Raw genomic sequence first — 114503 nt, forward strand, 5'->3', positions numbered from 1 at the left:
TCCCGCGGCGACATGATCTGCCGGCCGAACAACGCCCCCGCCGTCGCCCAGGACATCGAGGCGATGATCTGCTGGATGGACGAGAGCACCCCGCTGCGCCCCGGCGCCAAGTACGCCATCAAACACACCACCCGTACCGCCCGAACCGTCATCCGCGAACTGCACTACCGGCTCGACGTGAACTCCCTGCACCGCGACGAGACCGCCACCGAACTCGGACTCAACGAAATCGGGCGGGTCCGGCTGCGTACGACCGTCCCGCTCCTCGCCGACGAGTACCGCCGCAACCGCACCACCGGCGGTTTCATCCTCATCGACGAGACCACCAACCGCACCGTCGCCGCCGGCATGATCGTCGACACGGCCTGACGCGTAGGCAAGGGGCCCTTCTCGTCGCGCTGGCGACAGGAAGGGCCCCTGCTCGCATTTCAGCCGAGGCGGTGGGCGCCGGGGGCGGGGATGGCGGGGAAGGTGCGGGGTGGGGTGAAACCCCGGGCGGCGTACGCCTCCGTGACGGCGGTGGTTACCGCTTCGACCCGGTCGGCGTCGACCAGGGCCAGTACGCAGCCGCCGAAACCGCCGCCGGTCATCCGGGCGCCGTACGCACCGGCGGACAGGGCGGCCTCGACGGCGGTGTCGATCTCCGGAACGGTGATCTCGAAGTCGTTCCGCATCGACGCGTGCGAGGCGGTCAGCAGGGGACCGATCTCGCGTACCCGACCGGCGCGCAGCAGGGCCACCGTCTCCAGGACCCGCTGGTTCTCGGTGACCACGTGGCGGACCCGACGCCGTACCACCGGGTCGTCGAGGCGGGCGAGCGTCCCGTCCAGCCCGTCGACCGTGACGTCCCGCAGGGCAGGCACACCGAGTGCGGTTGCCGCCGCCTCGCAGGCCGCCCGGCGGGCCGCGTACTCGCCGGTGACGTGCCGGTGCGGGGCCCGGCTGTCCACCACGAGGACCGCCAGCCCGGCCGCGTCGAGGTCGAACGGGATCTGCTCGACCTCGAGCGACCGGCAGTCCAGGAAGAGCGCGTGCCCGTCCCGGCACCGGATCGACGCGGACTGGTCCATGATCCCGCAGGGCATGCCGGCGTAGACGTTCTCCGCCCGCTGGGCCAGCGCCGGCCGGTCGTCCACCGGCAGGTCCAGCCCGCCGAGGTCGGCCAGGGCGGTGAGCACCGCCGACTCCAGCGCGGCCGACGAGGAGAGCCCCGCCCCCAGCGGTACGTCGGAGGCGATCGCCAGCCTGGCTCCCGGTACGTCGAAACCGGCGTCGCGCAGCGCCCAGACCACCCCGGCGACGTACGCGCCCCAGCCGGTGACCCGGCCGGGTTCGGTCACGTCGTCGAGGTCGAAGTCGATCCGCTCACCGGACTGCTCCGACCAGACCGTCCAACCCGGCTCCGGGCGGGGCGTGACGGCCACGACCGTCTGCTGCGGCAGGGCGAACGGCAGCACGAAGCCGTCGTTGTAGTCGGTGTGCTCACCGATCAGGTTCACCCGACCGGGTGCGGCCCATGCGCCGGCGGGCTGGTCGCCGTACCCGGAGGTGAAGCCGTCGGTGGCGCGGGCGGCGACCCCGGCTGCGACGTCGCGCTGGTCGACCCGGCTCATTCGACCGGCTCGGCGAGGATGTGCGCGCGGTAGAAGCTCCACGCGTCGGTGACCATGTCGGCCAGGGTCGGCTTCGCCGGCACCCAGCCGAGTTCGGTCCGGGCCCGCTCGGAGGAGGCGACCAGGGCGGCCGGGTCGCCCTCCCGGCGTGGGGCCATCTCCACCGGCAGCGGGTGGCCGGTGACCTCGCGGACCACCTCGACCACCTGACGGTTGGAGAAGCCGTTGCCGTTGCCGAGGTTGTAGACCCGGTGCTCGCCCGGAGTCGCCGCGTCCAGCGCGAGCAGGTGGGCGCGGGCCAGGTCCTCGACGTGGATGTAGTCGCGTACGCAGGTGCCGTCGACGGTCGGGTAGTCGTCGCCGAAGAGTTGCAGCTTCTCCCGGCGACCGGCGACGACGTCCAGCGCGATCGGGATCAGGTGGCTCTCCGGGTCGTGCCGCTCGCCGAGCGCCCGGTCGGGGCGGATGTACGCGCCGGCCACGTTGAAGTAGCGCAGCGACACCGCGCCGAGCTGGTGTGCGATCGCCTCGGAGGTGAGGGCCATGTCGACGGCGAGCTTGGTGGCACCGTACGTGTTGGTCGGCGCCTTGGTGGCCTGCTCGGTGATCGGCAGCTCGGTCGGGTTGCCGTAGACCGCGGCGGTGGAGGAGAAGACGAACCGGGGCACACCGGCCGCGCGTACGGCGTCGATCAGCGCGAGCGAGCCGACGGTGTTGTTCTCCCAGTAGATCTCCGGTCGGACCATCGACTCACCGGCGGCGATCAGGGCGGCGAAGTGCAGCACCCCGTCGAAACCGGCGTCCGGGGTGAGCACCTGGGCGGCGTCGTGGATCCGGGCCTGGACGAAGGTCGCCTCCGGGGCGAGCGCCTCGACGTGGCCGGTACGCAGGTCGTCCAGGACGACCACCTGGTGCCCGGCGTCGATCAGGAGCCGGGTGACGATGCTGCCGATGTAGCCCGCGCCGCCGGTGACGAGCAGTTTCACGTGGTGCCCTCCCTGCCTGGCCCGCCGGGGTGTGTGCGCCGCGCACGCGAGGACCCCGGGGGGTGTGCGGGACAGATTACGGGCGTTGCCCGACGTCGCCGAACCGACGCTGTCCCACCGCGGTCCGGGCCTGTCCACTGTTATCAGGTTCCACCATTATCCAACAGACTCGAACACCGGGGTCGGCGCTGGCGTGTCCCCACCCCGTACGCGTCCGGTGTCTACCATTTCTGACATGCGGGTATCCGGCAGTACCGGGCCCCGGCGCAGACCGCCGGGGCGTCCTGTTCGACAACCCGGCCCGGTCGCCCGGGGACTGGCCAGGGTGGTGGTGCGCGCCGCCGACGCGGCGACCCGCCTGGTCACCGGGATGCTCGGGGCCAGCCCGATCTCCGGCCGGGAACGAATCAGCGAGGCCGAACTGCGCGACCTGGTCGCCGCGAACGACCTGCTCGACCCGGTGGAACGCCGGATCATCGACGAGGTCCTGGTGGCCGGGGCGAGCCTGGTCCGCGAGGTGATGATGCCGCGCACCGAGGTGGTCTTCCTCAACGCCCGGCTCACCCTCGAAGAGGCGGCCAGGCTGGTCCGGGCGGAGACCCACACCCGGTACCCGGTGGTCGACCTGCCGCACGACGACGTGATCGGCTTTGTGCACCTGCGCGACGTGCTGCTCCACCCGGAGGACGACGGGCGGGCCACGATCCGCGAGCTGACCCGGGAGGTCAAGCAGCTCCCCGGCAGCAAACGGGTGCTCGCCGCCCTGACCGAGATGCGCCGGGAGGGGCAGCACCTGGCCGTGGTGGTCGACGAGTACGGCGGCACCGCCGGCATCGTCACCCTCGAAGACCTGATCGAGGAGCTGGTCGGCGAGATCCACGACGAGTACGACGCCGTACCCGAGCCGGTCCTCGCCGGGGCACCGGCGGTGGTCGACGGCCGGCTCAACCTGGCCGACTTCGCCGAGCGGGCCGGGTTCGCCCTGCCCGACGGCCCGTACGAGACGGTGGGCGGGTTCGTGATGGCCGCACTCGGACGGCTCCCGGCACCGGGTGACGAGATCCCGGTACCGGTCGAGGCGACCGGTGCCGGCACAGCCCTCCGTAACCTCGGCCCGGGCCCGGCGACCCCGGACGGTGACGACGGAACCGACCGGGTCGGGTCCGGCCACGGCTGGGTGCTGCGGGTGCTCGCCCTGGACGGTCGACGGGTGGCCCGGATCGGCATCTCCCCGGCCCGTCTGCTGGAGCAGCGCCGGGCGCCCCGGTCGACCCCGCCGGACGAGTCACCCGTCCGTACCGCCTGAGATCCGTGCCGGCCGGGAAGGCGCGGAGCCGGGTCAGCGGATCTGGAGCTTGCGCCAGGTCGAGCCGTCCGCCGAGTACGCCACCCAACCGTTGACGAACAGGTCGTACGCGACGTATCCGGCGTCGGTACGCGCCAGTCGACCCACCTCGGGCAGGTTCCCGGTGGCCCGGCCGAAGCTGCGGCCGTCGTCGGTGCTGACGTACCACCCGTTGTCGGCGCCGGAGAGCAGCAGCCGACCGTCGAGGAGCGGCACCGGGTCACCGGTCATCCGGTCCGGTCCGCCCGCCGGCACCCCGGCCGAGGTACGGGTGAAGTTCCCGCCCCCGTCCGTCGATTGGAACACGCCGCGCAGCTCACCGGCGGGGCCGAGGACCACCGCGTACACCCGGTTGCCGAGGACACCGACCCGTACCGTGCCGGGCCTGCCGTCCGGGGTGTCGAGCGGGGTTTCGGTCCAGGTCGCGCCCCCGTCCCGGGTCACCGCCGCGACCGGGTGCCCGTCCCGGGTTCCGCCGATCCACCAGCCCCCGTCGGCGGTGGCGTCGGTCGCCACCCAGCAGACCCCGATCCCGTTGACGGGGAGGCTGCCCACGTCGGCGAGCGGGTCGGCCCGCCAGACCCGTACGGTCTCGCCGCAGTCGCCGTCCGGGGAGCCGCCCGGCGCCTGGCCGCGCAGCCGGTCGCCGGGTTGGAACCCGCCAACGGCTGCGGTGCCGGCCGGCGTGCCGACCCGCCAGGTACGCCCCCCGTCGACCGAGGTGTACGCGGTGTCCCCGGTGACCGCCAGCCGCCCGTCGGGGAAGGCGAGCAGGTCCATCCCGGTCCGGCCACGGGTGGCACCGGGCAGCTCGGTCACCTGCCAGTTCCCGCCGCCGTCCTCGGTCCGGGCCACGCTGGCCGGGCACGGCTCGACGTCGACGCACTCGGAGAGCAGGTAGCCATGGTCGGGATCGGTGAACTCGATGTCGGTGATCGTGCCGGGAACGCTGGTCACCGGGCCGTTGAGGCCGTTGATGGTGATCCCGTCGTCGGTGTAGACCGGCCCGCCGGGCGGTGCCTGCGCCACCGGTGGCGGTTCGTCGGCCGCCGGGGTCCACGGTTGCAGAAGCAGGGTGCCGGTGACCGCCAGGGCCGCCAGCGCGCCGCCGGCCGCGCCGCGCCCACGCCGCCGACGCCGGGCCGCCCGGTGCCGGATCCGGGCCAGCGGCGGCTGTTCGATCCGGTCCAGCAGGTCGGTCCGCCCGCGCGCCAGGTGGGCGTCGAGGGGGGTACGGGCTTCGGGCTCAGGCATGGGTCACCTCGGTCGTGCCGGCACGGGGCGGTTGGGCGGGGGTCGCGTCGGTGGTGCCGGCGGGGGTCGGCTGGGCCGGGGTTGTTTCGGGAGGCCCGCCGAGGGATTCGCCGTAGTCGCCGAGTCGGGCGGCGAGCGCGGCCCGGCCGCGATGCAGCCGCGACTTGACCGTGCCCACCGCCACCCCGAGCAGTCCGGCGATCTCGTCGACCGGCAGGTCGGCGAAGTAGTGCAGGACCAGGACCTCCCGGTAGCCGACCGGGAGCCCGGCCAGCGCCTCGCGCAGGTCGGCCCGCTCCGGTCCGGGCGCCGCCTCGACCAGCCGGAGGATCGGGCGGTCCCGGCGCAGGATGGTGTCGAGCAGTTGCCGGCGGCGCCAGCGTCGGCGGACGACGTTGATCGCGACGGTACGCAGCCACGCCTCCGGGTTGTCGACGTCGGTCAGCCCGCGCGGCCGGGACAGGGCCCGGGCGAACGCCTCCTGGACCACGTCCTGCGCCTCGGCGAGGTCGGCGGTGAACGCGTAGACCTGCGCGACGAGCCGCCGGTAGCAGGCGTGGTACAGCTCGCCGATCGCCTCGTCCGCCGTGGTGGACCCACGGCCGTCCTGGTCGCGCACCCGATCGCCACCCTTCAGATCCTCAGCGTACGAGTCCCCGCGAGCGGTCCGGGTTCCCGAGTCGGTGGAGGTCGGGCCGGGTTGGCATAGGCCCGTCATGACGCGGGTCCGGGCTTGCTGTCAGAATTGCCGGCATGCCCGACGTTCCTGCCCGCCCCAGAGTGCTTTCCGGCATCCAGCCGACCGCCGACTCGTTCCACCTGGGCAACTACCTCGGTGCGGTCCGCAACTGGGTGGCAATGCAGGAGACGCACGACACCTTCTACTGCGTGGTCGACCTGCACGCGATCACCGCCGGGCACGACCCGGTGGTGCTGCGTCAGCGCACCCGGGTCGCGGCGGCACAGTTGCTCGCGGTGGGGTTGGACCCGGAGCGGTGCACCCTGTTCGTCCAGTCCCAGGTGCCGGAGCACGCCCAACTCGCCTGGGTGCTGAGCTGCATCACCGGGTTCGGTGAGGCCAGCCGGATGACCCAGTTCAAGGACAAGTCCGCCAAGCAGGGCGCGGACCGCTCCAGCGTCGGGCTGTTCACGTACCCGATCCTGCAGGCGGCGGACATCCTGCTCTACCAGGCGGACGCGGTGCCGGTGGGCGAGGACCAGCGCCAGCACCTGGAGCTGACCCGGGACCTGGCGCAGCGGTTCAACACCCTGTTCGGGCCGACCTTCACGGTGCCGGCGGCGTACATCGTGCGGGACACCGCGAAGATCGTCGACCTCCAGGACCCGACCGCGAAGATGTCCAAGTCGGCGTCGTCGCCGGCCGGTCTGATCGAGCTGCTGGACGACCCGGCCAAGTCGGCCAAGAAGATCAGGTCGGCGGTCACCGACACCGGCCGCGAGGTCCTCTTCGACCAGGAACAGAAGCCGGGCGTCTCGAACCTGCTCACCATCTACGCGGCCCTCACCGGCCGCGGCATCGAGGACCTGGTCTCGGCGTACGACGGCAAGGGGTACGGGGACCTGAAGAAGGACCTGGCCGCGGTGGTGACCGAGTTCGTCACCCCGATCCAGGAACGTACCCGGGCCTACCTGGACGACCCGGCCCAGTTGGACAAGCTGCTGGCGATCGGTGCGGAGAAGGCCCGTGCGGTCGCCTCGACCACCCTGGCCGCCGCGTACGACCGGGTGGGGTTCCTGCCGGCGGCGCGCAATGACTGACCGGCGGGGCGGCACCGGCCAGATCCGGACCGGGACGACCCGGCGACGTTGAGGGTCGGCCGGCGTGTCTCGCCGGCCGGTGGGCAGAGCGGAGCGTGGTTCGGACGGACGGGTCGCAGCAGACCGGGGGCACCTCGACCCGGATCGGGGTCGCGGTGGACATCCCGCAACCGTGGGGTGACGTGCTCACCCGGCGCCGGGCCGAGGCGGGTGACCCGCAGGCGGCGTACGTGCCGGCGCACCTGACCCTGCTCGGGCCGACCGAGATCCCGTTGGACTACCTGCCGGCGGTGGAGGCACACCTGGACAAGGTGGCCGCCGACCACGAGCCGTACACCCTGCACCTGCGGGGGACCGGCACGTTCCGGCCGATCACCGAGGTGGTCTTCGTCGCGGTGGCGGCCGGGATCAGCGAGTGCGAGCTGCTGGCCGAGGCGATTAACGGTGCGCCGGGGCTGGTCCGGGACACCCGTTTTCCGTACCACCCGCACGTGACGGTGGCGCACGACGTCGCCGCGGAGGCGTTGGACCGGGTGTACGAGGACCTGGCCGGCTTCTCCGCCCGGTTCGAGGTACGGAAGTTCACCCTCTTCTCGCACAGTGGTGCGGCGCGCTGGCAGCCGCGTCGGGACTACCTGCTGGGCGGCTGAGGCCCGTGCGGACCCGCGTTGGGCGTACGGGCCGGTCTCGTTGCGCGCCCGACGCGCCGAAAGCCGCCGGATCGGCGAGGATGACGGCGTGAACGTCCTGGATCGGGTGGTGTCGCGCGCCGAGCGGCGGGTGCAGGCGTGGCGTGACCGGTCGCCGGTGTTCGACCACTTCTGCCGCGCGGTCGGGCGTTACGTCGAGGTGCTCGGTGGACGGCTCGCCGCCGGGATCGCGTACTACGGCTTCTTCGCGGTGTTCGCCCTCGGCCTGGTCGCGTACTGGATCTTCGGCACGATCCTGGGTGAGAGCGCCCAGGTCAGTTCCGGAGCGGAGCACTTCTTCCGGCAGAACCTGCCGTTCCTCGACCCGGAGCAGATCCAGCAGGGTGCCCGTCGGGTCGGCATCATCGGCCTGGTCCTGCTGGTGATCACCGGGGTCGGTTGGGTGGAGGCGATCCGTTCGTCGCAGCGCCTGATCTACCGGCTCAACCAGCAGCCCGGGTACGTGGTGATCCGGCAACTGATCGACCTGGTGGTCGTCCTCGGGGTGTTCCTGCTGCTGGGCATCTCGGTCGGCGCGGTGGACACCCTGCAGTCGCTGTTCCGGATGGTGTTCGGTTCGCACTCGATCCTGGTCTCGATCACCAGTTGGTTGCTGGCCGTGGTGATCAACATGGTGCTGGCCACGGCGCTGATGTTGGCGGTGCCCCGGCTGCGGATAACCCCGCGCCGGCTGTTCTCGCCGGTGCTGCTGGTGGCGCTGGGGGTGACCCTGCTGAACTCGGTGGGTCGCTACTACGTGATCCGGTTCGAGCGGAACCTGGCGTACACCGCCGTCGCCGGTACGGTCGGCCTCCTGGTCTACCTGTACCTGTTGAACCAGTTGCTGCTGTTCGGTGCGGCGTTGGCGGCGACCAGTCGACGGGGTCGGGTGATCGACCTGGCGGCGGACGACCCGCTGCCACCTGGTCCGCCCCGCTGAGCCTCGGCGGCTCTCTCGGCCCATCGCCACCCACCTATACGGTGAGTGAGATTGTCGCAGCCTCTTGTAACGAAGATCCACTTGATGGCATGCTGTCCCGGTGTTCGCGATCATCGCGTGAGCTGGGCCGATGCCTGTCGTCGACCGGTTCTCGGTACGCGTCACCGATGGGCCCCCGGCGGTTGTCGCTGCCTGAGCTGAGGCGACCGCCGGGCCAATATCCCGTCCCGACTCGTCGGGATGATCGCCACCCTGACCTAGGGCAATTCGGGCAAATGCCTACCAGACGGTCAATCGGCCGCCATGATGATTCGCGTGGGCGCACTAGTGACGCTGGAACTGCCGGACGACTCGCCGATCCACGATCTGCCGTGGATCATCACGTTCGGCCCGTTGGGCGACGACGACGAGTGGGAGCCGGTGGTCTGCGGCCCGTACGAGCGACCGCACGCCCTCGCCCTGGCCGAGTCGGTGGTGGCCGACGAGGATCTGATGGCGGTGGTCGAACCCTTGCTGCCCCGGCTCAGCGCGGACGAGATCCGCGGTGAGATCGCGGCGTCCCGGATCGCGGCCGAGGACGACGCGGTCCAGACCGAGGACGCCGACATCTACGGCGACTACGAGGACCTGCTCGAAGACGAACCCGGCCCGGAGACGGTGCAGCAGCACGCCGAGGCGCGACCGGCGCCGAGTCCGGAGGACCTGCGGGCGGGGATGGCCCGGATCGCCGACAAGCTGGGCAACCTGAGCGGCTGACGGAATAACCCCAGTCGCCCGTCGGCGCGGGGCACAACGGACGACCAGGTTGACGCCGGCATACCCGGCCGGCGGCGGTTCGAACCCCTGGGCGGGTCAGCCCCGCACCGGTGTCGCCGCCAGCAGGGCCCGTACGCCCGCGAGGTAGGTTGCCCGGTCCGGACCGTCGGCCAGGATCCGCTGGAGGAAGTAGCCGGGGATCAGCCCGAACAGGGCCGCCCCCATGGCCTCGGGATCGGCATCCGACGGCAGCTCACCGGTGTCGCGGGCCCGCTCGGCGAGGGCCACGAAGTGGTTGCGGAACCCGGTGTACTTCTCGTTGACGAACTCCGCCAGGGCGGGGTCGCGCAGCGACTCGGCCCAGACCTGGATGGCGATGCGGAGTATGCCGTCCGGGCCGGTCTGGGCGTCGACGAAGGTCAGCGCCCGGTCCATCGCCGCGACCAGGGGTAGCGGCGGGTCGTGCTTGGTGATCTCCACGAAGAGCTGGTCGGCACTGTTGATCACGGTTTCGGCGATCGAGGTGATCAGCTCGTTCTTGCTCCTGAAGTAGCGGTACACGGCACCGACCGAGAGTCCGGCCTCGTTGATCACATCCTGCATCGAGGTGCTGTGGAAACCGTTGCGCAGGAAGCAGCGCCTGGCCGCGTCGAGGATCTGCTGGCGGCGGGCGGCGAGGTGTTTGTCGGAGACGCGAGGCATGACGCAAACAATAAAACGAGCGTTCGTTCTTGACGACCGATCCGGCCCGATGGGACGCTGGGTTTAAAGAGAACGAACGCTCGTTTTAAGGAGAGGGAGATGGCTCAGCCAGCTCACCGGCTCGGCTCACCGATCGTCGTGGCGGTCCTGCTCGCCGCCGTTGCGGTGGTTCTGCAGGCGCTGCTCGTACCCCTGTTTGCGGCACCGGCGGCGAACCTGGCGCCGCGCGACCTGCCGGTCGCGGTCGCCGGGCCGGCGCCCGCCGCCGAGGCGTTCGCCGCGCGACTGGCCGCCGCCCAGCCCGGTGCCTTCGACCTGCGTACGCTGCCCGACCCGGCGGCGGGCGACCGTGCGCTGCGCGACCGCGAGGTGTACGCCGTTTTTGTCCCCGGCCCGGACGGGCTGACCCTGCGCACCGCCGCCGGTGCCAGTCCCACCGTGGCCGCCCTGCTCACCGAGGTCGCCCGAGGTGGCGGCGCCCCGGTACGGGTGGTCGAGGTGGTGCCGGCCGACCCGGACGACCCGCGCGGCACCGGTTTCGCGGCCGGTTTCCTGCCACTCGCGCTGGTCAGCGTGCTGGCCGGAGCCCTGCTCGCGCTGCTCGCCGCCAACCGGCCCGCCCGGCTGACCGGCCTGGTGGCGTACGGTGTGCTGGCCGGCCTGACCGGCGCGGCCGTGCTCCAGGGCTGGCTCGGTGTGCTGCCCGGCGACTACCTGTCCAACGCCGGGGCGATCGGCCTGTTCGCGCTGGCGACCGCGGCCATGGTGACCGGGCTCGGCGCACTGCTCGGTCGGGCCGGGATCGGGCTCGGCGCGTTCCTGCTCTTCCTGGTCGGCAACTCGCTCGGCGCGGTGGCTGCCGCACCCGAACTCCTGCCCCGGCCGTGGGGGGACCTCGGCCAGTGGTTGCCGGTGGGTGCCGGTGCCGACCTGCTTCGTTCGGCCGCGTTCTTCGACGGGGCGGGCGCGGGCGCACCGCTGTCGATCCTCGCGGGTTACGCCGTACTCGGTCTGCTACTGGCTGTGACCGGTCGGGCGGCGATCGCGATCACCGAAAGCGCCCCCGCCAACACGGAGAAGAACCGAATGGTGTCGAATTCGGTAGCCTGAGGAATTGTTATTAACGCGGAACTTGGCCAAACGTTTCCGGTTAGTCACCCAGCGGTACGGCTCTGAGCAGGGAAAACTCCCCTTAGTGTCCGTTTAGGTGGTTGTGGCCGATCACGTACCAGCACGAAGAGTGATTTCGACCACGAGAGAGTTACGTGAGGGTAACAGCACCTCAACAGTCGGGCACGATTGTCGGCCGGTGGGTGGGCGCGGGCGTACGCTCCCGTCCTAACGTGGGACGCCGGGTGCAAGGTGCAGGCCGGCTTTTGGGCTGCCACCGCGAGTCGGTGTGCATGGGGAAGGAGACCGTCTTGCGCTCAGTGCGTGGGATGCGGATCGTTTCGGTATTCGCGGTTGGTGGGCTCGCGTTGGGCGTCGCCGCCTGCGGCGAGGCGCCGAGCGAGAGCGGCGGCACTGACACCGCCGCCAAGAAGTACAACGCATGCATGGTGACCGACGTTGGTGGCATCGACGACAAGTCGTTCAACACCTCCGCCTGGAAGGGCCTGCAGGAGGCCAAGGCGGCGGACAGCAACATCGACATCAAGTACGTCGCCTCGAAGGCCGAGGCCGACTACGAGCCCAACCTGACCCAGTACGTCAACCAGGACTGCGACTTCATCCTCGCGGTCGGTGGTCTGATGGGTGACGCCACCTCCAAGATCGCGAAGGCGAACCCGGACCAGCAGTTCGGCATCGTGGACGCGAAGCTCCCGGAGAGCAACGTCTACCCGATGCAGTTCGACACCGCACAGGCCGCGTTCCTCGCCGGCTACGTCGCGGCGGGCATGAGCAAGACCGGCAAGGTGGGCACCTACGGCGGCATGAAGATCCCGCCGGTGACCATCTTCATGGACGGCTTCGCCGACGGTGTGGCCCAGTACAACAAGGTCAAGGGCAAGACGGTCCAGGTCCTCGGCTGGAACAAGGCCACCCAGGACGGGTCGTTCACCAACGACTTCGTCAAGCAGGACGAGGGCAAGAAGGTCAGCGACACCCTGGTCGCCCAGGGCGCGGACATCGTCATGCCGGTCGCCGGTGGCGCCGGTCAGGGCACCACCGCCGCCGCGCAGGCGTCCGGTGGCAAGTTCAACGCGATCTGGGTCGACGTCGACGGCTGCGAGAGCACCCCGAACTGCCCGGCCCTGGTCACCACCGTGGTCAAGAACATCCCGGACGTCGTCCGGGACGCCGTGACCAAGGCGGCCAAGGGCGAGAAGCTCGCGCACGACCCGGGCTTCACCGGCACCCTCGCCAACAACGGCGTCGAGCTGGCCCCGTACCACGACTTCGACAGCAAGGTTCCGGCCGAGCTGAAGGCCGAGGTCGACAAGCTGAAGGCGGACATCGCCGCCGGCACCATCACCGTCACCTCCCCGGCCCAGCCGAAGTGACGTCGAACCGGCCGTCGGGGGTGAGAACATCACCTCCGGTGGCCGGTTCACCCCAGCAGCAGCGACAGCCGGCCGCGCCGGCATTCGGGGTAGCACCCCGGACGCCGGGGCGGCCGTGTCGCGCCACGCCCGGCCGCACCCGGCCCGGACAGCCCCTGAGCGTACGTTCAGGCAGGCGCCGTACCATGCTCAGCCGTCGGCCGAACGGGTCGACACGGCTGACCCGTTCCCCCTCCCGCCCCGCCCCGATGGCGGCTAGGCTGCACCATCGCCCGCACTCCAGGAGGTTGCGCTGAGACTCGAACTGCGCGGCATCACCAAGCGGTTCGGTGACCTGGTCGCCAACGACCACATCGATCTGACGGTAGAGCCCGGAGAGATTCACGCGCTTCTCGGAGAGAACGGCGCGGGCAAGTCCACTCTGATGAACGTGCTGTACGGCCTGATCCAACCCGACGAGGGCGAGATCCTGGTCGATGGCGCCCCACTGCGGATCAAGGGCCCGGCGGACGCCATCGGTGCCGGGATCGGCATGGTGCACCAGCACTTCATGTTGGTGCCGGTCTTCACCGTCACCGAGAACGTCATGCTCGGCGCCGAGCAGGTACGCGGCGGCATCGCCGGGTTCCTCGACAAGCGGCGTGCCCGCAAGCTGGTAACCGAGGTGTCCGCCCGCTACAACCTGCGGGTGGACCCGGACGCGGTGATCGAGGACCTCCCGGTCGGCGTGCAGCAGCGGGTCGAGATCGTCAAGGCGCTGACCCGCGACGTCGACCTGTTGATCCTGGACGAGCCGACCGCGGTGCTGACCCCGCAGGAGACCGACGAGCTGCTCGCGGTGATGCGGGCGCTCAAGGAGTCCGGCAAGTCGATCGTGTTCATCACGCACAAGCTCAAGGAAGTCAAGGCGATCGCCGACCGGATCACCGTCATCCGGCGCGGCCGGACCGTCGGTACGGCGAGCCCGCAGGCCAGCGAGGACGAACTGGCCGCCCAGATGGTCGGCCGTACGGTCAATCTCCTGGTCGACAAGGGTCCCGCCGATCCGGGTGAACCGGTCCTGGAGATCGAGGGGCTGGTCGTCGACGACGAGCGCGCCTACCGGGCGGTGGACGGCGTCGACCTGACCGTGCGGGCCGGTGAGGTGCTCGGCATCGCCGGGGTGCAGGGCAACGGCCAGACCGAGCTGGTCGAGGCGATCATGGGCCTGCGGCCGGTGCTGGCCGGCTCGGTGAGCCTGGTCGGGCAGCGGATCGACGGCTGGACCACCAAGAAGGTGCTCCGGGCCGGGGTCGGCTACGTCCCCGAGGACCGCAGCGTCGACGGGTTGGTCAAGGAGTTCAGCGTCGCCGAGAACCTGGTGCTGGACATCTACGACCAGCCGCCGTTCGGGGCCGGGCTCCGGCTGCGTCCGGAGGAGATCGCCCGGTCGGCGGCCGAGCGGATCGAGCAGTTCGACGTCCGTACGCCCAGCGCGGACGCGGCCGTCGGTACGCTCTCCGGCGGCAACCAGCAGAAGGTCATCGTGGCCCGGGAGCTGTCCCGCCCACTGAAGCTCTTCGTCGCCGCGCAACCGACCCGGGGCGTCGACGTCGGCTCGATCGAGTTCATCCACCAGCGAATAGTGCGCGAGCGGGACATCGGCACCGCCGTATTGTTGATCTCCAGCGAGTTGGACGAGGTGATCGGCCTGGCCGACCGGATCGCGGTGATGTACCGCGGCCGGATTCTCGGCATCGTCGGCCCGGACACCCCCCGCGAGGAGATCGGGCTGCTGATGGCCGGGATCACCGACGAGTCGGCCACCCCGACTCCCGGTAGCACCCCTGCGGACGAGGAAACGTCATGAGCGAGCGGAGCGAGGCGTCGGCATGAGCGAGCTAGCTGGTGCTGCGTCGCCGGACAAGGATCCGGCGGACCAGGCGCGGGCCGCGCGATCCGCGGCCGCGAACGCCGACCCGCCGAAGCCGGGTACGGGCGACGAGCCCACCACCCCGCCCGGCCGTGGTCCGGTCCTGCTGCGCAGCTTCCTGCAGAACCTCTGGGCGGCCAACACCGTCACGGTGACGGTGCTGGCCATCGTGCTGGCGACGGTGATCGGCGCGATCCTGATCATCATCTCCGACCCGGAAGTGCTGCACACCTACAGCTACATCACCGCCCGCCCGCAGGACGCGCTGAACTCGAGCTGGTCGGTGGTCAGTGAGGCGTACGCCAACCTGTTCAAGGGTGCGGTGTTCGACCCGGCGGCCGTACAGGGCTGGATCAACGGCACGAACGGCTGGGAACTGGTCTTCGCGCCGATCTCCGAGACGCTGACGTACACCGCGCCGCTGGTCTTCACCGGGCTGGCGGTGGCACTGGCGTTCCGGGGCGGGCTGTTCAACATCGGCGCCCAGGGTCAGGCCACGCTCGGCGTGATCGTGGCCGCGCTGGCCGGGTTCCTGATCCCGCTGCCGCCGGTGATCCACCTGATAGTGGCACTGGTCGCCGGTGCCCTCGGTGGGGCGATCTGGGGCTTCATCCCTGGCTTCCTGAAGGCACGGACCGGCGCACACGAGGTGATCAACACGATCATGCTCAACTACGTCGCCGTCTACCTGCTCTCCTGGGTGATCCTGCAGAAGGTCGTCCACGACCCGAACCGGACCGACGCGATCAGCCGCCCGGTCGACTCGTCGGCCCAACTGCCCCGGCTGCTCGGCAGCGACCTGCGGGTGCACGCCGGGATCCTGCTCGCGGTGGTCGCCACCGGGGTGGTCGCCTGGCTGCTCAACCGGTCCACGTTCGGCTTCGAGCTGCGCGCGGTCGGGGCCAACCCGGACGCCGCCCGGACCGCCGGCATTAGCGTCACCAAGACGTACGTGCTGCTCATGGTGATCTCCGGGGCGCTGGCCGGACTCGGTGGGGCGAACATGGTGGTCGGCTCCACCGCCAGCGCGCTCACCCCGCTGGTGGTGGCACAGATCGGTTTCGACGGCATCCTGGTGGCCCTGCTCGGGCGGGTGAAGCCCTGGGGCGTCCTGCTCGCCGCGCTGCTGTTCGGCGCGTTGCAGGCCGGCGGCAATCGGATGCAGTCGTACGCCGGGATCTCGCTGGAGCTGGTGACCGTGCTGCAGGCGCTGATCGTCATCTTCATCGCCGCACCCGCCCTGATTAAGGCGATCTTCCAGCTCCGCGCCGCGCGAGCCGCCAGATTGCAGACGAGCCTGGCGAAGGGCTGGTAGTCGATGTCCACGATGGCAGTGGGGGATGTCGCTCTGGCCCCCGTACACCAGGGGTTCTGGACCCGTAACCGGCGGATCGGCCTCGGGCTGCTCGTCTTCGGCCTGGCCGCGGCGATCGCGTTCGGGGCGCTCGCCACCGGCGAGCTGGCCCGGTTCACCCTCAGCGAGGACGCGGCCGGTGCCGCACTGGAGATCAACGGTACGGCCGGCGCCATCCTGTTCGGGCTGATCGCCGCCGCGGCCGGTGGTGCGCTGCTGTTCGGGGTGCCCAAGCGCTGGTTCACCCTCCTGCTCGGCATCGGCGTGGTCGGCTTCGTCCTCTCCTTCCTCTGCTGGCAGGTCTCGGCCGCCCCGGCGGGGCAGAACTTCATGCCCCTGGTCAACATCGTCCGGAACACCTTCCTGCTGGCCCTGCCGCTGATCTTCGGGGCGCTGGCCGGGGTGCTCTGCGAACGCTCCGGTGTGGTCAACGTGGCGATCGAGGGCCAGTTGCTGATGGGCGCCTTCGCCGGTGCCCTCTTCGGCTCGCTCACCGGGAGCGTCTGGGTCGGGCTGGTCGCGGCGGCCATCGGCGGCGCGTTCATCTCGCTGCTGCTCGCCGTCTTCTCCATCCGCTACCTGGTCGACCAGGTGGTCATGGGCATCGTGCTGAACCTGCTCGCGGTCGGCCTGACCGGGTTCCTCTACGAGCGGCTGATGCAGACCGACGCGGCGACGTACAACCAGCCGCCGCACTTCAGCAACTGGTCGATCCCACTGCTGTCGGAGATCCCGGTGATCGGGCCGGCGATCTTCGAGAGCAACATCTTCCTCTACCTGGCGCTGGTCCTGGTGCTGGTGATCCACTTCGGGTTGTTCCGTACCCGCTGGGGGCTGCGTACCCGGTCGGTCGGCGAACACCCGACCGCCGCCGACACCCTCGGCGTACGGGTGCTCCGGCTGCGCTACCGCAACGTGCTGCTCGCCGGCGCGGTCGCCGGGATCGGCGGTGCCTCGTACACCCTGGCGCTCTACACCTTCAGCAAGAACATGATCGGCGGTAAGGGGTTCATCGCCCTGGCCGCGCTGATCTTCGGCCGGTGGAGCCCGACGGGGGCCCTGCTCGCCGCGCTGTTCTTCGGCTTCGCCGACCAGCTCGGCACCTACCTGAGCGCGATCAACAGCGTCATCCCCAGCGACTTCCTGGCGATGCTGCCGTACCTCGCCACCATCCTGGCCGTCGCCGGGCTGGTCGGCCGGGTCCGGGCACCGGCCGCGGACGGCAAGCCCTACATCAAGGGCTGATCGGACACGCGCAAGCGCGCAGCGCCGGCCGGTTGGCGGGTCTGACCAGCGGCGGGGCAGGATGGGGACGTGACTATGGAGATCGACTGGGTGCAGCTACGGGCCGCCGCGACCGAGGCCATGCGGCACGCGTACGCCCGGTATTCGAACTTCCCGGTCGGCGCGGCCGGGCTGGTCGACGACGGCCGGGTGGTGGTCGGCTGCAACGTGGAGAACGCCGCGTACGGCGTGACCCTCTGCGCCGAGTGCGGGGTGATCTCCGCGCTGCACGTCACCGGCGGGGGCCGGCTGGTCGCCCTCTCCTGCGTCGACGCCACCGGGGAGCCGCTGATGCCCTGCGGCCGGTGCCGGCAACTGCTCTGGGAACACGGCGGACCGGACTGCCTCGTCGAGGCGTACCCCCGGCCGCTGCGGATGGACGAACTGCTGCCGCACGCGTTCGACGTGGCGGACCTGGAAGCGGTCGTCGCACCACCGGTGCTGCCGACCGTGCCGGAACGCCTCGCCGCCTGGCGGGGGCGGGGCACCGTCTTCGTCCACCCGGACGTCTCCGGCGGACAGCAGGTCTGGACCGGGTACTGGGAGCGGTCCGCGGGTGACGGCGGTGACGAGCCCACCGGAGTGCTGGAGGAGGCACCGAGCTGGGAGAAGCCGGACGACGCGGTGGCCTGGGGCCACGCCCGTACGCCCCGGGTGGTGGTGGTCGACGCGGCCGGCACCCTCTACTGGGCCGGCGAGGGCGAACCGCCGATGGAGATCCCCGTCCGCTGGCCCGGATCCGACATCGACTGACCCGGCAACTCAACTGGTCCGCGCGCGGGACCGAACCCGGTGCGGCCAGATCGATCTCTCTCACAAGGCAGGGTGGAAGGCTCATGAGCACGTTCAGTGCGGTCGAGGTGATCCGGACCAAGCGGGACGGTGGGGTGCTCAGCGACGGGCAGATCGACTGGGTGGTCGACGCGTACACCCGGGGGCTGGTCGCGGACGAGCAGATGTCGGCGCTCGCCATGGCCATCCTGCTGCGCGGCATGACCCCGGCGGAGATCGCCCGGTGGACCGCCGCGATGATCAACAGCGGGGAACGGCTCGACCTGTCCGGCGTACGTCGCCCGACCGTGGACAAGCACTCCACCGGTGGCGTCGGTGACAAGATCACGCTGCCGTTGACCCCGCTCGTCGCCGCCTGCGGTGCCGCCGTACCGCAGCTCTCCGGACGGGGTCTCGGCCACACCGGCGGCACCCTGGACAAGCTCGAGTCGATTCCCGGCTGGCGGGCCGCGCTGAGCAACGACGAGTTCATCGACCAACTCGCCGGCACCGGCGCGGTCATCTGCGCGGCCGGCGACCACCTGGCCCCGGCCGACCGCAAGCTGTACGCCCTGCGCGACGTCACCGGCACGGTCGAGGCGATCCCGCTGATCGCCAGCTCGATCATGAGCAAGAAGATCGCCGAGGGTACCGGCGCCCTGGTGCTCGACGTGAAGGTCGGCAGCGGCGCGTTCATGAAGTCCGTCGACGACGCCCGTGAACTGGCCCGGACCATGGTCGAACTCGGCACCGCGCACGGCGTACGCACCGTCGCCCTGCTCACCGAGATGTCCACCCCGCTGGGCCTGGCGGTCGGCAACGCCGTCGAGGTGACCGAGTCGGTCGAGGTGCTGGCCGGCGGTGGACCCGCCGACGTGGTGGAGCTGACCCTCGCGCTCGCCCAGGAGATGCTCGACGCCGCCGGGCTGACCGGCGTCGACCCCGAGCCGGCACTGCGCGACGGTCGGGCGATGGACTCCTGGCGGGCCATGATCCGGGCCCAGGGCGGGGACCCCGACGCGCCCCTGCCGGTCTCGAACGAGACCGAGGTGGTTCGCGCCGACCGGGACGGGTACGTGTCGACCGTGGACGCGTACACCATCGGGGTGGCCGCCTGGCAGCTCGGCGCCGGGCGGGCCCGCAAGGAGGACCCGGTCAGCGCCGGCGCGGGCGTGCTGCTGCACAAGCGTCCGGGTGACCGAGTACGAGCCGGTGACGTCCTCTACGAGCTGCGTGCCGACACGGCCTCCCGGATCCCGGCGGCACTCGCCACGGCCGCCGCCGCGGTCACCGTCACCGACGCCGCACCGGTACGGCCGCCACTGGTCATCGAGCGGATCGGCTGACCGGTGAGCCGTTCGGTCAGCCCGCCCGGTACGACCGGCGGGGCGGCATGGTGCCGGCGCCCGGCAGCCGCTATTCTCGCTGGCCAGGGGGACCATCCGGCGCTGAGCCGCTGAAGACTTGCAGGGACGAAGCTGTGACCGTACCCGCTCCCGACCCCCGCGCCGTGCGAACGGCCAACCTCGACGAGATGAGCCGCCTCGGGCTCCCGCTGCCACCTGCCCAGTTCCCGCTCGTCTGGGAACCGGGCGACGAGGTGGAACTGCGGCCGACGGCCGAGATCGAGGCCCGGCTCGCGGTTCTGCAGGTCGTGCTGGCCCGCTGCTTCGGCATGCCGGCCGAGGCCGGGATGAGCTGGCTGCTCGGCTCGCACCTGGTCGAGACCGTCACCCCGCCGGAGTGGCAGTTCGTGATGGGCGGCCGGGGCGACCACCGCTCGTTCGTACTGCACCACGACGCGGCCTTCGCGCTCGCCTGGGTGCTCGGGCTGACCAAGCACCTCGACCCGTCGGAGCCCACCGACGAGCGGTTGACGGAGCTGCTGCCGAACCTGGTGGCGGGGGAGACGTTCGCCCAGTGGCGTTCGCGGACCCTGGTCGCACCCAGGGACGCGGTGGAGGTCGCCGCCCTGCTCGACTTCTACTACTGCCTCGACTGGGGACACCTGGAGCTGGAGCGGCTCGGCGGGACACACCCGAGCCTGATCGACGCGAACGCGATCGGTCAGCGCCGGTGGGCGCTGGAGTGGGCGGTGATCCTGCGCGGCCCGTACCACGACCCGCCGGCCGGCTGGGAGGAAGTCGACCTGTCGACCTGATCCCCGCCGGCCTCAGCGTGGGCGGTAGTGGCCGAGTTCGACGGTGGCGGTGACCGTCACCGGTTCCGGCAGCGACTCGATCCGGGCGGCGAGCCGGGCCGGGTCGACGTGCCAGGCACTCGGCCCCATGCCCACCAGAGTGGCCACCTCGCGCCGGTGCAGTCGCATCGGATGGGTGTGCCGGCTCCGGTCGACCAGGTCGAACTCGCCGGCCAGGCTGCCCGCGACCCGGTCGGACTTGGTCGGGTCGACCCGGAGCAGGTCGAGCCGGTCGACCAGTTCGGCGAGATGGTCGGCGGCCGGGGTGACCACCAGGAGGGCGCCGTCCGGCCGGAGCACCCGGCGGAACTCCGGCCCGTTGCGCGGGGCGAAGACGTTGAGCAGCAGTGCGGTGGACGCGTCGGCCAGGGGGAGCCCGGCCCAGGTGTCGCAGAGCGCCGCCGCCGCCCGGGGATGGGCGCGGGCCGCCCGGCGCAGCGCCGGCTTGGAGACGTCCAGCGCCAGCCCGACCGCGTCCGGGACCGCGTCGAGCACCGCGGCCAGGTGCCATCCGGTCCCGGCCCCGGCGTCGACAACCAGATTCGGGTACGCGCCACCGGTGCTCTCGGTCGGGGCCCCGGTGCGGCTGGCGGGGCTCATGACGGCGGCGGCTGCCACGGCCAGGGCGGCGGAGATCATGTCGTAGTGGCCCGCGCCGAGGAACTCCGCCCGCGCGGTGACCATCTCCGGGCTGTCCCCGGTGTGCGGGGCGCGGCCGGCGAGCAGGTTGACGTACCCCTGGCGGGCCAGGTCGAAGCTGTGCCCGCGCGGACAGCGCAGGGCCCGCGCGGTCCCCGTGTCGACCGCGTCGAGCGGCTGGCCGCAGAGCGGGCAGCGCAACAACCGCAACGGATCGGGACTCATCCCCGCCAGCCTAGGCGGTGCCCGATCATCGGCCGCCCACCCCCGTGACGCGCCGACCGCTGGTCCCCGATGCCGCCGGCAGGCGGAGCACTAGGGTCTTGTCATGGTGGCAATCGCATACGAAGACATCGTCAAGGCACCCAAGGCGCTCCTGCACGACCACCTGGACGGCGGGCTGCGGCCGGCGACCATCATCGAGCTGGCCGACGCGATCGGGCACCCGCTGCCCAGCACCGATCCGACCGAGCTGGGCCGGTGGTTCGTCACCGCCGCCGACTCCGGATCGCTGGAGCGGTACCTGGAGACGTTCGCGCACACGGTCGCCGTGATGCAGACCGCCGACGCGCTGCGCCGGGTCGCCGCCGAGTGCGCGCAGGACCTGGCCGCCGACGGGGTCGTCTACGCCGAGATCCGGTTCGCCCCGGAGCAGCACCTGGAGCAGGGACTGAGCCTGGACGAGGTGGTCGAGGCGACCGTCGCCGGCTTTGCCGAGGGGGCCGCGGCGGCGGCGGCGGGCGGCCGGAGCATCCGGATCGGCACCCTGCTCACCGCGATGCGGCACGCCGCCCGGTCGCAGGAGATCGCCGAGTTGGCGGTCCGCTTCCGGGACGAGGGCGTGGTGGGCTTCGACATCGCGGGCGCCGAGGCGGGCTTCCCGCCCACCCGGCACCTGGACGCCTTCGAGTACCTCCAGCGGGAGAACTTCCACTTCACCATCCACGCCGGTGAGGCGTTCGGCCTGCCGTCGATCTGGCAGGCGATCCAGTGGTGCGGCGCCGACCGGCTCGGGCACGGCGTACGGATCGTTGACGACATCACCGCGGGTACCGAACCGGTCCTCGGCCGGCTCGCCGCGTACGTCCGGGACAAGCGGATCCCACTGGAACTCTGCCCGTCGTCGAACGTACAGACCGGTGCGGTGCGGTCCATCGCGGAGCACCCTATCGGGCTCCTGCGGGATCTGCGCTTCCGGGCCACCGTCAACACCGACAACCGGTTGATGAGCGGTACCTCGATGTCGCGGGAGATGCTCCTGCTGGTGGAGGCGTTCGGTTATGGCTGGGCCGAGCTGCAGTGGTTCACGATCAATGCGATGAAGAGCGCGTTCATCCCGTTCGACGAGCGATTGGCGATCATCAACGAGGTGATCAAACCGGCGTACGCCAAGTTGCTGCCCTGATCCGGTACGGCGGTCAGGCCGTACGCCCGGGGTTGCCGACCGCGGCGCCGGTGCCGAACGCGTTGCCGCCGTCGGCGACCGTGCCGGTGCCGGTCGCGGCGTGGTGCAGGGCGGCCACCCGCCGGACGACCTGACCGCCGCGGGCCGGCTGGCAGCCGAGACCGGTCTGCCGGCGCAGCACCACGGGTTCGTTGCGGGCGAGTGCGATTCCTCGACGAACCAGCAGCCCCGGTGCCTTACGCCGTTCGCTGAGGTCGCGTACCAGCCGGCGAAAGAACGTCGCGCCGCGCGGGCGCCGCAACGTGTACGCTCCGGCGAGCAACCCGAGTCGACGGCATTCGGGTACTATCTCGGCAGCAAAAATCCCTTCGGCGATAAAGAGTGGCGATCCGGCTAGATCGAATGTCCGACTGTCCACCCGCCGGTCCGCGCCGATCGCGTAAACCGGCACTTCGGCACTGCCGTTCCGGACCAGCGCGGCAATCGCCGCCACGGCCGCTGTGGAGTCCCAGGCATGTGGTGACTCCCAGTCCACAAGACCGGCCCGGCGCGGCAGCGTAGGGTCGTCACCGTCCTTGTAGAAATCGTCGAGGGAGAGCACGGGAAGCCCGGTGCGACGGGCGATGTACGACTTTCCGGAGCCCGAAGGTCCAGCGAGCAGCACCACTCCGACAGAGGATCTCATTACTTTGAGTTACTCCCAGCAGACGGATTGCTAGCAAATTGCATGAACATCCCATCACACGGTCCGCGACGGACAACCTGGGCTTTCTCTTTGACTTGTGTCGTGATGGAATCTCGGAGGTCCGACCCGCCCGGGTCGGTCGATGGGCGGTGCCCGCTGCAACGCGCGGGCACCGAAAAGGGAGGGCGGTGACGTGAGCAAGCGGCCGAACACGGCGAACTCTTTCCTGTCGCGTCTCCGCCGGCCAATGGGCCGGCTCCGTGACATGCCGATCTGGTCCAAGCTCGGCATCATCATGATCGTGCCGACGCTCGCCACCATCGTGGTCGGCACGACCGGGCTCATCGACCACCTGCAGACCTACAACAACGCGGAACGGGCACGCACCCTCGCCAACCTGGCCCAGGCGTCCGGCGCCCTGGTCGACGGGCTGCAGGACGAGCGGGCTGCCGCCGTACTGCTGCTCGGTTCGCCGAACCAGGAGGCGAAGGCGAAGTACCAGGACGCGTACAGCAAGGTGCACCCCCGGATCGACGCGGCCAAGGGCCCGTACTCCGAGCAGCGCGCCGAGCTCGACGACCTGCCGGCCAACTTCAACGGCCTGCTCACCCGGATCGACCGGAGCCTGGCCGACCTGCCCGGCACCCGCAGCCAGGTGGTCAACGCCAAGCTGAAGCTCACCGACGCCTCGCAGTCGTACGAGGGCCTGATCAGCGACCTGCTCGACATCCGCGACTCGGCCTCCCAGCTTGCCGGCGACAGCGCGCTGAGCGAGCGGATGCGGGCCGCCACCGCGACCTCCCGCGCCAAGGAGTTCCTCTCCGTACGCCGGGTCGTGGTGCACCGGGCCCTCATCCAGAACGAGCTGACCCCGGTACTGCGCACCGACTACATCGCCACCGAGACCGGGCAGCAGCAGGCGCTGCAGTCCTTCCAGTCGGTCGCCACCCGGTCCGAGGCCGAGTTCTACGAGCAGACGGTCGCCGGTTCCGACCAGCGCGAGGCGGACAACTACAGCGGCTACATCCGGGGCAAGACCAACGACGACATGTCGGATGCCCCGTTCGACGCGGACAAGTGGGACGCGGCGATGGTCGGTAACGCGAAGCTGATCCGTACCGTCGAGGCCCGCCTCGACACCGACGCGGTCAACCGCGCGACGGAGATCCGCGACGACGTACGCCAGCAGGTCTTCGTCGAGACCACGCTGCTGCTCGCCACGCTGTTCCTGGCCATCCTGTTCGCCTGGATCGTGGCCCGCTCGATGGCCCGGTCGCTGCGCGAACTGCGCCACGGTGCGCTCTCGATCGCCCAGTACGGCCTGCCGCAGGCGGTCGCCCGGCTGCGTGACCCGGCGCTGTCGGCCCAGATGTCGCCGGTGCAGCTCGCCAACCAGATCGCCGAACCACTGCCGGTACGCGGCAAGGACGAGTTCGGACAGGTGACCGAGGCCTTCAACGCGGTCCACCTCGAAGCCGTCCGGACCGCTGCCGAGCAGGCCGCGCTCCGCTCCTCGGTCGCGACGATGTTCGTCAACCTGGCCCGTCGTTCGCAGATCCTGGTCGACCGGCTGATCGGTCACCTGGACCGGCTGGAGCGCGGTGAGGAGGACCCGGACCGGTTGGCCGAGCTGTTCCAGCTCGACCACCTGGCCACCCGGATGCGTCGTAACGACGAGAACCTGCTGGTGCTCGCCGGTGCGGACTCCACCCGTGTCCAGCGGGAGCCGGCCGCCCTGATCGACGTGCTGCGGGCCGCCCAGTCCGAGGTCGAGCACTACACCCGGATCGAGTTCGGGGTGGTCGACCGCGACATCGAGGTGGCCGCGCACGCCGTCAACGACCTGGTCCACCTGGTCGCGGAGCTCTTCGACAACGCCACCGCCTTCTCGCCGCCCGACTCGCAGGTCATGGTCGAGGCCCGGCGGGTCGGCGACCGCGCGTCGCTCTACGTCGAGGACCGGGGCATCGGCATCACCGCCGACCAGCTCTACGACCTCAACGAGCGGCTCGCCACGCCACCCCAGGTGGACGTCGCGGTCTCCCGGATGATGGGCCTCGTGGTGGTCGCCCGACTGGCGGCCCGGCACGGGGTCAAGGTCGAACTGCGGCCCGGCTCCGACCGGGGCACGGTCGCCGACGTGACCATGCCCACCTCGGTGCTCGTCCCGCGGGCACTCTCCGGTCGGGCCCAGCAGTCCGGCGGTTACACCACCCCGGCCCAGCAGCCGCCGACCCAGCGGCCGAACTTCGGACCCCCGCTGGCCCTGGAGGGCAGCCCGGTCCCGCCGGCCCAGCGGACGCCGGAGCGCGACTTCGGTTCGGCCGGGCGCCCGTTCGAGCCGGCCGCGTTCAACAGCGGTGGCCTCGGCAACGCCGGCTCCGGTCTCGGCAACGGTTCCGGTCTGGGTAGCAACGGTGGCGGGTTCGGTAACGGAGCCGCTCGCGGCAACGGTGCCGGGCGCGGAATGCCGGCCTGGTCCGACCTCACCGGCGCGAAGGCCGGCAACGGCAGCGACGGGTTCAGCCCGCGTCCGTCCAACGGGCACGGTGTCGACCCGCTGCCGCAGCGCCGGGTGACCGAGTCGGGCAACGAAGGCGAACCGACCGGTACGCCGGGACCGAACATCCCCCGGCAGCTCCCGGCCAACCCGGAAGCGCGACCGGCCAGCGCCGGACTGGCGCCTCCGGCCCCGCCGCCGGTTTCGGCCCCGCCGATCTCCGCCCCGCCGGTTTCGGCCCCGCCGGTTTCGGCGCCCCCTCAGTCGGCACCGCCCGCGGTCTCCGCCGCAGGCGCCCCGCCGGCCTGGCCACCGGTCAGCGCCGCCGACCGGGAGGTGCCCGCACCCTCGGTTCCGGAGCGGCTGGCAGCGGCGCTGGACATGACGGCCGAACTGCCCCGCGTCGTCCGGCCCCCGGTCGAGCCACCGATCACGGTGCCCTCGGCGGCGGCGGTCGAGGCCCGGCCGAGGTTCGCCGACGAGACCATGGAACTGCCGATCTTCCGTGAGCTGGAGTCCGCCTGGTTCCGTACCCGGCGCACGGTCAACGACGAGACCAGTTCCGACGACAGTGCCGCTCCGGCGGGCAACGGCCAGTACGTCACGGCCGACGCCGCCCGGAGCACGGCCCAGAACGGTTCCGTCAGTGCTCCGGCCAGCCCCGCGATGGCGGCTCCGGCGGTTTCCACCGCGGCGAGCCGTGCCTCGGGGTCGACGGCGGAGACGACAGCGGGATCGGTCGGTTACGGCAACGGCGCCGGCCGGCCGGGAGGCTCGCCGGTGGGCGGCTGGCAGACGGCCGCCGACGACGGCTGGCGTGCCGCGTCAGCGGCTACCGACGTGCCGGTCGCCGAAACCACCCAGAAGGGTCTGCCCAAGCGGGTGCCGATGGCACAGTTGGTACCCGGCGGGGTAGAAAAGCCGAGCGTCTCGGTGCAGCGCCGGACACCGGAGGCGGTACGTGGCCTGCTGTCCGCGTACCACCGGGGTGTGCAGCGCGGTCGTACCTCGGAAGACCCGTCGACCAACCCGGAAGGGACTCCGGGAGGTCAGCAATCCCCGCAGGCCGGCTTAGGCCCCGCGGCCGGGAGCGGTCAGAAGGAGCATGAAGCATGACATCTACGCAGGATCTCGGTTGGCTGCTTGCCAACTTCGCCGACCGGGTGCCGGGCGTCGCGCACGCGATCGCCGTCTCCGCGGACGGTCTGCTCCTCGCGTCGTCACGGGACCTTCCGCGTGACCGGGCCGACCAGCTCGCCGCGATCGCGTCCGGACTGGTCAGCCTCACCCAGGGTGCGGCACGCTGTTTCGAGGGTGGCGCGGTTTTGCAAACCGTGGTCGAGATGGACAATGGCTTCCTGTTCCTCATGTCCATCTCGGACGGTTCCTCGTTCGCGGTGCTCGCCGCTCGCAACAGCGACGTGGGACAGGTCGGGTACGAAATGGCACTGCTCGTCGACCGGGTGGGAGACGCGCTCACGCCCGCGCCGCGCGCCGCGGCGGGGATGCTGGGCTAGGAGTGCCGCCGGTCGGCCACCCGGTCAACGGGTGCGACGGCAACGATAGAACGACGAGCTCCACGGGCTCGGGTCACGGACAGGACGAGAAGGGGGTGAACGGCGATGATGGCTGAACGCGACGAGCCAACTGGCGCGCTCGTCAGGCCATACGCCGTCACCCGTGGACGGACCCGGCCGAGGCTCAACATCGCCCTGGAGGCACTGGTCGAAACGACGGTGCGCGGCCGGTCCGCCGGTAACGGCAACGGCGGCCAGGGTCGGGAGCACCAATACATCGCCGCGCTGTGTGACGGTCAGCTGCAGTCGCTCGCGGAAATCGCGGCGCGGATGCAGCTACCGCTCGGAGTGGCCCGGGTCCTCATCGCTGACATGGCCGCCGAAGGCCTCGTCGCGGTGCATGAACCGACAATCCTGGACGACTCTAACGACGCGGTGGGCACTGAACTGCTGGAGAGGGTGCTGAGTGGACTTCGCAGGCTCTGACATGTCGCACCGCCCGATGCCCGGGCGCGTGACATCGGCGAAGATCGTCATCGCCGGTGGGTTTGGCGTCGGCAAGACGACGCTGGTCGGCTCGGTCTCGGAGATCACGCCGTTGACCACCGAGGCGATCATGACGTCCGCCGGCGTCGGCGTCGATGACACGCGACAGGTGCCGGGAAAGACGACCACCACGGTCGCCATGGACTTCGGTCGTATCTCGATCGACCGGGACCTGATCCTCTACCTGTTCGGTACCCCGGGCCAGACACGTTTCTGGTTCATGTGGGACGAACTGGTACGGGGCGCGATCGGGGCGGTGGTGCTGGTGGACACCCGTCGATTGGCCGACTGCTTCGCGGCGATCGACTTCTTCGAGCATCGGCGGCTGCCGTACCTGGTGGCCATCAACTGCTTCGACGGAATGCAGTACCACGATCCGCAGGACGTGCGGGACGCGCTCGCCATCTCGAGCGACGTTCCGGTGGTGGCTTGCGACGCGCGTAACCGCGAGTCGACCAAGCACGTGCTGATCTCGCTGGTGGAGTACGTACTCACCATGCGCAGGTCACGCGCTGTCGCGCCCGCCTGACGCGAGTTAGCGGATCAACCGCCCGGCTGGGAGTTCGCTCCCGGCCGGGCGGTTGGCGTGCGTACGCGGGCGTGGGGTGACAGCGGACACATGCGTGTCCCGGTGAGCGTGGTCAGGTGTGGCGGCGTGAGCGTCGAGATGCCGGTTGGGCATGCGGAAGCGCCGGCTGCGTCCGGGAGGATGTTGCTCGCCGCGCGTAGGGGAACTGTGCCGGCCGATGATGGGCGTGCTGCGTGGGCAGGCGCGTACGGCGGCGGTTCGGGGGCTCAGAGAGCGGTTCAGGGCTCGGGAACGGCCCTCTGCGGATCAGGTCAGGAGATCCGGGTCCACTCGCCGCGGCTGACCGTGAACACTCCGAGCGAGTCCGGTTCCATGCCGCCGTGGCGGATCGGGGCGAACGCGTACGAGCCGGCGATTCCCTCGGTCACCTGGCGGGCCAGGTACACCCGGAGGCGGCCACGGTCGACGCTGTTCGCGAGCCGGGCAGCGGCCGTGATCAGGTGCACCGCGTCCGAGGCGTACGGCGCGAACCCGCTGAACGAGCCGTGCGCCTGGATGTAGCGGAAGACGAAGTCCCGTCGGGCCAGGCCGGCGCTGGTGGTGTTGGTCAGTGACGAGCCGCTCAGCGACATCGGGTGGACGACGAAGGATCCCTCGACGGCCTTGGCGTTCTCGGCCGAGAGTGTCTCCTCGGCGACCGCACCCGCGTCGAAGAAGATCGGGCCCTCGAACCCGGCGTCACGCAGCGCCCGGGCCGCCGCACCGGAACTCGGCGCGGTCGCCCAGACCGTCACTCCGTCCGGCTTGCTGCTCACGATCCGTTCCGCGGCACTGGTGAAGTCGGCGCCGGTGACCGGTAGGCGCACGGTCTTGTCCAGGCTCACGTCGACCGTGTCGAGTGCCCCCGGCATGACCCGTACGCCGGAGTTTCCGTGCAGGCCTGGTGCGGCCAGCAGGGCGACCTTCTTGAGCCGCTGCGAGCTGATCAGGCGGGCCAGTTGGCGGGCGACGTCGGTGGCGTCGGGGGTGAGCTTGTAGACGAAGGTCCGCTGGGGCAGGGGGACCACGATCTCGTCGGCGGCGGCGAGGGAGACGAACGGGACCTGCGCCTCCTGCGCGACCGCGACCATCGACATCGAGGTCTCGGCGAGAGTGCCCCCCACCAGGGCGTGTACGCCCTCGCGGTTGACCATGTCGGTCGCCTGCTCGGCCGCGGTCTTCGGGTTGCTGCCGTTGTCCTGGACCACCAGACGAAGCTTGCGGCGGAGGTTGCCGACCGGCACGCCTTCCTCGTTCAGCGTGTCGAGCGTGATCCGTAGTGCCCGCTCCTGGAGGACGCCCAGTGCCGCGCCGGCGCCGGTCAGCTCCAGGCTGGCGCCGATGGCCAGGTCCTGGGGTCCCTTGCTGGTGGGACCGGTCTGCTCGTCCTCGTCGCCGTTCCCGCAGGCGGCGACGAACAGGGTGGAGGCGCTGGCCAGAAGCAGGCCGCGACGGGTCAGGGCTGATGAACCGATCGCCGGTGTCGTCATCAGATGCCGCCTCTCACGCCGCCAGGTTTCACCGGCCAGCTACTGGCCCGCCGGTATGTTGCCGAGCGGATAGTCCTGCCGTCAAATATTTATGGTGTGGCCCGTACCACTCAATGGGACGTGGGTCCGGTCACAGGAGTTGTCGGTCGGTCAGGAGCGGTATCCGGCGGACCGGTACTCGTACTCCCGATCGTCGTCGCGCTCATTGTGGTCGCGGGTGAAGTCCCAGCCCCCGGCGGCCTCGCGTCCGGGACGACCGCCGACAGCGAAGCCGCCGATCTCCTGGCCCCTGCGCCAACCACGGAAGTAGCCGGTGGTGTGTTCGGCGATCCGGGCCGCGTCGCGCACGATGCGCAGCGGTCGCTCGTCGCGCAGCGGTGAGCCGGGGACCAGGTTGGCCTGGGGCACCCGCTTGGGCAAACCGGCCCGTGTCTCGTCGCCGACCGATGGACGGGCGGCCTGTTCCGCTGCCCGCCAACCGGTGTCGGCGGTCGAGGCCCACTCCACCTGGGCGTCGTCCTCCGGATGTCCGGTGAACCAGGCCGAACGCGCGGCCGCGAAGATCAGCAGGTCACCGTCGCCCTCGTCGGCAACCGGCGGAGCGCTGGGCTCGGCGGCACGGCGGGCCGATCGGGTGAGCCGGCCGTTGCGGTCCGGGTCCTCGGGCTCCACCAGCCGCAGCGGCGGGCCGTCCAGACGCGGGTCGGCGGTCGGTCCGGCCGGGTCGCGCAGGGCGCGGTCGGCCAGCGGTGGCGGCTCGACGAGTCGCAGCATCGGTGGTTCCTGCGGCAGGTCGTCCGCGAGCCACGGGGGCGTCACCCGCCCGTCGCCCGGCCCGGACGCCGCGGGCAGGTCCAGACCGGCGGCGGTGCGCTTGTCGAACTGGTACGCGGGCTCGGCGCTGGCCGCCAGGTCCCGCCCGGCCCGGTCGCGCTCGCTCCGCTCCCGGTCGGCCCGGCTGCGTTCGGCGCGCTCGTTCCGTTCCCGGTCGGCACGTTCCCGTTCGGCGCGCTCACCGCGTTCCCGATCGCGCTCGGCGCGTTCGCGGTCCGCCCGGTCACGCTCGGCGCGTTCGCCGCGCTCCCGGTCGGCCCGGTCACGGTCGAGCTGCTCCAGCCCGAGCTGGTTCTGGTCCCGCTCGTCGCCGGGGCCGACCAGGGGCCAGTTGGCCCGGGAACCGGGCGGCGCGCTGACCGCGTCCGGGCGGGGGGTGGGTACCGGCACGTTGAGGTCGGTGGCGCCGAAGCCGGTCGAGGAGAGACCCGGCTCCCCCTTCGTCTTCGGGCGCGGCACGATCGGCGTCGGGCGCTGGCGCTCGCTCCGGGCGCTGTTGATCGCGGCGGTGGTGAGGGTGGCGCGGAACGGTTCGCCCGCGTCGACGGGCGGCACGCTGCTGCTGCGCTGCACCGGCACGATCGGGGTGATGCCCGGCGGCGGCGGGGGCGGCGCGGACACGGGCCGGTTGGCCGGCGAGTCGCGCCACTGCCCCGGTGATCCGGGGGCTGCGGGCATCGGGGCCGGCAGGTCGCGTTGCGGTTGCGCCACCGGCGGCGGGAGCTGCCGACCGGGCAGGCTGGCCGCGGGTGCGAGCGGCTGCGGTGCGACCGGCGGCGGGGCCAGTGGTGCGGGCGCGGTCGGCGGCGGTGACATCGGCTGCGGGGTGACCGGCATCCCGTTGCTTGGTGCCGGCTGCGGGCGGCTGCGTCGACCGACGGCCGGCACCGGCTCGTGGTTCGCCGGCCGTACGCCGTGGTTGCCCGATCCCTGGTTGCCGACGCCGTGGCTGCCGACAACGCCGTGGCTGCCGGTCCCGTGTGCGCCGGTGGTAGTGGCATCCGCCGCGGCCCGGCGGACGGTGCGGCGGCCGGCGAGCGGCGGGGGCGTGGTGACCCGCGCGGCCAGGGTCGCCACGAGCGCGTCGCAGCCCGCGTCGCAGGCACGCACCGCGGCGACGGCCTGCCGGACCGCCTCGGCGACCGCCGAGGTGAGGGCCTTGTTGCTGACCGTGGCCCGGCGGGGCGTCTCGACGATCGCCACCTGGAGTGCGGTGATCGCCTCGGCGATCTCCTCCGGGTCGGCGATCCCGTCGCCGGCGAGATGCGCGGTGACGGCGTCGGCGACCGAGGTGTCCCGGCCGCGCCCACCGGTGCCGGCGAGCATGCCCGGCTCGGGTAGCGCGTCGAGCACCGCCAGCGGCACCGGATCGGCCGGATCCGGGTACGCCCGCAGCGCCGCCGGGTACAGCTCGCGGAGGACCTCGCGCAGCGTCGCCGCGGCCGAGTGGCGCCCACTGGCGAGCGCCGCGTGGGCCGCGAGTACGGGCTTGTAACCGGCCAGGTCCCGGGGTGCGGGAAGGGTCATCGCGGAGAGCGCACCGGCCTGCAACGCGCGGGCCAGTCCGACCGCCCGACGTTGCGTGGGCGAGCCCTCCATCTCCTCCACCGACTCGTCGTCGGCGAACCGCTCGGCGAAGTCGTCGACCGAGTCGTCGTCGGCGATCGCGAGGGGTCGGCCGGCCGCGCTCAACAGCGAGGTGACCAGGTGGTCGTCGCTGTCGGCGGCGATCGCCACACCGCTCATGCCGCTCGAACGTTCGACGAGCAGCGTGCCCAGCTGGGCGTAGCCAGCCGGGTCGTCGCCGATCTCGCCGACGTGGAGCAGCCGGCCTGCGTCGTCAACCACAGCAGACGTCAGCGTGGATCCGGCCGAAGCCGGTCCAGCGGACGGATCCGCTGAGGCCAGACCGCAGTACACCCGCACGAGCGCCACGGCGTCGTCCTCCTCCCGAGACACAGGTGGTGTGTGCCAAAGACTGATGCTCCCTGGTGAGGGGTCAGTCGCGCCAGTCCACCGCTGCAGAGATCTTGCCGATAATCGTGCGCCAACCCAAACTTGCGGTTTGTGCCCCGATTTTCTTCAGTCGGCGCCGCCCCATGAACGCGCCGAGGCCGCCGTTGGCCGTCGCGCGCAGCGCCTCGTCCAGGTCATCGAGGCTGGAGCCGGTCGAGAGCATATCCAGTACGGACGGCAGGCGCAGCGCGTACGAGAGGTCGCGGGCGATCTCCCCGGCCGAGATCAGCAGCGTCGGATCCCACGTGTCGTGGCCGCCGCGGAGGTTCTCCACGACCAGGTCGAGCTCGTACGAGTCCTCGTCGAGCGGGACGATATCCGCTGGTTGAAGCCGTGCCACCAGGTCGTCCCAGGTGTCGAGCTGGGACATGTCGTGCGGTGCTCCGGACAGGACGAAGCTGACCAGTGCCTCGCGGCTCTTGAAGAGCAGCAGTTTGCCCCGGTGAGTGAGAAAGACCGCAACTTCTTCGGCTTCCTCATCGTCGTCGGCTTCGTCCGCTTCGTCATCGTCGAGCTCGTCGTCGGCGAGCAGTTCCTCGTCGTCGACCTCGTCGCCGTCGCGGGTCCGGCGGGGACGTCCGGGCTTGTCGTCGTCGTCCTCGAAGTCCTCGGCGAACTCCTCGTCGAGGAAGACGACCGTCTCCTCGTCCTCGACCCGGCGGGCGCGGGCGTCGAACGGGTCGACCTCCCGCTCACCGATCTCGGTCGGGGTCACCGTGTTCGACAGCCGGTACGCCCGAAGGGTGAAGCCGCTGCCGGAGGGCAGTGCGATCTCCACCGGGTCGATCCGTACGTCTTCCCACAGTGCGCGGTTCGCGGGCTCGGTTACCTCGTTGTCGTCGAGGTCTGTGTCGGCCTCGACGGGGTCGGCTGCCGCGTCCGCTGTGCTGTCGGTCGCGGTGTCGGTGGTCCGGCTGCTCTCGTCGAACTCGGTGTCGGGTTCGTCGGCGTCGGGCCGGTGGGGCGACTGGCGGGCCACGCTGACCTCCGTGTGCACTCAAGGTTTGCGGCACCCGATCGGGGTGGAACTGTCGGGTGGGTGACTCTGCGCACATACCCTAGTGGGCGGCTCGACGGGGCGGGTGCCGGCACCCCGTTGGCGAACCCACCATCTATTAGTAGTCTTGCTACCTATGAAGGCCCAGGCGCTGCACGGCCACCTCGACGCGCTCCTGCTCTCGGTGCTCGAGCAGGGCTCGCTGCACGGCTACGCCATCATCGAGGCGCTCAAGGAGCGCAGCGGCGGCACCCTCAACCTGCCCACCGGTACCATCTACCCGGCCCTGCGCCGGCTGGAGCGGGCCGGCTACGTCGACAGCACCTGGAGCACCGTGAACGGCCGGGAGCGGCGCACGTACCGGCTCACCGGGGCGGGGCACCGGGCCCTGGCCGGTGAGCGGACGAGCTGGCAGGAACTGAGTTCGACGGTGGGCCGGTTCCTCGGCGTGGACGGCCCGTCGCAGGCGCCGGCCTGATCGGTCCCGCCCGGGACGTACCGGCGGGGGCGACCGCCGCCGTACTCACCGGTCCGCGGTCCGCCCGGCCGGGTCGCCGGTTCCGGTCGTCAGGCAGGCGTACGCCGACCGCCCGAGCCACCCGTGTACGACGATCAGCGCGATCCCGCCCACCAGCATCGGTGGCCAGGTCAGCGCGGAATCCCAGAGCGTCACCGACCAGGCGTAGACCGCGGCGGTGCCGATCCAGCCGAGGCAGAGCGAGGCCGACAGCCCGATCCCGGCCGCCCGCGCCACCCGTACCCTGCCGAGCCGTCCGTGCCGGGCGTGCCAGCCCAGCCACAGGTAGGCGCCGAGCGCGAGCAGGTCGATGCCGAGCCAGAGCCAGTCCAGCGAGCCGGAGAGCAGCCGGTACGCGGTCGGCGGCGGTGGGCCGTTCCACGGGGCTCCCTGCCACATCAGGTCGGCCGCCACCATCAGGACAACACCGACGACGAGGACCCGGACGGCCAGCGAGCGCAGGGTGCCGGCGAGCAGTTCGGACTGGTACTCGTGGGCGAGTCGGCGTACGGGTCCGAACTCGGTGACCGCCCGCCGTTCCGCCTCGACCGGGTGCAGACCGGCGTCCCGGTAACCCTCGGCGCTGTCGGTCAGGCTGTGCCGGGCCTCGGTCAGCAGGTCGGACTTGAGCCGGGCCGGGCCGTGCAGCGCCCGGTCCAGCGCGTGGACGTACTCGTCGATCATGCGGTGACCGGTCGGGATCGGGTGGCCGCGATGACCCGTACGGTCATCCAGGTGAGCAGGCCGAAGGTGGCGTTCAACATGATCCAGGCGGCGATCATCGGCGGCCAGGTCAACGCGGCCGGTGACTCCAGGGTCGCGTTCACCCCGGCGAAGGCGCCGAGGGCCCAGATCAGCCCGCCGACGACCAGGGCGACCAGGGCCAGCGGGCGGACCACCGTACGCGGGGCGAGGTGCCAGCGGCGGCTGGCCGGGCCGAGCAGGAAGAGGGTGACCAGGGCGAGCGTCCCGGCGGCGTACGACGCCCAGTCCAGGGCCCGGACCATGAGCAGGAAGCCCGACGGCGCCGAGGGTGTTGTTGCCGGCGGCTGCCACCACATCAGGTCGGCGGTCAGCATGGCGACCGGCACGAGCGCCACCACCAGCGCGAGCCGGCGTCCCTGTCCGGCGGTCAGCTCGGCCTGGTACGCCGGTGCGAGCTGGTCCGGGGTGCCGAACTCGGCCACCGCCCGGCGTTGCGCCGCGACCGCCTCCAGACCGGAGTCCCGGTACGTCTCGGTGGCGTCCCACAGGCTGTCGCGCGCCTCGGTGAGCAGGTCACGCTTGCGGCGGGCCGGTCCGCGCAGCCGTTCGTCGAGCAGTCGCAGGTAGTGGTCGATCGGGGCCTCGCACGTCGACATCCGTCCAGCCTGCCATGCCCGCCCGGTGCCGGGGGTCCGGCGGATCCCCGGTTCGGCCCCCGAGACCACTCAGGGTTCGCCGCACAGGAGTGGTCGGAGTTCAGTGGACGGTGAGGGCGAGGTAGCCGCCCTCGGCCGCCTCCTGGGCCAGCCACTGCTCCCGGTACCAGCCGGGTTGGTCGAGCAGGTCGGCGTGCCGGCCGCGTTGCAGCACCCGGCCGTTGTCCAGGACCAGGATCTCGTCGTACCGGTCCAGGCCGCGCAACCGGTGGGTGACCAGGAGTACGGAATGGTCGGCCGGGATCGTGTCGGTCGCCGCGGCGAGCACCCGGTCGGCGGCGGTCGGGTCGAGCCCCTCGGTCGGCTCGTCCAGCACCAGGACCGGTGGCCGGGCGAGCAGCGCACGGGCCAGCGCCAGCCGCTGCCGCTGACCACCGGAGAGCTGGCCCCCGTCCTCACCGACGATGGTGTCCCAGCCGGCGGGCTGCTCCCGTACCCAGTCGAGCAGGCCGGCGGCCCCGGTCGCGGCGGTCAACTCGTCGTCGCTCGCGTCGGCCCGTCCGAGCAGCAGGTTCTCCCGTACCGACGCGTGGAACACGTACGCCTCGGCGAGCAGGCCGCCGACCAGCCGGGGCACCTGCTCGGCCGGGTACGCGGACAGCTCCCGCCCGCCGAGCGTGACCCGTCCCGCGTCCGGCACCACCGCACCGGTCAGTACGCCGATCAGCGTGCTCTTGCCGGCCCCGCTCGGCCCCACCACGGCGACCCGCCGTCCGGCCGGCAGGTCGAGGCTCACCCGGTCGAGGGCGGCCGGTGCCCCGTCCCGGTACCGGACGGTCACCTCGTCGACGAAGCAGTCGTGGTGCTCGACGTCGAGCACGGTCGTCTCCCGGTCGGCCACCGGCCCGTCGCCGATCTCCGCCGTCAGCAGGGGTGCCACCCGGCGGAGGGCGGCGCGCAACTGGGTCCACTGGCGGGCGGCGCCGACCAGGGCCAGGGTCACCTCCACCGCGGCCAGGGTGCCCACCGCCAGTACGCCGACCAGGACGCCGTCGACCCCGGCGGACAGGGCGGTGGCGGCCACGGCGGCGCTGGTCGCGCCGGACACCAGCACCCCGAACCCGTCGATCGCCCAGCCGGCGGCGGCCAGCCGTCGTTCCAGTCCGGCCAGCTCACGGGCCCGCCCGTCGGCCCGCTCCAGGGCGGCCCGGGTGGCACCGAAGGCCGCCAGGTCGGCGGCACCGTGGGTCAGGTCGACCGCGTCCACCGCGAGCGCACCGCGCAGCGGGGCGACCCGGTCGGCGGTACGTCGGGTCAGCGCGGTGGCGGCGACCGGCAGGGCAACCCCGGCCAGCAGCAGCCCGACGACCAGCGGGGCGGTGGCTGCGGGGGCGATGGCGGCCGTACCGGCGATGGCGAGCAGGCTGACCACCGCTGCCGCCCCGGCCGGCACCAGCACCCGCAGCAGGAGGTCCTGGACCGCCTCCACGTCGGAGACGAGCCGGCTGAGCGAGTCCCCGGTGTGCTCGGCGGCGGTGGTGCGCCGCCCGGCCAGGGTGGCGAAGACCCGGGCCCGTACGTCGGTGATGAAGCGCAGGGTGGCGTCGTGCCCCGCCAGCCGCTCGGTGTAGCGCAGCACGCCCCGGCCGATGGCCAGCGCCCGGACCGCGACGATGGCCACGGTGAGTACGTCCAGCGGCGGTTGCCCGGCGGCGGTGATCAGCAGCCAGGTCGCGGTCGCCATCAGGGCCAGTCCGGCGAGTTCGGTGCCGGCGGCGAGGAGCCCGGCCCCGACCAGCCGGCCGAGGTAGGGGCGGGCCAGCCGGAGCACCGCCCGCTCGGCCCCGAGGCCCTGTTGTTGCCTGTCCTGCTCGTTCATCGGGCCGCCCCCGCGCCGCTCCGGTCGCCCGCCGCGTCCGGCCGTTCGACACCGTCGGGAACCTCCACCGGTTCCGGTAGCCGGCCGGGGGTGAGTTCGGTCACCCGGCCGTCCTCGATCCGCAGCACCCGGTCGGCCTCGGCCAGTAGCGCCGGCCGGTGCGCGACGAGCACGGCCGTACGCCCTGCGACGAGCTTGCGGGTGGCGGCCAGTACGGCGGCCTCGGAGACACCGTCGAGCCGGGCGGTGGGTTCGTCCAGCAGCACGATCGGTGCGTCCCGCAGGAACGCCCGAGCGAGCGCGACCCGCTGCCGCTGTCCGCTGGACAGCCCGTGCCCGCGTTCGCCGAGCAGGGTGTCCAGCCCTTCGGGCAGGTCCCGCAGTACGTCGTCCAGCACGGCGGCGCTCGCCGCGACGCGTACGGACTCGATTGACGCCTCGGGCTGGCCGAGGCGGATGTTGTCGGTCAGCGACGCGGCGAACAGGTGTGCCCGTTGCGGCACCCAGGCCAGTTGCCGGCGCCACTGCTCCAGGTCGGCGGTGGCCAGGTCGACCCCGTCGACGGTGATCCGTCCGCTCGTCGGTACGACGTTGCCGAGCAGCAGGCCGAGCAGGGTGCTCTTGCCCGCCCCGCTGGGTCCGATCACCGCGATCCGGTCGCCCGGTCGGATGGTCAGGGTCACGTCCCGCAGTGCGGTGGTCCGCTCGTACTCGACCGTCACTGCCTCGAACCGGATCTCGCCGGGGGTGAGGAGTGCCCCCTTGTCAGCGGGTCCGGTTGCGGAAGGGGCGCCGGCCAGGACGGTCAGGGCGTCGTCGAGCGCGGTCAGGCCCTCCATGCTGGCGTGGAAGCGGCTCCCGGCGGTACGCAACGGCAGGTACGCCTCCGGCGCGAGTAGCAGCACCAGCAGGGCGGTCTGCAACGCCAGCCCGCCGTCGAGCAGGCGCAGCCCGATCGGGACCGCGACCAGGGCGACCGAGAGGGTGGCGACCAGTTCGAGCACGAGCCCGGAGAGGAAGGCGATCCGGAGCGTTTTCATGGTGGCGGCGCGGTGCCCGTCGGCCATCCGCCGGACCACGTCGACCTGGGCGCGGGCCCGGCCGAAGACGCGCAGGGTCGGCAGCCCGGCGACCATGTCCAGGAAGTGTCCGCCGAGCAGGCTGAGCCGGCGCCACTGCCGCTCGGTGGCGGCCTGGGCCTGCCAGCCGAGCAGGGCGCCGAAGACCGGGATGAGCGGCAGCGTGGCCGCGATGATCAGCGCGGAACTCCAGTCCGCGAACGTCAGCCGGGCGAGTACGGCAACCGGCACGGTCACGCTCAGCACGAGCTGCGGCAGGTAACCGGTGAAGTACGCGTCCAGCGCGTCCAGCCCGCGTCCGGCGAGGGTGGCGATCCTGCCCGCCTGCTGGCCGGCGAGCCAGCCCGGTCCGCGCTGCCCGACGGCGTCGAGCAGGTCCGTACGCAGGGCCGCCCTGACCGTTGCCGCCATCCTCGCCGATACCGCGCCCTGGGCCCAGAGGACGGTCGCGCGTCCTGCCACGGCGGCGACGAAGCCGAGCAGCGCGGCCCGGTCGAGGCGCCCCCCGGCGGCGGTGGCGAGCAGGTCGGCGAGGGTGGTGGCCTGGGCGATCACCAGGGCGGCGGCGATCACTCCGAGCCCGCCGAGCACGGCCACCTGGCGCCGGGTCGAAGGGACCCGGCGCAGCAGCCGCGGATCGAACGGGGGACGTCGGCTCACCAGTACACCGGCGCCCGGTTGTCGATCCGTCCGCGGAACACCCACCAGCTCATCGCCTGAAAGCCTAATAGGGCCGGGATCAGCGGAATCAGCAGCCAGCTCAGCAGCCGCAGAGTGGGTGTGCTCGCGGCGGCGTCGGTCACAGTGAGGCTGGCCGCCGGATCGACGGTGGAGACCAGGGCGTGGGGCCACGTGGTCGCGGCGACCAGCAGCACCGGCAGGGCGAGGGCGGCGGAACTGGCGACGAAGGCGAGCCCTGCGCGGCGTCGGGCGAGCGCCCGGCCGGCGGCGAGCAGGGCCACCGCCAGGAGCACCGGCAGGAGCAGCGCGGCGACGGGTTGCTGGGCGGTTTCGCGTACCCGGTCGGTGAGCAGGCCCAGGACGGTGGCCGAGGCGAGCGCGACCAGGGCGACCGGGACGAGCCGCCGGCCCAGTCGGGCGTAACGTTCGCCGGCCGCGCCGGGCAGTCGCAGGGTGAGGAAAACCGCCCCGTGTACGGCGACCAGCCCGACCAGGGTCAGCCCGCCCGCGGCGACGAACGGGGTGAAGAGGTGGCCGACCCCGTCGACGTGCCCGTCGGCGTGCAGTGGGACCCCCTGGAGCAGCCCGGCGAGGACGGCTCCCCAGCCGAGCGCGGCAAGCGCGCTACCGGTGATGATCAGCCCGTCCCAGCGGGCGCGGGCGGCGGCCCCACCGGGTCGGCTGCGTAGCTGGACGGCGGCGGTGACCAGGATCACCCCGGCAAGGGCGGCGGCGACCGCCGGGTAGAGGCCGGAGAGGAGTTCACCCTCCAGCATCGGGAAGGCGCCGAAGAGGATGCCGACTGCGGCGACCAGCCAGACCTCGTTGCCGAGGAAGAACGGCCCGACCGCGGTGAGCGCCTTCCGTCGGGGGTTCTCGCCCGGGGTGGCGGCGAGCAGGAGCCCGACGCCGTAGTCGTAGCCGCCGAGGACGAGGTAGCCGGCGAGGAAGAGGCCGAGCAGGGCGTACCAGAGGATCTCCATGTCGGTTTCCTATCCGGCCAGTACGTGCGTGGGCTGGTGGTCGTCCAGGCCGTTGGTGGGCTGTGGCGGGCGGCCGAGGGCGAGGTCGTGCGCGCCCCGGTGGGCCCGGCGGGCGAGCAGGGTCCAGTTCGTCACGGCGAGCGCGATCAGCAGTACGGCGAAGCCGATCAGCGAGGTGAGCAGGACACCGGCGGAGATCGGGGTGACCGCGTCGGAGACGGGAAGCAGCCCGTACACCGCCCAGGGTTGGCGTCCGCCCTCGCGGGCCAGCCACCCGAGGATGGCCGCGACGAACGGCAGCGGTACGGCGATCAGCATCAGGTAGAGCGGGAACCTGAGCCGGATGATCCAGTCCCGGAACAGCAGGGGCAGCAGCAGCCAGCTCCAGGCCAGCGCGAAGCCGATGAGGATCATGAAGCCGAGCGCGGCGTTGCTCCAGGCCGGCGGGGTGTAGTCGCCGGGTCCGAAGCGTGCCGTCCACTCCGCGACGATCGCGGACCGCTCGGCGTCGCCGCCGAACTTGGTCGGCTGGACCCCGCCGATCGCCCCGAACTGGGCGACCCCGAAGCCCACCACCATCGTGCTGGAAAGTGCGGAGGTGATCAGCCCGATCCGCAGTGACCGCCGGAACAGCGCATAGTCGGCGGTACGCCGAATCAACTGGTACGCGCTGATCCCGGCCATCAGCAGTCCACCGGTGAGTACGGCCGCGCTCACCACGTGACCGAACGCCATGCCGAGGGTGGGGTTGGTCAGGAGTGCGGTGAAGTCGGTGAGGTGGGCGACGCCGTTCTCCATCCGGTAGCCGACCGGGTTCTGCATCCACGAGTTCGCCACCAGGACCCAGAACGCCGAGGCGTACGCGGTGATCGCCACGCCCCAGATCAGCGCCAGGTGTGCGCCCCGACGCAGCCGGTGCCAGCCGAAGATCCACATGCCGAGGAAGGTCGATTCGAGGAAGAAGGCGACCAGGGTCTCCATGGCCAGGGGTGCGCCGAAGACGTTGCCGACGTACCGCGACAGCCCGCTCCAGTTTAGCCCGAACTGGAACTCCATCACGATCCCGGTGGCGATGCCGAGGGCGTAGTTGATCAGGTAGAGGGTGCCCCAGAAGCGGGTCAGTCGCTCGTACTCCGGCTTCCTCGTGATGACCCAGGCGGTCTGCAGGTACACCAGCAGCGTGACCAGGCCGAGGGTGACCAGCACGAACAGCAAGTGGATGGAGGTCGTGGTGGCGAACTGGAGACGGGCGATCAGCAGTGCGTCCATGGCCATCCCCAAACCGGTCGACTCACTTGTCATAGCGAGCCTACACGTAGCTTCGCTACCTATATCTACTACGTCCCGTCGTAAATCAACTATACGACGAGACGTAGTAGATGGCCGCGAGCCCGTTGTCACCGCGAAGGGGGACTGGCGCGGAAGTCGCCGATGACCGCGCCGACGCGCTGATCTGATGGCGGATGACGCCTGCGGGCCAGGTCAGACGCTCACGATGGGATCGGTCATGCGCCTCGACGAACTCGGCGACCTCGCCGACCTACGGCTCGACGACCAGCGGAGCGTCCGGTACCTCCGGGCCGGTTCCGGACGTCCGCTGGTGCTGCTGCACACGATCCGGACCCAGCTCGAATACTTCAGCGACGTCGTACCGATGCTGACCGAGCACTACACCGTGTACGTCCTGGACCTGCCCGGCCACGGCCGCTCCTCGAAGCCGACAACGGTCGAGTACGACGAGCCCTACCTCCGGCGAGGGGTCGTTGACACCATGGCGAAACTCGACCTCCGCGACGTGACCATGGTCGGCGACTCGATCGGTGCCGTACTCGCGCTCACCGTCGCCAGCCAGGTCCCGAAGTCGGTCGCCCGGGTCGTGGCGTCGAACCCGTACGACTACGACACCCGCTTCGCCGACGGCATCCGGCGCGGCAACCGGTTCGCCGACCTGATCCTCGGCGGTGTGGCACTACCGGGTGTGGGACCCGCGCTCGGCGCCGCCGAGAACAGGTACGTCACCAGCCGGATCTTCCAGGGCGGCCTGGCGGACGGTAAGCGGATTCCGGGACCACTGCTCGACGAGTTCGACGCCACCCTCAAACGCCCCGGCTTCCACTACGTCGAACGGAACGTCTACCAGAACTGGCGTTCCTGGGGCGCAGCCCGGGACCTGTACGCCGGCGTCGCGGCCCCGGTGACCCTGGTCTACGGAGAACAGGACTGGTCCCGCCCGGTCGAACGGGCACGTACGGCACGGGCGCTCGGGGTGGAGCCGATCGTGCTGCCGGAAACCGGTCACTTCGCCTTCCTGGAACACCCGCAGCGCCTCGCCGAGATCGTCATCGGCCACCCCGACCCGTCGATCTGATCGACATCCGGTGTCCGGGCGGGCGAAGGGGTCCGGTGTCCGGGCGGGCGAGGTATCGACCGGGTCTCAGGCGAAGAAGAGGGTGATCGGCAGGGCGACCAGGGTCGTCGCGACGGCGAGACTGGTCAGGCCGCGTACCCACGGGCGGGGACCGGTGACCAGCAGGCGCTGCACCCGCGCGTCCAGGTGCGCGTCGGCGAGGCCGAGAGCGCCGGCCGGGGCCACCCGCGAGCCGGCGGTGGCGAACCGGAGCAGCGCGTTGGCCAGCGGCCCCTCCGCGTGCAGCCGCCGGGCCTTGTCGTCGGCCCGCATCTCCACCAGCAGCGCCACCGTCTCCGATGCCCGCCGCAGCCAGCCCACCAGGGGCAGCGCCCGGCAGAGCGCGGTGAACGGCAGCAGCACCAGGTCGTGCCGCTCGTCTGCGTGCGCCCGCTCGTGGGTGAGCACCGCCGCCAGTTCGGTACGGTCCAGCAGGTCCAGGGTGCCGGCGCTGACCACCACCGTCGGCCGCATCCCCGGCAGGCAGTACGCCGCCGCACTCGGGTGGTCGAGCACCAGCGCGCCCGGCGCGGCCGGATCGTCCCGACCCACCAGGTCGAGCAACTGCCGGTGCCGGGTCTGCACGCGTACGGCGCTGACCAGGCCCCGTACGGTCGAGCCGAGCAGGGCGGTGGCGATACCGAAGCCGACCCCGACGAGTGCGAGCTGGGTCACGCCCAGCCCGGCCGGCAGGGTTCCGTGCCACAGGTCGCGGACCAGGTGCAGCAGCGCGCCGCCGATCCCCTCGTCATAGGCGACCAGCCCGATCGACATCGGCAGCCCGATCGCGCAGAGCCCGAGGGCCAGCCCGATCGCCTGCCAGCAGATGATCGCCACCCGTGGACTGCGTGCGGTCCAGGTGGAGCGGAGCAGCACCGTGGCGGTGAGGTAGCACGCCACGGCCGTACCGGCGAGATGGGCGGCGTACGTCATGGTCTCAACCCTGCCGGTCCGCTGCCTCGTCGGTCAGCGCGGCCCGCAGCACCTCGGCCTCGGTGCCGGTGACCGACCGGGCGAACCGCACCAGGGCGGCGTCCCGGCTGCCGGCGAGGTCGAGCGCGTCCAGCATCAGCCGGGCGATGTGCGCCTCACGGGTGGCCGCCGGACGGTAACTCCACGCCCGGCCTTCCCGTTCCCGCTCCACCATGCCCTTGCCGGCCAGCCGGTCGAGCACGGTCATCACCGTCGTGTACGCCAACTCGCGCTCGCTCAGGGCGTCGGCGACCTCCCGTACGGTGACCCCCGCGCCGCTGGTCGAACCGGCGGTCCGGTCCCAGAGCACGTCCATCACCGCACGTTCGAGGTCACCCAGTCGTGTCACGCGTCCAGCCTACTACTCGCCGTCGTAACAGCCCAGGTCGCTGCCGGTGACCCTCAGGCCTCAGTTCGGGGGCGGTCATCCGGGGCACTCTCGTTCGTGCTCCGTTGCGATCCGCGCCCGGCTCCGCGAACTCCCCGGCTGACCCGTAGCTGCGGTGGCGTCCGTCCTCTGCGGAAGCGGACACGCAGCTTCTTCGTACATCTTCTTTGATGTAGCTACATCAAAGAAGATGTACGAAAGAATTCGAGTTAGTGCATCCGCCAGGCCAACCAGGCCAGTGCAGAGCGGCCAGGCGAGTGCCGGCCAGTGCCGAGCAGCCACGCCAGACGAGCCCGGGCCAGGCCAGGCCAGGCCAGGCCAGGATCGATCAGCCGGAGCCGGCTACCGGGTCAGATGCCCTTGGGGTGCCAGACGGTCTTGGTTTCCAGGAAGGCGGTCATCCGGCGCAGGCCGGGGTCGGCGGTCCAGTCGGTGGGCTGCGCCGGGGGGCGAACCACCCGCTTCAGGTTGCCGGCCGCCGCCTCCTCCAGCGTGCGGGCCAACTCCGGGTCGTCCACGCCGGTCAGGTCGATCGCGTTGACGTCGGCGTGCGAGGCGAGCCACGGCGCGGTCTCGGCGGCCCGGCCGGTGAGCAGGTTGACCACCCCGCCGGGCAGGTCGGAGGTGGCCAGCACCTCGGCCAGGGTGATCGCCGCCAGCGGTGCCTGCTCGGCCGCCAGCACCACCACCGTGTTGCCGGTCACGATTGCCGGAGCGACGACGCTGACCAGCCCGAGCAGCGCCGAGTCGGCCGGTGCGACCACACCCACCACGCCAGTCTGTTCCGGGCTGGAGAGGTTGAAGTACGGGCCGGCGACCGGGTTGGCGCTGCCGTACACCTGGGTGATCTTGTCGGCCCAGCCGGCGTACCAGACCCAGCGGTCGATCGCCTCGTCCACCTCGGCGGCGTCGAGGCCGAGGCCGACGAACTGGTCCCGCCGGCCCTCCAGCATCTCGGCCACCCGGTAGAGGATCTGACCCCGGTTGTACGCGGTCGCCCCCGCCCAGCCCTTCACGGCAGCGCGGGCCGCCACCACCGCGTCGCGTACGTCCTTGCGGGAGGCGAGCGCCACGTTCGAGTCCTGCACGAGATACGACCGCCCCGACTCACTGCGCGGGAACTTCCCGCCCACGAACAGCTTGTACGTCTTGCGTACCGCCAGCCGCTGCGACTGCTCCACCACGTCAGACATCGAGGTACGCCTCCAGCCCGTGCCGGCCGCCCTCGCGACCGTAGCCCGACTCCTTGAACCCGCCGAACGGCGAGGCCGGGTCGAACTTGTTGAACGTGTTCGCCCAGACCACCCCGGCGCGCAGCCGGTCGGCCATCCACAGGATCCGGGAACCCTTGTCGGTCCAGATCCCGGCCGACAGCCCGTACGGCGTGTTGTTGGCCTTCTCGACGGCCTCGGCCGGCGTGCGGAAGGTGAGTATCGACAGCACCGGCCCGAAGATCTCCTCGCGGGCGATCCGGTGCGCCTGGGTGACCCCGGTGAAGATGGTCGGGGCGAACCAGAAACCCCGGTCCGGCAGGTCGCACGGCGGGGACCAGCGCTCCGCGCCCTCGGCGCTGCCGACCTCGGAGAGTTCCCGGATCCGGTCGAGCTGTGCGGCCGAGTTGATCGCGCCGATGTCGGTGTTCTTGTCCAGCGGGTCGCCGACCCGCAGTTGCGCCATCCGCCGCTTCAACGACTCCAGCACCGGCTCGTAGACCGATTCCTGGACCAGCAGCCGCGACCCGGCGCAGCAGACGTGCCCCTGGTTGAAGAAGATCCCGTTCACGATCCCCTCGACCGCCTGGTCGATCGGGGCGTCGTCGAAGACGATGTTCGCGGCCTTGCCGCCGAGTTCCAGGGTGAGCTTCTTGCGGGTGCCGGCGACCGAGCGTGCGATGGCCCGGCCGACCTCGGTCGAGCCGGTGAACGCGACCTTGTCCACACCCGCGTGCTCGACCAGGGCCCGGCCGGTCTCACCGGCGCCGGTGACGATGTTGACCACACCCGGCGGCAGGTCCGCCTGCTGGCAGATCTCGGCGAACAGCAGCGCGGTCAGCGGGGTGGTCTCGGCCGGCTTGAGCACCACCGTGTTGCCGGCGGCCAGCGCCGGGGCGATCTTCCAGGCCAGCATCAGCAGCGGGAAGTTCCACGGGATGACCTGACCGGCGACGCCCACCGGGCGCGGGTCCGGCCCGAAACCGGCGTGGGTCAGCTTGTCGGCCCAACCGGCGTAGTAGAAGAAGTGCGCGGCGACCAGCGGGATGTCGGTGTCCCGGGACTCGCGAATCGGCTTGCCGTTGTCCAGCGACTCCAGCACCGCCAGCTCCCGGCCCCGCTCCTGGATGATCCGGGCGATCCGGTACAGGTACTTGGCCCTGTCCCGGCCCGACATCGGACCCCAGACCTTCTTGTACGCCTTGCGTGCCGCGCGTACCGCCCGGTCCACGTCACCGGGGCCGGCCTCGGCGACCTCGGCCAGCACCTCCTCCGTGGCGGGGTTGACCGACTTGAAGGTGCTGCCGTCGGTCGGGTCGACGAACTTCCCGTCGATGAAGAGGCCGTACGACGGCCGCAGGTCCACCACGGACCGCGACTCCGGCGCCGGCGCGTACTCGAAGACAGCCATGATCAGTCCAGGGTGAAGTAGTCGGGACCGGAGTAGGTGCCGGTCGTCAGTTTGGTCCGCTGCATCAGCAGGTCGTTGAGGAGCGTCGAGGCGCCGAACCGGAACCAGTCCGGGGAGAGCCAGTCCTCGCCGGCCGTCTCGTTGACCGTGACCAGGTACTTGATCGCGTCCTTGGTGGTACGGATACCGCCGGCCGGCTTGACCCCGACCTGGCGCCCGGTGGTCTCGCGGAAGTCGCGTACCGCCTCCAGCATCACCAGGGTCACGGGCAGGGTGGCGGCGACCGGGACCTTGCCGGTGGAGGTCTTGATGAAGTCCCCGCCGGCCAGCATCGCCAGCCAGGAGGCCCGCCGCACGTTGTCGTACGTGGCCAGCTCGCCGGTCTCCAGGATGACCTTCAGGTGGGCGTCGCCGCAGGCCGCCTTCACGGCCACGATCTCGTCGTAGACCTCGCGGTAGCGCCCGGAGAGGAACGCGCCCCGGTTGATCACCATGTCGATCTCGTCGGCACCGGCCGCGACAGCCGCCGCCGTGTCGGCGAGCTTCACCTCCAACGGCGCCTGCCCGGACGGGAAGGCGGTCGCCACGCTCGCCAGGTGCACCCCCGAGCCGGCCAGGGCCTCCGCCGCGACCGGAACCATCGCCGGGTAGACGCAGACGGCGGCAACCGCCGGGCAGGACGGATCGGCCGGGTCGGGCCGCTGCGCCTTGGCGCTCAACGCGCGTACCTTGCCGGGGGTGTCGGCGCCCTCCAGCGTGGTCAGGTCGACCATGCGGATCGCCAGGTCGATAGCCCAGGCCTTGGCCGTGGTCTTGATCGAACGGGTGCCGAGCATGGCCGCCCGCTGCTCCGCGCCGACCTGGTCCACTCCGGGCAGGCCATGCAGAAAGGTGCGCAGCGTGGCCTCGGACCGCCCCAGATCGGAGAGGTCGGACCGCGCCGACGTCGTTGTCGCCGTCATGGCGGCAAGTCTACGCACCCGCGCGTCTATGTGATCTTGGTCACCGGTCGGACCGGACCGCCAGACTTCACCGCCCGGTCCAACCAACGACATCCGCCGTTGGCACCGAAGCCTCACCGTCCTCGGCGTGCGAGCAGTGCACTTCACCGATACGTACCTGCCCCGTCGAGACGGGGTGGTCAGCTCGATCCGCACCCTGGTGCGCGCGCTGGCCGACCGGGGACACCCCGGCCTCACCGTCGTGCCCCGGCACCCCGGCCAGGCCGGCGAACCCGACCTGATGCGCCTGCGGGCACTGCCCTGCGGCGTCGCCGACCTGCGGCTCTCGCCCTGGCTGCTGCACGGCGCCACCGCCACCGGCACCATCGCCGAGATCGCCGCCACCGCACCGGAGGTCGTGCACGTGCACACCCCCGGCCCGGTCGGGCTGCTCGGCGTACTCACCGCGCGGCGGCTCGGGCTGCCGCTGGTCCAGACGTACCACACCGACCTGCACGCGTACGTCGACGCGTACCGGGTGCCGACCGGGGCGCTGCGCGGGGCCGTCCGCCTGTACGCCCACCGGCTCGGCGTACCCCGGCCGGCGGTCGGGACGGAGGCGGACTCCGGGAGCGCCGAACAGGCCCGACACGACCCGGCCGCACTGCGCCGACGGGCCGCCCTCGACGCCACCAACCTGCTCCTGCTCGGCGGTGCCGACGCGGTCGTGGTGCCGACCAGGGCCGTGCTCGACCGGATCAGCCTGCCCGTTCCCGCCGACCGGGTCTTCCTGGTGCCGACCGGCGTCGCCGCCCGCCGCACCACCGCCGGCGAGGTCACCGCGTTCCGGGCCGAGCACGGCATCGCCGACACCGACAAGGTGATCCTCTTCGTCGGCCGGGTGAACCGGGAAAAGGGCGTCGACCTGCTCGTCAACGCCTTCGCGGCACTGCTCGGACGCTGCCCCCGCGCCCGGCTGGTGCTGGTCGGGGCGATCTACGAACCCCGCTGGCTGGCCGAACTGCTCCGCAGCGTCGGAGCCGAGGTCGCCGGCCGGATCAGCGTGATCGGGCAGCAACCGCCCTCGACCGTGGCAGCCGCGTACGGGGCCGCCGAGGTGCTCGCCTTCCCCTCCGGCACCGACACCCAGGCACTCGTCCTCCAGGAAGCGGCCCTGGCCGGTGTCCCCGCCGTACTCGTCGACCCGGTCCTGCACCGCCACGGACCGCTCGCCGGTGCCGCCGACTGCGCCGACCCGACCGCCACCGGTTTCGCCGCCGCCCTGCTCCGGCTCCTCGCCGACCCGGCCGCCGCCCGGCGACTCGGCGAACTCGCCGCCGACCGGGCCGCCGAACACACCCCCGAGCGGTACGCCGCCGCCATCTGCGACGTGTACCAGCACGCCGCCCGGAGGCAGGCGGAATGGGCAGGTCGACCCGGTCGGCCCCAACCGGTCGGGGCATTCGGTAGGTTGAGCGATCGTGGACGTACTCGTCGTTGATCATCCTGTCGCCCAGACGCGGCTCACCGCGATGCGCGATGCCCGTACCGACGCGGCGTCGTTCCGCGCCGCCCTACACGAACTGACCACCACCCTGGTGTACGAGGCCGCGCGCTCATTCCCGATCGTGCGGTACCCGATCCAGACCCCGGTCGCACAGACCGACGGCATCCGGCTGGCCAACCCGCCGCTGCTGGTACCCGTACTCCGGGCCGGCCTCGGGATGGCCGACGCGGCCCTCGCGCTGCTCCCCGAATCGTCCATGGGCTTCGTCGGGCTCGCCCGCGACGAGCACACCTTCGAGCCGCGCGCCTACATGGAGTCGCTGCCCCGCGACCTGGCCGGCCGCCCGGTCCTGGTGCTCGACCCGATGCTCGCCACCGGCGGCTCGCTCGAACACTGCTGCCGGCTGCTCGCCGAACGCGGCTGCACCGACATCACCGTCGTCTGCGTCCTCGCCGCCCCCGACGGCATCGCCCGCCTGGAACGCTCCGGCCTGCCCCTACGCCTGGTCACCGCCGCCATCGACGAGCAGCTCGACGACCGCAAGTTCATCGTCCCCGGCCTCGGCGACGCCGGCGACCGCCAGTTCGGAGGCATGCCCCGCTTCTAACCCCCCGCCCCCCTCCCCTCCCCTCCCCGCCCCCCGCCCCCGCCCGCTCCGCCCCGTCGATCTTGCAGTTGTGGTGCCTCAAAAGTCGGATTCGTGGCCTTTGTGAGGGACCACAACTGCAAGATCGACGGGAAGGGGGTGGGGCGGCGGGGTGGGGTGGGGGATGGCGCGGCGGGCGTGGTGGTGGAGAGGCGACCTGCGCGTCGGGGGGTGGACCGACTACCGTCTCGGGCCATGACTGGTGTTGCGCTGGCCGAAGAACTGCTGTTGCTCGCGTACGACGACGAGTCGGGCAAAGCGACCGGATCGCGAATCGGGCTCGACCTCGCGATGGCCGCCGGGGTCCTGGTGGACCTGGCGCTCGCCGGCCGGGTCGCGTACGCGCATGGTTCGATCGTGGTGAGCGACCCGTCGCCGACCGGGTACCCGATCACCGACGAGGTGTTGGGGCGGATGGCGGCGGACACCCCGCACACGCCGGCCTCGTGGGTGCAGCGGCTCCGGCACGGCCTGCGGGACCGGATCCTGGCCGACCTTGTCGCCCGGGGAGTTGTCCGGGACGTCGACGAGACCGCGCTCGGGCACATCCACGTGCACCGGTACCCGGTGGTGGACCCGACGCTGGAGGCGGAGATCCGGGGCCGGTTGGCGGTCGCGCTCACCGGCGACCAGGTGCCGGACGAGCGCACGGCCGCGCTGGCCGCCCTGGTCGGGGCGAGCCGGATGGAGCCGAGCCTGGGACTGTCCGGCCCGGCCCTGACGGACGCGCACCGGAGGTTGGCGGAGATCGCCGGTGGTGCCGGGTTCACCGGTGAGGTGAGCCTGGAGGATTCCACCATCCGCCCCTCGGTGGCACTGGTGATCGCCGCCCTGGCGAAGGCGATCACGGCCGCGCTGGGCGCGCCCCGCTGAGAGCCGACGGCTGACCCGAGCGCTCAGCGGGGTTGGAGCAGGCCGTTGCCGGTGGGACGGTTGGTCGCGCCGGGCTGGCCGGGGCGGGCGGTCGGCACCGGGCCGGCGACACCCACGCCCGGTTGGAGCAGGTGGGCGAGTTCGGTGGCCGTCTGCTGGGCGCGTTCCGCCTCGACCTCGGCGGTCACCTCCCACGGGGACCGGACCGGAAGGTAACCGGCCAGGAAACTCCGGGCCAGGACGTCCGCCCGGTCCCGGTCGACACCGGCCCCCGCGGTGCCGTCCAGGCTGATGATGTCCTGGTCCCGCCGTGCCAGCAGGTCGTTGAGGCGTACCGGGGTCTGCGGGTCGGTGGGGTCGGCGTGGAAGTGCCGGAGCTGGCCGGGCACCGCAGTGGCCCGCAGGTACGACCAGTGGTGGTGCAACGCCGAAGCCAGGCTGACATCTCCGGGGTGCCCGAACTGGTGGCGCCTCGTCTCGGCGAGTTCCTCCGAGACGGCGGCGCAGATCTCGGCGAGCATCGATCGGCGCAGGGCGTACGGGGCCTGTTTGAGCTGCTGGCTGATCACCCGCCCGAACCGGCGGTTGATGATCCGGCGGTTGTTCTTGGCGGCTGCGGTGGCCGGGGCGTCCGTGTACGCGGGTTCGCCGAGGTCGATCTGTGCCGACCGGGACGGGAAGAACCTGGTCAGGCCGTTGGGGTGGAAGAACGTGCCTGGTAGCACCGGCCGCCCGAGCAGGACGTTGCCGCCCAGGTAGAGGAAGTGTTCGGCGAGGCCGGGGATCAGGTGCAGGACCGACTCGATCGCGTACGGGTTGAAGGTGGGCAGGACGGCGTCGGCGGTGAACAGTTCCCGGTGGTCGACCACGGTCAGGCCGGGTTGACGTACGTCCAACCAGCGGGGGACCTGCCCGTCGGTGACCAGGTAGATGTGCCGTAGCCAGGGCGCGTACAGGTGCAGCGAGCGCAGCGAGTGGCGCAGGTCGTCCCGGTCGGGTCGGTGGGGTTCGTCGGCGGTCTGCGTACCGGTCGGTGCCTGCCGGTGCCGGGCCGCCTGGTAGCGCGAACGCCAGTGCGGGTCGGTGCCGTCGAACCAGGTGTAGACGGCGTCGATCGGGAAGGTGATCGCGTCCACGCCGACCCCCGCGAAGTCGGCCCTGACCGGGTAGCGGGCGTGGTAGCCGGCCGGCACGAACGGGTTCAGCGAGGCGCCCGGCACCCGTACGTTCGGCCGGTAGCTGGGCAGACTGCGGGAGAGCGCGTTCGGCCGGGGCGCGGTCAGGCGGCCGTCGTCGGCGTGCCAGAACTCCAGCTCACAGGCGTACGCGGCGCCGTAGGCGAGGTGCTCCCCGGTCCACAGCGGTCGGTAGACGAGGACGACGTCGGCCCGCCGGAGGCGGTGTGGGCGGCGGCCGGGGCGTGGGCGTACGACCCGCCGGTTGGGGCGTCCGACCAGGACACCGGGCAGGCCGGCGACCGCCCGGAGCGCTTCGGTGCGCTGACTCGCCGGCACGCCGACCCTGCTGCGCAGCCCCCGGTGGTGCGGGATGGCGAAGTGTTCGACCGAGGCGTCGGCGAGCGCGCCCAGGACCCGGTCGAGATTGCCCTGGTGCACGCTGAGCGGGGTGGCGTCGGGGTCGACGTCGGCGGCGACCCTGCGCCCGTCGAGGTGGACCCAGCGCCGGCCGGTGGCCCGCTCGGACCGGTCGTCGTACCACTGGCGCACGGTGACCGCGAGGGTTCCGCCCGGCCGACCCACCCAGCGGGCGAGTTGCACCTGGCGGTCGAAGGGCAGGCGCCGGTGCAGACGTCGTCGGAGGGCGGTCGGGATCAGTGCGTAACAGCGGCGTGCGAGCACACCTGCTGTAACGACTGGTCGCGAGCAAAGGTGGTGGGCCGGGCCGACCCCGGTCAGCCGATGCCGAGCGCCGTGGCGATCTCGGCCCGCAGCGTGACCAGGGCTTTGGTGGCGGACCGCCGGGCCAGCGTGACCGCTCCGGCGGGGTCCGCGTGCCCGTCCGGGCCGTCGGTCGGCGCCACCACCTCCAGGTACGCCTTCAGCTTCGGCTCGGTGCCGGAGGGCCGGATCACCACCCGCGCGGCGTCGGTCCGCAGGATCACCACGTCCGCCTCGGGCAGCAGGTCCTGCACCGAGGTCACCGGGGCATCGAGCAGGGTGGTCGGGGTGTCGGCCCGGATCCGGTCCATCGCGTCCCGGATCTCCCGCAGGTCGTCGACCCGGAGCGAGAGCTGGTCGGTCAGGTGCACCCCGAACTCGGCGGCGAGTTCGTCCAGCCGGTCGAGCAGCGTACGACCCTCGGCCTTGAGGTCGGCGGCGAGTTCGGCGACGGTCAGGGCGGCGGTGATGCCGTCCTTGTCGCGTACCAGGTCGGGGGCGACGCAGTAGCCGAGTGCCTCCTCGTAGCCGTAGACCAGCGGGGTGTTGCCGGACTCGGCCCGGACGATCCACTTGAACCCGGTCAGCGTCTCGTCGTACGGCAGGCCCCGAGCGGCACAGACGGCCCGCAGCAGTGAGGACGAGACGATCGTGGTGGCGTACAGGCCGGTGACGCCGCGTTGGATGAGCCGGTCGGCGAGGAGTATCCCGAGTTCGTCCCCGCGCAGCATGCGCCACTGCCGGTCGGGTCCGCGTACCGCGACCGCGCACCGGTCGGCGTCCGGGTCGTTGGCGATGGCCAGGTCCGCGTCGATCTTCTCGGCGAGGGCGAGCAGGAGGTCGGTGGCGCCCGGCTCCTCCGGGTTCGGGAACGCGACGGTGGGGAAGTCGGGGTCCGGTTCGGCCTGCTCGGCCACAACACCGGGTACGCCGAACCCGGCGCGGGCGAAGGCCGCGGTGAACACGGCTGCGCCGACACCGTGCAACGGGGTGTACGCCACCTTCAGCCCCCGTGGGCCGTCCGGTTCGAGGACCGCCGCCGCGGCACCCACGTACGCGGCGACGAGGTCGTCACCGAGCACCTCACCGGCCGGGCCGAGCGGCACCTCGTGCAGCGGGCCGACCGCGCGGATGGCGGCCTCGATCTCCGCGTCGGCCGGCGGCACGATCTGCGCCCCGGCGCCCCGGGGACCGCCCAGTTCGGCGCCGAGGTAGACCTTGTAGCCGTTGTCCTGCGGGGGGTTGTGGCTGGCGGTGACCATCACGCCGGCCGCCGCACCGAGCGCCCGTACGGCGTACGCGAGCACCGGGGTGGGCAGCGGTCGGGGGAGCAGGAACGCCGGCCGTCCGGCGCCGGTGGCGATCTGGGCGGTCCGTTCGGCGAACGTACGGGAGCCGTGGCGTGCGTCGTACCCGATCACCAGCGGTCCGGTGGCGGCGCGGGCGGCGAGCCAGCCGACCAGCCCGGCGGCGGCCTGGCTGACCACGGCGAGGTTCATCCCGTTCGGGCCGGCGCGCAGGGGGCCGCGCAGCCCGGCGGTGCCGAAGGTGAGCGGGCCGGCGAACCGGTCGGCCAGCTCGGCGGCGCTGCCCGGCAGTTGGTCGACCAGCGCCCGCAGCTCGTCCCGGGTGGCCGGGTCGGGGTCGTCGGCCAGCCAGGACTCGGCACGGGTACGCAGGTCGTCGGGGTCGTTCGGGTTCGCCGTCACCCGGTCTTGATAGCACGGCGGGGGACCCGGTCGGTGAGGGTCCCCCGGTCGGTGGGTCAGCCGATGCCGGTGATGGTGAAGCTGCGGACCATCTCGTCGAAGATCGGCTTGCTCTCCTGGAAGCGCGCGTCCGGGGTGGTGAGGTAGAACTCGTACGCCTTGCCGTCCTGGATGATCGCCCGCCAGATGCCGTGCCGCTTGGTGTCGCCCTCGCCGCAGGTGTATTCCAGTTCGCCGGCCGGCTTGCCGCCGATCTCGACGTCCTGGAGCGCGACCTGGGCGTACGGCTTGGTGCAGGACTTCGAGTCCGGCTTGGCGAGCTGGCCACCGGCGGCCTCGAGGAACTTGGTCGGAGTCGGGTTGCTGCTGGCCTTCTCGATCAGCACCCGGACCCGGCGACCGGCGTCGGCGGGGTCGGTGAAGTCGATGTAGACCGCGTTCTTGGGCGCGTTCTTCTTCCAGCCCTCCGGCACGTTGACCGACACGCCGCGTTCGGCGTGGGTCTGGACCGGGAACGTCGGCCCGGCCGGTGCGGTGGGGGTCGCCCCGGCCTGGGGTACCGGGGCGGCCGGATCCGAGTCGCCGCCGGACAGGGCGATGATGCCGATCACCAGGACCAGGACCACGCCGCCGGCCGCGGCGAGCTGCATCTTGCGGGGCCAGCCCTTGACCGTGGTGAGGGCGGTGTCGCCGAACCGGCGGGCGCCGGCCACGGCGTTGCCGAGGGCACCGTTACCGCCGGACCGGGAGCCGCCGTAGGTGCCGGTGCTGCCGCCGGGGGTGCCGTAGATCGCCGGCCCGGTCTCCTCCCAGCGCCCTCCGGCCGGCATGGCGCCGGTCGGGGTGCTGAGCGCGCCGCCGGCCTTGGTCTGGTCCCCGCCGCCGGCGTGGGCCCCCTGGCCGCCGGACTTGCGCAGCTGGGCCAGCCGGTCGGTCAGCGACTCGCCGGGTGCGAGCATCGCCGAGCCGCCGATCTGGCCGCTGGGCTGCGGGGTCGCGGGCGGGGTCGGCGGCTGCCACGGGGCCCGCTGGGCCGGCACCACCGAGTACGGGTCGGTCACGAAGTGCCCGGCGGCGGTGCTGGCCAGCGGGCCGGCGAGCAGTTCGCGAAGCATGTTGCGCGAGGTGTCCACGTCGAAGCGGCGGGACGGGTCCTTCTCCAGCAGACCCATCAGGACGTCGGTCAGCGGCCCGGACCGGCTCGGCGGTGCGGGCGGGTCCTCGACCACCGCGTGCATGGTCTCGATCGGGTCGCCCCGGTCGAACGGTGGGCGTCCCTCCACCGCCGTGTAGAGCGTGACGCCGAGCGAGAAGAGGTCGCTGGGCGGCCCGAAGTCGCTGCCCATGGCGCGTTCCGGGGAGATGAAGTGCGGTGAGCCGAGCACCATGCCGGGGGTGGTGAGCTGGACGTCGGTGGGCATCCGGGCCACCCCGAAGTCGGTCAGTACGCACCGGCCGTCGGAGGCGATCAGCACGTTCGCCGGTTTCACGTCCCGGTGAAGTACGCCGATCGCGTGGGCCACCTCCAGCGCGCCGAGCAGGGCGATGCCGATCTTGGCGACCGCGCGGGGGGCGAGCGGCCCGTCCTCGATCACCATGTCGGCGAGGCTGCGCGCGTCGAGCAGCTCCATCACGATCCAGGGCCGGCCGCCCTCGGTGACCACGTCGTAGACCTGCACCACGGCCGGGTGCTGCAGGGCGGCGGCCGCGCGGGCCTCCCGCAGGGTGCGTTCGTACATCGCGTCGCGGTCACTGGGGGCGAGCCCCGGTGGCAGCACGACCTCTTTGACGGCCACGTCGCGGCGGAGCAGGGTGTCGGCCGCGCGCCACACCGTGCCCATGCCGCCATGGCCGACCGCTGCCCGCAGCGAGTAACGACCGCCGATGGTGGCGCCGGGAGCTGCACGTCCGCTGGTGGGGCTGACTGGTCCGCCACTCCACGTCGGAATCTGAGTCACAGGAAAGGCCGCCGGGAAAAATCGAGGGGCATGGGACACATCCCCCCTATCTTGCGGGTTGTGGCACCGGTAGGGAAAGCCAACCCGGCGTGCCTTCTTCGGAACTCGTACATCCACATCAACTCACTCACTCAACGTACTCAATTCCGGACGCAGTGTATCTAATGACGCGACGAACCGTGGTTTGACGGACACGGTGTGCGTAAGGGGGTGAACGGGGTATGTCAGGGTCACGGTCGCGCTGCTCGCCATCGGGCGCGCCGGCCGTTCGAGGGCCGGGTGCCGGCGGCGAAAATTCCGGCAATTCGGGCGTGGTTGGTGCCGTCCGGATGGGGGTACGTGTCCGGCGCAACCGTCACGCGTTGTAGGAGGTGAGGGGGCCACATGCTGGCGTTTGAGGGCGACCCTCGGACCGGACCGAAGCTTTCCGAACGCTCCTACCAGGACATACGTGACGCTACGCGGTCCGATCACTACCAAATTGATGTTGCGCAGCGTCACCGTCGGAGGTCTAGGCTGTCCGAGTCCCATCCCATCCACAGTGATCGAGAATTCGACGTGACGAGTGCGTTGACGCTGCCGCCCGGCAGTCCGCTGGCGTCGCCCCCACCCGAGCTGCCGCCCGGCGCCATGCCCCTTCCGTACGAGCTCGACCGGATGCTGGCACTCCGGATGCCGGAGCTGGTGGCCACCCGGCGCTTCATCCACGCACACCCCGAGCTGTCCGGGCAGGAGTTCGGCACCGCCGCGCTGATCGTCCGCGAGCTCTCCGCCGCCGGTCTGGAGCCGCGACTGCTGCCGAAGGGGAACGGGGTCCTCTGCGACATCAACGGCCGGTCGAACGGTCCGGTGGTCGCCCTGCGGGCCGACATCGACGCGCTGCCGCTCACCGACATCAAGGACGTGGCCTACCGGTCCACCGTCGACGGTGTCTGCCACGCCTGCGGGCACGACGTACACGCCACGATCCTGCTGGGTACGGGCCTGCTGCTGGCCCGGCTCGCCGCCGAGGGCGGGCTCGACGGCCGGATCCGGCTGATCTTCCAGCCGGCGGAGGAGGCGTTCCCGTCCGGAGCGCCCGAGGTGATCGACGCGGGCGGGCTCGACGAGGTGTCGGCGATCTACGCCCTGCACTGCGCGCCACAGTTGCCCACCGGCGTGGTCGGCGTACGGACCGGGGCGATGACCGCGGCCTGCGACATGGTCGAGGTCACGGTCACCGGTACGGGTGGACACACCGCCCGCCCGCACCTGACCACCGACCTGGTGTACGCGCTCGGCCGGCTCATCGTCGACGTGCCCGGCCTGCTCAGCCGCCGGATGGACCCGCGTACGCCGTTGTCGATCGTCTGGGCCGCGGCCCACGCCGGTACCGCGTACAACACGATCCCGGCCGAGGGCGTGGTCCGGGGAACCATCCGCACGCTGAGCAAGGACGCCTGGCGGGAGGCTCCCGACCTGGTCCCCGAGCTGATCCGCGACGCGCTCACCGGCACCGGGGCGAAGGCCGACATCCGCTACAACCGCGGCTTTCCGCCGGTGATCAACGAACAGCGGGCCACCGAGACGATCGCCACCGCCGCCGGTCGCGCACTCGGCCCGGAACAGGTGCTGGAAGCCGCGGTCAGCATGGGCGGTGAGGATTTCTCGTTCTACCTGGAACACGTACCCGGGGCGATGTTCCGCCTCGGCACCGGCGGTCCCGGATCGGACCTGCACCACCCCGGTTTCGACGTGGACGAGCGGGCCATCGGGTACGGCGTCCGGGTCATGACGCACGCCGCCCTGGTGGCCTTCCCCGGCGTACGGCGACCGGCCCGGACCGACCAGGAATAGCGCGTGGGGCAAGCGGTCGGATCGCCGGTGGCACCGGGCGGCACGAGGCCTCCCGAGCCGACCGCTGACGGGTTGTGGGGCCCGTTCCGGTGAACCACATCCATCGTGTGCAACTCGCGCAGCTTCGCAGTGCGCCATCAGAACAGGAGGAACGGTCGTGCGCCAGAGCGTGATGACGGCCGAGCTCGACAGTACGGGCGGAGCTTCGCCATTCCTGCGGCACCAACGGGAACATCTCTGCGTCGACTGCGGACACGCCCATCTCGGCGGTCCCGCGTCCACGGCCGGCCCGCACCACCGCAAGCAGCGGTTCGGGGCCGGCACGATCGTCCGCAGTGCCCGGGGGCCGATCACCGAACTGCACATCGTCCCGCACGGTGGCACCGAACTCCCGGCCGACCTGATCGAGGAGACCGACCCGGAAAACTTCCAGTCGCTCGCCGAGCTGGTGCACCAGAACGTCGACCTGGGCACCGGGGCGATCTACCGACGGTTGGTCGACGATGTCCGGTCAGGGGCGGCCGAGGGTGTCGCCGTGGCCGGCTTCCACCTGTCCCGCCTGCTGATCGACGCGAACCGGGCCAGTCTGGAGGGCCAACTCCCCAACGACCCGTACGTGGGCAGCGCCGAGCTGTACCAGACGTACCTGCGTCGGCGGGGCCGGGACCTGCGGCACGAGGCGCTGCTGCCGTGGCTGGCCGCGGTGGACGAGGTGCTGGAGTCCATGGACAGCCGGGGCATCGTGTACCACCACCACACGTACGACGTGCTGTCGATGAGCCCCCGCCCGTGGGACCGGGGTGTCGCCGCGAAGCGACCCGCCTTCCAGCTCATCTGGAAGCGGCCGTCGTTGGACGGGGTGATCGACGACCGGGTACCCGATCCGGGGCTGGCCCCGCTGGCCGACGTCGAGGACGTACGGCGCCGGATCCGCGCCTTCCTGGAGCGGGAGATCGGGCTGAGCAACGGCAACGGCGACATCGACTACCCGCTGCTGCTGCCGGTGATGCCGTTCAAGGGGTCCCGGCGGGGTGATCCACCGAGCCTGCCGCAACACCTCGTGTACGACCTGCGCAAGGACATCCTGGCCACCGACGAGCAGATCCGGGCGTGGGTGCTCGACGGCCCCTGGCGGCTGGGCGGTGCCCGGCGCAACGGGGCGAGGCCGGGTGGCGACGGGGCCGTCTCCGCGTACTTCGGCTGACCCGTCCGCCGTCGGGTGACCGTGGTGGGTCACCCGACGGCGGCACCCCGGCTCAGTCGGTGCGGTCGGACGGAATTCCGGCCGGGGGCTCGTTGCGTGGCGCGGGCACCGGGGGTACCGGATGGCCCGCCGGTGCCGCCACCGGTGGACCCGCCCGCCCCCGACGGTCGCGCCGGACCAGCCAGATCACCACCCACGCCGGTACGCCGACCGCGATCAGCCACGGCAGCAGCGCGCCGAAGACGACCAGCACCACCCGTACCGTGCCGAGCAGCGCCTCCCAGCCGCCGCGCAGCCCGTCGAGGAAGCCGTCCGCCTTCTCTTCCTCCTCCTCCACCACGGCCTCGGGTCCGACCAGCCGTACGGTGATGGTGGAGAGTGCGGTCAGGTCGCCCAGCCGGCGCTGCCGGGCCTGGAGCGCGACCAGGTCGGCCTCCCGCTTGGCCAGCTCGCTCTCCAGCATCACCAGGTCGGTCAGGGACTTGGCCTGTGCCAGCAGCCGCCGCCCGCTCTCCACCCGGGCCTGCTGGGTGCTGATCCGCGCGGCCAGGTCGAGGGTTTCCTCGGTGACGTCCTCGGTCTTGATCTCACGCCGTTCCTGGCGGCCGAGCTCGGCCAGGGCGTCGACCACCGAGCCGAACCGGTCCGCCGGCACCCGCAGGGTCAGCGACGCCTCGGCGTCACCGGTGACGCTGGTCCGCTGGTCGCCGCCGACAAAACCGCCGGCACCGGTCGCGATCGTGACCGCGTCCGCGGCGGCCCGCTCGACCTCCTTGACCCGGACCGTCATCGAGCCGGTGTAGATGATCGACCGCTGGTCCACCCGCAGGTTCGTCGGCACCTCCGCGCCCGGCTTCGCCTCCGCGGCGCCGTCCTGCTGCAAGCCCGGTTCCCGGGCGGCGTCGGCCCCGGCCGGCTGTGCCGCGCCCGAGGTGTCCGCACTGTCACTCGACCCGGCGGTGCATCCCGTCAGGACCAGTACGGCGACCAGTCCCGCCGTGCCCAGGAGCCCGCCCCATCGTCCTCGCGTCCTATCGCGCATGAGTCCTCCGAATGTCATTTCCCCGTTGCGGGTGTTGCTCAGACGCGAGGCGGTCGCGCCCCGGTTCCGGCAGACTGCGCTGGGGGACATCACGATTCGGTTGTCGAGGAGTCACGATGCGGTGCACCGGTTACGAGCATCCGGTTATATCGTCCGAACTGGACGCCACAGGATGGTCCAGCCTCAGGTGAACCCGCTCGGAGCGCGGGACGGGGCCCATGTCCGTTGATCTCGTGGAGCGGCTCTACACCGCCCCACCGGACGGGTTTGTCGTCGCCCGTACCGAGGCGGTCGCCGCGGCGCGGGCAGCCGGCGACGAGGCCACCGCCCGGCAGATCGCCAAGCTGCGCAAGCCGACCGTCGCCGCCTGGATGGTGAACCTGCTCGCCATCCGCCGCCCCGACCTCGTCGCCGACCTCGTCGAACTGGCCGGTGAGCTGCGTACCGCCCAGCGGGAACTGCGCGGGCCGCAACTGCGCGAACTCTCCGCCCAGCGGCGCACCACGGTCTCCGCCCTGGTCGCGCAGGCGCGGGCGCTGGCGACCGAGGCCGACAGCCGGCTGGCGGCGGGCAAGCTGCCGCTGGCCGAGGTGGAGGCGACCCTTCAGGCCGCGCTCGCCGACCTCGACGTCGCCGAACAGGTACGGTCCGGCCGGCTGGTCCGGGCCGCCAGCTACGCCGGATTCGGCGAGGTCCCCCGACCACAGCTACGCCTGGTGGCCGGAGGACCGGAACTGTCACTGCCGGCACCGGGAACCCGCGCCGGCAAACCGTCGGCCGGCACTGGTGCCGGTGGCGGTCGCGGTGGCGGGGGAAAGGGGCAGGGCGGGGAACGGTCGGGTGCCGGGCGGGACGCAACCGAGCCGTCAGCGGCCGAGCGGGCCGCCGAACGGGCCGCCGAGAAGCGGGCGGCGGCAGAGCGGGCCAACCTGCGCCGGACGCTGGTCCGGGAGCTGGCGAACGCCCGTACCGAACAGCGGCGGGCGGAGACGGACCTGGACCGGGCCACGGCGGCGGAACGGGACGGCGCCGCCGCCCTGGCCGACGCGGAACGGGCCCTGGCCGAGGCGGAACGTCGGCGGGCCGGGGCTGAGCAGGAGGTCAGCCGACGCAAGCTGGCCCGGAAGACGGCCGAGCGAGCCGCAGCCGCCGCCCGGCGCCGCACCGGGGACGTCGAGGCGGCGGTCGAGGCGCTCGATGCCGAGTAGGGTGCCCGCAGACCGGGGGAACGAACAAGCTCGATCAACGGCCGACCGGCCGGTACGCCGATCGCGGGAAGGGTGACCAGTTGACCCCTGAACAGGCCGCCGCGGCGGCCGGACCGAGCATCACGGCACTGGTCGGCGCGTTCGGCGAAAGCCCGCAGACGCAGCACCGTGCCCGCGTGTTCGGCCTGTCCGGCTGGGCGTTCCAGGTCGCCGGGCGCGGCGGGGTGCTCGGTGACGTGGCCGCCGAGACAGTAGCCGCCACACTCGGTTTCCTCGCCCCGGACGCGGTCGCCGAGGGCTGGGAGGCCGCCCGCCGGGTGGCCCGGCCGACCGAGGTCGCGGCGAGCAACCTCGCCGAATGCTGCCGCTGGGGTACGGAACGCCTGCACGGGTTCCCCAAGCTGGACCGATTGGTCGAGTTGACCTCCCGGGTGGTCGAGGACGCCGACGCGACCGGGATGCCGCTGTTCGCGGCCTGGCGGGCGGTGCCGCCCCCGGTCCACGACCCGGCAGGCCGGATGGCGGTGCTGCTGTACCTGCTGCGGGAGCACTACAGCGCCGCCCACCTGATCGCCGTACGGGTCGCCGGGCTGACCCCGCTGGAGGCGGTCCTGGCCGGGCCGGACGGCGAGGCGGGCGCGCTGGCCAACGGCTGGCAGCCGCCGTACCCGCAGGTCGCTCCGCTGATCCGGCGCCGGCTCTGGGCGGACGCGGTCACCGACAAGCTCGCCGCGACCGGGTTCCGCAACCTGCGCGGCTCCGAACGGATCGAACTGGTCGACCTGCTCGGCAGCCTGCGTACCGGCCTGACCTGACCCGTCGGTCTTCCCGTGTGGCCGGGGGTCAGGTGGTGGCGGTGCCGGTCGGGCGGGCCCGCAGTTCGGCGACGTAGTCGTCCGGGGCGCCGGCCTTCTCGGCCGCGTTGGCGATCTCGGAGAGGTACCAGGCGGTGGGCAGGCCGCCCTCGTACCCGGCGAAGACGTAGACCCAGGCGGTCACCTCGCCGTCCAGGGTCACCACCCGTACGTGCAGCTTGCGATAGGTCTCCGCGATCACCCCCTCGACCTCGTCGAGTTGGGCCGCATCCCAGGGATGCACATCGTAGATCGCGACGAAGACGCGATCGCCGGGAGATTCGACGATGGTGGTGACCGCACCCTCCCAACCGATCACCCCCTCACCGGCGAAGGTGAGGCGCCAGCCTTCCAGCCAGCCGGTGCCGATCATGGGCGAATGCGGACAGTAGGCACGCATCCGGGCAGGATCGAGGTTTGAGCCGTACGCGGCGTAGTGACGCACGGCGATGACGATAGCCCGGCGGACGGGTGGTGGAGAATACGACCGTGCGTGTCGGACGGGTTGGGGAGAAGAAAGTCACTGTGAGCGTCAACGAAGGGCAAGTTCTGTGAGCCGTATCGTGATCATCGGCGGGGGGCCGGCCGGTTACGAGGCCGCGCTGGTAGCGGCCCAGTTGGACGCGGACGTCACCGTCATCGAGGCCGAGGGGGCCGGCGGGGCCTGCGTGCTCTCCGACTGCGTCCCGTCCAAGACCTTCATCGCCAGCTCGGACGTGGTCACCGGGTACCGGGACACGGAGGAGTTCGGGGTGCACTCGGACGGTCTGGAGGCGGTCACGGTCGACGCCGAGGCCGTGTACGGGCGGGTCAAGCGCCTCGCGCTGGCCCAGTCGGCAGACATCCACGCCAAACTCATCAAAGCGGGCGTCACCTTCATCGCCGGTCGGGCCCGGCTCGGTGAGGACACGCTCGGTCACACCCACCGGGTGCTCGTCACCCCGACCGGTGGTGACTCCGAGTACCCGGTTGACGCCTCTACCGTACTGATCGCCACCGGGGCCACGCCCCGGGTGCTGCCGACCGCCGTACCGGACGGGGAACGGATCCTCACCTGGCGGCAGGTGTACGACCTGGACGAACTCCCCGAGGACCTCATCGTGATCGGGTCCGGGGTGACCGGGGCCGAGTTCGCCAGCGCCTACCTGGCGATGGGGGTCCGGGTGACCCTCGTCTCCAGCCGGGACCGGGTGATGCCGCACGAGGACGCCGACGCCGCCGCCGCGATCGAGCAGGTGTTCCGGGCCCGGGGCATGACCATCCTGAACAACTCCCGCGCCAACGGCGTACGGCGTACCGCCGACGGGGTCGAGGTGGAACTCTCCGACGGTCGTACGATCACCGGCTCGCACGCCCTGATGGCGGTCGGCTCGATCCCCGACACCGCCACCCTCGGCCTGCCCGAGTACGGCGTAGCGGTCTCCCCGGGCGGGTACGTCACCACCGACCGGGTGTCCCGGACGAACGTTCCGGGCATCTACGCCGCCGGGGACTGCACCGGGGTCCTGCCGCTGGCGAGCGTCGCCGCGATGCAGGGCCGGATCGCGATGTGGCACGCGCTCGGCGAGGCCGTCCAGCCGCTGCGGCTGCGTACGGTCGCGGCGAACGTCTTCACCGATCCGGAGTTGGCCACCGTCGGGGTGTCGCAGGACGAGGTGGACTCCGGGCGTACCCCGGCCCGGCAGGTGATGCTGCCGCTGGCCGGCAACGCGCGCGCCAAGATGGCCGACCTCTCCGACGGCTTCGTGAAGCTGTTCTGCCGGCCGGCCAGCGGGCAGGTGATCGGCGGTGTGGTGGTCTCACCGAAGGCCAGCGAGCTGATCCTGCCGATCACGCTCGCGGTGGAGAACAACCTGACCGTGGACCAGTTGGCCCACACGATCACGATCTACCCGTCGCTGTCCGGCTCGGTCACCGAGGCGGCGCGTCAGCTGATGCTGCACGGCTCGGAGTGATCCCGGAGGCTGCCAGCGCCGGCTCCGGCGTTGGCAGCTCCGTCGGGGTCCGCCCGGTGGTCAGGGTCAGCGCCCAGCCGGCGGCGGCGAAGCCGGCCGCGGCCACCAGGGCCACCGTCGCCAGCCGCCACACCGAGTCGGTGAGCGCGGCGCCGCCGAGGTGGCCGACCAGGGCGCCGTACGCGGCCCAGCCGAGCGCGGCCAGCGCGTCGTAGACGAGGAAGCGCTTGTACGGGTAACGGACCCGACCGGCGTTGAAGCAGGCGATCATGCGTCCGCCGGGTACGAAGCGGCAGAGCAGGATGACCAGTGGTCCGGGTTGCCGCAGTGCGCGGGTGAAGCGTCCGGCGGCCTGCCGGGACCGGGAGCTGTTCGCCCGCTCGCCCTGCTCGTCGGCGTTCCCGGCCCGGCTCCGTGCGCTGCGCCAGCCGCTGAGCAGCCGTCCCGCCCCGGTCCGGCCGAGCAGGTAACAGGCGGTGTCGCCGCAGAACACACCGAGCGTGCCGACGCCGATGGTGAGCGCCAGGTTCAGGTTGCCGTAGATGGTCAGGGCACCGCCGGTGATCATCACTACCTGGGTCGGTACCACCGGCACGAAGGCGTCCACGACGAGGAGGCCGAACAGCGCCAGGTACGCCGACGTGGGGGACGCGACGTTGGTGAGAAGTTCGAGCACTCGGGTCACCTCGACGCGATCGGCCGCCATGGTCTCCGTCGAGCCTGAACCGGCGCTCTCCGCCGCTGCACACAGGCCCGACCAGTGGTGATACCGGCCACGCTACGGCCATCGGCCGCGGAACGGGGTGTGATATTGCCGGTGTCGCGCCCGTGGCGTTCGTGTTGCGCCTGGGTGCGGTTCGCGGGACCCCGGCAAACCGGGCTGTCGGCGTACCGTGGGTAGGGCGCGACCCGCCACCTCAGGTCCCCCCGTTCCTGACGGTTACGGCTAGCCATCGGGCCGCCGGCGGGTCCCGCGCCGGCGGCCCACCACTGTGCTTCGGGCGCCGGTCGGACCGGTCAGGTCACCGGCTGGGTCACCGGTTGGGCGTCGTTGCCCGGTGCCGAGGCCAGCCAGGGCAGGAACCGACGCAGCCACTGGTCCACGCCCGGAACGGCCAGGATCCGGGTGATCACGCCGGCCACGACGATGAGCTGGGCAACCGCCGGTACGGTGTCCAGCCCGGCGGTCGCCGCCACGGTGGGAACCAGGGACAGGGCCCCGACGAGGGCGGCGAGGATGGTCCGGGCGGTGGCCCGCCAGGGGTGCCGGGTCTGGGTGGTGGTGGGGGTCATGGGGTGCCTCCAGGGGTCTGCGGGGTTCGGTGGGGCTGCCATTGATCGCGAAGCAGCGGGCTGTGGAGTCCGACTACTCCGGATGCCACTGCATTGCGGTGGTCCGGCCCAGCTGATCAGGGTGGATATCCTGCTCAACCAATTTGAGGTGGGGTAGGTGCGCATATGTCGGGAACCTGATTGATCGATACCTATTGGGTCAAGGTTGCGGTGTTTGTCGATGGGAGGGGCAGCTCAGGCAAGGTCGTGATGCCGACAGAAGGTTGGACTTCGTGCCACCGCGCGTCCCTTGCTTCAACTCCTGTTGGGAGAGTTCGAACGTCTTGGTTGCGGGCTGGCGACCTCGGTCGATGTTGACGAACGTGAATAATCATCGATTCTTCTTCACGTTGTGCGAGGAAGTGAATTCGTCGCATTCGGCGATGGTCTTGTAGTTCCCCGCATATCGTCAGCCTCGTGGCTATTGGATTCGGGAGTGACCCTTCCTACGATGGAGGCGACCAACCAGGTACCACCCCTCGCCAACCTGGAAGGCGCCAGATCATGACTAATCCCGCCGTTATAGAAAGTCCCGACGTCGAAGTGGTTCCGCTGACGAACTCCGAGTGGCATGAGGCCACCGAACGGGGTCTGCGTCGCCTCGGTCTGACCTACGACCAACTGGCCGCTGAGGCTGAGAGCCGGGACTTCTCCTCGAACGAGGCAAGGAAGCTGTGGATGGCAATCGGTGGCCGGCGCCCCTGACCTAGGGACGCAGGCGCGCAAGTTCGCCGAGACGCTGTCGGAGTTGCTCAACCGCACCGTCTGCGACAATGCAAAGGTCGTGGCGGTGCTGCATGCGAACGAGGAAGTGGTCGTGGGTACCCTCCTCAATCGTCAAGAGCTTCTTAGCGAACCCGTGCGCATGCGTTCCCGTGCCCGTTTCTCAAGGATCTGGCTCGATCTGAGCTGCAGGTTGTTTCTGAACGAAGAGGGCTACCTCACCGTCCGGACCTCCTACTGCGGTATCTACCTGGGCCCGGAGCATGAACACACGCTTCTGCACTACGACTACGAGCGAGACAAGGAGATCTACACCGAGGCTCATGTGCAGGTCGATGCCCGCCATGAGTCGCTGGAACAGCTTCTGCGTGAGTTGGGCCTGCGAGACAGACTCCGCAAGCTCCATCTACCGGTCGGTGGCCGGCGGTTTCGACCGGCGCTCGAGGATCTGCTGGAGTGTCTGATCGTCGAGGGCCTGGTCGAGCCGAAGGGCGGCTGGCAGAAGGTGTTGAACGAGGAGCGCGAGGTCTTCCGCCGTAAGCAGGTGGCGGCAGTGGTTCGCTCGCACCCGGATACCGCGATCGAGACGCTCGAACGCCTCGGCTACGAGGTCACCGAACCTGGACATGTATCCGCAGTAAGGGCAAAGCTCAACAAGCTGAAGCCTCGGCGGTCGCGGTAGGGATCTCCGCCCGCATCGTGGCGCTGACCTGCTTCCCCGGCAGGTAAGGGCGAACTGTCGAGTTCCGTCGTTACGTGGGCGCAACGAGATCGGCGTAGCGTCAGGACATGGCGGACTTGTTCGAGGACTACCGCCTCGGCCCTGGATGGGACGAGATGTTCGGCGAGCCGGGCATGCCGCGGGAAACGTACGAGGCGTTGCACGCCACCCTGCAACCGCTGTCCAGCGTCGAGCTGGGCATCCGGGCCGAGGTGCTGGCCAGGGCGTTCCTCGACCAGGGCATCACGTTCGCGCTCAAGGGCATCGAGCGGCCGTTCCCGCTCGACATCGTGCCGAGGATCATCGCCGCCGACCAGTGGCGGGTGGTCGAGGCCGGGGTGGCGCAGCGGGTCCGCACCCTGGAGGCGTTCCTCGCAGACATCTACGGTGCCGGCCAGGTGCTCGCCGACGGGGTGGTGCCGCGCCGGATCGTGGTGACCAGCGCGCATTTCCACCGCGAGGTCGCCGGGGTCAACCCACACAACGGCGTACGCATCCACGTCGCCGGGGTCGACCTGGTCCGCGACGAGCAGGGCACGTTCCGGGTGCTGGAGGACAACGTACGGGTTCCGTCCGGGGTCAGTTACGTGATGGAGAACCGGCGGGCGATGGCTCACGTACTGCCCGAGGTTTTCGCCGCCACCCGGATCCAGCCGGTCGAGTCGTACCCCGGGCAGTTGTTGCGGGCCCTGCGCGCCGCGGCCCCGGTCGGTGTCAGCGAGCCCACGGTGGTGGTCCTCACCCCCGGCGTGCACAACTCCGCCTACTTCGAGCACGCCCTGCTCGCCCGCGAGATGGGCGTCGAGCTGGTCGAGGGTCGGGACCTGGTCTGTGTGGGTAACGAGGTAGCCATGCGGACCACCGCGGGTGAACAACGCGTCGACGTCATCTACCGGCGGATCGACGACGACTTCCTCGACCCGGTGCACTTCCGGGCCGACTCGGTGATCGGCGTGGCCGGGCTGCTCAACGCCGCGCGGGCCGGTCGGGTCACCATCGCCAACGCGGTCGGCAACGGCGTAGCCGACGACAAGCTGCTCTACACGTACGTGCCCGAGCTGATCCGCTACTACCTGGACGAGGAGCCGATCCTGCCCAACGTGGAGACCTACCGGCTGGAGGAACCGGACGTGCTCGACCACGTCCTGGACCGGCTCGACGAGTTGGTGCTCAAGCCGGTCGACGGCTCCGGGGGCGCCGGCATCGTGATCGGCTCCCAGGCGAGCGACGAGGAACTGGCCCTGCTCGCCGAGAAGGTACGGCACGACCCGCGTGGCTGGATCGCCCAGCGCGAGGTCGCCCTGTCCATGGTGCCGACCCTGGTCGGCAACCGGCTGCGGGCCCGGCACGTGGACCTGCGACCGTTCGCGGTCAACGACGGCGAACGGGTCACCGTCCTGCCCGGCGGGCTGACCCGGGTGGCGCTGCCGGAGGGCGCGCTGGTGGTCAACTCCAGCCAGGGCGGGGGGTCGAAGGACACCTGGGTGCTCGCCGAGGCGCCGGTCGCCGCGATCACGGTCGGCGGCCCGGTCGAAACACCGCCGCCGGTCTACCTCGCCCCCGACGAACCCGCCGGCGCGGGTACGCCCACCGGCACCAGCCTGCCGGCACCGCGCAGCCCCGACCCCGGCCCGGACTCCGGTCCGGTCGCCGTCCAGCAGCAACAGCAGCAACAGTCCGCCCGGATCGACGGGGCACCGGCATGCTGAGCCGGATCGCGGAGTCGCTCTACTGGATCGGCCGGTACGTCGAGCGGGCCGAGGACACCGCCCGCATCCTCGACGTACACCTGCACCGGATGCTCGCCGACCCGTGGGCCGACGAGGAGACCGCCTGCCGTTCACTGCTCGCCGTGATGGGCGTACCCCCACCGGAGCAGCCGGTCTCCGCCGCCCGGGTGGTCGGCCTGCTCGGGCTGGACGAGAGCAGCCACAGCTCGGTGGTGGGTGCCCTCGCCGCTGCCCGGGAGAACGCGCGCGGGGCCAGGGAGACCATCTCCGCCGACATGTGGGAGGGGCTCAACGCCACCTGGCACGGCCTGCCCGACGCCCGTCGCCGGGTCGAGCAGCAGGGCGTACACGCCTTCTTCCGCTGGGTACGCGAACGCTGCGCCCTGCTCGCCGGGCTCGCCGACGCCACCATGAGCCGGGACGAGGGCTGGCTGTTCATGGTCCTCGGGCGCAGCGTGGAACGGGTCGACATGACCGCCCGGCTGCTCTCCACCCACGTGCGCGCCGGCGGCAGCATCCCGTCCTGGCTGACCCTGCTGCGTTCGTGCGGCGCCTGGGAGACGTTCCTGCGCACCTACCGTGGCTCGCTCGACGACCGGTACGCCGCCGAGTTCCTCCTGCTCGACCGCCTCTTCCCACGCTCGGTCTTTGCCGCCCTGTCGGCCGCCGAGGCGTGCCTGACCGACCTCGAACCGACCGGTGGGCCCGGCGGCCAGCCGGGTCGGGTCGGTGTCGCCACCGAGGCGCAGCGGATCGTGGGTCGGGCCAGGACCAACCTCGAATTCCGGGGCGCGGAGGAACTCCTGGCCGACTTCCCGAGCGTGCTGGCCAGCCTCGAACGCACCTGTTCACAGGTGAACGAGGCGGTCTCGCGCCGCTACTTCCGCCAGACCTCGGCGGTCCTGTGGGTCCCGGAGGCAGTGGCATGACGGGCTCGTGTGTGGGTGGCAACGGCCCGGAGGCAACGGCGTGAGCGTCAACAGTTGGCGATTGAAGATCATCCACCGGACCGGGTTCAGTTACGCCGGCAAGGTCGCGTCCTCGTACAACGAGGCTCGGATGTCGCCCCGCAACGAGACCCGCCAGGCGGTGCTCGACGCCCGGGTGGAGGTGTGGCCGTCCGCCAGGACCTACCGGTACGAGGACTACTGGGGCACCTCGGTCACCGCGTTCGACGTACACAGCCCGCACGAGGCGCTGCGGGTCACCGCCGCGTCGACGGTGGAGACCCTGCCCGCCGGTGACCTGCTCCCGCCCACCGGCGGGGCGAGCTGGGCCGACCTGGCCCGGCCCGAACACGTCGACCGGTGGCACGAACTGCTGCTGCCGACCCCGCGTACCGCCCTGGACGAGGAACTGACCGCGCTGGCCGAGATCGCCCGCGCCGGTCACCCCACCCCGCACGCCACCGCGCTGGCACTCTGCGAACAGATCCGCGACGAGGTGACGTACACGGCCGGGGCGACCGGCGTACAGACCGACGCGGTGCAGGCCTGGCGCCAGCGCAAGGGCGTCTGCCAGGACATCAGCCACCTGCTGGTGGGACTGCTGCGGTCGGCCGGCATCCCGTCCCGCTACGTCTCCGGCTACCTGCACCCGTCGCCGTCGGCGAGCATCGGGGAGAGCGTCGTGGGGCAGAGCCACGCCTGGGTGGAGTGGTGGGTCGGCCGGTGGACCGGCTTCGACCCCACCAACGGCATCCCGATCGGCGAGCGGCACGTCGTGGTCGGCCGGGGCCGGGAGTACGGCGACGTACCGCCGCTCAAGGGCGTCTACTCCGGTCCGAAGAACACCGGCCAGGGCGTGGAGGTCACCATCACCCGGCTGCGGTGAGGGCAAATATGGGTGCGGTGGGTGCCGAGGGCGGCGTAACCTCCCCGGCATGCAGCATTTCGTGGCAGTGACGACGACGCCGGGACACCCCGGCGTGCCGCGCTGACGCGAATTTCTCACCGTCAACCAACGGCCCCGGGGCGAACCGCTCCGGGGCTGCTTCGTACTCCGGACCGGTCCGCTCCGACCGGTCCACTCGATTGACACGGGTGGCCGGGCTCAGGGTCGTACCCGAGTCAGGAGCATGGACATGGTCGACCACCGCAGGTTGGGCCGCGAACTGGAGCTGTTCCACGCCGACCCCCTCTCCGGCGCGGGCCTGCCGATCTGGCTACCGGCCGGCGCCGCCGCCCGGCACGCAGTCGAGGAGTACGTCCGCGAGCTGGAGCGGCGAGCCGGCTACCAGCACGTCTACTCGCCCCCGATGGGCAAACGGGAGCTGTTCGAACGATCGGGACACCTCGGCTACTTCGCCGACGACATGTTCCCGCCGATGCGCCTCTCCGACGACGACGAGTTCGTCCTCCGGCCGGCGCTCTGCCCGCACCACTGCCTGGTCTTCGCCGCCCGCGGCCGGTCGTACCGCGAGTTGCCGCTGCGCGTCGGTGAGCTGGGCGGGATGTACCGACCGGAGCGGTCCGGGGTGCTCGGCGGCCTGAGCCGGGTACGCGCGATCTGGCTCAACGACGCGCACAACTTCTGCGCCCTGGAGCAGGTCGGGGACGAGGTCGCCGAGATACTCGGACTGATCCGGACCGCGCACGCCGCGCTCGGCGTACGCCCGGCCGGGTTCCGGCTGTCGCTGCGCGGACCCGGCGAGAAGTACGTCGGCGACGACGACGTGTGGGAGCGGGCGGAGAACCTGCTCCGGGAGGCGCTCGACGCGGCCGGGCAACCGTACGTCGAGGCGGCCGGGGAGGCGGCGTTCTACGGGCCGAAGATCGACATCCAGATCCAGGATCCGGCCGGGCGGGAGTCGACCCTCTCCACCATCCAGCTCGACTTCGACAAGGCGGAGAAGTTCGACCTGTCCTACATGGACTCCAACGGTCGGCCCCGTCGACCGGTGATCGTGCACCGGAGCCTGATCGGCAGCATGGAGCGGCTGTTCGCGTACCTGATCGAGGTGCACGAGGGGGCGTTTCCCGCCTGGTACGCCCCGGTGCAACTGGAGGTGCTCCCGATCGGTCCGGAGCAGTACGACGTCGCGGCGGCCCTCACCCGTACCGCCGTGCAGGCGGGCCTGCGGGCGGAACTCGCCCCCGACGGGTCGCTGGGCGCCCGCGTACGCGCCTCGGCTCGCCGCCGGGTCCCGTACGCCGCCGTGATCGGCCCCCGCGAGGCAGCGGAGGGACTGGTCTCGTTGCGCCTCCGCGACGGCCAAGCCCTCGACCCCATCCCGGCGCCCGAAGCCCTCACCCTCATCACCACCGCCGTCTCCACCCACTCCCCCCACCTCCTCCCCACCTAGCCCTCCCCGCCGCCCCTCCCCGCTGGCGATCTTGCAGTTGTGGCGCCCGAATCGCGGCACTCGTCGTGGTTTGTGAACGACCACAAGTGCAAGATCGCCGGGCGACCCGGGTGGGGGGTGGGGGGATCTTGTCGGTAACTAGATAGGGTTGGGGGGTGAGTGGGGAAACAGTGGCGGGGCGGCCTTATCACCATGGTGACCTGCAGCGGGTGTTGCTGGAGGCGGCGGTCGCGGCGATCGAGGAGTCGGGGCCGACGGCGCTGAGTCTGCGGGCCCTGGCTCGGCGGGCGGGGGTCTCGCATGCGGCGCCCACCCACCACTTCGGCGACAAGGCCGGCCTGCTGACCGTGCTGGCCACCCAGGGCTTCCACCTGCTCGCCGACAACCTCGGCAGGGTACGCAACGAGACCGGCAGCCTGCTCGAGATCGGTGTCGGTTACGTCCGGTTCGCCGTCGAGCACCGGGCGCACTTCGAGGTCATGTTCCGTCCCGAGCTCTACCGCCCGGACGATCCATTACTGGTCGCCGCCAAGCAGCGGTCCACCGACGAGCTGCAGGCCGGAGTGGCGACGCTGGACGAGTCACCGGGCGACGAACGCGATCCCCGGCTCGCCGGGCTGGCCGCCTGGTCGATGGTGCACGGCTTCGCCACGCTCTGGCTCAGCGGGGCACTCCCGCCCGAGGTCGGCGACGACCCGACGACCGTCAGCCGAGCCGTGATCCAGGGCCTGTTCCGCGTCGGTTGACACCGCGCGGCGGACCTCGTCACCAACCCGCCGGAAGGGCCATCCCCTCGGTGTAGCCGGCGGCGCTCTGCACCCCGATCAGCGCGTTCGCCGAGAACTCGGCCAGGTTCCTGGCGCCGGTGTACGTGCAGGCGCTGCGTACCCCGGCGATGATCTCGTCGATCAGGTCCTCGACACCGGGGCGGGACGGGTCGAGGAACATCCGGGCGGTGGAGATGCCCTCCTCGAAGACCGCCTTCCGGGCCCGGTCGAACGGGCTGTCCTCGGCCGTACGGGCGCTCACCGCACGTGCCGACGCCATGCCGAAGCTCTCCTTGTAACGCCGGCCGTCCGGATCCGAGTACAGGTCACCGGGGGATTCGTAGGTGCCGGCGAACCAGGAACCGATCATCACGTTCGAGGCGCCGGCGGCGAGTGCCAGGGCTACGTCGCGCGGGTGCCGTACGCCGCCGTCGGCCCAGACGTGCCGGCCCAGTTCGGCGGCGGCACCGGCGCAGTCGAGTACGGCGGAGAACTGCGGCCGGCCCACCCCGGTCATCATCCGGGTGGTGCACATCGCGCCCGGACCGACGCCGACCTTGACGATGTCCGCACCGGCGTCGACCAGGTCGCGTACGCCGTCGGCGGTGACCACGTTGCCGGCGACCAGGGGAACCGCCGGGTCGAGCGCCTGTACCGCCCGCAGGGCCGAGATCATCCGTTCCTGGTGCCCGTGCGCGGTGTCCACGACCAGCGTGTCGACGCCCGCTTCGAGCAGCGCCGCCGCCTTGCCGGCCACGTCACCGTTGATCCCGATCGCCGCCGCCACCCGGAGCCGGCCCTTGCCGTCCAGCGCCGGACGGTACAGGGTGGCCCGCAGCGCTGCCTGCCGGGTCAGGACCCCGACCAGCCGCCCCTCGACGTCGACCACCGGGGCGAGTCGTCGCCGTCCCTGGGACAGCCGGTCGAACCCCGTACGCGGATCGGCCTCCGCCGGCACCGTGTGCAGTTCGGTCGACATCACGTGACGTACCTGGGTGAACCGGTCCACGCCCTCGGTGTCGGCCTCGGTGACCACCCCGAGCGGGCGGTTCTCCTCGTCGACCACCACGAGCCCACCGTGCGAGCGCTTCGGCAGCAGGTGGATCGCGTCCCCGACGGTGTCGGTCGGGCCGAGCGTGATCGCGGTGTCGTGCACCAGGTGGCGTTGCTTCACCCAGCCGACGACCTCGGTCACCACCTCGACCGGGATGTCCTGCGGCAGTACGGCGATCGCACCGCGCCGGGCGACCGTCTCGGCCATCCGCCGACCCGCCACCGCGGTCATGTTGGCGACCACGATCGGGATCGTGGTGCCGGTGCCGTCGGAGGTGCCCAGGTCGACGTCGAGCCGGGACGCCAGGTCCGACCGGACCGGGGCCATGAACACGTCGTTGTACGTCAGGTCGTGCGCGGAGGCCGCGCCGGAGAGAAACCGCACCCGATCATCATGCCCCCGGGCGGGACCCGTTATTCCTGGTCAGCGGGACCCGCCCCGGCCGGGGTCAGCGGATGGTGCAGATGGTGGCGCCGGCGGTGATGACGGCACCGGGCTCGGCGCCGAGGTCAGCGATCACACCGGCCTTGTGGGCGTGCAGGGGCTGTTCCATCTTCATCGCCTCCAGGACCACCACCAGGTCGCCCTCGGCGACGGTGTCACCGTCGGCGACCGCGATCTTCACGATGGTGCCCTGCATCGGCGAGGTCAGCGCGTCGCCACCGGCACCCGCGCTTGCGCCGCCACGGGCGGCCGAACCGCGGGCGGCGCCACGGCGGGCGACCGGGCCGGGGGCCGGGCTGGTGCCCGTACCGGTGCCGAAGCCGGCGGGGAGGCTGACCTCGAGCCGCTTGCCGCCGACCTCGACGACGACGGTCTCGCGCGGTCCGGCCGCCTCGGCGGTCGGGGCGGCGGCGGTGAACGCCGGTACGGTGTTGTCGAACTCGGTCTCGATCCACCGCGTGTGTACGGCGAACGGCTCGGCGGTGAAGGCCGGGTCGCGGACCACCAGCCGGTGGAACGGCAGCGCGGTGGCCATCCCGTCGAGGGTCATCTCGTCCAGTGCCCGCCGGGCCCGCTCCAGCGCCTCGGGCCGGGTCTCCCCGGTGATGATCACCTTGGCCAGCAGCGAGTCGAAGTTCCCGCCGATGACGTCGCCGGCCGAGATGCCGGTGTCGACCCGTACGCCGGGGCCGGAGGGGAGCCGGAGTGCGGTGACCGTGCCGGGTGCGGGGAGGAAGCCCCGGCCGGGGTCCTCGCCGTTGATCCGGAACTCGATCGCGTGCCCGCGCGGCGTCGGGTCGTGGGCCAGCCGCAGCTTCTCGCCGTCCGCGATCCGGAACTGCTCGCGGACCAGGTCGATGCCGGCGGTCTCCTCGGTGACCGGGTGCTCCACCTGGAGCCGGGTGTTGACCTCCAGGAACGAGATGGTGCCGTCCACGCCGACGAGGTATTCGACCGTGCCGGCGCCGTGGTAGCCGGCCTCCCGGCAGATCGCCTTGGCGCTGGCGTGGATCTCGGCGCGCTGGGCGTCGGTCAGGAACGGCGCGGGCGCCTCCTCGACCAGCTTCTGGTGCCGGCGCTGCAACGAACAGTCGCGGGTGCCGACCACCACCACGTTGCCGTGCTGGTCGGCGAGGATCTGCGCCTCCACGTGCCGGGGGCGGTCGAGGTAACGCTCGACGAAACACTCGCCGCGTCCGAAGGCGGCGACCGCCTCCCGGGTGGCCGACTCGAACAGCGCCGGGATCTCCTCCAGGGTCCGGGCCACCTTGAGCCCGCGACCGCCGCCACCGAACGCCGCCTTGATCGCCACCGGCAGGCCGTACTCGGTGGCGAACGCGATCACCTCGTCCGGGCCCTCGACCGGGTCCGGGGTGCCGGGCACCAGGGGAGCGCCGGCCCGCTGCGCGATGTGCCGGGCGGTGACCTTGTCACCGAGGTCGCGGATCGCCTGCGGGGTCGGCCCGATCCAGGTCAGACCGGCGTCGATCACGGCGGTCGCGAAGTCCGCGTTCTCGGAGAGGAACCCGTAACCCGGATGTACGGCGTCCGCGCCGGAGCGCGCGGCCACGTCCAGCAGCTTGTCGATCCGCAGGTACGTCTCGGTGGCGGTGTCGCCGTCGAGGGCGTACGCCTCGTCGGCGAGGGTGGCGTGCAAGGCGTCCCGGTCCGAGTCGGCGTAGACCGCCACGCTGCCCAGCCCGGCGTCCCGGCAGGCGCGGACGACCCGGACGGCGATCTCGCCCCGGTTGGCGATGAGTACCTTGCGCACGCTCGTCCTCTCCTGGCCGTGGGCGGCCCCGCTCGTCCGGCGGGTGCCGGTCACCGCGTTCCTCGATGCGATCGACCCGCCGCCCGCGTACGGCCCGGCGTTTCCTCGTTGCCCCTGGTTCGTTGTTCCCGCATCCACCCCTGATGGTGGGTACTGCGGGGAGTTTATCGGCGCTTTTGATCAACTTCACCGGGCCGGCGTGTGTCCTGTGGCACTGGCCGGTCGGCCCCGCCGGTCGGGGCGGTGGCTACCGGAGCTTAGTCAAATTTGTTTATTACGCTTGTGCTGTGTCGAGTACCCGCATGATGATTCTCGGTCTGGTCCGCTGGATGCAGCCGGTGCACGGTTACGACGTGCGCCGCGAGCTGCTGAGCTGGAGCGCCGACGACTGGGCCAACGTACAGCCAGGTTCGATCTACCACGCGTTACGCAAGCTGACCGAGGAGGGACTGTTGCGCGAGGTGGCGACCGAGCAGGTCGGTGCCCGTCCCGCCCGGACCACGTACGAGGTGACGGAGAAGGGGGAGGACGAGTTCGAGACGCTGCTGCGGGACATGTGGTGGCGGTTGCAGACCCCGCCCGACCCGTTCGCGGCGGCCTTCTCGTTCCTGCCGGCCCTGCCTCGGGAGGAGGCGGCGGCGGCGCTGCGCAACCGGGCGCAGCTCCTGCGCGCGGCGCACGAGTCCATGCGCGCCTCCCTCGATTCCGACTGGGTACGCAAGTCCAAGCCGGTGCACGTGGGCTGGATGTTCGAGCTGTGGATGGCCCGCGCGGAGGCCGAGAGCGGCTGGTGCGAACGGATCGCGGAGCGGATCGACTCCGGAGTGTCGTACCTGCCTGATCAGCTGGCCGATGCCGAGGGTTGGGGCGCGATGCGGGCGCAGACGCAGGCACTGGCCGAGTCCCGGGGCGGGGAGCGTGCCGCACCCGACGGTACGGACCGTGAGACACCCGGCGACGAGTAGTACTCAAGACATAATTCGAGTAATAATCAACCTTGACTAGATAAGTTATATCGCGTTAGCCTCGGGCTGAGTGTTGGGGTGCGCGCCAGCGGCGTTGGTCCCCGGGGGACGGTGGTCGGCGGTCTGCCGGCCCGACCAACCAGGAGCTGAAAATGATCGAGACCAAGGGACTGCGGAAATCGTTCCGCTCCCGCCAGGGCCGACAAACCAAGACAGTGGAGGCGGTGCGCGGCGTCGACCTCCTGGTGCGCGAGGGGGAGATCTACGGCTTCCTCGGCCCGAACGGCGCGGGCAAGACCACCACCCTGCGCATGCTCGCCACCCTGATCGAGCCGGACGGGGGAGAGGCCGTGATCGCCGGCGCCGACCTGCGCGCCGACCCCGCCGAGGTGCGCCGCCGGATCGGCTACGTCGCCCAGGGCGGCAGCACCTGGGACGAGTCCACCGCCCGTGAGGAACTCGTCCTACAGGCCAGGATGTACGGCATCGGCAAGGCCGAGGCCCAACGGCGCGCGGTCGACGCCCTGGCCGCCTTCGAACTCACCGAGTACGCCGACCGCAAGTGCAAGACCTACTCCGGCGGACAGCGCCGGCGCGTCGACATCGCGCTCGGCATCATCCACGAGCCGAAGATCGTCTTCCTGGACGAGCCCACCACCGGCCTCGACCCGCAGAGCCGGGCCCACATGTGGGACGAGATCCGGCGGCTGCGCGCCGACGGCATGACCGTCTTCATCACCACCCACTACCTCGACGAGGCCGACGCGCTCTGCGACCGGATCGCGATCATGGACCACGGCGAGATCGTCGCCGAGGGCACGCCGGCCGAACTCAAGCGGGAGATCTCCGGCGAGATGGTGCAGGTCGGCATCGACGCGGCCGCCACCCCGAAGGCCGCCGAGGCCCTCGACACCCAGCCCTTCGTACTCAAGCTGGAAACCCTCGACGAGGGCGGGCTGCGCCTCTACGTCGACGACGGCGCCACGGCCATCCCGCAGATCCTGCGCGCACTCGACACCAGCGGCGTCCCGCTGCGCGCGATCGAACTGCACCGGCCCAGCCTCGACGACGTGTTCCTCACCAAGACCGGCCGCTCGCTGCGCGAGTCCTGAGCCCGCCCCCGCTACAGGAGACTGTGATGAAATTCGCCCGGGACACCTGGCTGATCTTCGAGCGGCAGATGCTGCTCCTCCTCCGTCAACCCATCTGGGTCTTCGTCGGCGTCTTCCAACCGGTGATGTACCTGCTCCTCTTCGCGCCGCTGCTCAAGCCCGCACTGAACGCACCGACCCAGGCGGACGCGTACCGCATCTTCGTACCCGGCCTGCTGGTGCTGCTGGCCATCTTCGGCGGGCTGTTCCAGGGCTTCGGCCTGATCGCCGAACTGCGCGCCGGGGTGATCGAGCGGTCCCGGGTCACCCCGATCAGCCGGCTCGCCCTGCTGCTCGGCCGATCACTGCGCGACGTCGTGTCGCTGATCGTCCAGGCGATCATCATCACCCTGCTGGCGCTCCTGTTCGGACTCACCGTCTTCATCGGTGACCTGCTGCTGGCGTATCTGATGCTCGCCCTGATCGCGCTGATGACCTCGGCCGTCTCGTACGGGATCGCGCTGCTGGTCAAGAGCGAGGACGCCCTCGCACCACTGATGAACACCATCGCCCAGCCGGTGCTGCTGCTCTCCGGCATCCTGCTCCCGCTCACCTTCGCCCCCGGCTGGCTCCAGGGCGTCGCCGACTGGAACCCGTTCTCCTGGGCGGTCGAGGGGACCCGGGCACTCTTCGCCGGTGACCTCGGCGACGACCGGGTGTGGCAGGGCCTGAGCATCGTGGCCGTACTGACCGCCGCGGCGGTCGCCTGGGCAGCCCGGGAGTTCGCGCGCAGCGTACGTTAATCCGTTTTTCCGAAGGTGTTTCACCTGGTCAAAGGGGCACGCTCCGAACGCTTGTAGCGTAAGGGGCGTGCCCCGCCTCCTCCATGACCGGATCACCTGGCTGACCTACGCCCAACTCGGCGTCTGGGGGTTCTTCCTCTACGGCTTCGGGCCGGTCGTCCCGCTGCTCCGCGACGAACAGGGCACCACCGCGGCCGTCGCCGGACTGCACAGCACCGCACTCGCCGTCGGAGCCCTGCTCGGCGGCTTCGTCTTCCCCTCGCTGTCGGCGAAGATCGGTCGGGGGCGGACAAACTGGCTCGGGCTCGCCGGGATCGTCGTCGCGGTTGTCGCGCTCTGCCTGTTCCACACCCTGCCGGCCACCCTCGCCGCCGCGACCATCGCCGCCACCTTCGGATTCATGCTGGTCAACGGCGTCAACACCATCCTCGCCGACCACCACGGACCCAACTCCCCGGCCGCGATCAGCGAGGCCAACGCCGTCTGCGCCGGCATGGGCATCATCGCCCCGATCGTCATCGGACTCACCGTCGGCGCCGGGCACGGCTGGCGACCCGCGATCGCCATCGAGGTCGGGCTGATCGCGCTGGTCGCCGCGACCGCGTTCGTCTTCCGGGTACGCCTACCGCGAGGCATCCCCGCTACCGCGGCTGCCGGCACCCGACCCGGCCGGCTGCCCCGCACCTACTGGATCGCCTGGCTGCTGCTCGGCGTCACCGGCTCGATCGAGGTCTGCCTCTCCCTCTGGGCCGCCGACGTGCTGCGCGGCCACGCCGGGATGTCGGCCGGAGCCGCCTCGGCGGCACTCGCCGCGATCGTCGCCGGCATGTGCCTGGGCAGGCTGGCCGGTGGCCGGATCGCGCTGCGGGTCGCCCCGGTGCCGTTCCTGCTCGCCGCCCTGGCCGTCTCGATGGTCGGGTTCGGCATCTTCTGGGCCGCGCCGATCGGCTGGCTGGCGGTCACCGGCCTGGTCGTGGTCGGGCTGGGCAACGCGATGCACTACCCGTTGGGCATCTCGATGGCGCTGGCCGCCGCCCCGGGACAGCGGGACCGGGCGGCGGCCTACTCGTCGTACTCGGTGGCGATCGGGTTCGGGGTCGCTCCGGTCGTACTGGGTCGGGTCGCCGACTCGGTCGGCCCGCACCCGGCCTTCCTGCTGCTGCCCCTGTTCATCGTGATCGCCGCGCTGCTCGCACTGCGCCTGGCCCGCGCGCTGCGCCTACCCCCGGCCCCCACCCCGCCCCTCGACGCCCGGATCGACGGCCCCACCGCCCCGGCTGTCGAAGCCGGGACCTGAGGGTCTACGGACGGGACCTGTCGTCGCCGTGAGCCGGTGGCGGGGGTGTGTTCAGCGGCGGCGGGCCAGGGTGAGGCCGTCGGCGATCGGCAGCATCACCACGTCGACCCGGACATCGGCCCGTACGTCGGCGTTGAACGCCACGATGGCCCGGTCGCCCGCGTCCTGCGGAGCGAGCACCCGGCCCCCGCGCAGTACGTTGTCCACCACGATCAGCCCACCCGGCCGCATCCGGGGCACCAACTCGTCCCAGTAGATCGGGTAGCTCGTCTTGTCCGCGTCGATGAAGGCCAGGTCCAGGTGCGGTTCGGTCGGCAGCAACCGCAGCCCCTCGGCCGCCGGCCCGATACGCAGGTCGATCCGGTCGTCCACCCCCGCCCGGGACCAGTACCGGCGGGCCACCGAGGTGAACTCGGCGGAGATGTCGAAGCAGGTCAGCCGACCGTCGGCGGGCAGCCCCCGGGCGATCGCCAGGGACGACATCCCGGTGAAGGTGCCGACCTCCACCGCCTGCCGCGCGTTCACCAACCGGGTGAGGAAGGTGAGCAGCGCCGCCTGTTCCGGGGCAACCTGCATCTGGGCATCGTCCGGCAGCGCGTCGATCGTCTCGTCGATCAACTCGCGGGCGATGTCGTCGGGCGGAGAACCGTGCGCGATGAGGTACGAGTGCAGTTCCTCGGTCAACGGCAGCGACTTCGTGGTCATGCCCAGACGCTAGACCAGTACCGGCGGGGTGCGGTAGAACCGCGCTCAGCCCGCTGGCGTCACCGCTGCCACAGGTCGGTGATCCGGACGTCGAGCTCGGCGAGCAGGTTACGCAGCAGGGGCAGGGAAAGCCCGACCACGGTGCCCGGATCACCCTCGACCCGCTCGACGAACGGGCCACCCAGTCCGTCGATCGTGAACGCGCCCGCCACCTGCAGCGGCTCACCGGTGGCCACGTACGCGGCGATCTCGTCGTCGGCGATGTCGGCGAAGTGCACCGTCGTGGAGGCGACCGCCTCGGCCCGGCGACCACCGGTCACGTCGATCAGACAGTGACCGCTGTGCAGGACACCGGAACGCCCCCGCATCTGCTTCCACCGGCGGATGGCCTCGTCGGCGTCGACGGGCTTGCCGAGGATCTCACCGTCGAAGGCCAGTACGGAGTCGCAACCGAGCACAAGTGTCGTCGGCTCGCTGGTAGGGCGTACCCGCTCGGTGATCGCCTCCGCCTTGAGCCGGGCCAGGTCGAGACAGAGCGTCTCCGCCAGGTCGGCGTTCGCCTTCGACTCGTCAACGCCGCTGACCAGCACCTCCGGCTCGATGCCGGCGGCCTGCAGGCTCTTGCGCCGGGCCGGACTGGCCGAGGCGAGCACGAAGCGGAGCTGATTCGTCGGGCGCATGAAGCCGTACGCTACCGTGCGCGGCTCCGCCGCCGGCTCAGACCGGGTCGCCGGGCGAGGCATTCCGCCCGGCGGTGCGCCGATGCGACCGTACGACCAGCAGCGCGATCAGGATGGCCAGCACCAGGAAGACGGCGAAGACGCTCAGCAGTGTTCCGGTGCTCATGCCCCTGGGAGCGTCGTCGGGCAGGGGCTCCGCGGCCGCCGTCGTGCTCGGGCTGGTCGTCGCGGTCGCGCTCGGCGTCGCACTGGCCGCCAACGGGGGTACGTCCGCCGTCAGCGCCGCCATCAGATCGAGTACGCCGTCCCCGTACTCGTCGTCGTGTCCCGGCGGCCCCTTGTCCACGCCAGTCGCCGTCAACCGGTGTACGACCTCCTCGGCCGAAAGATCCGGATACTTGCTCCGGATCAGAGCCGCCGCCCCCGCCACGATCGCAGTGGAGTCCGACGTCCCCGTACCCTTTCGGTATTTCCCATCCAGGCTGGTGCTATAAATATCGACGCCGGGGGCAAGGATTCCCATCTTGTTGCCCGTAACCGAGACTTCGGCTCGGTTTCCATCACGATCGCTCGCGCCAACCGCTAGAACGCCTTCGTAAGAGGCAGGGAAGCCAATTCCGTAGCTTTGGGGTATGTTGCCGGCGCCAGCAATAACGACGATGTCGGAGGCAATCGCTGCACGGATGGCGGCGGCTTCGCGGGGAGAGGTCCCTCCTCCAATAGAGATGCTTATTATCTGGACTTTCTTGGCCGTCGCCCATTCGATTCCCTTGGCGACGTTGTCGCTGTCGGGTTCGCCAGGATGGCGGACGTAACGGATCGGAATCACCTTTGCTTGCGGGGCGACCCCCAGAGCTCCGTTACCACCCGGCTTCCCATGCCCAGCGATCAAACCAGCCATTCCTGTTCCGTGGCTGTCGACGTCCTCCCGGCCATCGTCGGTGCCGCCTGGAAAGGTCTCCGTGCCGGGCAACAAGTTGTCGCGCAGGTCCGGGTGGGGGTCCGCGCCGGTGTCGATGACCGCGACCGTGACTCCGGCACCCTGGCTCAGCTTGTGGGCCTCGGCCACCTTCAGGTACCGGAGGTGCCACTGGTCGTCGCGGATTCGGTCGGCGTGGGCCGGGGCCGCGGGTAGGACCGCGATGGCCGTGGCGCAGAGTGCTGCCACGGCCCCGCGAACCGTACGCAAGGTCACCGATCAAATCCGATAGCTGGTCCGGGATCGATGCGGCCGACTTCCCGAGGAGCATGCATGACGGGTGCGACGCCCTCGTCGGTCTCCCACGGATTGTCGGGATCCCATTGCTGACCGCTCTCGTCGTCGCCGCGCCTGCCGGAGCGACTACCCGGCGGGACGATGGAGCGCTGGCCGCCATTGGCACCGATCGGCGCCGCGCCGCCCGGTCGCTGGCCCGCACCCCCCACGGGAGCCGTGCTGCCCTGGCCCCCGGCGCCGCCGATCATTCCGCCAACGGGATTGATCTGCCGGGCCGGCGACATGCCGGCTCCGGGCTGTCCCATTCCCGGCATGGTGCCGATCATCCCGCCGGGAGGCATCGCGCGGGGAACGGTCGGCACCCCGCCCATGCCCGGCTTGGTGAGTCCACCCGCGACAGGACTGGTGCCGCGAGGCCCGGGGTAGGTGTTGCCGATACCGCCAGGTGTTGGCGCCAACGGGGCTGGAAATCCCGGCCCGATACCGGGAGGGGACGGCGGAGTGGGCGTGATGACGGGCGGGGACACCGGGGGAGTCGGAGCGGTGGGAATGGTCGGAGTGACGCCCCCGAGTGTTGGCCCGTTGCCGCCGAGAATCGGTCCGACGGAGGGTGCCGTCGGCGCCGGCACCACGTGGTGAACCGGGGGACTCCCGCTCGGCATCCCCGAACCCGCCCCACCGGTTGGCACCGGTACCACCGGCGGAATGACAGGTGGTGAACCCCCGCCATACACATCAGGGTTCTGATCGGTATCGATTGCAGGTCGGCCCCGGTACGGAGGAGGCTGCTTCAGTTGGGCTTGGGCTTGGACGAGTTCGCCGCTGAGGCCGTACATGATGGAGCGGGCACGAGCGTTCAGGCGCTCGAGGTCTGCCTGGGTCACCGGCGGGGTGGGCGCCGGTCCGGGGGATGGCGACGGAGTTGGCGTCGGGGACGGCGAGGACGAGGCCGACGGAGGGTTCTGGGTGCGCTCGTACTCGAGTTTCGCCGCGAACTTGCGCTCGTACTCTTCGTGGATGGTCTTGAGTTCCCGGCGCGCGTCGCTGATCGCGCTGGTGGCGCCGGACAGGGCGGTACGGTTGGCGATCGCCGCCTCGTACGACTGCTCGACGCTCTGGATCAGGAAGTCCAGCCGTTCGACGTACGCCCGCGACGCCGCGCTCTTATCCGGCGGCCACGCCTGGATCAGTCCCTCGCGGTACGAGCGCAGTCGCGACAGGTGGGTGCCCGCGAGCTCATGGGTACGGCGCCAGCCCGCGACGCGTTGCCAGTGACCGTCGGTCTGCTGGTTCTCGAGCGTCGCCCACATGCCCCGTACGTCGAAGTTGAACCAGTTGGTGGCACCGGAGTAACCGCCACCCACGTCGGCGATGAGCATCAGGACACTCCCGAGTTGTCCGTGACCGGGGGCGGGGTGGTGCCCGGCTCCGGGAGGCGCGCGGCCGACGTCTTGTCCAGCGCGGACTCGACCTCCTTGACCCGGGCCAGCGCGAACGCGTCGGACTTGCCGTAGTTCTCGCTGACCTCCTTCGCCGCCTGGGCGAAGCCACCGGTCGCGTCCCGGTAGTGGAAGACGACGTTGGTGCTGTCCTGCTGGATCGCCCGGTGGGTTTCGAGGAAGTCGAACAGTTCGGTGAACTCCAGCGCCGGATCAGGAATCTTCGCGGTCACGTCCTCGCGGAGATAGTCCAGGTGCGGGGCGTAGTTCTGCCGGACCTCGGCGTCGAGGTTGGCGGCGAACTCTTCCATCTTGCTGATGTCGGCTTCGATGTCGCCGTAGTCCCGCAGCCAGGCCGGCGGGAGATCCTCCTCGGGAATCGCCATGTGTCCCCTCCCCAGGTGTCACGACGTGGTGCCCACCCGAGGCTAGTCGGCGAGGGCCGGTGTCAGCAGCCCCGTTCGGACGTTCAGCGGGGCAGTCCGGACAACCGCCAGGCATCGACACCCGGACGTGCGGGTAGGCCGGACGGGGACACCGTACCGGGTTGGGAAGCGCGTACCCAGGGTGATCTGGCGGTGCGGCGGGCCGGCGCGGCCGGTCGCGGCCGGAGCAGGAGGGCGCCGACCAGCGCGGCGAGTTCCTCCGCGGTGGGGGTGCCCCGCACCACGCGGAACGCCGGCTCCCGGTCGGGCACGGCACGAGGATCAGACACGGGACGAGTTTACGACGCCGGGCAGCGTGGTCGTAGTCAAGGCAACGACCTCGGCCGTAGGTTGCACCGGGCGACCGAGGTACGTCTCACATGCTCGGGTACGTCTCACATGCGCGTGCCGCTGGTGTGAGGAAGCTCCGCTCCGGGTACCGTCCACGGGATGTCCGAGGCGCCCCCCCAATTGATCGCTGACCGGTACCGGCTCGTGGAGCCGCTCGGTCAGGGCGGCATGGGCCGTGTCTGGCGTGCCCGCGACGAGGTGCTGCACCGCGATGTGGCCATCAAGGAGTTGGTTCCGCCGCCGGGACTGACCACCGATGAGCGGCGCGAGATGCGCGAGCGGTCGCTGCGTGAGGCTCGCGCGATCGCCCGGCTGAACAACATCAACGTGGTCCGCGTCTTCGACGTGCTGCGTACGGACGCCGATCCGTGGATCGTGATGGAGTACGTCCGGTCCCGTTCTCTGCAGGACGCGCTCGCCGCCGACGGGCCGGTGTCGCCGGGGCGGGCGGCCGAGATCGGTCTCGGTGTCCTGGGTGCGTTGAAGGCGGCGCACAAGGCCGGGGTCATGCACCGGGACATCAAGCCGGGCAACGTGCTGCTCGGCGAGGACGGCCGGGTGGTTCTGACCGACTTCGGGCTGGCCACGGTGCCGGGTGACCCGAACGTGACCCGTACCGGGTTGGTGCTGGGGTCGCCCGCGTACATCGCGCCGGAGCGGGCCCAGGACGGCACCGCCGGTCCGGAGGCGGATCTCTGGTCGCTGGGCGCGACGCTGTACGCGGCGGTCGAGGGGCAGTCGCCGTACGCCCGCTCGTCGGCGATCGCGACGCTGGCCGCACTGGCGACCGAGCCGCCGCCACCGGCGAAGCGGGCCGGGCCCCTGAAGGCGGTACTCAACGGGTTGCTGCGCAAGGATCCGGCGCAGCGGATCACCGCCGACGTGGCGGAGCGGTTGTTGCGGCGCGCGGCGGACAAACGGCCGCGCGGGGCGATCTCACTGCTCGACGGGGTACGCCGGCCGAGCCCGTACGGTCCGCGCGAGGCGCGTACCCGGGTGGTGCCGCTGCCGGCGCAGCGTCAGCCGGCCAGACCCGCCGAGCCGGCGGAGTCGTCGTCGTCCTCCATCGCCGACTTCATCGGTACGGCCGGATCCGGTCCCGCCGTTCCGGTCGTGCCCGCCGCCGCGGCAGCGGCGGAAACCGCCGTTCCCGAAAGGTCCGCCGAGGACCAGCCGGACGTCGACGGTACGCCGACCGCCGCCGAACCAACCGTCGTCGCGTCGAGCCCGGACGAGCACGCCGATTCGCCCGCGTCCCCCGTCGACAAGCCCGGATCCACCGCAGACAAGACGGCGAAGGTGGATGCTCCCGCCACGTCCCCGTCATCGGCCGATTCGCCGACGGCCGTTGCCGCCGTACCGGTTCCCGACCGTACGCCGGACCGGGACGAACCCGCACTGGTCGCCGCCGCGCCCACCGAGGTTGTCGGCGGTGTGTCGCGCGGTAGCACGTTCGGCCCGTTCAAGCCGCGTCCCGAGTCCGGCGACAAGGGTTCGTTCCTCAACAAGCAGCGGATGTGGCTGGTCGGTGGGCTGGTCGCGGTTCTGCTGATCGCGCTCGTGGTCGTCATTCCGCTGGCCACCCGCGACTCGGACGACGGCCGGAACGCGGCCCGGACGGGCGGGGAGCCGAGTCCGTCGGCGTCCGCCTCGGCCCCCGCTGCCACGACCGCGCCGGCCGTTCCGCCACCCGCCGCCGCTCCGACAACCGAGCCGGCCGCCCCGCCCTCGTCGCCGGCGGCGATGGTCCGGGGCGAGGGTCCGCTGCCGACGGGCTGGATCTGGCACAAGGACCCGACCGGGTTCACCGTGCCGGTGCCGGCCGGTTGGCGGGTGCAGCGCAACCGGACCTCGGTCGAGTTCATCGAGCCCAACGGTGCCCGGATGCTCATGATCGACCAGACGAGCACCCCGCAGCCGGACGCGGTGGCGGACTGGACCCGTCAGGAGGAGGCGCGCACCCGCGCCGGCCGGTACCGCAACTACAAGCGGGTTGTCATCAAGAAGATCGACTACTTCCTCGAAGCCGCGGACTGGGAGTGGACCTACACCTCCAGCAACGGCAACCCGCTGCACGTGGTCAACCGGGGTTTTGTCACCGGTCCCAAGCACGGGTACGCGATCTACTGGTCGACGCCGGCCGCAGCCTGGCAGGACAACCTGGACGAACTGCAGCTCATCTCGGACGGATTCCTACCCGCGCCGAACTGATCCGCATGACCTTCCCTCCGTCGGGGTACTGATGCCCCAACGACGGAAGGAGGTACGACATGAGTTTCCGACAACGTACGACGAAGCCGAGCGTGGCGCTCTGGATGCTGGTCGCCGTCGGCGACCTCGCGCTGATCCTGGCGAGTTTCGGGATGGTCGCGCTGATCGCACTCGCGAGCGTCGTGACCATGGCCGTCGGGGTGGCTGGCGCCTGGCGGCTGCTGCGGCCGACGGTGCCGGCCAGGGAAGTTGCGCGGGCCCCGATGACTGCCCGACGGAGGGCTTGAGAACTCCGCCGGGTGCTACCCGCCCCGGACCAGCTTCAACGTGGTGTTCGGAGCGTCAACGACAGCCGGACCGGTGATCCCGCCCAGACGGGATGACCGATCCGGCTGTTGCTGTCTGCCGTTCCGTACGACTCGGGTCAGCCGACCCGCTCGATGACCGCCCGCCGGATCAGGAACTTGCCCGGCTCCCGGACCTGCTCGAACGCCGCGTTGTTGAGCAGTACGCAACTGCCCGACGGGCTGGTCACCCGGACCGTGGTGCTCTTGTTGTTGTCCAGGTTCGTGACCTTGAGCTGGGTGCCGATCGGGAACGTACCGCTGGACGCGCCGGGTGCCGCGTCCTCGTTGAAGAGCGTCACCGTCGAGCCCTTGCAGACGACCTCACCGGCGCCGGTACCGCCGCCACCAGCGGGGTCGTCACCGCCGACCGGAGCGGCCGGCGGGTTCGCGGGGTTCGCCGGGGCGGGCGGGTTGGCAGGGTTCGCCGGGGCGGGCGGGTTCGCCGGAGCAGGCGGTGCCGGGCGATCCGCGTTCACCTGACGGGTGCACCCCGCGGTGACGCGGCGCTGCTGGATGAGGTCGACGACCGCCTGCCGGTTGGCGATCCGGGCCTCCGACAGGGCATCCGGGTTGGCCCGCTGGTCGGCCATGAAGTTCAGGTTGTTCCGTAGCGCGGTGTCCAGACCGTTGCAGTTCTCGCCCGCGTTGCTCATTCCCGTACCGACCGCCAGGGCGGTGCCGAGCAGGGCCGTCGCGGCCACACCGATGAGCAGCTTCCGCGCCCGGCCGGTCGTCCTGCTTGTCCTGTACATGCACCGCTCCCTTGATCACCTGCTGCCCGGTTGCAGCATCTTTGGGTACGGGTACGGGAGGCGAGCGGATCAGATCGTTTGCCTTAAATGTTCATCAAGTGCCGGTCGGCCCGGCTTGCGCTGCCGCACCTGCGCTGCTGTCCGACGACAGGACCGGGTCTCAGCGCAGCAGTGAGGCCGGATCGAGGTCGAGCCGGAACGGCTCGGTGATCTGCAGGATTTCGCCGCTTTTCGCCACCGAGTGCTCGACGTAGTGCTCTCCGTCGAGGCGGAAGAGTCGTAGCGTCAACGTCGAATTGTCCTGCTCGACGAGCAGGTACCACGGGATCCGGGCGATCGCGTACAGCTGCATCTTGACCACCCGGTCCGCACCGGCGCTGCCGGGCGACACGATTTCACAGACGAGCGCCGCGTCGGCCGCCTCGAAGACCGTGACATCGATGTCGGAGGCCAGGACGGTCAGATCGGGGATGGCGAGCCGGTCTGCTCGTAAGCGCAGGTTGATCGCTTCGAGCACCTCAAGACCCGCGACGTCCGCCGCCGGTACCAGCGCGGTCGCCAGCCGGAACGAGATCGACTGGTGGCGGCCAGTCGGTGCTGGCGTCATGATCAGGCCCCCGTCGAGGAGTTCGATCCGGTAGGACGTCTCGCCGAGGGCGAGGTATTCAGCCTCGCTCCACGGGCCCACGTGACGGTCGAGGGCAGCGGCCGTCATCTCGGCTCACCTCCCGCTCCGGACACCATGTACCGAGTGTTCCACAGGGAGACCTTCGACGTGGCATACGCGCCCATCGGGTCTGTAGGCTCCCCGGCTGTGTCGATCGACGGCTTTACCGACGTCTGGAACCGGCTGTTCGACGCCCAACCGGATCCACCGCCACTACTCGTATTGCTCACCGGGCTGGCCGCGCTCGCCGTGGTGCTGACCCGGTTGCCGTGGCGGATCGGCCGCAACGCCATCACGATCGCCCACGAGGGCGGGCACGCCCTGGCCGCGCTGCTCACCGGGCGTCGCCTGCACGGCATCAGGCTGCACTCGGACACCTCCGGTCTGACCCTGTCGGCCGGGCGGCCGTCCGGGCCGGGCATGGCGTTCACGCTGCTCGCCGGTTACGTTGCCCCGTCGCTGATCGGGCTGGCCGGGGCCTGGCTGCTCGGTGGCAACCGGATCACCCTGCTGCTCTGGATAGCGGTGGTGCTGCTGCTCGCCATGCTCGTCATGATCCGCAACGCCTTCGGTGTCGTGTCGATCGTGGTCACTACCGCGGTGGTCTTCGGCGTCTCCTGGTTCGCCGGGCCCCAGGTGCAGGCGGTGTTCGCGTACACCGGGGTGTGGTTCCTGCTGATCGGCGGGATCAGGCCGGTCGGCGAGCTGCAGACCCTGCGGCGGCGCGGCCGGATGCCGGCCTCCGACGCCGACCAGCTCGCCGGGGTCACCTTCCTCCCTGTCATCTTCTGGGTCGGCCTGTTCGGCCTGGTCAACCTGCTGGCGCTCGGCATCGGCACGAGCCTGCTGGCCGGCGCCCACCTGGCCAACCTCGACCTGCCCTTCTGACCCGGGCGCCACCGACCCGGCAACGGACCGCCGAGCCGGTCGGCAGATCCCGCCCGACCGGTCCGCAGCGGGCCAACCGAGCCTGGCCCGGCGGGCAGGAGCAGAATGAACCCGTGCGGTATGTGATCATCGGCGCCGGTGCGGTCGGCGGGACCATCGGCGTACGGCTGGCCCAGGCCGGCCACGACGTGACCCTGGTGGCCCGCGGCGCCCAACTGGACGCGCTCCGCTCCCGGGGGCTGACCCTGGCCACCCCGGAGGGCGAGCAGACCGTCACCCTGCCCGCGGTCGCCGGCCCGACCGAACTGGTGCTGACGCCGGAGACCGCGCTGGTGCTCACGGTCAAGTCCCAGGACACCCAGACCGCGCTCGGCGAGTGGGCCGGGGCCCCGGTCACCGGTGGCGGTACGGCCGCCGACCGGTTGCCGCTGCTGACCGCCCAGAACGGGGTGGCCAACGAGCGGGCGGCGCTGCGCCGGTTCGAGCGGGTCTACCCGGTCTGCCTCTGGCTGCCCGCCACCTTCCTGGAGCCGGGAGTGATCGCCGCCGAGGGGCATCCGCACCCAGGCATGCTCCAGCTCGGCGGTTACCCGACCGGCGCGGACCACACCGTCCGGCAGATCGCCGACGACCTGTCCAAGAGCGGGTTCGTCACCCGGGTCCGGGACGACGTGATGCGCTGGAAGTACGGCAAACTGCTGGCAAACCTCGGCAACGGGCTGGACGCCCTCTTTGGCCGTAGCCCCGACCCGGAACTGGTCGACCGGCTGCGTGCCGAGGGGGTCGACGCCCTGGCCGCCGCCGGAATCGCGCACACGTCCCGGGCGGAGGAGGCGGCCGACCGGGCGGACAACGTGAAGGCCCACCCGGTGGCCGGACGGGAGCGGGCCGGCAGCTCGACCTGGCAGAGCCTGGCCCGGGGCACCGGCTCGACCGAGACCGACTACCTCAACGGCGAGATCGTGCTGCTGGGCCGCCTGCACGGGGTGCCGACCCCGGTGAACGCGGCCGTCCAGCGAGCCGTCCGACGGGCGGTACGGGAACGGATCCCGGCCGGCGGCTTCCCGCACGCCGAACTGTTGCCGTAGGCCGGGTACGGGGAGCACTCCGACCCGGCAGCCGGCACCGACGGCGCCGGACCGGCGGGAAAGTACGTGCCGGGCGGCAACCGACCACCCGCCCGTACGCGTATGACCTCCGACGCCCAGGGGAGGTAGCTGGTGCCCGACGTCGGCGGATTCGACGAGTTCTACCGGGGGAGCCGGCAACGGTTGCTCGGCTACGTGTACCTGCTGACCGGTGACCTGTCGGAGGCACAGGACGCGGTCCAGGAGGCGTACATCCGGGCCTGGCAGCGCTGGTCGACGGTGAGCGGGTACGAGGACCCGGAATCGTGGGTACGGGTGGTCGCCGCCCGGGTCGCGGTCAGCCGGTGGCGGACCATCCGCAGCCGGGCACGGGCGTACCTGCGTCACGGTGCGGTGGAGTCCGTGACGCCGGGACCCGGCACCGACACCGTCGACGTGGTGGCGGCGCTGCGTCGCCTGCCCGAGGAGCAGCGGACCGCGCTGGCCCTCTACTACCTGCTCGGCCTTCCGGTGGCCGAGGTGGCACGGGAGACCGGCGCGCCGGTCGGCACCGTCAAGGCCCGCCTGTCCCGGGGACGGGTGGCGCTGGCCGGACTGCTGGCCGTTGTTGAACTGGAGGAGGCCGCTGATGCCTGAGCCGTGGGTCGAGCGGGTGCCGGAACCGGACCCGGCAGCGGACGCGACGACGGAGCCGGTGTCGGACCGGAAGTCGGGAGTGGATCCGGCGGAGCCGCTGGTGGACCTGTCGGCGGAGCCGAGGCGTGACGTGCTGCCGGAGTCGTTGGCGGCGCTGATGTCGGAGCCGCCACCGGATCCGTACCCGGATCCGGTGCTGCCCGACCTGTTGGACGACCGGGCCCGGCTGCTCGCCGAGCGACTCGCCACCGACCTGGCCGGGGTGAGCTGGCCCGCGCCGGAACAGATCCGGGCCGTCGGTCGCAGGCGGTCCCGGCGTACGGCGGTTGGGGTGCCGGCCGCCGTGGTGCTGGTCTTCGCCGCGGTCTGGGGACTCACCGGCGGACTGCCCGGAGCCGGTATCGGACCCCAGTCCGTCACCGGACAGCCCGGTGCGGACACGGTGGGCCCGGCGACGGCACCCCTGCCACCGGACGGGCCGGCACCGTTGCGGTCGGCGGGCGGGGTGACGAGCCACGACCCGGCCTGGATCCCGTCCGTCGCCCTGCTCCAGCCGGCCGACGTCGGACTCAACTTCCGGATCAGCGACGACCGCGGCGGCGCGCCCGGTACGTCACCGGACTGGCCGTTCCGCCTCGCCCAGAGCTGCCCGGCCTACTCCGGCCTGCACCTGACCGGCTACCAGAACTACCGGTACAGCCGTGGGCACCGTGTCGGCGGGGACACCGAGGACGGCCGTTGGCAGTCACTCAACCAACAGGTCACCCGGTACGCCGACGGCGGCGCCGCCCGAATCGTGGTGGACGACGTCCGGCGGGTGGTCGAGGCGTGCCGGACCTACGACGCCCCGCCGACGGTCTCGACGGGGTACGTCACCCCGACTCCGCCGGCCACCCCGACCGGTTCGGCCTCCCCGGGTGAACCCGGCCCTCCGGTCGCGTCGGTCGCGCCGTCCGGTCCCGCTGGTTCGACGGGTCCCGGTGGCCCGAGAGATCCAGGTGGCACACGCGACCCCGGTACGCGGGGCGCCGACTCCGGCGCGGGGCGGACCGATCCGGGTGCCACGGGTGGGACCAGGCATGCCTGGCGGGTGCTCGGCGACGGGTTCGCCGGCAACCAGTCGCTGATGATCCGGCAGGAGGTGACCGCGCCGACGAGTCCCGTGGGTACGGGACCCGGCAGCGGCACGGTCACCCTCTACGCGGTGGTACGGGTCGGCGACCTGGTTGCCGTGCTCGAGTCGTACGACTACGACGACGCACGGATGCGCCAACTCGCCGACCGGGCCGCCGCCTGGCTCTGCCCGTTCGCCAACCCGGGCTGCTGACCGCCGACCCGCCCTGCTGACCGGCCGAGTCCCCGCGTCGGCACCCGGCCGCCGGTCGGCAGCGGGCTACAGCGGGATGTTGCCGTGCTTCTTCGGCGGCAGCGTCTCCCGCTTGGTACGCAGCACCCGCAGCGCCCGGACGATCTGGGTACGGGTCTCGGCCGGCGCGATCACCGAGTCGATGTACCCGCGTTCGGCGGCGACGTACGGGTTGGCCAGGGTTTCCTCGTACTCGGCGACCTTCTCGGCGCGTACCGAGGCCGGATCCTCGGCGGCGCCCAGTTCGGCGCGGTAGAGGATGTTCACCGCGCCCTGGGCGCCCATCACCGCGATCTGCGCGGTCGGCCAGGCGAAGTTGAGGTCGGCGCCGAGGTGCTTGGAGCCCATCACGTCGTACGCGCCGCCGTAGGCCTTGCGGGTGATGACGGTGACCTTCGGGACGGTCGCCTCGGCGTACGCGTAGATGAGTTTCGCGCCCCGGCGGATGATGCCGTCCCACTCCTGGCCGGTGCCGGGAAGGAATCCGGGTACGTCCACAAAGGTCAGTACGGGGATGTTGAACGCGTCGCAGGTGCGGACGAAGCGGGCGGCCTTCTCGGCGGCGGCGATGTCCAGGGTGCCGGCGAAGTGCATCGGCTGGTTCGCCACCACACCGACCGGGCGTCCCTCGACCCGGCCGAAGCCGACCACGATGTTCTGCGCGAAGAGCGGGTGCACCTCGAGGAACTCCCCGTCGTCGAGCACGTGCTCGATCACCCGGTGGATGTCGTACGGCTGGTTCGCCGAGTCCGGGATCAGGGTGTCCAGCTCCCGGTCGGCGTCGGTGATCTCCAGGTCGGCGTCGGTGTGGTACACCGGCGGCTCGTCGAGGTTGTTCGCCGGCAGGTACGACAGCAGCGCCTTGACGTAGTCGATCGCGTCTTCCTCGTCGGTGGCGAGGTAGTGCGAGTTACCGCTGCGGGTGTTGTGCGTACGCGCCCCGCCGAGTTCCTCCATGCCGACGTCCTCGCCGGTCACCGTCTTGATCACGTCGGGGCCGGTGATGAACATGTGCGAGGTCTGGTCGACCATCACGGTGAAGTCGGTGACCGCGGGGGAGTAGACGGCGCCGCCCGCGCACGGTCCCATTACCAGCGAGATCTGCGGGATCACGCCGGAGGCGCGGACGTTGCGGAAGAAGATCTCCCCGTAGAGGCCGAGGCTGACCACGCCCTCCTGGATCCGGGCGCCGCCCGAGTCGTTGATCCCCACCACCGGGCAGCCGATCTTCATCGCCAGGTCCATCACCTTGACGATCTTCTGGCCGAAGACCTCGCCCAGGGAGCCGCCGAAGACGGTGAAGTCCTGGGCGAAGACGCAGACCTGCCGGCCGTCGACGGTGCCGTACCCGGTGACCACGCCGTCGCCGTACGGGCGGGTGCGTTCCAGCCCGAAGTTGGTGGACCGGTGCCGGGCCAGCTCGTCGAGTTCGACGAACGAACCGGGGTCGAGTAGCAGCTCGATCCGCTCACGGGCGGTCTTCTTGCCGCGCGCGTGCTGCTTCTCCACGGCACGGGCGGATCCGGCGTGTACCGCCTCGTCCACCCGCCGTTGCAGGTCCGCCAGCTTGCCGGCGGTGCTGTGGGTGTTGCTCTCGACCTCGCTGCTCGCGCTCACGTTCGGGTCTGCCTTTCCTCGCGACTGCGGCGCCAGCCTCGCTCCTCGCGCGCACGGTGCCCGTGCCCGCCCGGCGCTGCTCTTCACGTACGCCCAGCTCTGGATCGTAACGATGCGCCTGCCGCCTCGCGCCGACCGCCGGGGTGGGCTTGGCCTCACTCACCCGGGGGCGGCCGTAGGCTGGGCTGATGCCGGGCTCCCCGTACACCGATCTTGACCGTCCCCCGCTCGACGCCCGCGGGCTGCGGCGGGCGCTGATCACCCCGGACAGCTTTTGGACCCGGTTGGACCTGCGGGCCGAGACCGGTTCCACCAACGCCGACGCGGTCGCCGCCGCGACCTCGGGGGAGCCGGAGGGGCTGGCGGTGGTCGCGGAGGTGCAGACCGCCGGGCGGGGGCGCCGGGGACGGAGCTGGCAGTCGCCGCCCCGGGCCGGAATCGCGACCAGCGTCCTGCTCCGGCCGGGCGTGCCGGTCGCGGACCGTGGTTGGCCGGGGGTCACCCCGGCGGCGTACGGATGGCTCCCGCTGCTCGCCGGGGTGGCCCTGGTCGAGGCGGTGACCCGGATCGGGGAGCTGCCCGACGAGCTGGCGGTCGGCCTGAAGTGGCCGAACGACCTGCTGCTCGGGACGGCGAAGGGTGCCGGGATCCTGGCCGAGTCGGTGCCGGGGGCGACGGTGGGCGAGCCGCCGGCGGTGGTGGTCGGGATCGGGCTGAACGTGACCCTGCGCGCCGACGAGTTGCCGACCAACCCGACGGGCCTGGTGGCCACCTCGTTGCGGCTGGCCGGGGCGGCGGTGGTGGACCGCGATCCGTTGCTCCGGGCGCTGCTGCGCGGCCTGGCCGACTGGTACGGGCGCTGGCGCTCGGCCGGTGGCGACGCCGAGGCGTCCGGCCTGCGGGACGCCTACCTGCGGCACAGCGCCACGGTCGGCCAGCGGGTACGGGTCCTGCTGCCGGCCGGGGACGAGTTGGTCGGCTCGGCGGGCACGGTCGATCCGGAGGGCCGGTTGGTGGTTCTGGCAGCCGACGGTGAGCATCGGGTGGCGGCCGGTGACGTGCTGCACCTGCGCTGATCACCGGGGCCCGAGTCGGACAACCGGGGCGGAACCGCCGGCGGATCACATCGGGGGAGTGTCGACGATCAGGTGACGCGCCCGGTAACCCGGAGCCGTTACGGTCAGCGCGAACACCGACGTATCCCAGGAGGTTCTGCGTGGCTTTCCCCGAAGATGTGCTCACCGCGGACGAGCACGTCGTGCTGCACCTGCACCCGCACTGGAAGGCCCTGATCCGGCCGGTACTGGTGCTGGTGCTCGCCATCGCCGCGGTGATCGCCGGGGCCGTCCTGCTGCCCGACGGCAACGGCGGCACGATCGGCTTGTACGTGATCGCGGCGATCGGCCTGGTACTCGTGCTCTGGCTCAGCCTCTGGCCGTTCCTGGTCTGGCGGGCCACCCACTACCTGTTCACCAACGAGCGGGTCGTCCTGCAACAGGGTGTCTTCCACCTGGACCGGCGGGACATCCCGCTCGGCCGGGTGAACGACCACACGATGAACCAGCACTTCATCGAGCGCCTGCTCGGCTGCGGCACGCTGACCATCGAGTCCGCCGGCGAGCGCGGGCAGACCGTACTCACCGACATTCCGCAGGTCAGCCACGTGCAGACCCGGCTCTACGAGCTGGTCGAGGCGGACCACGACAAGCACTCGCTCGGCGAGGGCGAGCTGCGTGAGGTGCTCGCCGACGTCAGCGAGGGCAAGCCGCTGCGCGAGAAGCCCTGACCGGGTTCGCGCGGTTACGGACGGATCGTCGGCACCGGGTGTCACACCCCGGTGTCGTCACCGTCGCCGGACGGGATCACGGTCGGCTCGCGTAGGACGAACCAGCCGCGGAACCTGGTCCGGAGCACCTCCTGTTCCGGCTGGTCGTCAGCGTCCAGCCGGACCATGGTGGCGTTCAGGGTGACCGTGCCGAGTCCGGGTCGGGCGGTGGAGTGCCTGCGGTCGATCACGTCGAGCCGGACGGCGAGCCGGTCACCGGCCCGGACCGGGGCGAGCCAGCGCAGCTCCTCCAGCCCGGGGGAGGCGTCGGCGGCGGTACGGGACAGTACGTGGTCGACGTACGCGCGCATGAACAGGCTCACCGTGAAGAAGCCGCTGGCGATCCTCGTCCCGTAGTGACTCTCCCGGGCGAGTTCGGCGTCGACGTGGTACCACTGCGGGTCGAAGCGCTCCGCGAAGGCCAGCATCTCGGCCTCGTCGACGTCGGTCACCCCGAGGTCGAAGGTCCGGCCGGGGGTGAGGTCCTCGAAGAAGAGGTCGGCCGGGGCTCCCGTACCGGATAGCACCGGCGGGCCGGTCCGGGCGGTGCTGCTGCCGGTCACCGTGGCCGGGTCGCTCAACGGGCGGTGGCGGGACGGGTCGCTCAATGGGCGGCGGGACGGGGAGCGGCTGCGGCCCGCAGTTCGTCGGCGAACTCGGCCGCCAGGTCGTCCTTGACCGCGAGGAGGTCCTCCTCGACCACCGGAGGCCTGCCGTTGGTGTGGCCGTCCGACGCCCGGTGGGACGACTCCTCCAGCTCGGTCACCGCCTCGGCCAGTTCGGCCACCGGGTCGAGTTCGAGCAGCCCGTCCGCGCTGTGGTCGTGTCCGCCGTCGGGGGTTGCCACCGGCTGGAAGACGAAGGTCCGGTACGACCAGAAGCGGAACACCGTTGCCACGGCCACCCCGACGACCTTGGCGATGTTCAGCGCGAGCAGCCCGTGGATGCCCAGGCCGTACTTTGCCGCCGCCACCGCACCGAGTTCGATGGCTAGCCCGGTGGTGTTGAACAGGAAGAACAGGAGGTATTCGCGGCGCATCGCCGACTTCGGGCGATCCCGGTACGTCCAGTACCGGTTCATCAGGTATGAGCTGGTAGCGGCGATAACGGTGGCGATGACCGTTGCCTTGAGCTGCCCGTTCACGAAGATCGTCAGCACCAGCGCGTTGAACACCGCGAAGTTGACGACGGTGTTCACCCCGCCCACGATGCCGAACTTCGCGGCCTCGCGGGCGAACTTCTGCCAACGGTCGGGGAGCAGCCGGACAAGACGCATTTGGTCACCTTAGGGCAGGACAACTCCGACCGGCAGCGGCCGGCGCGCAGGTGGGCGCCAGGTCACGCTACTTGTCACTCTTGGTAATTACGTCCGGAGCATCCTGTGCTGCCGGACCAACAAAGACAAACCGCCGATAAGACCAGAACCGGAACAGAGTGCCCAATGCGGCACCGACCAGGTTCGCGGCGATGTTGTCGGCGAGCAGCGACTTGAAAACGCCGGGCCAGATGCTGCCCAGGCCGTAGTGGCTGATCCCCAGGCAGGCCAGGGCGATGCCCAGACCGACCGTGTTGAAGAAGAAGTAGAGCCCGTATTCGCGAGCCATGCCGGTGCGTTCGCGGTGCCGCCAGGTCCAGAACCGGTTCCCGACGAAGGCGATCGACGCGGCGACGACGGTGGAGACCGTCTTCGCGCTCAGCGTCTCCATGTCCCAGGCCTGCCGGGCGACGTTGAACACCGCCAGGTCCACGGCGAACGCGACCCCACCCACCAGACCGAATTTGCCCAACTCGCGGACGAGATGGCCGAACCGGTTGAGGAGGGTGCGGAAAAGGCCCTGCCGGGTGCCCGGGGAAGAGGGCTGGTCGCCGGTTACGGTCGCTGACACATGTCGAGCCTACCGGCTCCGGGGTCGCCCTGACTCCCGGCTACCGCGAGTCGTCGCCGGGCGCGCCGGACGAGCCGAAACCGCTGCACCGCAACGGGTCCACTGTTACCGGACGGTGACAACGGGACAGGTGCGACGTGGTGGTACGGCTGGGAGGCCAACCGCCTCGGCCGGGTGCGGTTCTCGCGCCCCCCGCGAATCGTCGCGGCGGCGCATCCGGTGGTACATCCGGCGGCACATCCGGTCGCCGCGCGCCGGGAGCGCTCGCAAAGATTTGCGTGAAACTGCGCGTGGGAGCGGGAGATTGCTCGCCTTACCGCAAAACCACCGTATCTTGTGCAGTTCTTCACAACCGGTCCCGCTGCCCCGATCGGTTATTCGGTTTAGGCTGGTGGAAATCCCAGGCTTTTACACCGGCGAGCATCTCCAGCCCGTCGGGTGTTGCTTCACCCCTCATATCGGTCAGCGTCGACCACAAGGAGATTCGTCATGTCTGCTCCGGCAACCATCCGGGGGCTCGATCAAGCTCCTACGTCCCACTCGAAGCTGCTCGCCTGGGTCAAGGAAGTCGCCGAGCTGACCCAACCCGAACGCGTGGTCTGGGTGGACGGCTCCGAGGCCGAGTGGCAACGGCTCACCGAAGAGTTGGTGCAGGCAGGCACGCTGGTCCGGCTCAATGCGGAGCGCAAACCAAACTCCTTCTGGGCGCGTACGGACCCCTCCGATGTGGCGCGGGTCGAAGACCGTACCTACATCTGTTCGGTCGACGAGGACGATGCCGGTCCCACCAACAACTGGATGGCACCGGCCGAGATGAAACGGCTGATGACGGACCTCTACCGCGGTTCAATGCGGGGACGGACGATGTACGTCATCCCGTTCTGCATGGGCCCGCTGGAGGCGGAAGACCCCATGTACGGCGTGGAAATCACCGACAGCGCGTACGTGGTCGCGTCGATGCGCATCATGACCCGGATGGGTTCGACGGTGCTGGAGGCGATGGGCAAGAACGCCAACTTCGTGCCCGCCCTGCACTCGCTCGGTGCCCCGCTGGCCCCGGGTCAGCAGGACTCGATCTGGCCGTGCAACGAGACCAAGTACATCTCACACTTCCCGGAGTCCCGCGAGATCTGGTCGTACGGGTCCGGGTACGGCGGTAACTCGTTGCTGGGCAAGAAGTGCTACTCGCTGCGGATCGCCAGTGTGATGGCCCGGGACGAGGGTTGGCTGGCCGAGCACATGCTGATCATGAAGGTCACCTCGCCGGAGGGGAAGGTGCACTACATCGCCGGCGCCTTCCCGTCCGCCTGCGGAAAGACCAACCTCGCCATGCTGGAGCCGACCATTCCGGGCTGGAAGGTCGAGACCATCGGTGACGACATCGCCTGGATGCGGTTCGGCGAGGACGGCCGCCTGTACGCGGTCAACCCCGAGTTCGGTCTGTTCGGGGTGGCGCCGGGCACCGACTGGAAGACCAACCCGAACGCCATGCGCACGCTCGACCGCGGCAACTCCATCTTCACCAACGTGGGGCGTACCGACGACGGTGACGTCTGGTGGGAGGGGATGGGTGAGCCGCCGGCGCACCTCATCGACTGGAAGGGCAAGGACTGGACGCCGGACAACGGCGAACTGAGCTCGCACCCGAACTCGCGGTTCTGCACCCCGCTGGCCCAGTGCCCGATCGTGGCGGACGAGTTCAACGACCCGAACGGGGTGCCGATCGACGCGATCCTCTTCGGCGGCCGGCGCAAGGACACGATTCCGCTGATCACCGAGGCGCGGGACTGGGTCCATGGTGTCTACATGGGAGCGACGCTCTCCTCGGAGACCACGGCCGCCGCCGCCGGCCAGGTGGGTGTGGTGCGCCGCGACCCGATGGCGATGCTGCCGTTCATCGGCTACAACGCGGGTGACTACTTCGGACACTGGATCGAGATGGGCAAGGGCACCGACGGCGACGCCGCCAAGCTGCCGAAGGTGTACTACGTCAACTGGTTCCGCAAGGACCAGGACGGCAACTTCCTCTGGCCCGGGTTCGGCGAGAACTCGCGGGTGATCAAGTGGGTCGTCGAGCGGATCGAGGGCCGGGGTGCCGCCGTCGAGACGCCGATCGGGATGGTGCCGGCGCAGGACGCGCTCGACGTCGAGGGGCTGGGGCTCACCCCGGAGGATGTCCGGATCGCGCTGAAGGTCGACGTTGACGAATGGCGCGACGAGCTGCCCATGATCAACGAGTGGTTCGAGAAGTTCGGGGGCAAGCTGCCGGGCGTGCTCTGGGCCGAACTGGACGCGCTCCGGGCCCGCCTGGACGCCGAGCAGCCCGCCTGAGCGGAGGAAAGGACACGCCGGCCGAGGCGGGACAAGCTATCCGTCTCGGCCGGAACCGGGCATCATCAGCAGCATGACAACGGCCGCCGGGACCCACGCCCGGCGGCCGTCCCGCTTCCCGCCCGCCACCGCCACGACCGGACGCCCGATCGGGTACGCACGGACCGCCGGACCGACCCGGTGACCATGGACTGTTACGACGTCGCCGTTGTCGGTGCCGGCCCGGCCGGTGCGAGCGCCGCGCTGGCCGCCTGCCGGGCCGGTGCGAGCGTCCTCCTGCTTGACCGCTCCGACTTCCCCCGGGACAAGGCGTGCGGGGACGGAATCGCCGCACACACCCTGGACGTACTGGCCGAACTGGGGGTCCGGGACGCGGTTGACGGCTTCGCGGAGGTCCCGGCGCTGCGTTTGGTGGCACCGGGTGGGGGCCAGGTCGCCCGACCGCTGCCCCGGCCCGCGTACACGGTCCCCCGGCGGGTCTTCGACGCCCGTCTGGTCGCCGCCGCGGTAGCCGCCGGTGCGGAACTGCGGCGGCACACCGTACGCCGGATCGAAACCCGGCCCGACCGGGTGGTGCTGGACCGGATGCTGGCCGCGCGGGCCGTGGTCGGCGCCGACGGCGCCGGCTCGGTGGTCCGCCGGGCGCTCGGACACGGCAACAACCCCGACGGCCATCTCGCCATCGCCATCCGGGGCTACGCCCCAGCCGGTAACGGGCCGTTCGAACAGCAGATCATCACCTCGGGCCCCGGGTGGCCGGCCTACGCCTGGTCGTTCCCGATCGGCGACGGCCGGGCCAACGTCGGGTACGGGGAGGTCCTGCGCGGCACCCCGGTCAGCCGATCCCGCCTGATCGACGGTCTGCACACCCTCCTGCCCGACCTGGCCCCCGACTCCGTGACCGACCTGCGCGCCCACCACCTGCCGCTGTCCACCCGCCGACCGGCGCCCGGCCGGGGCCGGATCGTGCTCGCCGGTGACGCGCTCTCCCTGATCAATCCGTTCACCGGGGAGGGGATCTTCTACGCCGTCCTCTCCGGCGCCCTCGCCGGTACGGCCGCGGCCCGTTCCCCGCGCCACGCCGCCGACCGGTACGCCCACGCGCTGCGTCGCCGGCTCGGCCGGCACCTGCGGCACAGCTCGGCGGTCGCGCGGCTGGCCCGGCACCGGGTGGTGGTCGACGCGGCCATCCGGGCGGCGGAGCGTGACCGGCGGGTCTTCGGGGTCATGGTCGAGCTGGGGCTCGGTGACGGGCTGCTCGACCTGCGCACCATGCGGAAGATCGGACGCGGACTCGCCGCCCTCGGATAGGCGCCCCCGGCTCGCCCCAGGATTTAGGTCGTTAGTCTGCAGGGGATGACTCTGCGGGACCTGGTCTACTCAGCGTACGAACGGCGGTTGGCGGCGAAGCTGGCCGGTAAGCCCGTGCCCCAGCACGTTGGCGTGATGTGCGACGGCAACCGAAGATGGGCCCGCGAGATGGGCTACGTCGACCCGAACGACGGCCACCGGGTGGGTGCCGCCAAGATCAAACATGTCCTGGAATGGTGCGACCAGGCCGACATCGGGCACGTCACGCTCTACCTGCTCGCCACCGACAACCTGCGCCGGCCGGCGAGCGAGCTGGACCCGCTGCTCCAGATCATCGAGGACCTGGTCGTCGAACTCGCCGAGGAGGGCAACCCCTGGCGGCTACGGATGGTCGGCGCACTGGACCTGTTACCGGCACAGACCGCCACCGCGCTGAAGGCCGCCGAGGAACGTACCCGGGAACGGGCCGGTGGCGCCCAGGTGAACATCGCCGTCGGGTACGGCGGCCGCCGTGAGATCGCCGACGCCGTACGGTCACTGCTCTACGAACACGCCGCCGCCGGTGGGACGATCGAGGAACTCGCCGAGGTCCTCGACGTGGAACACATCGCCGAGCACCTCTACACCCGTGGTCAGCCCGATCCGGACCTGGTTATCCGCACCAGCGGGGAGCAGCGCCTGTCCGGCTTCCTGCTCTGGCAGTCGGCGCACTCCGAGTTCTACTTCTGCGACGCGAACTGGCCCGACTTCCGCCACGTCGACTTCCTCCGCGCCCTGCGCTCGTACGCCAGCCGCCAACGCCGCTACGGCGTCTAACCCACCCCGCACCCCACCCTCGGTCCGCTCTTGTAGTGAAAGAGTGCGAAACCGCGCCGGGATAGCCACTCTTTCTCTACAAGAGGGGCCACGGAGCCACGTGGGGAGGGGAGGGGTCAGTTGAAGCGGTTTACGGCTTCGGTGAGGAAGTCGCCGAGGGCTTCGGGGGAGTCGATGGTGAGGTCCGCGGCGGTGGCGACCTCTTCGCCGGTTTCCGGGTTGGCGACCGCGACACAGACGCCGAAGAAGTCGGGGTGGGTCTCCTCGCGGGCGCGCAGCGCGGCGAACGCCTTGATGTCCGAGACGTCGTCGCCGAAGTACCAGGCACACCCGGCGCCCTGCACGGCTTCGCCGATGACCATGCCCTTGTCCCGGTCGACCGGCGGCTTGATCTCGATGACCATCCGCCCGACCTGCACCCGCAGCCCACGGCGTTCGGCCTGCTCCCGGCCCCAGGACTCGATGGCCGGGCCGAGTTGCGGCGCGGTGCGGTAGTGCAGGGCGACGGAGAGCCGCTTGTACTCGACCAGGGTGCCGCCGGGTAGTTCGTCGCGGGCCTGCTGGGCCAGCTCGGCCATGGTCGGCACCCAGGGCAGCGCGGTCGGCTCGGTCACCGTCTCGCCGGAGCCGTGGCTGTGTTCCAGCCCGTAGAGGCCGTAGAGGTCGACCTCGGTCAGCCCGTTGAAGTGGTCGCGGAGGAACTCGACCGGGCGGGCCGAGACGATCGCCACCCGCTGGACCGCACCGGCCAGGGCGTCGAGGGCCGCGAGGACCTTCGGCGCAGGCTGGACCGCGGTCGGGTCGTCCTGGACCGGGGCGAGCGTGCCGTCGAAGTCGAAGAAGAGCACGCACTGCTCGGCCCGGCCGGTGGTGGCCTGCCAGGCCTGTTCCGCAGTCAGGGGACGGGTCGGGCGCTGATTGCCCGTGTTGATCGGCCGCACGGGCGTCAGCGTACCCCGGTCGTTACGGTCTTAGATGGAGTCCAGCTGAACCTTCAGTCGTCGCCTCCGAGCATGGCCCGTCGGCTGTGCATCCGTGGCCCGATCGGCACTACCGACGGGTCGGGGTGGCTGAGCAGGTAGCCCTCGACGAACCCGGTGTTGCGGTCGCCCGCGTGGCTGTCGAGCTCGTTCAGGCGGGCAATGAGGAATTCGGTGAGCGCGGTGACCCGCTCGTTGAGTCGTTCGTGCAGATCGGCGACGACGGCAAGAACGGTCGCGACCCCGGTGGCGGTGAGAGCGATCATGTTCACCACAACCGGAAGTTCCGCGCCGTTGACCGTGCCGAGCACGACGTTGGCGGTCACGCACAGTGTCACTGACACCGCCGCGACCATGACTGCCATCCATTTCAGGGTCATGGCTAGACCCCTCCTTCTGTCCCGCAGGGCTGGGTTCGGCTTTGTCCCGTCCCCCCGCCGACGACGAGCCCAAGCAGTACGAAAAGGCACGTTAGCGCGCGTGTTCAGGTGCTGGTGCGGTACGCCTGAGACGCATGTTGATTCTTGCGCCATTTGAGGAACTAGCCTGCTCGCTTACCCCCTTTTTGGACATCTCCTGGCAAGGTGGGCCGGTAAGCCAGATATCTGATTGTCTCTCTGATGTGAAATTTCTCCGCCTCGGAGACATTTGGATCTACCAGTCGGCGGAGCAGCGCCTCGACGTCCGGATCCATCGGCGGAGCGCTCGGGGCGGGTCGTCCGGAGGTGGCCCGGTCCCAGCCGAGCACCCCGAAGGCGGTGGTCGGCGGGATGCCGAGTCCTTCACAGAACGCGACGACGCGTTCGGCCTCCGGGTCGCTGGCCCACTCGCCGCGTACCCACCGGTTGATGGTCTGGCGGGAGACGCCGGTACGGCGGGAGACCTCCGTGCCCGACCACGCCCGGGTGGCGCGGGCGTCGTCGAGGGCCTTGCGTACGAAGGCGGCGAAGGCGATCTTGCGCCCGTGGGCACTGTCCGGCACGCGGTGACGGTACGGCCAGTCGTCGGATTCTGCCGGGGGCGGTGTGCTTTCGTGCCGTGCACGTGACACTTGGGTGGGGATCCCGGTAAACGACTTGGTGCTCGTGTTGAGGGGTATCACGTGGTCAGACTAGTGGTACGCAGGTCTGGGGGTAATCAGACGAAAAGATGATACTGTCACGTACGTGGGACGATCTAACGTGTGTCACGTGCTTGAGACCATCTGTGCTCACGTGGGTCACTTCCTCGTGACAGGAGGGATTCGGTGACCGAACTCGCAACCCGTGCCCAGGCATTCGGGTTGATCGCCGACGGGGTGGCCGCCGGGCTCAGTGCCCCGTGGCGCCTCTATCTGGCCCGTGGTTGTCGTTACCTGTCGCTGAACGTCGGCGACCGGGCCGAGTGGAACTCGTGGCGTACGCACCTGGGCTGCCCCGAGTTGAGTGTGCGGGTCTACGACGCGGGCGGGGAGATCCGTCGGGCCTCGGTGGCCGAGATCGTGCTCGACGGCTGCCGGATCAGTGTCGAGCTGGTCGAAGAGGTGAGTACGGACGATCTCGATCGGCTGCTCATCGCCGATCCCACCCCGACCGAGTCGGAGGACTCATGAACGGGCGACACGTACCGGCCGGGGTGGCCCGATGAGCCCCTTCTTCGCGGTTTTCCTCGTACTCCTGCTTGGCTCGTCCAGTTACGCCGCAGGGCGACTGCACGGCCAGCTCAGTTACCGGATCGGCTACCGGTTCGGTTACCGCCAGGGCTACTTCGACGGTGACCGGGGGGCCTGGAACCGCCGTCGGCGGGAAGCCCAGGCCGCCATCGCCTCGGTACTGGCCGGCCCACCGGCCGGTACCGCAGCCGCTCCGGACCCCGCCGCAGGGGACCAGGGCACGACGTACACGGGTTCTTCCTTCGCGGGGACCGCAACCAACGGCGGACGGCACTCCACCGACGCGTACGCCGGCCGGAACGCTTAGCCGGTGGCGCGGTGGGGTGAGCGGTCACTCGCGATCACGGTGCGTCGTCCGCGGCGGACACGCACCGTCGGGATCACGTCAGACCGGTGACGGTGATCCCACCGGCCGGGGTGCGCGCAGGGGGCATGCATCCCGGCCGGTCTCCGTACCGCCGGGCCGGGGGTCGAGCTGACTCCCGGCCCGGCGGGTTCCACCGGCGGGCGGGCCGGTCGACGTATTCGGTCCCGACCGTGCTCACCTGCTGTTACCGGCGTGGACGCGCGGCTGTCACCGGCGCGGACGGGGGCGCGCGGGCTATGGCGAGATGCATTCCGTATGCCCTAGCCGCGTCGGCGTCCGACAGCTAGCGTCTAGGCATGGCGAGGGGTCCTCCCACGCCAGCCGGCCGGCCCGGACTCTGAGTACTGATCCATGGGGCCCGCATCCGACCCCGTGGTTCCGGGCACCGGACGAGGCGGAACGCGGGTGGACCGGGTGCACGCCCGCCGGAGCAGCCTGTGACGACTCGCCGTACCAACTCCAGGGCCGACCAGGACCCGGGCGCGACTCCCGCGACCGGCCGTGCAAAGGGCGGACGGAGGGCCACCACGGCCCCGGCCGCCGGTCTGGAGCCCGCACCAACCGGCCGTGCCTACGTTCTGGACACCTCGGTGTTGCTCTCCGACCCGGCAGCGTTTCACCGGTTCGCCGAGCACGAGGTCGTTCTTCCGCTCGTGGTGATCTCCGAGTTGGAGGGGAAACGACACCATCCGGAGCTGGGCTGGTTCGCCCGCCAGGCCCTGCGCATGCTCGACGAACTGCGAATCAAGCACGGCCGGCTGGACCAGCCGGTGCCGACCAACGACGCCGGTGGCACGCTGCGGGTCGAGCTGAACCACGCCGACGATTCGGTGCTGCCGCCCGGTTTCCGCAACGAGTCCAACGACACCCGGATCCTCTCGGTCGCGCTCAACCTCGCCGCCGAGGGCCGCGAGGTCATCCTGGTCAGCAAGGACATGCCGCTGCGGGTCAAGGCCGCCTCGGTCGGCCTGACCGCCGACGAGTACCGGCACGGCCAGGCCAGCGACCCGACCTGGACCGGCATGGCCGAGCTGGAGCTGGGGGAAGAGCAGATAAACCAGCTGTACGCGGGTGAGCCGCTGGACCTGGACGAGGCGGCCGGGATGCCGTGTCACACCGGTCTGGTGCTGCACTCGCCCCGGGGCTCGGCGCTCGGCCGTACCGCACCGGACAAGACCGTACGGCTGGTTCGCGGCGACCGGGAGGCGTTCGGGTTGCGCGGGCGCTCGGCGGAGCAGCGGATCGCCCTGGACCTGTTGCTCGACGAGTCGATCGGGATCATCTCGCTCGGCGGCCGGGCCGGCACCGGCAAGTCCGCGCTGGCGCTCTGCGCCGGGCTGGAGGCGGTGATGGAGCGGCGCCGACACAAGAAGGTGATCGTGTTCCGCCCGCTCTACGCGGTCGGTGGCCAGGAGTTGGGCTACCTGCCGGGGTCGGAGTCGGAGAAGATGTCGCCGTGGGCCCAGGCGGTCTTCGACACCCTCGGCGCCGTGGTGCACGACAACGTGATGGACGAGGTGCTCGCCCGCGGGATGCTCGAGGTGCTCCCGCTGACCCACATCCGGGGCCGGAGCCTGCACGACGCTTTCGTCATCGTGGACGAGGCGCAGTCGCTGGAGCGTGGGGTCCTGCTCACCGTCCTGTCGCGGGTGGGTCAGGGGTCCAGGGTGGTGCTCACCCACGACGTCGCCCAGCGCGACAACCTCCGGGTCGGCCGGCACGACGGGGTCACCGCGGTGATCGAGGCGCTCAAGGGGCACCCGCTCTTCGCGCACGTCACGCTGACCCGGTCGGAACGGTCCCCGATCGCGGAGGTTGTCACCGATCTGTTGGAGGACATCCCGTTGTAACGGGAACGTACTGGGGCCTTTGACCTGGTTTAGGGCGATTTTTGAGTGGTCCAGGTCACAATCATGGTTGTTGGTTTCCCAGCCGACTCACTGTGCGCGATGGTGTGCTTCGAGCAACTCCTGTCCCAGGGACATCGGTAAAGATCGGTATCCCAGGGGCAAACGGTACGGATGATCACGAGTCGTCCGGTCCGGAGATCCCCGTGATCTGGGTGCTCGCGGTGCGTACGTGCCGGCCTCCGGGTCGGCTCGCGCCAGTCCTTGTCCCCGACGAAGGGATCACTTCGTGAGTCGGCTGTGGAGCCGCTTCGGCGTCCGGACACTCGCGGTCTCACTGCTGGTGGTGGGCGTCACCGGCGGATATTTCCTGGGCCAGGACCGGGAAACCCAGCAGGTCGGCATCAACGCCCAACTCATCGCCGACGCCGAGCGCGCGGAGTTCGACCTGTTGCGTGAGCGCAACGCCGCGCACAAGCAGGCGATGGCGGCCCAGTTGGCCGCCGAGCGGGAAGCCACCCGCAAGGCCGCCGAAACCGCGAAGGCAGCCGCCGAGCGGGCGCGCAAGGCCGACGCGGCGGCCGACCGGAAGAAGCGGGAAGCCAAGGCGGCCAACGCACCGGTCAAGCCGTACGACGGCCCGATCCCGGACTCGTGCAACGAGTACAGCGGCAACCGCGCGGTCGGCTGCGCGCTGATGCTGGAGGCCGGGTTCCCGCTGGCCGAGATGCCCTGCCTGGAGAAGCTCTGGACCAAGGAGAGCGGCTGGAACCCCAAGGCGAGCAACCCCTCGGGGGCGTACGGCATCCCGCAGGCCAAGCCCGGCAGCAAGATGAGCAGCGCCGGTGCGGACTGGCAGAACAGCGCCGCCACCCAGATCAAGTGGGGGCTGGGCTACGTCAAGAGTCGGTACAAGACGCCCTGTGGGGCGTGGTCGTTCTTCCAGAGCAAGGGCTACTACTGAGCACGGACGAACCGCAGCGACGTCGAAGGGTACGGGCGAGGGCCCGTACCCTTCCGTCTGTTTCGGGGCGGACCGGGAGATTCGCCACGGGCTGGCCGGTGGGAGCGGTGCCGGTCGTGCCGAGTCGGGTGGCGGTTGTCGGCGATAGCTGATAGCTACTTGAGGGTGACATTCGATTCCCGTAGCGGCGGAGACCCGTACCGGTTCGGCACCGACGCCTTCTACGCCTCCCTGGGCAAGGCGTTCGTGGCCATGTGCGCGGTCGTCCCGGTGCTCTTCGCGATAGAGGGGATCGACTACTGGCTGGGCGCGGGACTGGACGCCACGGCCGGGATCATCCCGCACCGGATCGACGGCCTCGACGGCGTGTTCTTCGCACCGTTCCTGCACCACGGCTTCAACCACCTCTACAGCAACAGCGTGCCGCTGATCCTGCTCGGTACGTTCGTGCTCGCCGCCGGAGCCCGCCGGTTCCTCTACTCCACCCTGGTGATCATGTTCGTCAGCGGGCTGGGGGTGTGGTTCACCGGCTCCGCGAACTCGATCGTGGTGGGTGCCAGCGGGATCATCTTCGGCTACCTGGGACTGCTGCTCATGCGCGGCATCGTCGAGCGGAGCTGGTGGAACTTCGCGGTGGTCCTGCTGGTCGGGCTCCTCTACGGCGGGCAGCTGTTCGGCGTACTGCCGACCGACGAGCCGATCTCCTGGCAGGGGCACCTGTTCGGGCTGATCGGCGGACTGGTGGCGGCGATCCTGTTCCGGCGTCGCCCGCAACGGGACGCCTACTCCTCCGAGTCGACGCTGAGCTACCCCTGACCGGAGTTCCGCCCCGCCTCGGCGTGCCGCCGCCGGACACATTGGCCGTGGGAGTGTCTTGCCTAGTCCTCATCCGTCCGCCTACGGTCGAAATCAGCAGATGTTGATCCGTAGGCGGAAGGCGACGGTGAGCACATGCGCGAGGTCGATGTCGCCATAATCGGGGCCGGTCCGACCGGCCTCTTCGCCGCCTACTATGCCGGCTTCCGGGGCCTTTCCGTCGCGCTGATCGACGCGTTGCCCGAGCCCGGTGGTCAGGTCACCGCGATGTACCCGGAGAAGGTCATCTACGACGTCGCGGGGTTCCCGTCGATCAAGGGTCGGGACCTGGTGTCGAACCTGGTGGTCCAGGCCGCCGCGTTCGATCCCGAGTACCTGCTCGGCGTACGGGCGGAGAAGCTCTCGTACCAGGCGGACCGGCCGGTGCTGAGCCTGAGCGACGGCACCGTGCTGCACTGCGGGTCGGTGCTGATCACCGGCGGGCTGGGCAGCTTCACCCCCCGCCCACTGCCGGCGGCGGACAGCTTCGTCGGCGGCGGCATCGTCTTCTTCGTACCGCACCTGGCCGACCTGGCCGGCCACGACGTGCTGATCATCGGTGGCGGGGACTCGGCCTTCGACTGGGCTCAGGCACTGGCGCCACTGGCCGCGTCGGTCACCCTGGTGCACCGGCGGGAGAAGTTCCGGGCGCACGCCGCGACCGTGGACCGGGTACGCAAGCTCCCGGTCCGGATCGTGGTCAACGCCGAGGTGACCAGGATCCACGGCGACGGCACGGTCACCGGCGCGGACATCGTCGTCAAGGGCGGGGTCGCGGAAACGGTGCCGGTGAACACCGTGGTCGCCGCGCTCGGCTTCACCGCCGACCTCGGTCCGCTGGCCGAGTGGGGGCTGGCGCTCGACAAGCGGCACATCCTGGTCGACAGCACCATGCTGACCAACCTGCCGAGGGTCTTCGCCGCCGGTGACATCACCGAATATCCGGGCAAGGTCCGGCTGATCGCCACCGGGTTCGGCGAGGCGGCCACCGCGGTCAACAACGCCGCCGTGGTGATCGACCCGGCCGCCCACCTCTTCCCCGGCCACTCCTCCGACGCAGGCTGACACCGCCGCCCCGGCCACTCCTCTGCCGCCCCTCGGGTCAGGAGGAGCTCTTCCGTGCGGCCTTGTTACGGCGGCCGGCGACGACCACCGCGACCAGGGTGAGGGCCGCTCCGAGCAGGGTGAACGGTCCCGGTCGGGCGGCGTCGCCGGGTGCGGCGAGGTCGATCAGGACCGCGCCGACCACCTGCCCCGCGATCGTCGCCAGGCTGAGCAGCAGCACCCCGGTGAACCGGACCAGGGCGGCGGCGATCGCGATGAACAGGATCCCGATCGGGCCGCCGAGATACAGCCACGGCTCGGTGGGCAGCGAGCCGGACGGCCAGCCACGGAACAGGAGGCTGACCGCGAAGGCGGCCAGGAGGGCCGCCGCGCCGACCGCGAAGTTGACGAACGTCGCGGTCAGGACGCTGCCGGAGGCGGCCCGTACCCGGCCGTTGACCGCCTGCTGCCAGGCCAGGCCGAGCCCGGCGAGGAGCGGCAGCAGGGCCAGGACCAGCCCGGCCGGGTCGTCCGGGCGGTCACCGACCGCGAGGAACACCGCCGGTACGGTGAGCGCCGCACCGGCCAGCCGGGCCGGGGTGACCAGTTGCCGCCCCGCCGGCCCGATTCCGGCCCGGTCGACCACCAGACTGCTCGCCGACTGGCCGGCGACCACGGCGACGGTGAAGATCGCCACCCCGAGCCGGCCGACGGTCAGTCCCTGGTTGGCCACCATGAACGCGCCGCAGGCACCGCCGAGGCACTGCCACGGGCGCAGCGAGCCGTCGCGCAGGGCGGAGCGGAACACCCCGAGGTGGCGGCGTCCGGCGCGACTGCCGAAGACCAGCAGGACGAGCGCGATCAGCCCCAGGCCGAACGAGACCACGGCGGCGGCGATGCCGTCGTGCAGCCGTACGCCGAGTTCGCCGTTGATCCGGGACTGCACGGCGACCGCGCCGCCGGAGACGACGGCGAGTCCGACGGCGCCCGCCCGGCGGCGGGTGTTGGGGGCTGGTTGTGCGACGGTACGCGTCTCGAGCAGGCTCATTCCTGCTCGGCCAGTGGACGGCCGTCGTAGTCGACGGCCGAGTAGAGGTTGAGCTTCTCCAGCCGGTGGTAGGAGTCGATCACGCGGATCGTGCCGCTCTTGGACCGCATCACGATCGACTGCGTGTACGCCCCACCGGAGCGGTAGCTGACCCCGCGCAGCAGGTCGCCGGAGGTGACCCCGGTAGCGACGAAGAAGCAGTTGTCCCCGGTGACGAGGTCGTCGGTGAACAGCACCCGGTCGAGGTCGTGCCCGGCGGCCAGGGCCTTCGCCCGCTCCTCCTCGTCGCGGGGCCAGAGCTTGGCCTGCATCGCCCCGCCCATGCACTTGAGGGCGCAGGCGGCGGTGATGCCCTCCGGGGTGCCGCCGATGCCCATCAGGACGTCGACCCCGGACTCGCCCCGGGCGGCGGCGATGGCACCGGCGATGTCGCCGTCGGAGATGAACCGGATGCCCGCGCCGACCCGCCGGATCTCCCGGATCAGCCCGTCGTGCCGGGGCCGGTCGAGTACGCAGACAGTGACGTCGGACACCTCGGTGTCCTTGATCTCGGCGATCCGGCGCAGGTTGTCGGCCACCCCGGCGTTGATGTCGATCACGTCGGCGTACGCCGGGCCGACGGCGATCTTCTCCATGTAGAAGACGGCGCTCGGGTCGAACATGGCGCCCCGCTCGGCCACCGCGAGTACGGCCAGGGCGTTCGGCATGCCCTTGCTCATCAGCGTGGTGCCGTCCACCGGGTCGACCGCCACGTCGACCTCGGGACCGGTCCCGTCGCCGACCACCTCGCCGTTGAACAACATGGGCGCGTTGTCCTTTTCGCCCTCACCGATCACCACCACCCCGCGCATCGGGATCGAGTTGATCAGCTTCCGCATGGCGTCGACGGCCGCGCCGTCGCCGCCCTCCTTGTCGCCGCGGCCGACCCAGCGGCCGGCGGCCATGGCCGCGGCCTCGGTCACCCGGACCAGGTCCAGGGCAAGGTTGCGGTCCAGGTCCTGGGGGATTCGAGTCCTGGTGACGGTCATGGCGGGGCTCCTCCTCGCGACGGTGCGGGGTGAACCGGCGGAAGGCCGAGCCTGCCGCCGGCCATGTCATAGATCCTGGCATGGTTCCGAACGTTGATCAGGTTCGGGGCGCGGGTGGTCCGGGTCGCGGCGGCCGGAGCGGCTGCCAAGATGGGTACGTGGACTCCGCTGCGCCTACCGACCGTGACTCGTTCGACGGCACCCCGACCGACCGTACCCAGAGTGACCGCGCGCCGGGCGGGCTCGGGTCAAGTGACCGCACTCCGAGTGACCAGTATCGGGCCGATCCGGACGACGCCGCCACGGAAGAGGTTGTGGCGGCCGCCACCCGTTCCGAGCGCTCGCCGAAGGACATGGCGATCTCGCTGCTCGTGCTCCTGATCCCGATCGCGTTGCTGATCGGGTTCTACCGGGTCTTCCTCGGTGGGGACCAGGCGGCCGAGATCGACCCGTCACCGACCGTCGCCCAGGCCCGGTCGATCAACGCGTTCCCGGTCAGCGAGCCGGCCGGGCTCGCCGACGGATGGCGCAGCATCACCGCGACCCTCCAGCGGCCCGAGGGCGCCGTGACCCTGCGGCTGGGCTACCTGAGCCCGGACGGCGGCGGCGTCCAGCTCGTGCAGAGCAACGTACCGGCGGAGCGGTTGCTGCCGGCGGAGCTGACCGACCAGGGGCAGCCGCAGGGCCCGGCCGACGTCGCCGGGCGTAGCTGGCTGACGTACACGGCTCGGGCGGGCGAGCGGGCCCTGGTGCTGATGGAGCCGGGACGAACGGTGATCGTGGTCGGTTCGGCCCGGGAGAGCGAACTGCGCGATCTCGCCGGATCACTGCGCTAGCGAGCGGCGCCGGTGTCGGAAAACCGGGTCGGGGGCGGATCGGGCCGGGAATGGCACACTCATCAGGGTGAGCGACGTGGCCGCATCGCCGGTGGATGGTGAGCTGGAAAGCTTCAGCCTGGTGGAACTGGCCGTGCTGCGGCTGAGCCGCGAGATCCTGAGCGGCAAGAGTGATCCCGGCCAGCGCCTGGTCGAGGAGCAGCTGACCCGGCGGCTGGGGATCAGCCGGGCACCGTTGCGGGAGGCGCTGCGGCTGCTGGCCCAGCAGGGGCTGGTCGAGCACGTACCGCGCCGGGGCGCCAGGGTCGCCACCCTCTCCGACCGGGACGTGGCCGAGCTGTACGCCGTACGGGACGTGCTGGAGCGGCACGCGGTGGAGTCCGCGTTGCCGGTGGCGCAGGACAGTGACCTGAGCGGGTTGCGGGACGCCATCGAGCGGATGCGCGCGGCGACCGCGTCCGAGGACCGGTTGGGGGTGGCGGAGGCGCACCGGGCGTTCCACGTGGCGGTGGTCGCGCTCGCCGGCAACCGCCAGCTCACCGTGATCTACGAGTCGATCCTGGTCCGGTTGCAGCTCTACATGGCGGTCAACCTGCGCCGGGAGTCCGAGAACGCACAGCCGTCGGACGCCGTACGCCGGCACGAGCGGCTACTCAAGGCGGTCGCGGCGGGGGAGCCGGCAGCGGTGATCGCCGAGCTGGGCGCGCACGGGGGCCGTTCGTACCTCGACTGATCCGGGTCCGGCGGGCTCCCGCTGGTGGCCGGAGCCCGGCGGCGGCGAACCGAACCGGTGGCCGGGCAGGAGTGATTCGCGACACATTGTCGTTACCTTCGCCGCCGTTGGTGGAAACAGAAACTGTCGACAATCGACCGTATGGCAGCCCCGACATCCCCGCTGACCGACCTCCGGCAGGCGTACACCGGTGGGCGGCGGACCACCGTCGACACGGTGGAACAGGTTCTGACGGAGTTGGCCCGCGAGGACGACCGGAACGTCTGGATCAGCACGCTGCCGCCGGCCGAGCTGCGGGCCCGCGCAGCCGACCTGCACCGGATGAGGGACCGGATGGACCGGCTCCCGCTGTACGGGGTGCCGTTCGCGGTCAAGGACAACATCGACGTCGCGGGGCTGCCCACCACCGCCGGCTGTCCCGAGTTCGCGTACCTGCCCGAGCGGACCGCCCCGGTGGTCCGGCGACTGCTCGACGCGGGCGCGATCCTGGTCGGCAAGACCAACCTCGACCAGTTCGCCACCGGGCTGACCGGATCGCGGTCGCCGTACGGCAGGGTCGAGAGCGTCTTCGGCGGCGGTCTCGTCGCCGGCGGCTCCAGCTCCGGTTCGGCCGTCGCGGTCGCCGCCGGCTCGGTCACCTTCGCCCTGGGTACGGACACCGCCGGCTCCGGTCGGGTGCCGGCCGCCCTCAACGGCATCGTCGGCCTCAAACCGACCCGAGGACTGCTCAGTACGTCCGGCGTGGTGCCGGCGTGCCGCTCGCTGGACTGCGTCTCCGTCTTCAC

The 114503-nt window shown here is 71.1% G+C and carries 105 protein-coding genes and 1 pseudogene (1 of these 106 running past the window's edge); 59 read left to right on the forward strand and 47 right to left on the reverse strand.

All coding sequences use genetic code 11. The annotated features are described in order from the left end of the window. Positions 1-369 (forward strand): elongation factor 1-alpha C-terminal domain-related protein (locus ACWEFB_RS25610; protein ID WP_452289324.1); only part of this gene is annotated, 369 nt, incomplete at its 5' end. Positions 370-428: 59 nt separating this feature from the next. Here ACWEFB_RS25610 and galK read toward each other — a convergent pair. Together galK and galE are read right to left on the reverse strand one after the other, a co-directional pair. Beyond that, a complete protein-coding gene (galK, locus tag ACWEFB_RS25615) occupies positions 429-1613 on the reverse strand; it encodes a galactokinase (protein ID WP_452289326.1) in 1185 nt (394 codons plus the stop codon). Beyond that, entirely contained in the window at positions 1610-2599 is a 990-nt protein-coding gene (gene galE, locus ACWEFB_RS25620) for a UDP-glucose 4-epimerase GalE (RefSeq protein ID WP_326562503.1), read from the reverse strand. The genes galK and galE overlap by 4 nt, the downstream gene beginning before the upstream one ends. 370 nt (positions 2600-2969) lie before the next feature. Between galE and ACWEFB_RS25625 the strand changes: the two genes are divergently transcribed. Continuing rightward, the gene (locus ACWEFB_RS25625; RefSeq protein WP_452289495.1) at positions 2970-3905 is read left to right on the forward strand and encodes a hemolysin family protein; all 936 of its coding nucleotides are present in this window, start codon (positions 2970-2972) and stop codon (positions 3903-3905) included. A 33-nt stretch (positions 3906-3938) separates the two neighbouring features. Here the strand turns inward: ACWEFB_RS25625 and ACWEFB_RS25630 are convergent, their stop codons facing one another. Both ACWEFB_RS25630 and ACWEFB_RS25635 read right to left on the reverse strand, forming a co-directional pair. Then, positions 3939-5198 (reverse strand): WD40/YVTN/BNR-like repeat-containing protein, encoded by a 1260-nt coding sequence (locus tag ACWEFB_RS25630; protein WP_452289328.1) that lies wholly within the window; start codon positions 5196-5198, stop codon positions 3939-3941. 109 nt (positions 5199-5307) lie between these two features. Beyond that, positions 5308-5817 (reverse strand): annotated as a pseudogene (locus ACWEFB_RS25635) (RNA polymerase sigma factor); the annotation flags it as partial. 134 nt (positions 5818-5951) lie between these two features. On the opposite strand from ACWEFB_RS25635, the gene trpS reads away from it, so the two are divergent. From trpS to ACWEFB_RS25655, 4 genes are all read left to right on the forward strand, one after another. Further along, positions 5952-6977, forward strand: a complete 1026-nt coding sequence (trpS, locus tag ACWEFB_RS25640; protein WP_326562507.1) for a tryptophan--tRNA ligase — start codon at positions 5952-5954, stop codon at positions 6975-6977. Between the two features lie 95 nt (positions 6978-7072). Then, on the forward strand, positions 7073-7627 hold the full coding sequence (locus ACWEFB_RS25645; RefSeq protein WP_452289331.1) for a 2'-5' RNA ligase family protein: 555 nt from the start codon (positions 7073-7075) through the stop codon (positions 7625-7627). An 88-nt stretch (positions 7628-7715) separates the two neighbouring features. Beyond that, a complete protein-coding gene (locus tag ACWEFB_RS25650; RefSeq protein WP_326562509.1) occupies positions 7716-8606 on the forward strand; it encodes a YihY/virulence factor BrkB family protein in 891 nt (296 codons plus the stop codon). A 315-nt stretch (positions 8607-8921) separates the two neighbouring features. Then, on the forward strand, positions 8922-9362 hold the full coding sequence (locus ACWEFB_RS25655; RefSeq protein WP_452289333.1) for a hypothetical protein: 441 nt from the start codon (positions 8922-8924) through the stop codon (positions 9360-9362). A gap of 96 nt (positions 9363-9458) precedes the next feature. On the opposite strand, the gene ACWEFB_RS25660 is transcribed toward ACWEFB_RS25655, so the two are convergent. After that, a complete protein-coding gene (locus ACWEFB_RS25660; protein WP_452289335.1) occupies positions 9459-10064 on the reverse strand; it encodes a TetR/AcrR family transcriptional regulator in 606 nt (201 codons plus the stop codon). Between the two features lie 99 nt (positions 10065-10163). Between ACWEFB_RS25660 and ACWEFB_RS25665 the strand changes: the two genes are divergently transcribed. The 8 genes from ACWEFB_RS25665 to ACWEFB_RS25700 all read left to right on the forward strand — a co-directional run bounded on the left by ACWEFB_RS25665 (position 10164) and on the right by ACWEFB_RS25700 (position 20050). Then, entirely contained in the window at positions 10164-11174 is a 1011-nt protein-coding gene (locus ACWEFB_RS25665) for a hypothetical protein (protein WP_452289337.1), read from the forward strand. A gap of 329 nt (positions 11175-11503) precedes the next feature. Further along, a complete protein-coding gene (locus ACWEFB_RS25670; RefSeq protein WP_452289497.1) occupies positions 11504-12568 on the forward strand; it encodes a BMP family lipoprotein in 1065 nt (354 codons plus the stop codon). A 352-nt stretch (positions 12569-12920) separates the two neighbouring features. Further along, positions 12921-14417, forward strand: coding sequence for an ABC transporter ATP-binding protein (locus ACWEFB_RS25675; RefSeq protein WP_452289499.1), 1497 nt, complete (start codon positions 12921-12923; stop codon positions 14415-14417). Positions 14418-14439: 22 nt separating this feature from the next. Then, positions 14440-15795, forward strand: coding sequence for an ABC transporter permease (locus ACWEFB_RS25680; RefSeq protein ID WP_452289339.1), 1356 nt, complete (start codon positions 14440-14442; stop codon positions 15793-15795). A gap of 3 nt (positions 15796-15798) precedes the next feature. Beyond that, the gene (locus tag ACWEFB_RS25685; RefSeq protein ID WP_452289341.1) at positions 15799-17079 is read left to right on the forward strand and encodes an ABC transporter permease; all 1281 of its coding nucleotides are present in this window, start codon (positions 15799-15801) and stop codon (positions 17077-17079) included. Positions 17080-17154: 75 nt separating this feature from the next. After that, the gene (locus ACWEFB_RS25690) at positions 17155-17871 is read left to right on the forward strand and encodes a cytidine deaminase (protein ID WP_326563141.1); all 717 of its coding nucleotides are present in this window, start codon (positions 17155-17157) and stop codon (positions 17869-17871) included. 83 nt (positions 17872-17954) lie between these two features. Then, complete coding sequence (locus tag ACWEFB_RS25695; protein WP_452289343.1) at positions 17955-19235, forward strand: thymidine phosphorylase; 1281 nt, start codon at positions 17955-17957, stop codon at positions 19233-19235. A 188-nt stretch (positions 19236-19423) separates the two neighbouring features. Continuing rightward, positions 19424-20050, forward strand: coding sequence for a DUF4272 domain-containing protein (locus tag ACWEFB_RS25700; RefSeq protein ID WP_452289501.1), 627 nt, complete (start codon positions 19424-19426; stop codon positions 20048-20050). Positions 20051-20062: 12 nt separating this feature from the next. On the opposite strand, the gene ACWEFB_RS25705 is transcribed toward ACWEFB_RS25700, so the two are convergent. Further along, positions 20063-20953 carry a putative RNA methyltransferase gene (locus tag ACWEFB_RS25705; RefSeq protein ID WP_452289345.1) on the reverse strand — a complete coding sequence of 297 codons (891 nt, stop codon included), beginning with the start codon at positions 20951-20953 and terminating at the stop codon, positions 20063-20065. Positions 20954-21056: 103 nt separating this feature from the next. Between ACWEFB_RS25705 and ACWEFB_RS25710 the strand changes: the two genes are divergently transcribed. Then, positions 21057-22133, forward strand: coding sequence for an adenosine deaminase (locus ACWEFB_RS25710; protein ID WP_452289347.1), 1077 nt, complete (start codon positions 21057-21059; stop codon positions 22131-22133). Between the two features lie 13 nt (positions 22134-22146). Here the strand turns inward: ACWEFB_RS25710 and ACWEFB_RS25715 are convergent, their stop codons facing one another. Further along, entirely contained in the window at positions 22147-22818 is a 672-nt protein-coding gene (locus ACWEFB_RS25715) for a uridine kinase family protein (protein ID WP_452289349.1), read from the reverse strand. Positions 22819-23011: 193 nt separating this feature from the next. Here ACWEFB_RS25715 and ACWEFB_RS25720 point away from each other — a divergent pair, with 193 nt between their 5' ends. The 4 genes from ACWEFB_RS25720 (at position 23012) to ACWEFB_RS25735 (ending at position 27910) form a co-directional block, all read left to right on the forward strand. After that, the gene (locus tag ACWEFB_RS25720; RefSeq protein ID WP_452289351.1) at positions 23012-26434 is read left to right on the forward strand and encodes a nitrate- and nitrite sensing domain-containing protein; all 3423 of its coding nucleotides are present in this window, start codon (positions 23012-23014) and stop codon (positions 26432-26434) included. Continuing rightward, positions 26431-26835, forward strand: coding sequence for a roadblock/LC7 domain-containing protein (locus tag ACWEFB_RS25725; RefSeq protein ID WP_121157211.1), 405 nt, complete (start codon positions 26431-26433; stop codon positions 26833-26835). The genes ACWEFB_RS25720 and ACWEFB_RS25725 overlap by 4 nt, the downstream gene beginning before the upstream one ends. Before the next feature lie 108 nt (positions 26836-26943). Next, complete coding sequence (locus tag ACWEFB_RS25730) at positions 26944-27321, forward strand: DUF742 domain-containing protein (RefSeq protein ID WP_326563143.1); 378 nt, start codon at positions 26944-26946, stop codon at positions 27319-27321. A gap of 1 nt (position 27322) precedes the next feature. Continuing rightward, complete coding sequence (locus ACWEFB_RS25735) at positions 27323-27910, forward strand: GTP-binding protein (protein WP_326563144.1); 588 nt, start codon at positions 27323-27325, stop codon at positions 27908-27910. Positions 27911-28221: 311 nt separating this feature from the next. Here the strand turns inward: ACWEFB_RS25735 and ACWEFB_RS25740 are convergent, their stop codons facing one another. The 3 genes from ACWEFB_RS25740 to ACWEFB_RS25750 form a co-directional block, all read right to left on the reverse strand. Beyond that, positions 28222-29439 carry an ABC transporter substrate-binding protein gene (locus tag ACWEFB_RS25740; protein ID WP_452289354.1) on the reverse strand — a complete coding sequence of 406 codons (1218 nt, stop codon included), beginning with the start codon at positions 29437-29439 and terminating at the stop codon, positions 28222-28224. 150 nt (positions 29440-29589) lie between these two features. Continuing rightward, positions 29590-32208, reverse strand: coding sequence for a transposase (locus tag ACWEFB_RS25745; RefSeq protein ID WP_452289356.1), 2619 nt, complete (start codon positions 32206-32208; stop codon positions 29590-29592). Between the two features lie 64 nt (positions 32209-32272). Continuing rightward, a complete protein-coding gene (locus ACWEFB_RS25750; RefSeq protein ID WP_452289358.1) occupies positions 32273-33268 on the reverse strand; it encodes a DNA primase in 996 nt (331 codons plus the stop codon). Between the two features lie 154 nt (positions 33269-33422). Here ACWEFB_RS25750 and ACWEFB_RS25755 point away from each other — a divergent pair, with 154 nt between their 5' ends. Next, positions 33423-33764, forward strand: coding sequence for a PadR family transcriptional regulator (locus ACWEFB_RS25755; RefSeq protein ID WP_452289360.1), 342 nt, complete (start codon positions 33423-33425; stop codon positions 33762-33764). Between the two features lie 45 nt (positions 33765-33809). On the opposite strand, the gene ACWEFB_RS25760 is transcribed toward ACWEFB_RS25755, so the two are convergent. From ACWEFB_RS25760 to ACWEFB_RS25785, 6 genes are all read right to left on the reverse strand, one after another. Beyond that, complete coding sequence (locus tag ACWEFB_RS25760; RefSeq protein ID WP_452289362.1) at positions 33810-34487, reverse strand: permease prefix domain 1-containing protein; 678 nt, start codon at positions 34485-34487, stop codon at positions 33810-33812. Beyond that, positions 34484-35164, reverse strand: coding sequence for a permease prefix domain 1-containing protein (locus tag ACWEFB_RS25765; RefSeq protein ID WP_452289364.1), 681 nt, complete (start codon positions 35162-35164; stop codon positions 34484-34486). The genes ACWEFB_RS25760 and ACWEFB_RS25765 overlap by 4 nt, the downstream gene beginning before the upstream one ends. A gap of 100 nt (positions 35165-35264) precedes the next feature. Then, entirely contained in the window at positions 35265-37043 is a 1779-nt protein-coding gene (gene cydC / locus ACWEFB_RS25770; RefSeq protein WP_452289366.1) for a thiol reductant ABC exporter subunit CydC, read from the reverse strand. Continuing rightward, positions 37040-38782 (reverse strand): thiol reductant ABC exporter subunit CydD, encoded by a 1743-nt coding sequence (gene cydD, locus ACWEFB_RS25775; protein WP_452289368.1) that lies wholly within the window; start codon positions 38780-38782, stop codon positions 37040-37042. Before cydD ends, cydC begins: the two co-directional genes overlap by 4 nt. After that, a complete protein-coding gene (locus tag ACWEFB_RS25780; RefSeq protein ID WP_452289370.1) occupies positions 38779-39786 on the reverse strand; it encodes a cytochrome d ubiquinol oxidase subunit II in 1008 nt (335 codons plus the stop codon). The genes cydD and ACWEFB_RS25780 overlap by 4 nt, the downstream gene beginning before the upstream one ends. Positions 39787-39795: 9 nt before the next feature. Beyond that, positions 39796-41055: a cytochrome ubiquinol oxidase subunit I gene (locus ACWEFB_RS25785; protein ID WP_452289372.1), complete on the reverse strand. Its 1260-nt coding sequence runs from the start codon at positions 41053-41055 to the stop codon at positions 39796-39798. A 238-nt stretch (positions 41056-41293) separates the two neighbouring features. Here ACWEFB_RS25785 and ACWEFB_RS25790 point away from each other — a divergent pair, with 238 nt between their 5' ends. Continuing rightward, positions 41294-42154, forward strand: coding sequence for an alpha/beta fold hydrolase (locus tag ACWEFB_RS25790; protein WP_452289374.1), 861 nt, complete (start codon positions 41294-41296; stop codon positions 42152-42154). Between the two features lie 66 nt (positions 42155-42220). Here ACWEFB_RS25790 and ACWEFB_RS25795 read toward each other — a convergent pair whose 3' ends face one another. From ACWEFB_RS25795 to deoC, 5 genes are all read right to left on the reverse strand, one after another. Beyond that, positions 42221-43126, reverse strand: a complete 906-nt coding sequence (locus tag ACWEFB_RS25795) for a M56 family metallopeptidase (protein ID WP_452289376.1) — start codon at positions 43124-43126, stop codon at positions 42221-42223. A gap of 4 nt (positions 43127-43130) precedes the next feature. Further along, a complete protein-coding gene (locus tag ACWEFB_RS25800) occupies positions 43131-43514 on the reverse strand; it encodes a BlaI/MecI/CopY family transcriptional regulator (protein WP_442792115.1) in 384 nt (127 codons plus the stop codon). Between the two features lie 389 nt (positions 43515-43903). Continuing rightward, positions 43904-44746, reverse strand: a complete 843-nt coding sequence (locus ACWEFB_RS25805; RefSeq protein ID WP_452289378.1) for an aldehyde dehydrogenase family protein — start codon at positions 44744-44746, stop codon at positions 43904-43906. Then, complete coding sequence (locus ACWEFB_RS25810; RefSeq protein WP_452289380.1) at positions 44739-46175, reverse strand: aldehyde dehydrogenase family protein; 1437 nt, start codon at positions 46173-46175, stop codon at positions 44739-44741. Before ACWEFB_RS25810 ends, ACWEFB_RS25805 begins: the two co-directional genes overlap by 8 nt. A 2-nt stretch (positions 46176-46177) precedes the next feature. Further along, positions 46178-47137, reverse strand: coding sequence for a deoxyribose-phosphate aldolase (deoC, locus tag ACWEFB_RS25815; RefSeq protein WP_326562537.1), 960 nt, complete (start codon positions 47135-47137; stop codon positions 46178-46180). A 127-nt stretch (positions 47138-47264) separates the two neighbouring features. On the opposite strand from deoC, the gene ACWEFB_RS25820 reads away from it, so the two are divergent. The 3 genes from ACWEFB_RS25820 (at position 47265) to ACWEFB_RS25830 (ending at position 50142) form a co-directional block, all read left to right on the forward strand. Then, on the forward strand, positions 47265-48617 hold the full coding sequence (locus ACWEFB_RS25820) for a glycosyltransferase (RefSeq protein ID WP_452289383.1): 1353 nt from the start codon (positions 47265-47267) through the stop codon (positions 48615-48617). After that, on the forward strand, positions 48598-49230 hold the full coding sequence (upp, locus tag ACWEFB_RS25825; RefSeq protein ID WP_326562539.1) for a uracil phosphoribosyltransferase: 633 nt from the start codon (positions 48598-48600) through the stop codon (positions 49228-49230). The genes ACWEFB_RS25820 and upp overlap by 20 nt, the downstream gene beginning before the upstream one ends. Positions 49231-49464: 234 nt before the next feature. Continuing rightward, positions 49465-50142, forward strand: a complete 678-nt coding sequence (locus ACWEFB_RS25830) for a GOLPH3/VPS74 family protein (protein ID WP_452289385.1) — start codon at positions 49465-49467, stop codon at positions 50140-50142. Positions 50143-50165: 23 nt separating this feature from the next. Here the strand turns inward: ACWEFB_RS25830 and ACWEFB_RS25835 are convergent, their stop codons facing one another. The 3 genes from ACWEFB_RS25835 to ACWEFB_RS25845 are packed head-to-tail and all read right to left on the reverse strand — an operon-like array spanning position 50166 to position 55707. After that, on the reverse strand, positions 50166-52001 hold the full coding sequence (locus ACWEFB_RS25835) for a stealth conserved region 3 domain-containing protein (protein ID WP_452289386.1): 1836 nt from the start codon (positions 51999-52001) through the stop codon (positions 50166-50168). Positions 52002-52054: 53 nt separating this feature from the next. Further along, entirely contained in the window at positions 52055-53749 is a 1695-nt protein-coding gene (locus ACWEFB_RS25840) for a phospho-sugar mutase (protein WP_452289388.1), read from the reverse strand. A 56-nt stretch (positions 53750-53805) separates the two neighbouring features. Beyond that, the gene (locus tag ACWEFB_RS25845; protein ID WP_452289390.1) at positions 53806-55707 is read right to left on the reverse strand and encodes a protein kinase domain-containing protein; all 1902 of its coding nucleotides are present in this window, start codon (positions 55705-55707) and stop codon (positions 53806-53808) included. A 384-nt stretch (positions 55708-56091) separates the two neighbouring features. Here ACWEFB_RS25845 and ACWEFB_RS25850 point away from each other — a divergent pair, with 384 nt between their 5' ends. Both ACWEFB_RS25850 and ACWEFB_RS25855 read left to right on the forward strand, forming a co-directional pair. Then, positions 56092-57543, forward strand: a complete 1452-nt coding sequence (locus ACWEFB_RS25850) for an amidohydrolase (protein ID WP_452289392.1) — start codon at positions 56092-56094, stop codon at positions 57541-57543. Positions 57544-57700: 157 nt separating this feature from the next. After that, positions 57701-58747: a hypothetical protein gene (locus tag ACWEFB_RS25855; RefSeq protein WP_452289394.1), complete on the forward strand. Its 1047-nt coding sequence runs from the start codon at positions 57701-57703 to the stop codon at positions 58745-58747. 52 nt (positions 58748-58799) lie between these two features. On the opposite strand, the gene ACWEFB_RS25860 is transcribed toward ACWEFB_RS25855, so the two are convergent. Continuing rightward, positions 58800-59789: a DUF4349 domain-containing protein gene (locus ACWEFB_RS25860; RefSeq protein ID WP_452289396.1), complete on the reverse strand. Its 990-nt coding sequence runs from the start codon at positions 59787-59789 to the stop codon at positions 58800-58802. A gap of 218 nt (positions 59790-60007) precedes the next feature. On the opposite strand from ACWEFB_RS25860, the gene ACWEFB_RS25865 reads away from it, so the two are divergent. Together ACWEFB_RS25865 and ACWEFB_RS25870 are read left to right on the forward strand one after the other, a co-directional pair. After that, positions 60008-60997, forward strand: coding sequence for a hypothetical protein (locus tag ACWEFB_RS25865; protein ID WP_452289398.1), 990 nt, complete (start codon positions 60008-60010; stop codon positions 60995-60997). Positions 60998-61077: 80 nt separating this feature from the next. Further along, a complete protein-coding gene (locus ACWEFB_RS25870) occupies positions 61078-61812 on the forward strand; it encodes an SCO6745 family protein (RefSeq protein ID WP_452289400.1) in 735 nt (244 codons plus the stop codon). A gap of 28 nt (positions 61813-61840) precedes the next feature. Here ACWEFB_RS25870 and ACWEFB_RS25875 read toward each other — a convergent pair whose 3' ends face one another. After that, positions 61841-62296 (reverse strand): gamma-glutamylcyclotransferase family protein, encoded by a 456-nt coding sequence (locus tag ACWEFB_RS25875; protein WP_326562550.1) that lies wholly within the window; start codon positions 62294-62296, stop codon positions 61841-61843. 106 nt (positions 62297-62402) lie between these two features. On the opposite strand from ACWEFB_RS25875, the gene ACWEFB_RS25880 reads away from it, so the two are divergent. Beyond that, positions 62403-63806 carry an NAD(P)H-quinone dehydrogenase gene (locus tag ACWEFB_RS25880; RefSeq protein ID WP_452289403.1) on the forward strand — a complete coding sequence of 468 codons (1404 nt, stop codon included), beginning with the start codon at positions 62403-62405 and terminating at the stop codon, positions 63804-63806. On the opposite strand, the gene ACWEFB_RS25885 is transcribed toward ACWEFB_RS25880, so the two are convergent. Both ACWEFB_RS25885 and ACWEFB_RS25890 read right to left on the reverse strand, forming a co-directional pair. Continuing rightward, on the reverse strand, positions 63763-64512 hold the full coding sequence (locus ACWEFB_RS25885; RefSeq protein ID WP_452289405.1) for a DedA family protein: 750 nt from the start codon (positions 64510-64512) through the stop codon (positions 63763-63765). The two genes, ACWEFB_RS25880 and ACWEFB_RS25885, sit on opposite strands and share 44 nt — an antisense overlap. Before the next feature lie 311 nt (positions 64513-64823). Then, positions 64824-65099, reverse strand: a complete 276-nt coding sequence (locus ACWEFB_RS25890; RefSeq protein ID WP_326562553.1) for a hypothetical protein — start codon at positions 65097-65099, stop codon at positions 64824-64826. A 727-nt stretch (positions 65100-65826) separates the two neighbouring features. On the opposite strand from ACWEFB_RS25890, the gene ACWEFB_RS25895 reads away from it, so the two are divergent. The 6 genes from ACWEFB_RS25895 (at position 65827) to ACWEFB_RS25920 (ending at position 72362) form a co-directional block, all read left to right on the forward strand. Beyond that, entirely contained in the window at positions 65827-66543 is a 717-nt protein-coding gene (locus ACWEFB_RS25895) for a hypothetical protein (protein WP_452289407.1), read from the forward strand. Positions 66544-66650: 107 nt separating this feature from the next. Beyond that, positions 66651-68291, forward strand: a complete 1641-nt coding sequence (locus ACWEFB_RS25900; protein WP_452289409.1) for a circularly permuted type 2 ATP-grasp protein — start codon at positions 66651-66653, stop codon at positions 68289-68291. Further along, positions 68285-69241 (forward strand): alpha-E domain-containing protein, encoded by a 957-nt coding sequence (locus tag ACWEFB_RS25905; protein ID WP_363602412.1) that lies wholly within the window; start codon positions 68285-68287, stop codon positions 69239-69241. The genes ACWEFB_RS25900 and ACWEFB_RS25905 overlap by 7 nt, the downstream gene beginning before the upstream one ends. Before the next feature lie 40 nt (positions 69242-69281). Continuing rightward, a complete protein-coding gene (locus tag ACWEFB_RS25910) occupies positions 69282-70145 on the forward strand; it encodes a transglutaminase family protein (RefSeq protein ID WP_452289412.1) in 864 nt (287 codons plus the stop codon). Positions 70146-70395: 250 nt separating this feature from the next. Continuing rightward, positions 70396-71616, forward strand: a complete 1221-nt coding sequence (gene thrS, locus ACWEFB_RS25915) for a threonine--tRNA ligase (RefSeq protein ID WP_452289414.1) — start codon at positions 70396-70398, stop codon at positions 71614-71616. Positions 71617-71771: 155 nt separating this feature from the next. After that, complete coding sequence (locus ACWEFB_RS25920; protein ID WP_452289416.1) at positions 71772-72362, forward strand: TetR/AcrR family transcriptional regulator; 591 nt, start codon at positions 71772-71774, stop codon at positions 72360-72362. Positions 72363-72381: 19 nt separating this feature from the next. On the opposite strand, the gene ACWEFB_RS25925 is transcribed toward ACWEFB_RS25920, so the two are convergent. Both ACWEFB_RS25925 and ACWEFB_RS25930 read right to left on the reverse strand, forming a co-directional pair. Next, positions 72382-73821, reverse strand: a complete 1440-nt coding sequence (locus tag ACWEFB_RS25925) for a GuaB1 family IMP dehydrogenase-related protein (RefSeq protein WP_452289418.1) — start codon at positions 73819-73821, stop codon at positions 72382-72384. A gap of 64 nt (positions 73822-73885) precedes the next feature. Further along, positions 73886-75652, reverse strand: coding sequence for an acetyl/propionyl/methylcrotonyl-CoA carboxylase subunit alpha (locus ACWEFB_RS25930; protein WP_452289420.1), 1767 nt, complete (start codon positions 75650-75652; stop codon positions 73886-73888). A gap of 287 nt (positions 75653-75939) precedes the next feature. On the opposite strand from ACWEFB_RS25930, the gene ACWEFB_RS25935 reads away from it, so the two are divergent. From ACWEFB_RS25935 to ACWEFB_RS25950, 4 genes are all read left to right on the forward strand, one after another. Then, complete coding sequence (locus tag ACWEFB_RS25935) at positions 75940-76617, forward strand: PadR family transcriptional regulator (protein WP_326562562.1); 678 nt, start codon at positions 75940-75942, stop codon at positions 76615-76617. Between the two features lie 152 nt (positions 76618-76769). Then, a complete protein-coding gene (locus ACWEFB_RS25940; RefSeq protein ID WP_326562563.1) occupies positions 76770-77729 on the forward strand; it encodes an ATP-binding cassette domain-containing protein in 960 nt (319 codons plus the stop codon). Between the two features lie 26 nt (positions 77730-77755). Further along, positions 77756-78511 carry an ABC transporter permease gene (locus ACWEFB_RS25945; protein ID WP_326562564.1) on the forward strand — a complete coding sequence of 252 codons (756 nt, stop codon included), beginning with the start codon at positions 77756-77758 and terminating at the stop codon, positions 78509-78511. Positions 78512-78578: 67 nt separating this feature from the next. Beyond that, entirely contained in the window at positions 78579-79808 is a 1230-nt protein-coding gene (locus ACWEFB_RS25950; protein WP_452289423.1) for an MFS transporter, read from the forward strand. 51 nt (positions 79809-79859) lie between these two features. On the opposite strand, the gene ACWEFB_RS25955 is transcribed toward ACWEFB_RS25950, so the two are convergent. From ACWEFB_RS25955 to ACWEFB_RS25980, 6 genes are all read right to left on the reverse strand, one after another. Then, positions 79860-80513: an O-methyltransferase gene (locus ACWEFB_RS25955; RefSeq protein WP_452289425.1), complete on the reverse strand. Its 654-nt coding sequence runs from the start codon at positions 80511-80513 to the stop codon at positions 79860-79862. Between the two features lie 59 nt (positions 80514-80572). After that, a complete protein-coding gene (locus ACWEFB_RS25960; RefSeq protein WP_452289427.1) occupies positions 80573-81193 on the reverse strand; it encodes a Maf family protein in 621 nt (206 codons plus the stop codon). Positions 81194-81230: 37 nt separating this feature from the next. After that, positions 81231-82388, reverse strand: coding sequence for a type VII secretion-associated serine protease mycosin (gene mycP, locus ACWEFB_RS25965; protein ID WP_452289429.1), 1158 nt, complete (start codon positions 82386-82388; stop codon positions 81231-81233). Further along, entirely contained in the window at positions 82385-83788 is a 1404-nt protein-coding gene (locus tag ACWEFB_RS25970) for a hypothetical protein (protein WP_452289431.1), read from the reverse strand. The genes mycP and ACWEFB_RS25970 overlap by 4 nt, the downstream gene beginning before the upstream one ends. After that, on the reverse strand, positions 83788-84234 hold the full coding sequence (locus ACWEFB_RS25975) for a hypothetical protein (RefSeq protein ID WP_452289433.1): 447 nt from the start codon (positions 84232-84234) through the stop codon (positions 83788-83790). The genes ACWEFB_RS25970 and ACWEFB_RS25975 overlap by 1 nt, the downstream gene beginning before the upstream one ends. Before the next feature lie 83 nt (positions 84235-84317). After that, positions 84318-84545: an acyl-CoA carboxylase epsilon subunit gene (locus ACWEFB_RS25980; RefSeq protein WP_452289504.1), complete on the reverse strand. Its 228-nt coding sequence runs from the start codon at positions 84543-84545 to the stop codon at positions 84318-84320. Between the two features lie 178 nt (positions 84546-84723). Between ACWEFB_RS25980 and ACWEFB_RS25985 the strand changes: the two genes are divergently transcribed. Together ACWEFB_RS25985 and ACWEFB_RS25990 are read left to right on the forward strand one after the other, a co-directional pair. Further along, a complete protein-coding gene (locus ACWEFB_RS25985) occupies positions 84724-86835 on the forward strand; it encodes a protein kinase domain-containing protein (RefSeq protein WP_452289435.1) in 2112 nt (703 codons plus the stop codon). Between the two features lie 59 nt (positions 86836-86894). Further along, positions 86895-87122: a hypothetical protein gene (locus ACWEFB_RS25990; protein ID WP_452289437.1), complete on the forward strand. Its 228-nt coding sequence runs from the start codon at positions 86895-86897 to the stop codon at positions 87120-87122. A gap of 137 nt (positions 87123-87259) precedes the next feature. Here ACWEFB_RS25990 and ACWEFB_RS25995 read toward each other — a convergent pair whose 3' ends face one another. Beyond that, a complete protein-coding gene (locus ACWEFB_RS25995; RefSeq protein ID WP_452289439.1) occupies positions 87260-87934 on the reverse strand; it encodes a hypothetical protein in 675 nt (224 codons plus the stop codon). Positions 87935-88094: 160 nt separating this feature from the next. Beyond that, complete coding sequence (locus ACWEFB_RS26000; protein ID WP_452289441.1) at positions 88095-88649, reverse strand: Uma2 family endonuclease; 555 nt, start codon at positions 88647-88649, stop codon at positions 88095-88097. A gap of 99 nt (positions 88650-88748) precedes the next feature. Here ACWEFB_RS26000 and ACWEFB_RS26005 point away from each other — a divergent pair, with 99 nt between their 5' ends. From ACWEFB_RS26005 to ACWEFB_RS26020, 4 genes are all read left to right on the forward strand, one after another. Continuing rightward, complete coding sequence (locus tag ACWEFB_RS26005) at positions 88749-89489, forward strand: M50 family metallopeptidase (protein WP_452289443.1); 741 nt, start codon at positions 88749-88751, stop codon at positions 89487-89489. A gap of 113 nt (positions 89490-89602) precedes the next feature. Continuing rightward, the gene (locus ACWEFB_RS26010) at positions 89603-90577 is read left to right on the forward strand and encodes a ketopantoate reductase family protein (protein WP_452289445.1); all 975 of its coding nucleotides are present in this window, start codon (positions 89603-89605) and stop codon (positions 90575-90577) included. A gap of 132 nt (positions 90578-90709) precedes the next feature. Beyond that, positions 90710-91213, forward strand: coding sequence for a sigma factor-like helix-turn-helix DNA-binding protein (locus ACWEFB_RS26015; protein ID WP_326562577.1), 504 nt, complete (start codon positions 90710-90712; stop codon positions 91211-91213). Beyond that, positions 91206-92540, forward strand: coding sequence for a hypothetical protein (locus tag ACWEFB_RS26020; RefSeq protein ID WP_452289447.1), 1335 nt, complete (start codon positions 91206-91208; stop codon positions 92538-92540). The genes ACWEFB_RS26015 and ACWEFB_RS26020 overlap by 8 nt, the downstream gene beginning before the upstream one ends. Before the next feature lie 66 nt (positions 92541-92606). Here ACWEFB_RS26020 and ACWEFB_RS26025 read toward each other — a convergent pair whose 3' ends face one another. Beyond that, positions 92607-94196: an acyl-CoA carboxylase subunit beta gene (locus ACWEFB_RS26025; RefSeq protein WP_452289449.1), complete on the reverse strand. Its 1590-nt coding sequence runs from the start codon at positions 94194-94196 to the stop codon at positions 92607-92609. Between the two features lie 188 nt (positions 94197-94384). On the opposite strand from ACWEFB_RS26025, the gene ACWEFB_RS26030 reads away from it, so the two are divergent. Then, the gene (locus ACWEFB_RS26030) at positions 94385-95272 is read left to right on the forward strand and encodes a biotin--[acetyl-CoA-carboxylase] ligase (protein ID WP_452289451.1); all 888 of its coding nucleotides are present in this window, start codon (positions 94385-94387) and stop codon (positions 95270-95272) included. Positions 95273-95412: 140 nt separating this feature from the next. Next, positions 95413-95982: a PH domain-containing protein gene (locus tag ACWEFB_RS26035; RefSeq protein ID WP_326562581.1), complete on the forward strand. Its 570-nt coding sequence runs from the start codon at positions 95413-95415 to the stop codon at positions 95980-95982. 41 nt (positions 95983-96023) lie between these two features. Here ACWEFB_RS26035 and ACWEFB_RS26040 read toward each other — a convergent pair whose 3' ends face one another. The 3 genes from ACWEFB_RS26040 to ACWEFB_RS26050 form a co-directional block, all read right to left on the reverse strand. Further along, a complete protein-coding gene (locus tag ACWEFB_RS26040; RefSeq protein WP_452289453.1) occupies positions 96024-96629 on the reverse strand; it encodes a MaoC/PaaZ C-terminal domain-containing protein in 606 nt (201 codons plus the stop codon). Continuing rightward, positions 96626-97297: a GtrA family protein gene (locus tag ACWEFB_RS26045; RefSeq protein WP_326562583.1), complete on the reverse strand. Its 672-nt coding sequence runs from the start codon at positions 97295-97297 to the stop codon at positions 96626-96628. Before ACWEFB_RS26045 ends, ACWEFB_RS26040 begins: the two co-directional genes overlap by 4 nt. A 67-nt stretch (positions 97298-97364) precedes the next feature. Further along, positions 97365-97907 carry a GtrA family protein gene (locus ACWEFB_RS26050; RefSeq protein WP_452289456.1) on the reverse strand — a complete coding sequence of 181 codons (543 nt, stop codon included), beginning with the start codon at positions 97905-97907 and terminating at the stop codon, positions 97365-97367. A 489-nt stretch (positions 97908-98396) separates the two neighbouring features. On the opposite strand from ACWEFB_RS26050, the gene ACWEFB_RS26055 reads away from it, so the two are divergent. The 3 genes from ACWEFB_RS26055 (at position 98397) to ACWEFB_RS26065 (ending at position 102365) form a co-directional block, all read left to right on the forward strand. Further along, positions 98397-100238 (forward strand): phosphoenolpyruvate carboxykinase (GTP), encoded by a 1842-nt coding sequence (locus ACWEFB_RS26055; protein WP_452289458.1) that lies wholly within the window; start codon positions 98397-98399, stop codon positions 100236-100238. Positions 100239-100424: 186 nt separating this feature from the next. Next, positions 100425-101549: an NAD(P)/FAD-dependent oxidoreductase gene (locus ACWEFB_RS26060; RefSeq protein WP_452289506.1), complete on the forward strand. Its 1125-nt coding sequence runs from the start codon at positions 100425-100427 to the stop codon at positions 101547-101549. 45 nt (positions 101550-101594) lie between these two features. Beyond that, positions 101595-102365, forward strand: coding sequence for an isoprenyl transferase (locus ACWEFB_RS26065; RefSeq protein WP_326562588.1), 771 nt, complete (start codon positions 101595-101597; stop codon positions 102363-102365). 116 nt (positions 102366-102481) lie between these two features. Here ACWEFB_RS26065 and otsB read toward each other — a convergent pair whose 3' ends face one another. From otsB to ACWEFB_RS26080, 3 genes are all read right to left on the reverse strand, one after another. Further along, positions 102482-103306: a trehalose-phosphatase gene (otsB, locus tag ACWEFB_RS26070; protein ID WP_326562589.1), complete on the reverse strand. Its 825-nt coding sequence runs from the start codon at positions 103304-103306 to the stop codon at positions 102482-102484. Between the two features lie 53 nt (positions 103307-103359). Further along, a complete protein-coding gene (locus ACWEFB_RS26075; protein WP_326562590.1) occupies positions 103360-103725 on the reverse strand; it encodes a hypothetical protein in 366 nt (121 codons plus the stop codon). A 161-nt stretch (positions 103726-103886) separates the two neighbouring features. Next, a complete protein-coding gene (locus ACWEFB_RS26080) occupies positions 103887-104327 on the reverse strand; it encodes an XRE family transcriptional regulator (RefSeq protein ID WP_452289461.1) in 441 nt (146 codons plus the stop codon). Positions 104328-104591: 264 nt separating this feature from the next. On the opposite strand from ACWEFB_RS26080, the gene ACWEFB_RS26085 reads away from it, so the two are divergent. The 6 genes from ACWEFB_RS26085 to ACWEFB_RS26110 all read left to right on the forward strand — a co-directional run bounded on the left by ACWEFB_RS26085 (position 104592) and on the right by ACWEFB_RS26110 (position 110094). After that, positions 104592-104936, forward strand: coding sequence for a hypothetical protein (locus ACWEFB_RS26085; RefSeq protein WP_326562592.1), 345 nt, complete (start codon positions 104592-104594; stop codon positions 104934-104936). A 31-nt stretch (positions 104937-104967) separates the two neighbouring features. Beyond that, positions 104968-105303, forward strand: a complete 336-nt coding sequence (locus ACWEFB_RS26090) for a hypothetical protein (RefSeq protein ID WP_452289463.1) — start codon at positions 104968-104970, stop codon at positions 105301-105303. A gap of 497 nt (positions 105304-105800) precedes the next feature. Continuing rightward, positions 105801-107213: a PhoH family protein gene (locus ACWEFB_RS26095; protein WP_326562594.1), complete on the forward strand. Its 1413-nt coding sequence runs from the start codon at positions 105801-105803 to the stop codon at positions 107211-107213. 286 nt (positions 107214-107499) lie between these two features. Beyond that, positions 107500-108174 (forward strand): aggregation-promoting factor C-terminal-like domain-containing protein, encoded by a 675-nt coding sequence (locus ACWEFB_RS26100; protein WP_452289466.1) that lies wholly within the window; start codon positions 107500-107502, stop codon positions 108172-108174. Positions 108175-108339: 165 nt separating this feature from the next. Beyond that, complete coding sequence (locus ACWEFB_RS26105) at positions 108340-108990, forward strand: rhomboid family intramembrane serine protease (protein ID WP_326562596.1); 651 nt, start codon at positions 108340-108342, stop codon at positions 108988-108990. A gap of 135 nt (positions 108991-109125) precedes the next feature. Continuing rightward, complete coding sequence (locus ACWEFB_RS26110) at positions 109126-110094, forward strand: NAD(P)/FAD-dependent oxidoreductase (protein ID WP_326562597.1); 969 nt, start codon at positions 109126-109128, stop codon at positions 110092-110094. 37 nt (positions 110095-110131) lie between these two features. On the opposite strand, the gene ACWEFB_RS26115 is transcribed toward ACWEFB_RS26110, so the two are convergent. Together ACWEFB_RS26115 and glpX are read right to left on the reverse strand one after the other, a co-directional pair. Beyond that, the gene (locus ACWEFB_RS26115; protein ID WP_452289469.1) at positions 110132-111121 is read right to left on the reverse strand and encodes a DMT family transporter; all 990 of its coding nucleotides are present in this window, start codon (positions 111119-111121) and stop codon (positions 110132-110134) included. After that, a complete protein-coding gene (glpX, locus tag ACWEFB_RS26120) occupies positions 111118-112149 on the reverse strand; it encodes a class II fructose-bisphosphatase (protein WP_363602496.1) in 1032 nt (343 codons plus the stop codon). Before glpX ends, ACWEFB_RS26115 begins: the two co-directional genes overlap by 4 nt. Positions 112150-112307: 158 nt before the next feature. On the opposite strand from glpX, the gene ACWEFB_RS26125 reads away from it, so the two are divergent. The 3 genes from ACWEFB_RS26125 to atzF all read left to right on the forward strand — a co-directional run. Beyond that, positions 112308-112985 carry a DUF4245 domain-containing protein gene (locus ACWEFB_RS26125; protein ID WP_452289471.1) on the forward strand — a complete coding sequence of 226 codons (678 nt, stop codon included), beginning with the start codon at positions 112308-112310 and terminating at the stop codon, positions 112983-112985. A 67-nt stretch (positions 112986-113052) separates the two neighbouring features. Further along, complete coding sequence (locus tag ACWEFB_RS26130; RefSeq protein WP_452289473.1) at positions 113053-113718, forward strand: GntR family transcriptional regulator; 666 nt, start codon at positions 113053-113055, stop codon at positions 113716-113718. Positions 113719-113859: 141 nt separating this feature from the next. Then, positions 113860-114503: the 5' portion of an allophanate hydrolase gene (gene atzF / locus ACWEFB_RS26135; RefSeq protein WP_452289475.1), read on the forward strand. The gene runs 1213 nt beyond the window's last position; only the first 644 of its 1857 coding nucleotides appear in the window; the start codon lies at positions 113860-113862; its stop codon lies beyond the right edge, outside the window.

The sequence above is a fragment of the Micromonospora sp. NPDC004704 genome, assembly GCF_053601675.1.

Excerpts from the sequence above, each read along its gene's own strand:
- ACWEFB_RS25785 (WP_452289372.1), bottom strand. The coding sequence starts at position 41,055 with ATGGACGCACTGCTGATCGCCCGTCTCCAGTTCGCCACCACGACCTCC.
- ACWEFB_RS25885 (WP_452289405.1), bottom strand. The coding sequence starts at position 64,512 with ATGGCGGCCGATCGCGTCGAGGTGACCCGAGTGCTCGAACTTCTCACC.
- ACWEFB_RS25660 (WP_452289335.1), bottom strand. The coding sequence starts at position 10,064 with ATGCCTCGCGTCTCCGACAAACACCTCGCCGCCCGCCGCCAGCAGATC.
- ACWEFB_RS25985 (WP_452289435.1), top strand. The coding sequence starts at position 84,724 with ATGTCCGAGGCGCCCCCCCAATTGATCGCTGACCGGTACCGGCTCGTG.
- ACWEFB_RS26110 (WP_326562597.1), top strand. The coding sequence starts at position 109,126 with ATGCGCGAGGTCGATGTCGCCATAATCGGGGCCGGTCCGACCGGCCTC.
- ACWEFB_RS25670 (WP_452289497.1), top strand. The coding sequence starts at position 11,504 with ATGCGGATCGTTTCGGTATTCGCGGTTGGTGGGCTCGCGTTGGGCGTC.
- ACWEFB_RS25850 (WP_452289392.1), top strand. The coding sequence starts at position 56,092 with ATGCTGGCGTTTGAGGGCGACCCTCGGACCGGACCGAAGCTTTCCGAA.
- trpS (WP_326562507.1), top strand. The coding sequence starts at position 5,952 with ATGCCCGACGTTCCTGCCCGCCCCAGAGTGCTTTCCGGCATCCAGCCG.
- ACWEFB_RS26055 (WP_452289458.1), top strand. The coding sequence starts at position 98,397 with ATGTCTGCTCCGGCAACCATCCGGGGGCTCGATCAAGCTCCTACGTCC.
- ACWEFB_RS25795 (WP_452289376.1), bottom strand. The coding sequence starts at position 43,126 with ATGACGTACGCCGCCCATCTCGCCGGTACGGCCGTGGCGTGCTACCTC.
- ACWEFB_RS25760 (WP_452289362.1), bottom strand. The coding sequence starts at position 34,487 with ATGATCGACGAGTACGTCCACGCGCTGGACCGGGCGCTGCACGGCCCG.
- ACWEFB_RS25715 (WP_452289349.1), bottom strand. The coding sequence starts at position 22,818 with ATGAGATCCTCTGTCGGAGTGGTGCTGCTCGCTGGACCTTCGGGCTCC.
- ACWEFB_RS25740 (WP_452289354.1), bottom strand. The coding sequence starts at position 29,439 with ATGACGACACCGGCGATCGGTTCATCAGCCCTGACCCGTCGCGGCCTG.
- ACWEFB_RS25860 (WP_452289396.1), bottom strand. The coding sequence starts at position 59,789 with ATGCGCGATAGGACGCGAGGACGATGGGGCGGGCTCCTGGGCACGGCG.
- ACWEFB_RS25960 (WP_452289427.1), bottom strand. The coding sequence starts at position 81,193 with ATGCGCCCGACGAATCAGCTCCGCTTCGTGCTCGCCTCGGCCAGTCCG.
- ACWEFB_RS25725 (WP_121157211.1), top strand. The coding sequence starts at position 26,431 with ATGACATCTACGCAGGATCTCGGTTGGCTGCTTGCCAACTTCGCCGAC.
- ACWEFB_RS25830 (WP_452289385.1), top strand. The coding sequence starts at position 49,465 with ATGACTGGTGTTGCGCTGGCCGAAGAACTGCTGTTGCTCGCGTACGAC.
- ACWEFB_RS25710 (WP_452289347.1), top strand. The coding sequence starts at position 21,057 with ATGGTGGCAATCGCATACGAAGACATCGTCAAGGCACCCAAGGCGCTC.
- ACWEFB_RS25810 (WP_452289380.1), bottom strand. The coding sequence starts at position 46,175 with ATGGCTGTCTTCGAGTACGCGCCGGCGCCGGAGTCGCGGTCCGTGGTG.
- ACWEFB_RS26090 (WP_452289463.1), top strand. The coding sequence starts at position 104,968 with ATGAGCCCCTTCTTCGCGGTTTTCCTCGTACTCCTGCTTGGCTCGTCC.
- ACWEFB_RS25790 (WP_452289374.1), top strand. The coding sequence starts at position 41,294 with ATGCGCCTCGACGAACTCGGCGACCTCGCCGACCTACGGCTCGACGAC.
- ACWEFB_RS25665 (WP_452289337.1), top strand. The coding sequence starts at position 10,164 with ATGGCTCAGCCAGCTCACCGGCTCGGCTCACCGATCGTCGTGGCGGTC.
- ACWEFB_RS25975 (WP_452289433.1), bottom strand. The coding sequence starts at position 84,234 with ATGGCGATTCCCGAGGAGGATCTCCCGCCGGCCTGGCTGCGGGACTAC.
- glpX (WP_363602496.1), bottom strand. The coding sequence starts at position 112,149 with ATGACCGTCACCAGGACTCGAATCCCCCAGGACCTGGACCGCAACCTT.
- thrS (WP_452289414.1), top strand. The coding sequence starts at position 70,396 with ATGGTCGACCACCGCAGGTTGGGCCGCGAACTGGAGCTGTTCCACGCC.
- ACWEFB_RS25735 (WP_326563144.1), top strand. The coding sequence starts at position 27,323 with ATGTCGCACCGCCCGATGCCCGGGCGCGTGACATCGGCGAAGATCGTC.
- ACWEFB_RS26075 (WP_326562590.1), bottom strand. The coding sequence starts at position 103,725 with ATGACCCTGAAATGGATGGCAGTCATGGTCGCGGCGGTGTCAGTGACA.
- ACWEFB_RS25995 (WP_452289439.1), bottom strand. The coding sequence starts at position 87,934 with ATGTACAGGACAAGCAGGACGACCGGCCGGGCGCGGAAGCTGCTCATC.
- deoC (WP_326562537.1), bottom strand. The coding sequence starts at position 47,137 with ATGACGGCGACAACGACGTCGGCGCGGTCCGACCTCTCCGATCTGGGG.
- ACWEFB_RS25990 (WP_452289437.1), top strand. The coding sequence starts at position 86,895 with ATGAGTTTCCGACAACGTACGACGAAGCCGAGCGTGGCGCTCTGGATG.
- ACWEFB_RS25700 (WP_452289501.1), top strand. The coding sequence starts at position 19,424 with ATGAGCCGCCTCGGGCTCCCGCTGCCACCTGCCCAGTTCCCGCTCGTC.
- ACWEFB_RS26000 (WP_452289441.1), bottom strand. The coding sequence starts at position 88,649 with ATGACGGCCGCTGCCCTCGACCGTCACGTGGGCCCGTGGAGCGAGGCT.
- ACWEFB_RS25940 (WP_326562563.1), top strand. The coding sequence starts at position 76,770 with ATGATCGAGACCAAGGGACTGCGGAAATCGTTCCGCTCCCGCCAGGGC.
- ACWEFB_RS25630 (WP_452289328.1), bottom strand. The coding sequence starts at position 5,198 with ATGCCTGAGCCCGAAGCCCGTACCCCCCTCGACGCCCACCTGGCGCGC.
- ACWEFB_RS25695 (WP_452289343.1), top strand. The coding sequence starts at position 17,955 with ATGAGCACGTTCAGTGCGGTCGAGGTGATCCGGACCAAGCGGGACGGT.
- ACWEFB_RS25625 (WP_452289495.1), top strand. The coding sequence starts at position 2,970 with ATGCTCGGGGCCAGCCCGATCTCCGGCCGGGAACGAATCAGCGAGGCC.
- ACWEFB_RS25945 (WP_326562564.1), top strand. The coding sequence starts at position 77,756 with ATGAAATTCGCCCGGGACACCTGGCTGATCTTCGAGCGGCAGATGCTG.
- ACWEFB_RS25955 (WP_452289425.1), bottom strand. The coding sequence starts at position 80,513 with ATGACCACGAAGTCGCTGCCGTTGACCGAGGAACTGCACTCGTACCTC.
- ACWEFB_RS25685 (WP_452289341.1), top strand. The coding sequence starts at position 15,799 with ATGTCCACGATGGCAGTGGGGGATGTCGCTCTGGCCCCCGTACACCAG.
- ACWEFB_RS25805 (WP_452289378.1), bottom strand. The coding sequence starts at position 44,746 with ATGTCTGACGTGGTGGAGCAGTCGCAGCGGCTGGCGGTACGCAAGACG.
- ACWEFB_RS25705 (WP_452289345.1), bottom strand. The coding sequence starts at position 20,953 with ATGAGTCCCGATCCGTTGCGGTTGTTGCGCTGCCCGCTCTGCGGCCAG.
- ACWEFB_RS25900 (WP_452289409.1), top strand. The coding sequence starts at position 66,651 with ATGGCGGACTTGTTCGAGGACTACCGCCTCGGCCCTGGATGGGACGAG.
- ACWEFB_RS25765 (WP_452289364.1), bottom strand. The coding sequence starts at position 35,164 with ATGTCGACGTGCGAGGCCCCGATCGACCACTACCTGCGACTGCTCGAC.
- ACWEFB_RS25755 (WP_452289360.1), top strand. The coding sequence starts at position 33,423 with ATGAAGGCCCAGGCGCTGCACGGCCACCTCGACGCGCTCCTGCTCTCG.
- ACWEFB_RS25865 (WP_452289398.1), top strand. The coding sequence starts at position 60,008 with ATGTCCGTTGATCTCGTGGAGCGGCTCTACACCGCCCCACCGGACGGG.
- ACWEFB_RS25680 (WP_452289339.1), top strand. The coding sequence starts at position 14,440 with ATGAGCGAGCTAGCTGGTGCTGCGTCGCCGGACAAGGATCCGGCGGAC.
- ACWEFB_RS26065 (WP_326562588.1), top strand. The coding sequence starts at position 101,595 with ATGACTCTGCGGGACCTGGTCTACTCAGCGTACGAACGGCGGTTGGCG.
- ACWEFB_RS25730 (WP_326563143.1), top strand. The coding sequence starts at position 26,944 with ATGGCTGAACGCGACGAGCCAACTGGCGCGCTCGTCAGGCCATACGCC.
- ACWEFB_RS25690 (WP_326563141.1), top strand. The coding sequence starts at position 17,155 with ATGGAGATCGACTGGGTGCAGCTACGGGCCGCCGCGACCGAGGCCATG.
- ACWEFB_RS26045 (WP_326562583.1), bottom strand. The coding sequence starts at position 97,297 with ATGCGTCTTGTCCGGCTGCTCCCCGACCGTTGGCAGAAGTTCGCCCGC.
- ACWEFB_RS26020 (WP_452289447.1), top strand. The coding sequence starts at position 91,206 with ATGCCTGAGCCGTGGGTCGAGCGGGTGCCGGAACCGGACCCGGCAGCG.
- ACWEFB_RS25780 (WP_452289370.1), bottom strand. The coding sequence starts at position 39,786 with ATGGAGATCCTCTGGTACGCCCTGCTCGGCCTCTTCCTCGCCGGCTAC.
- galK (WP_452289326.1), bottom strand. The coding sequence starts at position 1,613 with ATGAGCCGGGTCGACCAGCGCGACGTCGCAGCCGGGGTCGCCGCCCGC.
- cydC (WP_452289366.1), bottom strand. The coding sequence starts at position 37,043 with ATGAACGAGCAGGACAGGCAACAACAGGGCCTCGGGGCCGAGCGGGCG.
- ACWEFB_RS26030 (WP_452289451.1), top strand. The coding sequence starts at position 94,385 with ATGCCGGGCTCCCCGTACACCGATCTTGACCGTCCCCCGCTCGACGCC.
- ACWEFB_RS26060 (WP_452289506.1), top strand. The coding sequence starts at position 100,425 with ATGGACTGTTACGACGTCGCCGTTGTCGGTGCCGGCCCGGCCGGTGCG.
- ACWEFB_RS25890 (WP_326562553.1), bottom strand. The coding sequence starts at position 65,099 with ATGACCCCCACCACCACCCAGACCCGGCACCCCTGGCGGGCCACCGCC.
- ACWEFB_RS25905 (WP_363602412.1), top strand. The coding sequence starts at position 68,285 with ATGCTGAGCCGGATCGCGGAGTCGCTCTACTGGATCGGCCGGTACGTC.
- ACWEFB_RS26115 (WP_452289469.1), bottom strand. The coding sequence starts at position 111,121 with ATGAGCCTGCTCGAGACGCGTACCGTCGCACAACCAGCCCCCAACACC.
- ACWEFB_RS25970 (WP_452289431.1), bottom strand. The coding sequence starts at position 83,788 with ATGCTCATCGCCGACGTGGGTGGCGGTTACTCCGGTGCCACCAACTGG.